Source organism: Comamonas sp. BIGb0152 (assembly GCF_024809975.1).
In the GTDB taxonomy this organism is placed as follows: Bacteria; Pseudomonadota; Gammaproteobacteria; order Burkholderiales; family Burkholderiaceae_C; genus Comamonas.
This window is the reverse complement of the sequence record NZ_JANUDY010000002.1, coordinates 1-112,860: the sequence shown is the minus strand read 5'-3', so window position 1 is coordinate 112,860 and position 112,860 is coordinate 1. Positions and strand designations below refer to the sequence as shown.

General features: G+C 61.9%; 108 protein-coding genes, 2 pseudogenes and 1 riboswitch (1 of these 111 only partly in view). Of the genes and pseudogenes, 55 read left to right on the top strand and 55 right to left on the bottom strand.

The genetic code is table 11. The features are described 5' to 3' along the window. Both M2375_RS03960 and M2375_RS03955 read left to right on the top strand, forming a co-directional pair. Nucleotides 1–164, top strand: the 3' end of a protein-coding gene (locus M2375_RS03960; protein ID WP_259164098.1) for a sensor histidine kinase. The gene continues 1,318 nt to the left of window position 1, outside the view; only the last 164 of its 1,482 coding nucleotides appear in the window; its start codon lies beyond the left edge, outside the window; it ends in the stop codon at nt 162–164. A 44-nt stretch (nt 165–208) separates the two neighbouring features. Beyond that, complete coding sequence (locus M2375_RS03955; RefSeq protein ID WP_259164095.1) at nt 209–835, top strand: LysE family translocator; 627 nt, start codon at nt 209–211, stop codon at nt 833–835. A gap of 41 nt (nt 836–876) precedes the next feature. Here M2375_RS03955 and M2375_RS03950 read toward each other — a convergent pair whose 3' ends face one another. After that, on the bottom strand, nt 877–1,785 hold the full coding sequence (locus M2375_RS03950) for a LysR family transcriptional regulator (RefSeq protein ID WP_259164767.1): 909 nt from the start codon (nt 1,783–1,785) through the stop codon (nt 877–879). Between the two features lie 128 nt (nt 1,786–1,913). Between M2375_RS03950 and M2375_RS03945 the strand changes: the two genes are divergently transcribed. Further along, nucleotides 1,914–3,095 carry a M20 aminoacylase family protein gene (locus tag M2375_RS03945; protein WP_259164093.1) on the top strand — a complete coding sequence of 394 codons (1,182 nt, stop codon included), beginning with the start codon at nt 1,914–1,916 and terminating at the stop codon, nt 3,093–3,095. Between the two features lie 20 nt (nt 3,096–3,115). Next, nucleotides 3,116–4,123: a tripartite tricarboxylate transporter substrate binding protein gene (locus tag M2375_RS03940; RefSeq protein ID WP_259164091.1), complete on the top strand. Its 1,008-nt coding sequence runs from the start codon at nt 3,116–3,118 to the stop codon at nt 4,121–4,123. A 758-nt stretch (nt 4,124–4,881) separates the two neighbouring features. On the opposite strand, the gene M2375_RS03935 is transcribed toward M2375_RS03940, so the two are convergent. Further along, the gene (locus tag M2375_RS03935; RefSeq protein WP_259164090.1) at nt 4,882–5,745 is read right to left on the bottom strand and encodes a transglutaminase family protein; all 864 of its coding nucleotides are present in this window, start codon (nt 5,743–5,745) and stop codon (nt 4,882–4,884) included. Between the two features lie 354 nt (nt 5,746–6,099). Between M2375_RS03935 and M2375_RS03930 the strand changes: the two genes are divergently transcribed. Next, a complete protein-coding gene (locus M2375_RS03930; protein WP_310473161.1) occupies nt 6,100–6,594 on the top strand; it encodes a hypothetical protein in 495 nt (164 codons plus the stop codon). 59 nt (nt 6,595–6,653) lie between these two features. On the opposite strand, the gene M2375_RS03925 is transcribed toward M2375_RS03930, so the two are convergent. The 6 genes from M2375_RS03925 to M2375_RS03900 form a co-directional block, all read right to left on the bottom strand. After that, complete coding sequence (locus tag M2375_RS03925; RefSeq protein WP_259164088.1) at nt 6,654–6,986, bottom strand: DUF3325 domain-containing protein; 333 nt, start codon at nt 6,984–6,986, stop codon at nt 6,654–6,656. Beyond that, on the bottom strand, nt 6,983–8,698 hold the full coding sequence (locus M2375_RS03920) for a PepSY-associated TM helix domain-containing protein (RefSeq protein ID WP_404979272.1): 1,716 nt from the start codon (nt 8,696–8,698) through the stop codon (nt 6,983–6,985). The genes M2375_RS03925 and M2375_RS03920 overlap by 4 nt, the downstream gene beginning before the upstream one ends. Beyond that, nucleotides 8,695–9,021, bottom strand: a complete 327-nt coding sequence (locus M2375_RS03915; RefSeq protein ID WP_259164086.1) for a DUF3649 domain-containing protein — start codon at nt 9,019–9,021, stop codon at nt 8,695–8,697. Before M2375_RS03915 ends, M2375_RS03920 begins: the two co-directional genes overlap by 4 nt. A 255-nt stretch (nt 9,022–9,276) precedes the next feature. Beyond that, nucleotides 9,277–10,497 carry an MFS transporter gene (locus M2375_RS03910; RefSeq protein ID WP_259164085.1) on the bottom strand — a complete coding sequence of 407 codons (1,221 nt, stop codon included), beginning with the start codon at nt 10,495–10,497 and terminating at the stop codon, nt 9,277–9,279. Next, nucleotides 10,481–11,023 (bottom strand): Chromate resistance protein ChrB, encoded by a 543-nt coding sequence (locus M2375_RS03905; RefSeq protein ID WP_259164084.1) that lies wholly within the window; start codon nt 11,021–11,023, stop codon nt 10,481–10,483. Before M2375_RS03905 ends, M2375_RS03910 begins: the two co-directional genes overlap by 17 nt. 162 nt (nt 11,024–11,185) lie before the next feature. Then, the gene (locus M2375_RS03900; protein ID WP_259164083.1) at nt 11,186–11,440 is read right to left on the bottom strand and encodes a hypothetical protein; all 255 of its coding nucleotides are present in this window, start codon (nt 11,438–11,440) and stop codon (nt 11,186–11,188) included. Between the two features lie 940 nt (nt 11,441–12,380). On the opposite strand from M2375_RS03900, the gene M2375_RS03895 reads away from it, so the two are divergent. From M2375_RS03895 to M2375_RS03875, 5 genes are all read left to right on the top strand, one after another. Further along, the gene (locus tag M2375_RS03895) at nt 12,381–12,641 is read left to right on the top strand and encodes a hypothetical protein (RefSeq protein ID WP_259164082.1); all 261 of its coding nucleotides are present in this window, start codon (nt 12,381–12,383) and stop codon (nt 12,639–12,641) included. 188 nt (nt 12,642–12,829) lie between these two features. Further along, entirely contained in the window at nt 12,830–13,684 is an 855-nt protein-coding gene (locus M2375_RS03890) for a M35 family metallo-endopeptidase (RefSeq protein ID WP_259164081.1), read from the top strand. Further along, on the top strand, nt 13,681–14,121 hold the full coding sequence (locus M2375_RS03885) for a hypothetical protein (RefSeq protein WP_259164080.1): 441 nt from the start codon (nt 13,681–13,683) through the stop codon (nt 14,119–14,121). Before M2375_RS03890 ends, M2375_RS03885 begins: the two co-directional genes overlap by 4 nt. 497 nt (nt 14,122–14,618) lie before the next feature. Beyond that, the gene (locus M2375_RS03880; RefSeq protein WP_259164078.1) at nt 14,619–14,993 is read left to right on the top strand and encodes an alcohol dehydrogenase catalytic domain-containing protein; all 375 of its coding nucleotides are present in this window, start codon (nt 14,619–14,621) and stop codon (nt 14,991–14,993) included. Between the two features lie 12 nt (nt 14,994–15,005). Then, complete coding sequence (locus tag M2375_RS03875) at nt 15,006–15,437, top strand: zinc-binding dehydrogenase (RefSeq protein WP_259164076.1); 432 nt, start codon at nt 15,006–15,008, stop codon at nt 15,435–15,437. Nucleotides 15,438–15,463: 26 nt separating this feature from the next. Here M2375_RS03875 and M2375_RS03870 read toward each other — a convergent pair whose 3' ends face one another. From M2375_RS03870 to M2375_RS03850, 5 genes are all read right to left on the bottom strand, one after another. Then, on the bottom strand, nt 15,464–16,228 hold the full coding sequence (locus tag M2375_RS03870) for a DeoR/GlpR family DNA-binding transcription regulator (RefSeq protein WP_259164075.1): 765 nt from the start codon (nt 16,226–16,228) through the stop codon (nt 15,464–15,466). Nucleotides 16,229–16,294: 66 nt separating this feature from the next. Further along, nucleotides 16,295–17,191, bottom strand: a complete 897-nt coding sequence (locus M2375_RS03865; RefSeq protein WP_259164074.1) for a dihydrodipicolinate synthase family protein — start codon at nt 17,189–17,191, stop codon at nt 16,295–16,297. Between the two features lie 9 nt (nt 17,192–17,200). Continuing rightward, the gene (locus tag M2375_RS03860; RefSeq protein ID WP_259164073.1) at nt 17,201–18,337 is read right to left on the bottom strand and encodes an iron-containing alcohol dehydrogenase; all 1,137 of its coding nucleotides are present in this window, start codon (nt 18,335–18,337) and stop codon (nt 17,201–17,203) included. A gap of 22 nt (nt 18,338–18,359) precedes the next feature. Next, nucleotides 18,360–19,358 carry a 4-hydroxythreonine-4-phosphate dehydrogenase PdxA gene (gene pdxA / locus M2375_RS03855; protein WP_259164071.1) on the bottom strand — a complete coding sequence of 333 codons (999 nt, stop codon included), beginning with the start codon at nt 19,356–19,358 and terminating at the stop codon, nt 18,360–18,362. After that, a complete protein-coding gene (locus tag M2375_RS03850; RefSeq protein ID WP_259164069.1) occupies nt 19,355–20,686 on the bottom strand; it encodes a four-carbon acid sugar kinase family protein in 1,332 nt (443 codons plus the stop codon). The genes pdxA and M2375_RS03850 overlap by 4 nt, the downstream gene beginning before the upstream one ends. Nucleotides 20,687–21,079: 393 nt before the next feature. Between M2375_RS03850 and M2375_RS03845 the strand changes: the two genes are divergently transcribed. Both M2375_RS03845 and M2375_RS03840 read left to right on the top strand, forming a co-directional pair. Next, nucleotides 21,080–22,084 carry a tripartite tricarboxylate transporter substrate binding protein gene (locus M2375_RS03845; RefSeq protein WP_259164065.1) on the top strand — a complete coding sequence of 335 codons (1,005 nt, stop codon included), beginning with the start codon at nt 21,080–21,082 and terminating at the stop codon, nt 22,082–22,084. 536 nt (nt 22,085–22,620) lie between these two features. Next, nucleotides 22,621–23,061, top strand: coding sequence for a hypothetical protein (locus tag M2375_RS03840; protein WP_259164064.1), 441 nt, complete (start codon nt 22,621–22,623; stop codon nt 23,059–23,061). A 582-nt stretch (nt 23,062–23,643) separates the two neighbouring features. On the opposite strand, the gene M2375_RS03835 is transcribed toward M2375_RS03840, so the two are convergent. Continuing rightward, on the bottom strand, nt 23,644–24,303 hold the full coding sequence (locus M2375_RS03835) for a nucleotidyltransferase domain-containing protein (RefSeq protein WP_259164063.1): 660 nt from the start codon (nt 24,301–24,303) through the stop codon (nt 23,644–23,646). A gap of 583 nt (nt 24,304–24,886) precedes the next feature. After that, the gene (locus M2375_RS03825) at nt 24,887–26,140 is read right to left on the bottom strand and encodes a hypothetical protein (protein WP_259164062.1); all 1,254 of its coding nucleotides are present in this window, start codon (nt 26,138–26,140) and stop codon (nt 24,887–24,889) included. Nucleotides 26,141–27,204: 1,064 nt separating this feature from the next. Between M2375_RS03825 and M2375_RS03820 the strand changes: the two are divergent. After that, nucleotides 27,205–27,306: pseudogene (locus tag M2375_RS03820) on the top strand (IS5/IS1182 family transposase); the annotation flags it as partial. Here the strand turns inward: M2375_RS03820 and M2375_RS03815 are convergent. From M2375_RS03815 to M2375_RS03795, 5 genes and pseudogenes are all read right to left on the bottom strand, one after another. Continuing rightward, complete coding sequence (locus M2375_RS03815; protein ID WP_259164061.1) at nt 27,276–28,598, bottom strand: DUF3526 domain-containing protein; 1,323 nt, start codon at nt 28,596–28,598, stop codon at nt 27,276–27,278. The pseudogene M2375_RS03820 and the gene M2375_RS03815 sit on opposite strands and share 31 nt — an antisense overlap. Next, nucleotides 28,595–29,998, bottom strand: coding sequence for a DUF3526 domain-containing protein (locus M2375_RS03810; protein WP_259164060.1), 1,404 nt, complete (start codon nt 29,996–29,998; stop codon nt 28,595–28,597). Before M2375_RS03810 ends, M2375_RS03815 begins: the two co-directional genes overlap by 4 nt. Beyond that, entirely contained in the window at nt 29,995–30,735 is a 741-nt protein-coding gene (locus tag M2375_RS03805) for an ABC transporter ATP-binding protein (protein WP_259164058.1), read from the bottom strand. Before M2375_RS03805 ends, M2375_RS03810 begins: the two co-directional genes overlap by 4 nt. Beyond that, nucleotides 30,735–32,894, bottom strand: coding sequence for a TonB-dependent receptor (locus tag M2375_RS03800; RefSeq protein WP_259164057.1), 2,160 nt, complete (start codon nt 32,892–32,894; stop codon nt 30,735–30,737). Before M2375_RS03800 ends, M2375_RS03805 begins: the two co-directional genes overlap by 1 nt. A gap of 789 nt (nt 32,895–33,683) precedes the next feature. After that, nucleotides 33,684–33,839: pseudogene (locus M2375_RS03795) on the bottom strand (GNAT family N-acetyltransferase); the annotation flags it as partial. Between the two features lie 81 nt (nt 33,840–33,920). On the opposite strand from M2375_RS03795, the gene M2375_RS03790 reads away from it, so the two are divergent. Then, complete coding sequence (locus M2375_RS03790; protein WP_259164056.1) at nt 33,921–34,412, top strand: hypothetical protein; 492 nt, start codon at nt 33,921–33,923, stop codon at nt 34,410–34,412. A 441-nt stretch (nt 34,413–34,853) separates the two neighbouring features. Here the strand turns inward: M2375_RS03790 and M2375_RS03785 are convergent, their stop codons facing one another. The 4 genes from M2375_RS03785 to M2375_RS03770 all read right to left on the bottom strand — a co-directional run bounded on the left by M2375_RS03785 (nt 34,854) and on the right by M2375_RS03770 (nt 37,589). Beyond that, nucleotides 34,854–35,342, bottom strand: coding sequence for a DinB family protein (locus tag M2375_RS03785; protein WP_259164766.1), 489 nt, complete (start codon nt 35,340–35,342; stop codon nt 34,854–34,856). Between the two features lie 108 nt (nt 35,343–35,450). Continuing rightward, a complete protein-coding gene (locus M2375_RS03780) occupies nt 35,451–36,296 on the bottom strand; it encodes a PhzF family phenazine biosynthesis protein (protein WP_259164055.1) in 846 nt (281 codons plus the stop codon). A gap of 58 nt (nt 36,297–36,354) precedes the next feature. Then, nucleotides 36,355–36,984: a LysE family translocator gene (locus tag M2375_RS03775; RefSeq protein WP_259164054.1), complete on the bottom strand. Its 630-nt coding sequence runs from the start codon at nt 36,982–36,984 to the stop codon at nt 36,355–36,357. Between the two features lie 200 nt (nt 36,985–37,184). Beyond that, nucleotides 37,185–37,589, bottom strand: a complete 405-nt coding sequence (locus M2375_RS03770; protein WP_259164053.1) for a VOC family protein — start codon at nt 37,587–37,589, stop codon at nt 37,185–37,187. Nucleotides 37,590–37,731: 142 nt separating this feature from the next. Between M2375_RS03770 and M2375_RS03765 the strand changes: the two genes are divergently transcribed. Beyond that, entirely contained in the window at nt 37,732–39,087 is a 1,356-nt protein-coding gene (locus tag M2375_RS03765; protein ID WP_259164052.1) for a PLP-dependent aminotransferase family protein, read from the top strand. An 89-nt stretch (nt 39,088–39,176) separates the two neighbouring features. Here M2375_RS03765 and M2375_RS03760 read toward each other — a convergent pair whose 3' ends face one another. Further along, a complete protein-coding gene (locus M2375_RS03760) occupies nt 39,177–40,097 on the bottom strand; it encodes a pyridoxal-phosphate dependent enzyme (RefSeq protein WP_259164765.1) in 921 nt (306 codons plus the stop codon). Between the two features lie 470 nt (nt 40,098–40,567). Here M2375_RS03760 and M2375_RS03755 point away from each other — a divergent pair, with 470 nt between their 5' ends. Together M2375_RS03755 and M2375_RS03750 are read left to right on the top strand one after the other, a co-directional pair. Further along, nucleotides 40,568–41,263: a response regulator transcription factor gene (locus M2375_RS03755; protein ID WP_259164051.1), complete on the top strand. Its 696-nt coding sequence runs from the start codon at nt 40,568–40,570 to the stop codon at nt 41,261–41,263. Then, nucleotides 41,214–42,521 (top strand): HAMP domain-containing sensor histidine kinase, encoded by a 1,308-nt coding sequence (locus tag M2375_RS03750; RefSeq protein ID WP_259164050.1) that lies wholly within the window; start codon nt 41,214–41,216, stop codon nt 42,519–42,521. Before M2375_RS03755 ends, M2375_RS03750 begins: the two co-directional genes overlap by 50 nt. A 105-nt stretch (nt 42,522–42,626) precedes the next feature. Here the strand turns inward: M2375_RS03750 and M2375_RS03745 are convergent, their stop codons facing one another. From M2375_RS03745 to M2375_RS03710, 8 genes are all read right to left on the bottom strand, one after another. Continuing rightward, on the bottom strand, nt 42,627–43,004 hold the full coding sequence (locus M2375_RS03745) for an ASCH domain-containing protein (RefSeq protein ID WP_259164048.1): 378 nt from the start codon (nt 43,002–43,004) through the stop codon (nt 42,627–42,629). A 382-nt stretch (nt 43,005–43,386) separates the two neighbouring features. Then, nucleotides 43,387–44,844 carry a deoxyribodipyrimidine photo-lyase gene (locus tag M2375_RS03740; protein WP_259164047.1) on the bottom strand — a complete coding sequence of 486 codons (1,458 nt, stop codon included), beginning with the start codon at nt 44,842–44,844 and terminating at the stop codon, nt 43,387–43,389. Nucleotides 44,845–45,003: 159 nt separating this feature from the next. Next, complete coding sequence (locus tag M2375_RS03735; protein ID WP_259164046.1) at nt 45,004–45,789, bottom strand: SDR family oxidoreductase; 786 nt, start codon at nt 45,787–45,789, stop codon at nt 45,004–45,006. Between the two features lies 1 nt (nt 45,790). After that, nucleotides 45,791–46,828, bottom strand: coding sequence for an ABC transporter substrate-binding protein (locus tag M2375_RS03730; protein WP_259164045.1), 1,038 nt, complete (start codon nt 46,826–46,828; stop codon nt 45,791–45,793). Nucleotides 46,829–46,869: 41 nt separating this feature from the next. After that, on the bottom strand, nt 46,870–47,655 hold the full coding sequence (locus tag M2375_RS03725) for an ABC transporter permease (protein WP_259164044.1): 786 nt from the start codon (nt 47,653–47,655) through the stop codon (nt 46,870–46,872). Further along, nucleotides 47,652–48,398: an ABC transporter ATP-binding protein gene (locus M2375_RS03720; RefSeq protein ID WP_259164042.1), complete on the bottom strand. Its 747-nt coding sequence runs from the start codon at nt 48,396–48,398 to the stop codon at nt 47,652–47,654. Before M2375_RS03720 ends, M2375_RS03725 begins: the two co-directional genes overlap by 4 nt. A gap of 10 nt (nt 48,399–48,408) precedes the next feature. Next, nucleotides 48,409–49,899, bottom strand: coding sequence for an acyl-CoA reductase (locus M2375_RS03715; protein ID WP_259164041.1), 1,491 nt, complete (start codon nt 49,897–49,899; stop codon nt 48,409–48,411). After that, nucleotides 49,896–50,978, bottom strand: coding sequence for a long-chain fatty acid--CoA ligase (locus M2375_RS03710; RefSeq protein WP_259164040.1), 1,083 nt, complete (start codon nt 50,976–50,978; stop codon nt 49,896–49,898). The genes M2375_RS03715 and M2375_RS03710 overlap by 4 nt, the downstream gene beginning before the upstream one ends. 64 nt (nt 50,979–51,042) lie before the next feature. Further along, nucleotides 51,043–51,134: riboswitch (TPP riboswitch) on the bottom strand. Between the two features lie 374 nt (nt 51,135–51,508). Here M2375_RS03710 and M2375_RS03705 point away from each other — a divergent pair. The 11 genes from M2375_RS03705 (at nt 51,509) to M2375_RS03655 (ending at nt 64,028) form a co-directional block, all read left to right on the top strand. After that, complete coding sequence (locus M2375_RS03705) at nt 51,509–52,321, top strand: class II aldolase/adducin family protein (RefSeq protein WP_259164039.1); 813 nt, start codon at nt 51,509–51,511, stop codon at nt 52,319–52,321. Nucleotides 52,322–52,419: 98 nt separating this feature from the next. Beyond that, nucleotides 52,420–53,982 (top strand): ABC transporter substrate-binding protein, encoded by a 1,563-nt coding sequence (locus M2375_RS03700; RefSeq protein WP_404979280.1) that lies wholly within the window; start codon nt 52,420–52,422, stop codon nt 53,980–53,982. 130 nt (nt 53,983–54,112) lie between these two features. After that, a complete protein-coding gene (locus tag M2375_RS03695) occupies nt 54,113–55,087 on the top strand; it encodes an ABC transporter permease (RefSeq protein ID WP_259164037.1) in 975 nt (324 codons plus the stop codon). A 14-nt stretch (nt 55,088–55,101) separates the two neighbouring features. Then, nucleotides 55,102–56,001: an ABC transporter permease gene (locus M2375_RS03690; RefSeq protein ID WP_259164036.1), complete on the top strand. Its 900-nt coding sequence runs from the start codon at nt 55,102–55,104 to the stop codon at nt 55,999–56,001. Between the two features lie 26 nt (nt 56,002–56,027). Further along, a complete protein-coding gene (locus tag M2375_RS03685) occupies nt 56,028–57,704 on the top strand; it encodes an ABC transporter ATP-binding protein (RefSeq protein ID WP_259164764.1) in 1,677 nt (558 codons plus the stop codon). A gap of 5 nt (nt 57,705–57,709) precedes the next feature. Then, nucleotides 57,710–58,717, top strand: coding sequence for a glyoxylate/hydroxypyruvate reductase A (locus tag M2375_RS03680; protein ID WP_259164034.1), 1,008 nt, complete (start codon nt 57,710–57,712; stop codon nt 58,715–58,717). 52 nt (nt 58,718–58,769) lie between these two features. Continuing rightward, nucleotides 58,770–60,152, top strand: coding sequence for an aspartate aminotransferase family protein (locus M2375_RS03675; protein ID WP_259164032.1), 1,383 nt, complete (start codon nt 58,770–58,772; stop codon nt 60,150–60,152). Between the two features lie 8 nt (nt 60,153–60,160). Next, nucleotides 60,161–61,213, top strand: coding sequence for a histone deacetylase family protein (locus tag M2375_RS03670; protein ID WP_259164761.1), 1,053 nt, complete (start codon nt 60,161–60,163; stop codon nt 61,211–61,213). Beyond that, on the top strand, nt 61,206–62,183 hold the full coding sequence (locus tag M2375_RS03665) for a DMT family transporter (protein WP_259164031.1): 978 nt from the start codon (nt 61,206–61,208) through the stop codon (nt 62,181–62,183). The genes M2375_RS03670 and M2375_RS03665 overlap by 8 nt, the downstream gene beginning before the upstream one ends. Then, a complete protein-coding gene (locus tag M2375_RS03660) occupies nt 62,173–63,000 on the top strand; it encodes a GntR family transcriptional regulator (RefSeq protein WP_259164030.1) in 828 nt (275 codons plus the stop codon). The genes M2375_RS03665 and M2375_RS03660 overlap by 11 nt, the downstream gene beginning before the upstream one ends. Continuing rightward, nucleotides 62,997–64,028 (top strand): histone deacetylase family protein, encoded by a 1,032-nt coding sequence (locus M2375_RS03655; RefSeq protein ID WP_259164029.1) that lies wholly within the window; start codon nt 62,997–62,999, stop codon nt 64,026–64,028. Before M2375_RS03660 ends, M2375_RS03655 begins: the two co-directional genes overlap by 4 nt. 336 nt (nt 64,029–64,364) lie before the next feature. Here M2375_RS03655 and M2375_RS03650 read toward each other — a convergent pair whose 3' ends face one another. Then, on the bottom strand, nt 64,365–65,042 hold the full coding sequence (locus tag M2375_RS03650; RefSeq protein WP_259164028.1) for a hypothetical protein: 678 nt from the start codon (nt 65,040–65,042) through the stop codon (nt 64,365–64,367). Beyond that, nucleotides 65,039–66,130, bottom strand: a complete 1,092-nt coding sequence (locus tag M2375_RS03645; RefSeq protein WP_259164026.1) for a ParA family protein — start codon at nt 66,128–66,130, stop codon at nt 65,039–65,041. The genes M2375_RS03650 and M2375_RS03645 overlap by 4 nt, the downstream gene beginning before the upstream one ends. A 259-nt stretch (nt 66,131–66,389) precedes the next feature. Between M2375_RS03645 and M2375_RS03640 the strand changes: the two genes are divergently transcribed. The 4 genes from M2375_RS03640 (at nt 66,390) to M2375_RS03625 (ending at nt 70,127) form a co-directional block, all read left to right on the top strand. Then, nucleotides 66,390–66,653: a hypothetical protein gene (locus M2375_RS03640; RefSeq protein WP_259164023.1), complete on the top strand. Its 264-nt coding sequence runs from the start codon at nt 66,390–66,392 to the stop codon at nt 66,651–66,653. 778 nt (nt 66,654–67,431) lie between these two features. Beyond that, a complete protein-coding gene (locus M2375_RS03635) occupies nt 67,432–68,403 on the top strand; it encodes a ferritin-like domain-containing protein (RefSeq protein ID WP_259164022.1) in 972 nt (323 codons plus the stop codon). 84 nt (nt 68,404–68,487) lie between these two features. Continuing rightward, the gene (locus M2375_RS03630; protein WP_259164021.1) at nt 68,488–68,715 is read left to right on the top strand and encodes a hypothetical protein; all 228 of its coding nucleotides are present in this window, start codon (nt 68,488–68,490) and stop codon (nt 68,713–68,715) included. A gap of 86 nt (nt 68,716–68,801) precedes the next feature. Then, nucleotides 68,802–70,127, top strand: coding sequence for an Nramp family divalent metal transporter (locus M2375_RS03625; RefSeq protein ID WP_259164020.1), 1,326 nt, complete (start codon nt 68,802–68,804; stop codon nt 70,125–70,127). A 449-nt stretch (nt 70,128–70,576) separates the two neighbouring features. Here M2375_RS03625 and M2375_RS03620 read toward each other — a convergent pair whose 3' ends face one another. Then, complete coding sequence (locus tag M2375_RS03620; RefSeq protein ID WP_259164019.1) at nt 70,577–71,557, bottom strand: LysR family transcriptional regulator; 981 nt, start codon at nt 71,555–71,557, stop codon at nt 70,577–70,579. Between the two features lie 321 nt (nt 71,558–71,878). Here M2375_RS03620 and M2375_RS03615 point away from each other — a divergent pair, with 321 nt between their 5' ends. Next, nucleotides 71,879–72,826, top strand: coding sequence for a DMT family transporter (locus tag M2375_RS03615; protein WP_259164018.1), 948 nt, complete (start codon nt 71,879–71,881; stop codon nt 72,824–72,826). A 329-nt stretch (nt 72,827–73,155) separates the two neighbouring features. Here M2375_RS03615 and M2375_RS03610 read toward each other — a convergent pair whose 3' ends face one another. The 3 genes from M2375_RS03610 to M2375_RS03600 form a co-directional block, all read right to left on the bottom strand. Next, entirely contained in the window at nt 73,156–73,353 is a 198-nt protein-coding gene (locus M2375_RS03610) for a hypothetical protein (RefSeq protein ID WP_259164016.1), read from the bottom strand. Between the two features lie 66 nt (nt 73,354–73,419). Next, nucleotides 73,420–73,593: a hypothetical protein gene (locus tag M2375_RS03605; RefSeq protein WP_259164015.1), complete on the bottom strand. Its 174-nt coding sequence runs from the start codon at nt 73,591–73,593 to the stop codon at nt 73,420–73,422. 120 nt (nt 73,594–73,713) lie between these two features. Further along, nucleotides 73,714–73,881, bottom strand: coding sequence for a hypothetical protein (locus M2375_RS03600; protein WP_259164013.1), 168 nt, complete (start codon nt 73,879–73,881; stop codon nt 73,714–73,716). A 214-nt stretch (nt 73,882–74,095) separates the two neighbouring features. Between M2375_RS03600 and M2375_RS03595 the strand changes: the two genes are divergently transcribed. Continuing rightward, nucleotides 74,096–74,605, top strand: a complete 510-nt coding sequence (locus M2375_RS03595) for a hypothetical protein (RefSeq protein WP_259164012.1) — start codon at nt 74,096–74,098, stop codon at nt 74,603–74,605. Between the two features lie 182 nt (nt 74,606–74,787). On the opposite strand, the gene M2375_RS03590 is transcribed toward M2375_RS03595, so the two are convergent. Beyond that, on the bottom strand, nt 74,788–75,747 hold the full coding sequence (locus M2375_RS03590; protein WP_259164011.1) for a DMT family transporter: 960 nt from the start codon (nt 75,745–75,747) through the stop codon (nt 74,788–74,790). A gap of 77 nt (nt 75,748–75,824) precedes the next feature. On the opposite strand from M2375_RS03590, the gene M2375_RS03585 reads away from it, so the two are divergent. Further along, the gene (locus M2375_RS03585; RefSeq protein ID WP_259164010.1) at nt 75,825–76,709 is read left to right on the top strand and encodes a LysR family transcriptional regulator; all 885 of its coding nucleotides are present in this window, start codon (nt 75,825–75,827) and stop codon (nt 76,707–76,709) included. Nucleotides 76,710–76,808: 99 nt separating this feature from the next. After that, the gene (locus M2375_RS03580; protein ID WP_259164009.1) at nt 76,809–78,152 is read left to right on the top strand and encodes a HipA domain-containing protein; all 1,344 of its coding nucleotides are present in this window, start codon (nt 76,809–76,811) and stop codon (nt 78,150–78,152) included. Nucleotides 78,153–78,213: 61 nt separating this feature from the next. Here M2375_RS03580 and M2375_RS03575 read toward each other — a convergent pair whose 3' ends face one another. Next, nucleotides 78,214–78,894, bottom strand: a complete 681-nt coding sequence (locus M2375_RS03575; RefSeq protein ID WP_259164008.1) for a GntR family transcriptional regulator — start codon at nt 78,892–78,894, stop codon at nt 78,214–78,216. A gap of 216 nt (nt 78,895–79,110) precedes the next feature. Here M2375_RS03575 and M2375_RS03570 point away from each other — a divergent pair, with 216 nt between their 5' ends. The 11 genes from M2375_RS03570 to M2375_RS03520 all read left to right on the top strand — a co-directional run bounded on the left by M2375_RS03570 (nt 79,111) and on the right by M2375_RS03520 (nt 88,843). Next, entirely contained in the window at nt 79,111–80,238 is a 1,128-nt protein-coding gene (locus M2375_RS03570) for a phosphotransferase (protein WP_259164007.1), read from the top strand. A gap of 22 nt (nt 80,239–80,260) precedes the next feature. Continuing rightward, nucleotides 80,261–81,511 carry an aspartate aminotransferase family protein gene (locus tag M2375_RS03565; protein WP_259164006.1) on the top strand — a complete coding sequence of 417 codons (1,251 nt, stop codon included), beginning with the start codon at nt 80,261–80,263 and terminating at the stop codon, nt 81,509–81,511. 11 nt (nt 81,512–81,522) lie between these two features. Further along, complete coding sequence (locus M2375_RS03560; protein WP_259164005.1) at nt 81,523–82,245, top strand: SDR family NAD(P)-dependent oxidoreductase; 723 nt, start codon at nt 81,523–81,525, stop codon at nt 82,243–82,245. Between the two features lie 178 nt (nt 82,246–82,423). Further along, nucleotides 82,424–82,840, top strand: coding sequence for a hypothetical protein (locus M2375_RS03555; RefSeq protein ID WP_259164003.1), 417 nt, complete (start codon nt 82,424–82,426; stop codon nt 82,838–82,840). Between the two features lie 77 nt (nt 82,841–82,917). Then, nucleotides 82,918–83,244, top strand: coding sequence for a hypothetical protein (locus M2375_RS03550; RefSeq protein ID WP_259164001.1), 327 nt, complete (start codon nt 82,918–82,920; stop codon nt 83,242–83,244). Further along, on the top strand, nt 83,241–84,695 hold the full coding sequence (locus M2375_RS03545; protein ID WP_259163999.1) for a TolC family protein: 1,455 nt from the start codon (nt 83,241–83,243) through the stop codon (nt 84,693–84,695). Before M2375_RS03550 ends, M2375_RS03545 begins: the two co-directional genes overlap by 4 nt. 1 nt (nt 84,696) lies before the next feature. Next, entirely contained in the window at nt 84,697–86,091 is a 1,395-nt protein-coding gene (locus tag M2375_RS03540) for a multicopper oxidase family protein (protein WP_259163998.1), read from the top strand. A gap of 15 nt (nt 86,092–86,106) precedes the next feature. Next, nucleotides 86,107–86,613 carry a cupredoxin family protein gene (locus tag M2375_RS03535; protein WP_259163997.1) on the top strand — a complete coding sequence of 169 codons (507 nt, stop codon included), beginning with the start codon at nt 86,107–86,109 and terminating at the stop codon, nt 86,611–86,613. A gap of 20 nt (nt 86,614–86,633) precedes the next feature. Continuing rightward, nucleotides 86,634–87,146, top strand: a complete 513-nt coding sequence (locus M2375_RS03530; protein WP_404979271.1) for a DUF411 domain-containing protein — start codon at nt 86,634–86,636, stop codon at nt 87,144–87,146. 42 nt (nt 87,147–87,188) lie between these two features. Next, complete coding sequence (locus M2375_RS03525) at nt 87,189–87,569, top strand: copper-binding protein (RefSeq protein ID WP_259163996.1); 381 nt, start codon at nt 87,189–87,191, stop codon at nt 87,567–87,569. Between the two features lie 56 nt (nt 87,570–87,625). Beyond that, a complete protein-coding gene (locus tag M2375_RS03520) occupies nt 87,626–88,843 on the top strand; it encodes a leucine-rich repeat-containing protein kinase family protein (protein WP_259163995.1) in 1,218 nt (405 codons plus the stop codon). A gap of 28 nt (nt 88,844–88,871) precedes the next feature. Here M2375_RS03520 and M2375_RS03515 read toward each other — a convergent pair whose 3' ends face one another. Both M2375_RS03515 and M2375_RS03510 read right to left on the bottom strand, forming a co-directional pair. Further along, nucleotides 88,872–89,708, bottom strand: coding sequence for a MetQ/NlpA family ABC transporter substrate-binding protein (locus tag M2375_RS03515; protein ID WP_259163994.1), 837 nt, complete (start codon nt 89,706–89,708; stop codon nt 88,872–88,874). Nucleotides 89,709–89,989: 281 nt separating this feature from the next. Beyond that, nucleotides 89,990–90,157: a hypothetical protein gene (locus M2375_RS03510; protein WP_259163993.1), complete on the bottom strand. Its 168-nt coding sequence runs from the start codon at nt 90,155–90,157 to the stop codon at nt 89,990–89,992. A gap of 679 nt (nt 90,158–90,836) precedes the next feature. Between M2375_RS03510 and M2375_RS03505 the strand changes: the two genes are divergently transcribed. From M2375_RS03505 to M2375_RS03480, 6 genes are read left to right on the top strand one after another with little or no spacing between them, the layout of a single operon-like run. Beyond that, nucleotides 90,837–91,607, top strand: a complete 771-nt coding sequence (locus tag M2375_RS03505) for an energy-coupling factor ABC transporter ATP-binding protein (protein WP_259163991.1) — start codon at nt 90,837–90,839, stop codon at nt 91,605–91,607. Next, complete coding sequence (locus M2375_RS03500; RefSeq protein ID WP_259163990.1) at nt 91,607–92,200, top strand: energy-coupling factor transporter transmembrane component T; 594 nt, start codon at nt 91,607–91,609, stop codon at nt 92,198–92,200. Before M2375_RS03505 ends, M2375_RS03500 begins: the two co-directional genes overlap by 1 nt. A gap of 45 nt (nt 92,201–92,245) precedes the next feature. Further along, entirely contained in the window at nt 92,246–92,839 is a 594-nt protein-coding gene (locus M2375_RS03495; RefSeq protein ID WP_259164759.1) for a biotin transporter BioY, read from the top strand. Continuing rightward, complete coding sequence (locus tag M2375_RS03490) at nt 92,836–94,326, top strand: AMP-binding protein (RefSeq protein WP_259163989.1); 1,491 nt, start codon at nt 92,836–92,838, stop codon at nt 94,324–94,326. Before M2375_RS03495 ends, M2375_RS03490 begins: the two co-directional genes overlap by 4 nt. Before the next feature lie 14 nt (nt 94,327–94,340). Next, entirely contained in the window at nt 94,341–95,537 is a 1,197-nt protein-coding gene (locus M2375_RS03485; protein WP_259163988.1) for a beta-ketoacyl synthase N-terminal-like domain-containing protein, read from the top strand. A gap of 4 nt (nt 95,538–95,541) precedes the next feature. Beyond that, nucleotides 95,542–96,735 (top strand): AAA family ATPase, encoded by a 1,194-nt coding sequence (locus tag M2375_RS03480; RefSeq protein WP_259163987.1) that lies wholly within the window; start codon nt 95,542–95,544, stop codon nt 96,733–96,735. Nucleotides 96,736–96,750: 15 nt separating this feature from the next. Here M2375_RS03480 and M2375_RS03475 read toward each other — a convergent pair whose 3' ends face one another. Beyond that, nucleotides 96,751–97,455, bottom strand: coding sequence for a nitroreductase (locus tag M2375_RS03475; protein WP_259163986.1), 705 nt, complete (start codon nt 97,453–97,455; stop codon nt 96,751–96,753). A gap of 137 nt (nt 97,456–97,592) precedes the next feature. Between M2375_RS03475 and M2375_RS03470 the strand changes: the two genes are divergently transcribed. After that, a complete protein-coding gene (locus M2375_RS03470) occupies nt 97,593–98,717 on the top strand; it encodes an SLC13 family permease (protein ID WP_259163985.1) in 1,125 nt (374 codons plus the stop codon). A 58-nt stretch (nt 98,718–98,775) separates the two neighbouring features. Continuing rightward, nucleotides 98,776–99,552, top strand: a complete 777-nt coding sequence (gene xth / locus M2375_RS03465) for an exodeoxyribonuclease III (protein WP_259163984.1) — start codon at nt 98,776–98,778, stop codon at nt 99,550–99,552. Nucleotides 99,553–99,643: 91 nt separating this feature from the next. Here xth and M2375_RS03460 read toward each other — a convergent pair whose 3' ends face one another. The 11 genes from M2375_RS03460 to M2375_RS03410 all read right to left on the bottom strand — a co-directional run bounded on the left by M2375_RS03460 (nt 99,644) and on the right by M2375_RS03410 (nt 112,698). Then, nucleotides 99,644–100,975: a dicarboxylate/amino acid:cation symporter gene (locus tag M2375_RS03460; protein ID WP_259163983.1), complete on the bottom strand. Its 1,332-nt coding sequence runs from the start codon at nt 100,973–100,975 to the stop codon at nt 99,644–99,646. A gap of 404 nt (nt 100,976–101,379) precedes the next feature. Continuing rightward, entirely contained in the window at nt 101,380–102,306 is a 927-nt protein-coding gene (locus M2375_RS03455; protein WP_259163982.1) for a hypothetical protein, read from the bottom strand. 297 nt (nt 102,307–102,603) lie between these two features. After that, complete coding sequence (gene ntrC / locus M2375_RS03450; RefSeq protein ID WP_310473160.1) at nt 102,604–104,160, bottom strand: nitrogen regulation protein NR(I); 1,557 nt, start codon at nt 104,158–104,160, stop codon at nt 102,604–102,606. A gap of 67 nt (nt 104,161–104,227) precedes the next feature. Further along, on the bottom strand, nt 104,228–105,301 hold the full coding sequence (gene glnL, locus M2375_RS03445; RefSeq protein ID WP_259163979.1) for a nitrogen regulation protein NR(II): 1,074 nt from the start codon (nt 105,299–105,301) through the stop codon (nt 104,228–104,230). 30 nt (nt 105,302–105,331) lie between these two features. Beyond that, the gene (locus M2375_RS03440; RefSeq protein ID WP_259163977.1) at nt 105,332–105,868 is read right to left on the bottom strand and encodes a hypothetical protein; all 537 of its coding nucleotides are present in this window, start codon (nt 105,866–105,868) and stop codon (nt 105,332–105,334) included. Nucleotides 105,869–106,131: 263 nt separating this feature from the next. Beyond that, entirely contained in the window at nt 106,132–107,547 is a 1,416-nt protein-coding gene (gene glnA, locus M2375_RS03435; protein ID WP_259163976.1) for a type I glutamate--ammonia ligase, read from the bottom strand. 369 nt (nt 107,548–107,916) lie between these two features. After that, nucleotides 107,917–108,792: an EI24 domain-containing protein gene (locus M2375_RS03430; protein WP_259164757.1), complete on the bottom strand. Its 876-nt coding sequence runs from the start codon at nt 108,790–108,792 to the stop codon at nt 107,917–107,919. 112 nt (nt 108,793–108,904) lie between these two features. Beyond that, entirely contained in the window at nt 108,905–109,924 is a 1,020-nt protein-coding gene (locus M2375_RS03425) for a sterol desaturase family protein (protein ID WP_259163975.1), read from the bottom strand. Between the two features lie 67 nt (nt 109,925–109,991). After that, the gene (locus M2375_RS03420) at nt 109,992–110,810 is read right to left on the bottom strand and encodes a polysaccharide deacetylase family protein (RefSeq protein WP_259163974.1); all 819 of its coding nucleotides are present in this window, start codon (nt 110,808–110,810) and stop codon (nt 109,992–109,994) included. Between the two features lie 47 nt (nt 110,811–110,857). Then, on the bottom strand, nt 110,858–111,805 hold the full coding sequence (locus M2375_RS03415; RefSeq protein ID WP_259164756.1) for a cytochrome D1 domain-containing protein: 948 nt from the start codon (nt 111,803–111,805) through the stop codon (nt 110,858–110,860). A 152-nt stretch (nt 111,806–111,957) separates the two neighbouring features. Then, nucleotides 111,958–112,698, bottom strand: a complete 741-nt coding sequence (locus M2375_RS03410) for a 16S rRNA pseudouridine(516) synthase (RefSeq protein WP_259163973.1) — start codon at nt 112,696–112,698, stop codon at nt 111,958–111,960. Nucleotides 112,699–112,860 lie beyond the last annotated feature (162 nt).

The following is a 112,860-nucleotide window of genomic DNA, read 5'->3' as shown; positions in this document are numbered from 1 at the left end:
TGGCCCATGACACACCCGGCACCGGCCTGGGCCTGGCGATTGTGCAAGAAGTGGCACGCGCCACAGGCGCCCGCTTGGCGCTGGCCGATGCCCATCACCGCCCCACCCCGCCCTTCGGCCCGGGCCTGCGCATCAGCGTGCGCTTTGCACGCGCTGCGCGCTAGCGCGGGAATGATCCGGCAATTTTCTTCAACCACCAGGAGCGTCCATGCCCATAGAACTTTGGCTTTCCTTTGTCGCAGCATCTGCGGTGCTGCTCATCATCCCTGGACCGACCATTCTCACCGTCATCAGCTATTCCCTGGCCCAGGGGCGCCGCGCCAATATACCGCTTGTCGCGGCAGTGGCGCTGGGCGATTCGACGGCGCTGGTGGTGTCGCTGTTGGGACTGGGGGCACTCTTGGCGGCATCGGCCTTGTGGTTCACCGTCGTCAAATGGGCAGGCGGCCTCTACCTGCTCTACCTGGGCATCAAGCTCTTGCGCGCTGGCGTCTCTGCGTCTGCCTTGGTGCCCACTGCCGTTCCGGTCTCCCGCTGGAAGCTGTTTGCCAATACCTACCTGGTCACGGCGCTCAACCCCAAAGGCATTGTGTTCTTCGTGGCGTTTCTGCCGCAGTTCATCAGCGCCGAGGCACCGCTTGGGCGCCAGCTCTGGATTCTGGCCCTGACCTTTGTGGTGATGGCCACCCTCAACGCCACGCTCTATGCTGCCTTTGCATCGTCTGCCAGAAAGCTGCTGTCCTCACCCAGGTCGCTGCGCTGGTTCAACATGGCAGGGGGTGGCCTGCTGTCGGCCGCCGGGGTCTGGGCGCTGCTGGCACGGCGGCCAGGTTAAATCGTGTATGACGGTTGGTAGCCGCTCCCTTCGGGGAGACATCAAGCCGCCGAAAACGCCGCCACCATCTGGCGCAACAACTGCGAAGCGACTGGCGACAGCGGCCTGCCCGCTCGCGTCACCACATGCAGCTGGCTGTGGTTAAGCACCGGACTGGCCAGCGGCAGGGACACCAAGGTATCCAGCGCCACACCCTGCAGCGGGATGGAGCGCGGCGTCATGATGTAACCCAGGCCCATGACCGCAAAGTCCCACAGCACCTTGAAGGAGTTGGTGGTCAGCATGGGTTGCAGGCGGATGTTCTCCTCCAGCTCAGCGGCCTGGATGTGTTTGCGCACGCCAAAGGATTCCTCCAGCGCCGCGCCGGGGTATGGCGCCAGGTCGGCCAGGCTCAAGGGGCCGCTGTGGCTGGCCAATGGGTGGCCCTTGTGCACATGCACACGCACGGGGGCCAGCCTGGCATGGTGGGAGCGCAGGCGCGCATCCATCGGGGGCTGGAAGACCAGGCCGATATGCGCCCGGTCTTCCAAAATGCACTGCACGGCCTCTTCGGTGCCGGCCACCCGGATGTGGTAGCGCACATCACCATGGGCTTTCACAAAATCCTGTAGCACCGGGCCCATCACCATGTCCAGGGTGCCCTCGCCCAGCACCAAGTCCAAGTGGCCAGATTGGCCGTTCTTGAGGCTGTTGACCTCGGCGACAAAGGTGTCGTGCAGGTCCTGCTGGCGGCGGGCAAACAGCGCCAGCATGCGGCCGGCATCGGTCACTACCACGCCCCTGCCGCGCCGCTCCAGCAGTACCAGGCCCGTGTCCTGCTCCAGCCGCGCCACCGTGCGGCTGACCATCGACGGGTCCACCGCCAGTACATCGGCTGCGCCGCGCACCGAGCCGGTTTCCATGATCTGCAGCAGGCACAGGGCCCGCTTGCGGTCCAGCACATCGTCCATTCCCAGGTTCAACATCGTTCGCCTCCGGCAATTGTTGCGATTCTTGCAACGTTTGATTGCGTCCGTTGTCATGGACGCGACGGATCGCGCTTTCGATAATGGTTTGACTTTTTTATGACGGCCCCACCATGAACGCAGCTATCCACCCCTCCTTGCTATCTGCCGTACAGGCCCTTGCGCCTGAGTTTGTCGGCATTCGCCACCAGATCCATGCCTTCCCGGAGCTGGCGTTTGAAGAGCTTCGCACCAGCGACCTGGTGGCCGAGCGCCTGCAAGCCTGGGGCTATGAAGTGCACCGGGGCCTGGGCAGTACCGGTGTGGTAGGTCGCCTCAAAAAAGGCCAGGGCAGCCGCAGCCTGGGCATTCGTGCGGACATGGATGCCCTGCCCATCCAGGAGAAAACCGGCCTGCCCTATGCCAGCACCTTGAGCGGCAAGATGCATGCCTGCGGCCACGATGGCCACACAGCCATCTTGCTGTGCGCGGCCCGTTACCTGGCCGAGTCCGTCGATTACAGCGGCACCTTGAACCTGATTTTTCAGCCGGCCGAAGAGAACGAAGGCGGTGCGCTGCGCATGGTCGATGACGGCCTATTCGAGCAGTTCCCCTGCGACGAAATCTACGCGCTGCACAACACGCCAGGCCTGCCCGTGGGCCAGATCGGCGTGATTGCCGGCCCTGCGATGGCCTCGTTCGACCGCGCCACCGTCACCTTGACCGGGCGCTCAGCACACGGCGCCATGCCCCACCACGGCATCGATGTGATGCAGGCAGCGGCCAGCATCGTGCTGGGCCTGCAGTCGCTGGTCAGCCGCGAGGTCGATGCCCTCAAATCGGCCGTCATCACCGTCGGCTCCATCCAGGCCGGCGCCACCTACAACATCGTGCCCGAAAGCGCCACGATCAAGATCGGCATCCGTGCGCTCAACCCCGAGGTGCGCCGCCAGATCGAAACCCGGCTGCGCGACTTTGTCAGTGCCCAGGCCCAGAGCTACCAGCTGCAGGCCGATGTGCTGTACGAGCGCAAGTACCCGGTCCTCGTCAACCATGCCGCCCAAACCGAGCGCGCCCGCGAAGTGGCCACGCAGCTGCTGGGTGCTGACAACGTGGTCACCCGGGGCCCGGTGATGGGCAGCGAAGACTTTGCCTACATGCTCGAACACCGCCCCGGCTCCTATGTGCGGCTAGGCAATGGCCTGGGGCAAGACGGCGGCTGCATGGTGCACAACCCGCTGTATGACTTCAATGACAAAGCCCTGCCCATCGGGGCGGCCTTCTGGGCCAGCCTGGCACAAAGCTATCTGCAATAAACCCACCTAGCGAGAGCACCATGACCGCAACCCATCGCCGCCAATTTCTTCAATACGCCAGCCTGCTGGCGGGCGCCCCCTGGCTGGCCACGCAGCAGGCCTGGGCAGCCGATGCCTACCCGACCAAGCCGCTGTCCCTGGTCGTGCCCTACCCGGCAGGCGGCGCCAGTGATACCGCTGCCCGCATCTTTGGCGAGTCCATCGGCAAGAGCGTCAAGCAGCAGGTCGTCGTCGAGAACTATGGCGGCGGCACCGGCCTGATCGGCGCCAACAAGGTCTTGAGCGCGCAGGCCGATGGCTACACCTTCTTCCATGGCTCCATCAACGAGGTCTTTCTGGCCCCCATGCTCAACCCCTCGGCCCGCTACACACCCAAGGATTTCAGCCTGGTCGCCCCGATCAGCGAGGCCCATATCGTGCTGCTGGCGCGCAACGGGCTGCAGGTGGACTCGCTGGACAAACTGATCGCACTGGCCAAGCAAAGCGGCGCCAAGCCGCTGACCTATGCCACCGTGGGCATTGACTCGATCTACCACCTGATGGGCGATGCGCTGGCGACCCGTGTTGGCGCCCCCCTGCTGCATGTGCCCTACAAAGGCGGCGCACCGGCGCTGCAAGGCGTAGCAGGCGGCGAGGTGGATCTGGCCATCCTGGCCTACCAGACCAGCTTTGATGCCATGCAGGCCCAGGGCCGGCTCAAGGTGCTGACCAGCTTCTCCAAAGAGCTGCCCACTCCCTTGGCCCATATTCCGCTGATCACGCAAAGCAAGCTGGTGCCCGACTTCGCCTACACCATCAGCGGCGGCTACTTTGTCAAACAAGGCTGCCCGGCTGATCGCGTCACTATCTTGCGCAATGCCATTGGCGCCGCCCTGCTCAACCCCGAGATACGTGCCCGCTTGGAGGCCGAAGGCCGCACCGTAGCCCAGCCCACCGACAGCCAGGCCGCCGCCAACCAGACCTTTGACCAGTACCTGCAGCGGGTGGGTGAGCTCATTCGCACCGTGGGCCGCAAACCGCTGGCCTGACCACAAGGCAAACCATGGCAGGCGGCTAAAAGCGGGCGGCCTGCCGCAACACAGCCGGCGCTGCTGCAGCACGCCGGCTGTTCGGTTTGTCGGCCCAGTTTTTGCCAACCCATGGCCCGTGCTCAGCCTTACGCAGGGCCCAAACCCCCGCATAATGTTGCATTGGCAACGTTTGATTGCCCCCTGTAAGCGAGGCATTTGGCAGCATCCCGTAACGGTTTAACAGCGCATTTACCGGCCTTGCCTGCAGAGTGCCTGCGCGGTCCTCTGCAAGTCCCCGGGGAAAGACGCCCCGCAATCTTGCGCAGACAAACAATCTATCGCTTGGAAGAAACAGCCTCTCATAGGGGCCAGGGTGCTTGCGCACTTTCAAGCTTGCAACATGCTGACATTTGTTGAATTTATGACCATTGCCTTTTCATAGCTTTGACATATCATACGGATTCCTCTGGAGGGAGGTAGAAGTAGAAGAAAAGGAACACGACCTTGGAGCCCGCAGCGATGCGGGCTCTTTTTTTGTCAATTGCTGACGATTGCGCTGTGAGGACTGACAACATCCCGCCCGAGCCCGGCCTAGAATTTAAGCAACAGTTTTGCCGAGTTTGTGCGTACCCTCCCTCCCTCTCTTAATTTGCATGAACGCCCTGAATTTCAGGATCGGCCTTCTTCTTGTATCCACTGCCGCCCCCTTGGGGGCGGTATTTTTTTGGGCGCCAGGCTGCACCCCACAGGGCGGCACCATGCGCAGCCGCCAGCGCTCAGACCAGCGCCGTCGACAAGCCTTGTGCGGTATGCACCGGCAGCTGCCACTGCAAACCGTTCTGCTCGGCCACCACCTCAATGCGCGGGGGCTCGCTGTACACCCCGCCAAAAATGGTGGCAAATGCTGCGTCTGCGGCGTCCCGTCCGGTCGCCAGTCGCATCATGCCCATGGGGATGGCCGTGCCGGAGGGGTCAAACAAGTACCAGCGACCGCCCAGATACACCTCCACATAGGCATGAAAATCCGGCGGCCCTAAGGCGGGGTCGGCGCCGTAGTCGGTGCCAGTCACAAACCGCGCCGGCAAGTTGATGGCGCGGCACATGGCAATCATCAGGTGGGCAAAATCGCGGCAGACGCCCACGCATTCCACCAAGGTATCGACGGCGGAAGTGGTGCCACTGCTGCTGTTGGAGCGGAACTTCACATGCTGCTGCACCCAGTCACACACTGCCTGCGCGCGCGCATAGCCCTGGGGCAGGTCCCCAAACAGCGCATAGGCGTAGGCGGCCAGCCGGTCCGACTGGCAGTAGCGGCTGGGGTAGATGTAGTGCAAGGCCTCCAGCGGCAACTGGTAGACAGGCACCTCCGGAATCTGCGAGGGATCATCGCGGTAGTGCGCGATCTCCACCGTCGCTTGGTAGTTGAGCTTGAGCGGACCGGCCTGCGCCTGCAGCCGCAAGCTGCGCTGGCCGCTGGCGTCCTGCTGCATCGTCCAGGTGGCAGCGGCCTGGCTCACATTCAGGTTCTCCAGCATCACGGTCTGGTGGGGTGTGTAGGCAGGATGGAAGTTAAAGAAAAAATCGGCGCTCGGCGTCAGCACCGTATAGGCAAGCTCCAAAGAGAACTGCAGTCGAATCATGGCGTGGGGCCTTTGGGACGTCGTCGAGGAATATTCCTGGCTGGCGGCCCCTTCCATACAGAGAGCCGCCAGCCCGCATCTAGGGGGCTAAGGCTGCGCTTACACCAGTGTGCACCCGCATGCCAACGCCGTCTGTCAGGCAAATGCCCTGCACGCTTGTGGTCCCCGGCAACCCAGCGCCCGCCTGGGTTGACAAGGCGGCGCAGGCCTGTCGGACTGGCGCTGCTGCGCTTGTCCTACGGCCGCCGCCGGGGCCGCGCAGCACCATGGAGTGGCGAGGACGGATCCCCAACAGACCGCACAAACGGGCCCCCTGGAGACCGCCATCCCCAAGCCACAACCAAGGAGTAGCACATGACCCATCCCCAAGACCCCCACGGCAAACTCAACCCCGATCCGATCACCGATGAACCCGGTGCCCACCCTATCGGCACGGGCATTGGCGCAGCCGGCGGTGCCCTCACCGGCGCAGCCGCAGGCTCGGTGGCCGGGCCTATTGGTACCGCCGTTGGCGGTGTCGTTGGCGCGGTGATCGGTGGTTTGGCTGGCAAGGGCGCTGCTGAGGCCGTCAACCCCACGGCCGAAGACGCCTACTGGGCGGATACCTACCAGCGTGAGCCCTACTTCGCCCAAGGCTATACCTATGACGACTATGCGCCGGCCTACCGCGCCGGCTACCAGTCGGTGCGCGATGGCCATCTGGACTGGGAAGCTGCGCGCAGCGACTGGGAAAGCCGCTGGCAGGCAGACCGTGCGCAAAGCCGCCTGGGCTGGCCGCAGGCCGAGCCCGCTGTGAAGGCCGCCTGGGAGCGTGCCAATCGCGCGTACAAGCAGAGCAATCAAGGCTGAAACGTTTAGCGTCTGAACGCGCGCCGCCCCAGGCTATTGCCTGGGGCGGCGTTTGGCATTCAGTACGTCAAGGCTCCCGCCAGCAGGCCCAGCCCTGCAGCCCCCAGCGCCAGCTTGCGCGCGCGTTGGGGTATATAGGTCAACACCAGGCCCCAGGCCAATGCCGCCAAGGTCAGCAGACCCAGCCATGCGGCTATCCCCACCGAGGTGTGCCAGCGCTGCAAGCAAAACACCAGCGACACCAGCAGCAAACCCGTGCCGGCCACCTGCCACAGATGGCGCTGCGTGGCGGCCAGGGTGGCGGTGCCCAGCTGGTCTTCATGGCGGTCCATCGCCGCAGCCAGTGCCGCAAAACCTGCAAACGCCCATAGCAGACTGGCGATGGCCATCATGGCTGCTGCTCCATCGCCGTGGCCACGGCAGGCTGGGGCGCCAGCAGGCCGGCATCCGCTGCAGCGGCCTTGGCGGGCGCTACCGCCTTGCGTGCGGCAGGGCTTGCCGTCTGCTTGCTGCGCGCCAACCACCACACCACCCAGCCATGCAGTGCTGCCAGGGCCAGCATCATCACATCAAAACCCGCAATGCTCCACTGCGACTGGGCCAGGCTTTGGGTCAGCCAAGCGCCTCCGCTCAGGCCGTTGAGCAGTGGCAGCAAGGCAAACAGCAGGGTCGCTGCCAGCATTTGCTCACGCCAGGCTTGGCGGTGCGGGCGCAGCAGCGGGTGCAGCAGGCACAGCGCCCATACGGTAAAGAAGCCGCGAATCTCCCAGTCACTGCGGCCGGCCAGCTCAGCGGGCAGCAAGCGGTTGAACCAGAAGAACGAAGCCGTTGCCACGGACAGGCCGGCAATGGCGCCCACATTGAGCACCTCCACCAGCCGGTGGCCATGGGGCGTGCGGCCCAGCTTGCGCCGCTCGGGCAAGCGCTTGACCACCCAGATCACCATGCCGGTGGCGGCCATGATGGTGCCCACCACCCCGCTCAAAAACAGCAACCAGCGCACCAGCGGCTCGGCAAAGCGGCCCAGGTGCACGCTGGCCAGCACATTGCTGGTGGCACGCGGCCAAGAGATGGCCGCTGCCTCAGGCGCTGGGCGCGGCTCGCCCGTGACGCCATCAAACAACAAGGTCGATCCCGCACCCCGGTTGACCAGGCTCGATCCCCCACCCTCGCGCAACTCCACCGTGGCGCGGGCCGTGCCCGGCGCGTTGACCGTGATGCTGCCCACGCCATGCGCAGGCCATTGCGCCATGGCTGCGGCCAGCATCGGGCCCACGGGCGCCAACGCCACTGGCGCATCGGTATCTGCCTCGGCCTGGCGGCTTGCGCGGCCGCCTTCGCGCGGGCCATTGGCATTTGCAGCGCCGGGCTGCGCCTGGCGGTTGCCGCGCAGCTCAGAGAAGTAGGCATTGCTGTCACCGCTGTAAGCGGTCTGCACACCCCAGGGCATCAGTATGTTCATCAGCAGCACCAGGCCGCTAAAGGTGATCACGAGATGAAAAGGCAGCGCCAGCACGGCGGTGGCATTGTGGGCATCCAGCCAGGAGCGCTGGCCCTTGCGCGGGCGGAAGGTGAAGAAATCGCTGAAGATTTTCTTATGGGTGATGACGCCGCTGATGATGGCCACCAGCATCAGCATGGTGGCAAAGCCCACAATCCAGCGGCCCCAGATACGCGGCATGGCGTAAAGCTCGAAATGGAAGCGGTAGAGAAAGCCGCCGCCCCGCGTCTCGCGCGGCTGGAGCTGCTCGCCAGTGCCTGCATCCAGGGTGCTGCGCTGCGTGCCCGCCCGCCCGGCGGCGGCCCCGGGCTCGCGCCAGGAGGCCTCGATGGCCGTCTGGCGCTCATTGGGCAGCGACAAAGTCCAGCTGCTGGCCTTGGGCGCAATCGCCTGCATGGCATCCAGCCCGCGCTGCGCGGTGCCCGCATCCGGCACCGACTGGTGCAGCTCGGGCCGCATCCAGTCCGTGATCTCGGCACGGAAAAAACTCAAAGTGCCGGTAAAGAACACCGCATACAGCAGCCAGCCCAGCAGCAGCCCGCTCCAGGTATGCAACCACGACATCGATTGCCGCAGGCCCTCGGGTTTGCCATCGACCCTCATGCCACGGCCCCCGGCGCCAGTACCCAGGCCAGCAGCGCCAGCGCGCCCGCCGGCAGCGCAATGCCCAGCCAGGCACGCAAGGCAGTCGCGCAGCCAAAGGCCCACATCGCCGCCACGGCGTAGACCACAAAGGCCAGCATCGTGGCCGCCATCGTCGCATCCACCCGAGCCATGCCCAGGTACTGAAAGCCCACGGCCCCCGCTGCGGCAGAGGCTGCTGCCAAGGCATAGCCGCCCCCAATGGCGGCGATGGCCCGCGAGGCGACCCGCGCGCGATAGCCCAACAGCCCCGCTGCTGGTGGGTGGTTTTCGGCTGTTTGCATCTAGACAATCCTGTGAACAGGGCCCACCACGGTGGTAGGACCCCGAGGCGCATGGCCCATGCCTGGCAAGGCATGGCTGCGCCGCGCGGTATTTTAAATGAGAATGAGTCTTGATAATCATTCTGGCCGGCAATTATTGCGGCATCCGCCAAGCAGCACCGATGGCCAGAAATCTGGGTGCAAGGCCCTAAAAATGCAAAAGAACGGCCAGCAAGGGCCGCTTCAGCCGCTGTGTCGTCATCGCCAACGGGGCAATCAGCCCCGCGCGCGCTGCAGCAGCCCCAGCGCCGCCAGCAGCGCAAAGCCGGCGCCGCAAACAAAGGTGGCCTGGTAGCCAATGGCATCCCACAGCAGCCCGGCGATCACGCTGGCCAGCAGCAAGGCCACGCCCGTGAGCAGATGGAAGATGCCAAACGCAGTGCCGCGCAGCGCGGCCGGGGCGCTGTCGGCAATCATGGCGTTGAACAGGCCTTGGCTAAAACCCATGTGCAGGCCCCACAGCGCTACCCCCAGCCCCAGGCCCAGCACACCAGGCACAAAGGCCAGCACCAGATCGGCAGCGACCAGCAAGCCCAGGCCGGCCAGCAGCACATCCTGCCGGGGCCGGCGGTCGGACAGCACCCCGGCCGGATAGGCCGACAGCGCATAGGCCAGGCCCATGACCACCAGTACCGCAGGCGCCCACATGGGCGGCAGGCCGGCCGACTGCGCGCGCAGGATCAAAAATGCCTCGCTAAAACGCGCCAGGGTGAACACCAGGCCCAGGCCGACCACCATCCAGTAAGCCCGGGGCAAGCGCTGCAGCTCGCTTTTGCGCAAGGGCAGTTGGCGCGGCCTTTGCGCCACGGGTGTTGCGGGCTCTTTCACAAAAAACACCAGAACCGCCACCGCCGCAAACGCCGGCAGCACCGCCAGCCAAAACACCAGCTGGTAGTTGTCTGCCGTCCACCACATCAAGCCGATGGCCAGCAAGGGGCCGGTAAAGGCGCCAATGGTGTCCAAGGTCTGGCGCAGGCCGTAGGCGGTGCCGCGCAAATGCGGTGGCGTCACATCGGCCACCAGCGCATCACGCGGCGCGCCGCGAATCCCTTTGCCGACCCGGTCCACAAAGCGCGCACCCACCAGCCATTCCAGCCCGCCCGCCAGCGGGAACACCGGCTTGGTCAGGGCCCCCAGGCCATAGCCCAGCACGGCCAGCAGCTTGCGCTTGCCAAAGCGGTCGCTGATCGCGCCGGAGAACACCTTGACGATGGAGGCCGTGGCCTCGGCCATGCCCTCGATCAGGCCCACCGCCAACACCGAGGTGCCCAGCACCGCCACCATATAGAGGGGCAGCAGCGCATGGACCATCTCGGATGAGATATCCATCAGCATCGAGACAAAGCCCAGCGCCCAGACACTGCGCGGCACCGCACCTGCGCCGCGCTGCAGGGCGCCCTCGGCAGCGGGATGGGGGGTGTCAGCGGTTTTCGTCATGCGCCTCATACACCCGTTGGGCGTAGGCCTCCAGCAAGGATTCGCAGTGCTGCAGGCGCTCGGCCGCAGTGACTGCCAGCGGTGCGTCGTAGAAGTCCAGCTTGCGGATCTTCTCGTACCAGGTCTGCAGTTTTTTCAGATCGGTCTCTTCCTCGTCCAGCTCGGCATAAGTGAACTTCTCGATCGCGATCTCCTTGGCAATCTCGGCCTCGAAATCCTGGCAGCGGCCCAGCAGCTCGCGGTACTGGTCGTCGCGGTCGGCCTTGAAGCGGGTGATGACCTTGTCCTCCTGCAGGCGGTCGAGCGCAATGGTCTCGAGCAGCACGCAGTCACCGTCCATGGCGGCGATGTCGTTTTCCAGCACCTTAAGACGGCGCACATGGTCATCGGTCTTGGGCAGCAGGCACACGCCGTTTTGCAGATACACGGCCCCCAGGGCCTTGAGGCGCCGCCACAGCGCCATGCGTTTGGCGGTGGGCTCGGCGGGGACCTTATAGGTCAGCAGCAACCATTTAATAGCATCCATCGATCATCAAAATTTGTGACGACCGTTTCATTTTATTCTGAATGCCTGATCCATTCCAGCGGTGGTGCAGGCGTTTTTAAAACGCGCCCCGGCACCGCCAACCCGTTGCACAGACGCAAAAAAGCCCCGCGTACGGGGCTGCGCTGCTGGCGTCCCTCTCCGTCAGGTGTCCGCCTCCGGTGCCAGAGGACAAGGGCTCACCGAGAGGCAATCGTCCTCAAACGCCGCCACGGCCTGCGCCAGTGCGGCGGTAACGCGCTGCGCCACTTCATCGCTGGCAGCGGTCTCGGCGTCCACCTTGAAGATGGCAGCCGCATCGGTGATGCCAGCCAAATAGGCCATCTTGAATAAATTGGTCTGGTCTGGAGTGACGACGGTGATTTGTAGTTCCGACAAAGACTTTGCACGGGATCTCATACGGACTCCTCTGTGGGCGTATCGCAATGAAAAATCAGGTCTGCGCGAACAGCCCTCCGACCGGCTGTACGTGTCACCCTGAAACTGGATGAAACATAACATAGCTACAGCCTCTTGTTTCATATGCACCCGCTGAGGATCTGCAATCGCGGCGATGGCTGACACTTTCCAACCAAGTCAGGAAGGGAGCATGTAAAAATTTCGCCTAACTCGCCGCGTTGGTCGATCACCTGCAGCACCGCGCTGCCCGCGCTAAAGGCAGACTCTTGGTTTATCCCTCCGGGGTGATGGTGGCGTGCGAGCGTGGTTCATAAACATGGATTCATCCGGGGCATGCCCACGGGCACCGCGATCAAGCACGATGGGTATCACTTTGACGTGGTGCTAGACCAGCGCAACACGGGCAAAGAGGTCAATGCCGAAAAGGCGTAGCCGAGCGCGCAGCGCCAGAAAATGATTGCGGCAGTAGGCTTTAAATTTGGTATTCAACGCAGGGCACACAAGGGCAAGCCGCTGAGTGAATGCCAGGAAAGACGCCAACAGCGAATTTCCAAGAGATAGGCCAAGATCGAGCAGGTGTGCGCAGGCATTTTCCACATGAAGGCAAGTTCGTACGCTTGATCGGACAGGCCCGAGCAACGGCGACCATGACGATGATGGCTGCTTGCTACATATCCAAGCGTCTAGCCCCCTTCTTGGATGAATGCGTGCGTCCCTTCTTCAAGACCCGACCCTCAAAGAACCAAGTGCGTCTGCAAGCAGGAGATTGAGCGTCAAACTGGTCAAAATGCTCTGTGTGGCTTCAACGTGCGCGGCTTAAGCAGCCGACTCACCTTCACTCATCTTGCACGAGAAATTCGAGATCGTGAGAGGTTCGCCAATCGTCAGACTAGGTCGTACAATGCAACCGAAATTGCTATTTGCTTTCGCTAGTACATTGATGAAAACAATGAAACACATGGGGCTCACCAACAAAGCCAGCTTCTACCGCTACCCAATTGCAGAGATTGACGAGCAGCAAGTTGTGATTTTTGAGCAAAGTGCACGCATACAGATCCCCACCACAAACGTGATTGAAGACCTGGCAAGCAAGGTGCTAGAGCGACCTGCGTGGGGCAGAACCCGCCACGATCCGATTTTTCGAATACCACCCGGCAAGTCTCCGCCCCCTCGTGGGCTGGCAAGAAGTCACATTCTGTGAGGCTGATCCAATCTACAAAAGCGCTGGTTGGAACGGGAAAATCCGCACGCTTCTCGGTGCGAAACAAACAGCAGTGATGTGGAGCGTGGACACCCCAGAATGGCGATCGGTACCCACAAAAATGAAAGCCCAGCTTCAAAGCATGCTGCATTGACAAAAAATCTGTAATTTCTGAAGGGGATGAGAAAATGGTGTTTTTTAAAATTCCAGGCCCAATTGGCACACGACCAGATGAGATAGCAAGGTTGACTGCAGGTAGTGGAGTATCAGGTGATAGCTTTTTCAAACACCAGGCTCCTGCTAACCCGTGGAACGGTGAGCTCCCGGATGAGCGTGAATTCCCTTCCCCCAGCCGTCAACCACTTGCTTATAAGAAGTCTCAGACTAGTGTTTCGCAGTCAGTAGAGGAGCCATGGTCTGACGACACATTGACTTGCTTCAATGTGAAGAGTGAAGAGTTCGGCAAGATGATGATGGGCTTGCGCGACGAGGCAGTGACCTATGCGCAGAATAGACGTGCTGAATTGCTGAGATGGGATGAAAAAGCTAAAGCAAGAACAATGAAATGGTTCAATAGTTCAGAACAAGAAATTCGCGATTATTTATTGCCAAGAATTGATTCTATCATTCGAGTTTTACGAGAACTAACGCCAGATAGCTTTGATTATGACACTGCTGAAAACAATGTAGATGCTGGATGTTTGCCTGGAAAGGGACTGGGGCAAGAAGGGGTTGTTGCTTCAGTATGTGCGGCAGATACAAAGCGGCACAGAATTCTAATAAACATGATATTCTTTGAGATTCCCAAAAGAGGGATGACCTACGGAACGAATACGTTCAACGGCAAAGACTCTCAACTACTATCACTAATTCACGAAGTCACTCACTTCAATGATGTAGCCGGCTCAAAAGATCCGTATTACGGAGCAGGTAATGCGTTAGCTCATGCCAAACAGCCCAAAGCTAGAATGAATGCAGATAGTTTGGCATCTTACATTCTTGGGATGGACATAACGGTGCCGTATCAAGTGGAGCATGTATGACAATAAAAATATTCAAAATACTTATTACTGGCTTATCCTGTTTAGCCTTTGCTGCTTCTGCATGCAGCCTTGGAGGGTTACAGCATACAGTCAAATTCAGTCCGAACAGCGCAGAATTAGGGGCTAAAGAGGCACGGGAACTGGTAGAGTGGTTCATTGATCGACGGAATCGCCTTGGAATAAGCTATACCTATGCTTACACCAACTCACTTAAAGATAATCAAAAAACACGTAATCTATCTGATGCTCGTTTAAAGAACATTCTTTTCTTGCTAGAACCATTGAGAAATGGCACCATTGAGATTAAATATGGCGACGCACCGCTTGAAAATTCAGCAAAAGAAGCGCAATCTTATTTTTTGAATGTTGTTAATGTTGGCATTCAACCAAAGTGCGCAGAAACCGACTCTTGCTGCGGTGGCGGCGATAGAATGTAATTATTATATATTCTATTCGTAATTTTAATTATCCTTGCACGACTGATAAGTGTTTTTTGTTTTTCCAGCAGCATCAGCTTTCGCATGCAGCTAGGCGAGTGTCATTAATATTTTTTATGAAATGGGAAAATATCTTATCGAGTACCAAACCAAAATACCTCAAGAATGGCTTACATCCTCTCTTGAGGTATTCCCTGTGGTCAGTAGCTATTGACAAGGAAGACAACGCAGCGGATCGCCCGAGACCGCGTTCAGACCACGGCAGGGAGTTTTGCAGAGGGTGCCTAGGTGTGACGTCTCAATAAGTTATTCAAGCGGACAGGTCTGGGAAACTGGAGTTACCACGCTTTCGCAACCATGCGCAGTGCGATCCACACCAGCTTTGGCGAACCCGCCGAGGTGCTGGGCTTGGGCGACCAGCCCATCCCCCAACCGGCAACAGGCGAGGTCCGTATCAAAACCTTGCTGACCCCAACCTCAACCATGACCTCTGGACCGTGCGCGGCCGCTATGGTTACAAGCCCACGCCGCCAGCGATTGGCGGCAGCGAGGCCATTGGCGTGGTGGAGGCCGTGGGGCCGGACGTTGACAGCGCCAGCAGCGGCCAGCGCGTCGCGGCCGCCGGCGTCCACGGCACCTGGGCCGAGTACTTCCTGGCGCCCGTGCCCGATGCGATTCCCGACGAGGTCGTCGCCCAGCTCATCGCCATGCCGCTCAGCGCCTTGATGCTGCTGGAGCTTCTCAACATCAAGCCGGGGCAATGGATTGCGCAGAACACCGCCAACGGCGCCGTGGGCAAAACGCTGGCCATGCTGGCCGGTGCGCGTGGCTTGCACGCGCTCAACCTGTTGCGCCGCGATGAGGCGGTGTAGGAGCTGGCGGACTTGGGTATTGCTAACGTCTTGTCCACCGCGCAAGCAGACTGGCAGCACCACACCAGCGCGCTGCTGGGCGCCAGCGGTGCCTATGCTGCGGTCGATTCGATTAGTGGCGCTGCCAGTGCCGCGCTGCTGGCCCTGCTGGGCCAAGGCGGCACCCTGGTGGCGTTTGGCACCATGGCGGGCGAGCCGATGCAAATTGATTCAGGCGCCATGATCTTCAAACAGGCCATCGTCAAAGGCTTTTGGGGCAGCAAGCTGAGTGAGGCGATGCCCGCCCAAGAAAAACGGCACCTGATCGGCGAGCTGATCCAGCGCGTTCTGGGTGCGGAGCTGAAGCTGCCGACCGAGGCCATCTACGACCTGGGCGATGCTGCCCAAGCCGCAACGGCCAGCCTGCAATCGGGCCGCAAGCGCAAGGTGTTGCTCAAGCCTTGAACGGCACTTCTTAGAAAGCTACGCGTTCAGGTGACCGGCACCACCGTCACAAACGGATGGTTGCCAAATGCCTGCACTGCGTGGCTACCGGGTGCTGCGTCGGTGATCAGGGTCCAGGGGCGGTGGATGGGCGACCAGTTCATCTGTGATTTGCGGCCCAGCTTCTCGGCGGTGGCGAGCATGTAGACCTCGCGCGTGCGGCGGAACAGCTTTTCCTTGAACCAGGCCTGCTCGATCGAGCCTTCGCACACCCCGAATTCCGCGTCGATGCCGTCGGCGCTGGAGAACACCTTGTCAAAGGTGAGGCGTTCGAGCGCCATGTCGGCCAGCGGGCCGTAAACGCTCATGCTGCCGGGGCGCAGGTCGCCACCGAGCAGGGTCACGCGCAGGTCGCGTGCGCTCAGCGTGTTGAGCGCCAGCAGGCTGTTGGTGATGATGCGCAGCGAATCGTCCTTGGGCAGGTGGCGGGCCAGCGCATCGGTGGTGGTGCCGCCGTCGATAAAGATGGTGTCGCCCGGCTCGATAAAGCGCAAGGCCTGGCGGGCAATGGCCGCCTTGCCTTCGCCGTCGTGCACCTTGCGCAGCTCCAGCGATTCCTCGGGCTCATGGCGGATGGGTGCAGCCACGGCGCCGCCGTACACGCGCAGCAGGCGGCCATCTTGCTGCAGCGCCTGCAGGTCACGGCGCACGGTGGCTTCGGAGATGTCAAACCGCGCGCACAGCGCAGCCACATCGGTCATGCCCGAATGCACGGCCTGGAGAATAGACGCTCTGCGGTTGGTGACCTTCATGGGATGCGTGGCTGGCTACAGCGCAATAGCGATAACGGGTAGGAGCTTAACCGAGTCAGCGATCCCTCAACCCGAAATACCGTGGGCTGCCAGGATGTCGCGCATCTGCGCCTCCTGCTCGGCGCTGATGCGCACGGGGTATTTGCTGTTGCCCACGTTGTAGCCCAGCAGCTGCACCGCGCGCTTGACGGCCGCCGGCGCAAAGCAGACCTTGTAGAGCGTCTCGCGCAGGCTGGTGACGGTCTCTTGCTGCTGGCGCGAACCCTCGATGTCGCCGGCTGCAAAGCGCGTCCAGATGGCATTGATCTCACGCGGCGCGGCATTGGCCAGGCCCGATACTGCGCCGACGCAGCCTTCGACAAAGCCTTGGTGGATCAAGCTGTCCGGCCCATTGAACACCACAAAATCCGGCACCTCCTTCGCCACTTTCAAAAAGCCGCTGAGGCTTTCATGGCTGCCCGCGCTGTCCTTGATGCCGGCGATATTGGGGTGCGCGGCCAGGCGCTTGGCGGTCTCGGGTGCGATGGTGTTGCCGGTGCGCGCGGGAATGTTGTAGAGGTAGACGGGCACCTCCAGCGCATCGGCAATGGCGCTGAAATGCCAGTGCAGCTCATCTTGCGACAGCGGCACAAACCAGGGCGTGATGGCGGCCACCGCATCCACACCCAGGCGGGCGATGTCGCGGCCTGCGCGAATGCATTCGGCGGTGGACACTTCGCCCACATGGCCCACCACGCTGGCGCGCCCAGCGACTTGCTCCATCGCTACCTCGGCCACGCGGCGCTTCTCGCCCTCGGTCAGCGCAAAGAATTCGCCATTCGTGCCGCCACAAAAGATGCCGTTGCCCGCGTTCACCTGGCGATCGATCTGCTCGCGGAACGGCGCCTCTGCAAACCGGTCCTGCGCGTCCATGGGGGTGATGATGGCCGTCAGGATGCCTTGGAGTTTTTGCTTGTTTGCCATGGGGTTGTCTCAGTTAAACAGCTTCAGGTAGACCTTTTCGATATCGGCGCCCGTGACGGGCCCCGGCACGTTCTTGATGAGGCGCTGCACATCAAGCGCGGCCTTCACCAGCTCAGGCAGGTGGTCGCGGCCAATGCCCAGTTCTTGCAGGCTGGCCGGCAGACGCAGGCGTTGGACCAGCTCCGCAAAGTAGGCGACCAGCGCATGGGATTTGGCTTCGTCGTCCAGCGCCAGATCGGCACCGGGCACCAGCTCATAAGCGCGCGCCAGCTTGGCGACGCACAGCGGGCGCAGCCATTCAAAGCATGGCGCGAGCAAGATGGCATTGGCGACGCCATGCGGAATGTGGTACTTGCCGCCCAGCGGGTAGGACATGGCATGCACCAGGTGCGTGCCCGCATGCGCTATGCAGGCGCCGCCGTAGTACGAGGCCCAAAGCATGTTGAGCTTGGCTTCGAGGTTGTCCGGCTCGGCCACCGACTGCTCAAGGCTCTCGAACAGCTTTTTCATGCCGATGACCGCGTAGTTGTCGGCGACCGGGTTGGCAATGCTGGCGGTAAAGCACTCGATCAGGTGGCAAAGCGCATCCACACCGGTGGAGGCCGCAATCTTCTGCGGCATGGTCACCGTCAGCTCAGGCACCAGCGCCACATAGTCGGGCAGCAGTACGGGCGAGATGATGCCTTGCTTGGTTTCCCGCGCGGGGATGGCCAAGATGGCATTGGGCGTGGCCTCCGAGCCGGTGCCTGCCGTTGTCGGCACCATCAGCGCCTTGACCCGGTGCGTGACCTTGCTGCCGCCCAGCAGCGCTGCAAGCGTGGGCGATTGCGGATGCGCCAGCGCCGAGAGCAGCTTGGCCACATCCAGCACGCTGCCGCCGCCCACCCCGACGACAAAGTCCACGCCACGAAGATCGCGCGCTTGCAGGATGCCCTCCACATCGGCATCCGATGGCTCCGGCGGCACATCGTCGATCACCAGCACCTCGGTGGCCGCGCGCCGCAGCTGGTGCAGCAGCGCCTGCACGCCGGCGATGCCGATGATGTTCTTGTCGCTGACAAACAGCAGCTTGTGCTTGCCGCTGACCAGATACGCGATGTCGTCCAGGACTCTATGGCCGCTCAGAACGGTGCTATGGATGTGCATGTTTTTTGTCTCCTTGGCTTTTTTAGCGGCGGGTAGCCAGCTCTGCGCCCTGGCGCAGCGCTTCCAGCAGGCTGCGCTCATCGGCGATGCCCTTGCCCGCAATGTCAAACGCGGTGCCGTGGTCGACCGAGGTACGGATCACATCCAGGCCCACGGTAATGTTCACGCCCGCCTCCAGGCCCAGCACCTTGACGGGGCCATGGCCCTGGTCGTGGTACATGGCAACCACCAGGTCAAAATCACCGCGCCCGGCACGGAAGAACAGCGTGTCCGCCGGCAGCGGGCCTTCAATGTCCATGCCCTTGTCGCGCAGTTTGAGGACAGCGGGGATGATCTTCTCCTCTTCCTCGCCATAGCCGAACAGGCCGTTCTCGCCGGCATGCGGGTTGATGCCGCATACCGCTATGCGCGGGTTGGCGATATTCGCCTTGCGCAAAGTGTCGTAGCCGCGCTGGATGGTGCGCTCGACCAGGCCGGGCTCGATCTTGCGGATGGCGTCGAGCAAGCCGATGTGCGTGGTCACATGGATCACCCGCAGGTTGGGCGCCACCAGCATCATCGACACCTCCTCCACCCCCGTGAGGTGTGCCAGCATCTCTGTGTGGCCCGGGAACTTGTGGCCGCCTGCATGCAGCGCTTCCTTGTTCAGCGGCGCGGTGCAGATGGCATCGATCTGCCTGGCCTTGGCCAGCTCCACCGCGCGCTCGATAAAGCGGAATGCGGCGTCTCCGGCAACCGGCGAGAGCTTGCCAAACGGCAAATCCTCCGGAATCAGCTGCAGATCAATGCAGTCAATCACACCGCGCTCAAACTTGGCTTCCGCGATATCGGCAATCGCCCGCACGCGCACACCGGTGCCCAGCAGCGCATTGGCTTGTTCCAGCCGCCTTGCATCTCCCACCACCATGGCTTGCGCCATCTGGTACAGGCTGTCGTTGGCAAAGCTCTTGACAATGATTTCCGGGCCCACGCCTGCTGCGTCTCCCATGGTGATTCCGATGACGGGCAGAGTGTTGCTCATCTTTGCTTGCTTTCTGTAGGGAGTAGGTCGGTGCTGAGGCCGCTGTCTGCGGCTGCCAGCAATGAATGGATTGCGGCGCTTGCGCGGTGCAGCGATGCGGCATGGCCAAAGGCGCCGGCCTTGGTGGCAATCCACTGCCGCTGGGCGGGGTGGCAGGCTTCATGAGCGTCGCTAATGCACAGCACCACGCCGGGCTCGCTTTCTGAATGCACACGCAGGCTGCGCAGTTGGAGCTCTTCGAGCACGGCCCGGGCCGTCTCACCACCGGTGATGACCAGCCCTGCGGCGGCTGCCAGGGGCTCGCGCAGAAAGCGCGCCAGCTGCCGCGCCAGCATGGGCCCCTCGGCCGGGTCTGGATGCGCGTCCACGCCCAGGCTGATAACGACATCCAGGCCCTGCGCCACCTCGCGGCACACCGTTTGCTGCAGGGCCTGGCGCTCAGGCGTCTGTTCATCGCTGCGCAACCAAGCGGGCGCAATCCCATGCAGCCGGGTCCGTGGCTGCTCTGCCAAATACGCGAGCTGCTGATGCGCGATGGCGGACATGCTGCCGACAACGGTGACTACGCTGGGCAAGCGCCCTGCAGCCTGGGGCAAGTCAAAAGCTGCAACTGGTGCTGGCGACTGCCGCACCCGCTGCGCCAGCGCATGGGACAGCCCCGCAGAGCAGACGCAAAATGCCTGGTCAATTTGCAAGCTGGCCTGGGCCAGCGTCTGCAGATGGCCGTCATGGAGCACATCAAAGACCAGCGCCTGCACGCCGCGATCTTGCGCTTGGGCAATGGTGAGTGCGACAGCCTCTGCGCCCGCATCGAGCACGCTGGCCGGCAGGTTTTCACAACGGAGTCCGACTGCCTGCAATTGCTGCTCCGCTCGGTCATCTTGGCCCGCATGCTCCAGCCGCCAGGTATCGGTATCGGCCAGGCGCACACCATGCACATGCACAACGCCACCCTGCATGGTGCGGCCCATCTGCGGAAACGCAGGCGCTACCAGCGCAATCGCATTCAGCGCAGCTTGTAGCACCGCGACTTCCTGCGCCCAGCCGCCCCGCAAGGTGGAATCGATTTTCTTGAGCACCCGGCGACCATGGGACGTCGGCGCTGCCAGCAGCGCCTGCAGCTTGGCAGCGGCCACCTCTGCCGTATCGCGCCGGCTGTTGGTGTCGACGGTGAGCACATCCACATCGCGCCGGGCACTGCCACTGGCCTGCGCGTCCAGCACCACGCTGGTGGAAAGACCGGCGCTCGCAAAGCCCGCAGCACAGTCGGCTGCGCCGGAGAGGTCGTCAGCGATGACAAGGTAAGGCGGGAGAGAACGGGGACGCATGCAGGGCTTTCGGGCGACTCAGTCACAGAGCTGCGCCTATAAATTGATTGATTCAATCATAATTCATTCCAATTTATAAAAAACAAGGGTTAACCCTGTTTATATGCTAGAAATAATGATCGAATTGATCGTTTATAACGATAAACCCTGTCCAAACTCGTGCAGCAAGCGCATGTCTTCATCGATTCCCCGGCCACAAATCTGCAGCAGGCTGCCTGCACCATCCTGGGGAAAGTCCTGATTGGAGACTTTTATAAAAAGAGTTCTGATCGAGTCGTTCAAAAAATTATCAATTTTGATTGTTTTGATCAAATAACGACCCACAGCGCTTGCGCCCTGCTGCGTCGAGCGCCTATGCATCCATACCAACAAACAGCCATTCAGGAGACATACATGTTCGCTTCCCGACCATCCCCTGCCCTCGCACGGCGCCGCCTACTCCTTGCCAGCAGCCTGCTGCTGGGCCTCGCCCCGCTGGCGGGCCAGGCGGCAGATGCTGCATTCCCCAGCAAACCCATCACCTTGATCGTGCCCTACCCGGCAGGCGGCGCCAACGATGCCGTGGGCCGCATCGTGGGGCAGAAGATGGGGGAGATCCTCAAGCAGTCCGTCATCGTTGACAACCGCGCCGGCGCAGGCACCACCATCGGCACCGCGCTCGCGGCCAAGGCCCCGGCCGACGGCTACACCTTGGTGCTGGGCTCGCTCTCCAGCCATGCGATCAGCCCGCACCTGTACCGCCAGCCCGGCTATGACGCGATCAAGGACTTTGCGCCCGTCGGCATGATCGGCGAGGCCCCCATCGTGCTCGAAGTGGCCACCGACTCCCCTTTCAAGGACGTCAAGCAGATCGTTGAGCAGGCCAAAAAGAAACCCGCAACGCTCACCTATGGCTCCGCAGGCAACGGCTCGCCACTGCACCTGAGTGCGGAGCTCTTCAAGCGCGCAGCCAACGTGGACATGACCCATGTCCCCTACAAGGGCGGCAATGCGCACACCATGGACCTGATGGGTGGCCGCATCGACATGATCTTCGACACCCTCACCAGTGCCACGCCACTGATCACATCGGGCAAGGTACGCCCCCTGGCCGTGGCCAGCACCGAACGCCTGCCCGAGCTGCCCAATGTGCCCACCTTTGCCGAAAGCGGCTACCCCAACTTTGTGGTGAACGCCTGGTACGCCCTGTACGCCCCCGCCAAAACCAGCCCTGAGGTGGTCGCCAAACTGAACCGGGTGCTGCAAGAAGCCCTGAACGAGGCCGATGCCAAAGAACGCCTGACCAAGCTCGGCGTGCGCAGCAAAGCCAGCACGCCCGACGACCTGGGCAAGTTCACCAAGGCCGAGCTGGACCGTTATGGCTCGGTCATCAGCGCTATTGGGCTGAAGATTGATTGATTCTTGGCGTGGAGGTGCGCGGAGCCAGTCTGCGTGACTGGCTCCGCGCCATCTGGGCGGCTATCCATCACCGTTGGGCCTGCTGTCCCATATGCTCAGCGTGAAGTGGGTGGTTTCGCTGCGGCTTGATCTACCCGAGCTGCGCATGCGCAGTCCATCCCCGGACAGCTGCGCAGCCAAGCCTTGGGGCCAGCTGCCAGGCAGCTGGCCGAAAGTGCGCGATCTGCACTCGACCTGAGGCTTACGGCCGGCAGCTGTTATCCGCTACGGACTTGTGAGCGATGGCTTCAGGTTAAGCGCTGACATAAGCGCTTCAACATCGAATGTCGGCGGCCATCAACCGCTGAACTTGACGGTCTGTGGCTGCCATCTCCAAGAATCGGCATTCAAGGATTTCCGCAGCCCTTGTCGGCGACCACCCCGACCCCGCCCTGTTGACGACGAGTCACCGTGCATTCAGGCAAAATCCAGAGGATTGGGGCAGCCTGGCGTCAGGTCTGCCGGGAAGCCCACCTTGAAGAATGGAACAACATCAAATGGCACTGACGAAAAAGGGCGAGTTCATGTACGGGACGACGTCTGGCGACACCCAAGCCGAGCTGCGCAGCTACAGCGTTGCGAATGGCCATGAGGCCGTCCGGTTTGCCTCGTCCAAATGCGATTGCGAGTGCCGGACTTTTGCGCTGCAGTCCGATGAAGAAGCCGGCGTGGCAATCCGCACCTGCACCGACTGCGGGCAGGAACACCTGATGGGCGACAGCGCGGACTACATTGAACAGGCCAACCCCGACGGGCACGTGTGCGTGTGCGAGAACGAGGTGTTCGAGCTGGTGTCCGGCGTCTCCGTGTACAAGGGCACACATGATGTGCGCTGGTACTACATCGCTTGCCACTGCGTGGAATGCAATCTGGTTGGGGTCTTCGCAGACTGGAAGTGTGAAGCCGGTGATGCGGCGGCCTTCCTCGCCAAGGTTTGAGCGCGCGCCCCGCAGAGATCCTAGTCGCAGGCTCGAGCGGACTAGGAGTGTCATGAGGTGGTCGGAGGACTTGGCTGTATGAATGACGGCAATCGCTGCGCAGCTGACTTCCAAGAAAACGATGTCCGTTCAAGGCTGATTGCAGTCGGTCAACCTAACAGACTCAATGACTCAAGCCACCAAAAGCTGTCTTCGCAGTGAATCTGCTTTGCACGTCTGCTCTACAACCGAAAGCAGGCTTCTGAACTGGATCCTGACCGAAGGACCGCCTTCAAGAAATCTGAAATGGTGCTATCGACCCGCTGCTGTGATTCACACCTTTGATAGCAATGTCTGCTGCACAGCGGTTGCTGCCACCCATGGTCTCATCGCGCGAGTTCGATCACAACCGCATAGCCGTCATCCGCGCACCGATGTTCGAGTCGACCCTGTAACGGCTTTCAGGGCAGCAGTTGATGCTGACCATCAGGCAGTCCAAGTGACTCTGCTAGATGTCCGCTATCGCCGTGCGTGAATAGGCGCTACCGACGCCAAGCGCAAGTCCAGCTGTGCGGAAAGCCGACGGTTGGCGATGACGCCTCGTCAAAGCTCTTGCCGCATCCATTCCGAGAAGGCCCGCAGGCGCTCAACGAAGTCAGCGGCAACTACCTGCGGCCGTCCGCTCTGTGATGACGCAGCGAACAAACGGAAAAACGCTGTCTCCTGTTCCATCTGCGGATATGCGTCTATAAACAAGGCAGGGTGGTCTTCCAGTGATTGCGGCCAAGAGCTGGATACGTCGGGCCGAAGCACGTTGGTCGCACGAATCCGCTTTCTGGAGGCCTCTCTTGCTAGGCGGGCGATAACGGCCGAGTCGGACTCCGTACTGATGCGCCGCGCGTACCCGCCCAGCACTTCGTAGAAGTCTCCGTTTACGGCGTCGAAGTCGACCTTCAAGACCTCAGAATGGCGGGTCTCCAGCGCCTTCCGTGCGGCATCAATGTCTATGTCGTCTTGCAAGACGGGTTTGCCAGAAAGCACTAGTACTACGTCCAGATCCGAGCGCCCCAGTACCGCTTCGCTGCGCGCCACACTCCCATAAAGATAGGCGCTGTCGACTCGCTGCCCAAGGGGGCAACAGAGCATGCTGCGAAGGTCATCAACCACCGCAAGAAAGGTCGACTGATTGGGACCTGTCGGAATCATGCAGATATAGCCGTTTAACTCGACGCCGATTTTTGCGACCAACGTTTGCTCACGCATGCGTGTTTCTCCTGAATTCGAGCGATTGCGTCGATCGGTTGAATTCACAGTCTGAACGCGGTCTCGGGCGATCCGCCGCGTTGTCTTCCTTGTCAATAGCTCGCTATTGACTGCAAAAGACGCCTTGCGCCTCATCCCGATCTGCGTCCATCCCGCTTGGCGAGGGTTTTGCAGAGCGTCCCTAGCAAGTCATCGAGCAGGGGCAGCAGGGCACTGCGAAGATTTACCACCGCAATCTCTTGCGCAGGCGTGAGCTGCGTTTGTAACTGATGAGCGGTACGAGAGCGGTCTTTTACGCTTCTGCACTTCTTCCATTTGAAAATCAACATAAAAATAGCATGTTGATATCCATCTGAATAAAAGGCGCTGTAAGTTATGAATGGCTTGCGAATGAGTGTCAGCAGCTTGCATATACATGGTGACAATATATGCGATGTTTTCGGACAATACGGGAACCAAATAATGCCTAAAACGTCCAAGCGTGTTGTATTTAATACTAGAATGGACTGTAATTTATCTATATGATTTTTTGTTTTTCTATTAAATTAAATTAAATTGAATTCAAGATGAAATTACGTATATTTCAATTACCCTTGCGTTTATGCATCCATCCACATCCGAAAATTCCCAGTATGATGGTTATCATGATGACCCCCCACTGGCTTAGACTAGGTACGGGTGTTGGGGCGACAGTGGCAGCGAAAGGGGCCGGCTTTACGGTTACGTTGGCTGTTGATGATGCGCATGCAATTGGAGAACTTCTATCACAGATTTTATAGCCTAATTCATATTCTCCCGCCTTAGTGGACGCCGATACCAGTACCGCACCGGTAATTTCATCTAGTGAGAAGCCTTTGGGCCATAAACCTTCCATTGACACTTCCGCATTGCCACCTATGCCAATTTTGGCTTTCGCCCCATTAATGCTATTGTTAGCAGCAATGTTTGAAATCGCTGAAGATGCGACTCCAGAGACTGCTTCTCCTGAGTTGTTGTTTATATCAATGGTGGACCAATTAGCTGGGGATAAATTAAGAAATGATATCTCTGGCGAGAAATCGCTAATACAGCGATCGTCTACTCCAGGGCTATCTGCTTTGCAGACTCCGTTAGCCATGATGTATTCTCCTGAATCATTCACGGGATTTTCCGGAGTTGAAAGTATCAATAGCGCATCCATGCGCTCGCCTACTTTGAAGGGTCGGGTTTGAGAGATAGGCCAAAATATGCTCGAGGCAATATTTCCGAGGCCATCGGTTATAACCGTTGAACCAGTGATATTTGGCCCAGCAAGCTCCAGCCGAGCAGTAAGAGTACTGTTGCTGGAGGTGTAGTTTATTAGCCCATCAGAAAAACTCCAGTCTTTAATCAAATTTAATCCGTCAGGGCCGATATCTGTAAATGACAGCAAATTTGATGGAAGCGGACTGCTGGTGGTGAATCGTCCTATCACGCGCATGGATGAAGTATATGGAGCGGGCACCTTTGTAATGCGCATAGAGTCGTAAGAACTATTAATAACCTCCTCTCGATTAGCTTCGCGAACGGATGTAAATGGTTGACCAACATACACATATGTAGTTTCAGCCGGTGCGTTCGAGCTGATAAAAAGAGTTGCAATTACGGCAAGTGTACCTTTTATATTGACACGAAGACCATTAAATAAATTTACTGGAATTAATTTCATAATCTCTCTATTTGAGAATGACATTTTGAATTTTACAAAAGCCTTTAGCTTTATTGAATTACTAGATCTGTATAAATACACTATATTTGATTTGATTGCTTGAGATTTGATGTCGTGAATTAGCGCATACTGCTTCTCCTTTCTGCTCATTGAATTCTATTGCTTTTTCACATGCTGAGATTTTCTGAATCCCATAGATATTGGCAATATCATGCAGATGATAATTTATTAATATTCCAAATTTGATATTGGGAGGGATTTGAATGCTAATATAATTGACTTAGTTTTGTCTAGCTTCTATTCTGCACTACGTAGGTGCAGCGCCTACTCAATAGGCTGTACATGCTTTTTTATCATCGCATCAACACACCAGTCATACCTATTAATTTCACCCTCTGAGCGCTGCATCATTGAATAATATCGATTGATTTTCTAAGCTCCTGTATTTAATAACCGTTAACCATCCAACACGCAAAATCCTAACAAACCGTATCTTGCAGGCCGCTCCAGTGCAAGCGAAGCTTTTCGTGAATGCTACTTACCGATATTGCTGCCACACCATTTATACCTTCTAGGCCGAGTTTTTTCTAGATATCTTTATGTTTTGCACCACGTGAGTGTTGCACTCTTGAAAGCCAAGATTTTGTAATTGCGATTTCAGTTTTGGAGTGGTTGTTATCCAGCAGCAGGAGCATGATTAAACTAATCTAATTCCTTGTGCATTTACGTAAGGGTCTAATTTGTTGACTGCTGTAGCAGAGGGTTCTCCATTGGGCATAGCTGCCGCATGAGTGAAAACAACTGCCAACATTGCGATGGCAAAAAAGATCAGAAGGAAGGCAAAGACGAACATGCTAAAACTATACGCAACCAAGTGCAGCGATGTTACTTTATAACATAACAAATGCGTTTGTCATTTTGACGTAATTTGAAAAATGACATTGTTTTACAATGCGTTATGAGGGCATCGTTACCTCTAAGTTATCCGCCTTCATGTGACGAAACCGTCTATAACGTGGACTGAATCGCACCGGCTTTGCTAGACACTATTGAGCCGTTGGTGGACTGAGGCGCAAACAGCAAGCTCTGCTTAGCCACCGGCCTTTGGTCGTCACTGGCTTGGTGAGTGACTGGGTCTTGAGCGACTTCATTGAACAGCAACTCCGTCATTCATCTGCTTGGACCACATGGTGGAGCGCTGCCTTGCTTGATTTGAAAAGAGTCGAAAACTGTGGAACAACTGCGAGCAGTGGTTGAACACCACCTTGCAGTTCGTTCATTGGGCCTATCTCGATTCACCTCTCCGAAGATCGTAAACACGCTCACAAAAGCAAGGTGCGCCCGACCAGGCATCGGGCGCCAAGCCTTTTCGATCCATAACCCGGGGAACCAGGAATTCTCTCCACCGTTCCCTGAAGGAATCTACTTGGTGCATGTAGGCAAGGTGGCTTTGCACATCCACTCCAGCGAGTCGCTCGCCGGCCAGAACCAAGTTCAAACCCGGAGAAAGCCAAGACCAATGCTCCACAAACGCTGACTGGGCTTGGCGCGCATCTTCGAAGCTCTTCAGCTCAGCACGCAATTCCTGCTCTTGCTGTAATGCCCTAACGACAAAGCTCGCTGGCCAGACTGCGGGCAGGTGGACAGGAATGTCCGGATGCTTTGCATACCAAGTTTGGGCGAGCTCTTGCTCATGCGCTTCGCTCTCCTGCTGCACATCTCGAATTTTCACAATCGAGGACAGCCTTGAAGGCATTGGAGAATGCATTTGGGCGCCCTGCACAATGGCCGCGGGAACGACGAAGGTCAGCGCGAGCCAAATGCCCAGAGCGGAGAGCATACTGGCTGCGCCGGAAATGGGTGCATAAGACAGCAAGCCTCCAATAACAACCCATATGAAGGTGAAAACAGCCAGGGACCATAGCCAACCCAGTGCGGCACTCGGGCTTGAACCGGGGTCCAAAGCGAATGCAGGCAGGGTGGATACAAAGGCCACCATCCAAAGCGCAATAAATCGCCAAGCAAGCGCTGCGCGCATTAAACCGCCTATACCTTGGCTAGATTGCACGCGAAGAAGACTGAGCCGGCCCTGTTCGCGCTCTTCTTGCATCAGTCCCGCACAAAGAATCAGTGCAACGAGGGGCAGCAGCAAGGCTGTCATCGCAGGAATACCCGGCAAGCTTGCCACACTGAGCAGAGGATTCTTGATAGGGCCCGGCTCCCGTGCGTCGACCTGGCTATTTTCAAGAGAAACCTTTAACTCTGAGGGCAACCTGCGGAGGCTCTGAACGCCAAGAACTAGCCCATCTTTCACCGGCATTCGGGTTGAGCCCAATTCTCCGCGCCCAGCTTGATAGGTGGCGGTCGCCAACGCAGGCCCCGAAGCACCGGCTTTGTGCGCCGACTCAATCACAGCATCCAACCTCTGCGCGCGAAGCGACTCATCGTTTGCAGCGGCAGCTCGCCATGCTCTTGCGTCCAGGCCCGCGGAAATGGACGTAAACATTGATACGAGCAGCAGCGCAGCCAGGCACACCCACATTGAGGGCTGCCGCGCAAATTTACTTGCTTCTGCACGCCAGTAGTGCACTTCAAACAGGGAATTCATGGATTGAGCCTCCGCGCGCTGAGCCAAAGGCAACCAGCAACTGCTGTGAACCACGCCAGCAGTTGCGCCCAAGCCAGAGCGCTCGCTTCGATGGCAAATCCAGTCCCCGGCGCCTGGTAGCGCCATTCGGGAATAGCCTGCCACTGCGCATTGCCAGCATATTTATCTTCGAACGATGTCACTCCCTTGGTTGAGGCAAGGTCCCACTCGTCCATCCTGGTGGTGAACTTTTCGCGATAGGCCTCTGCAGCCATCTCAAAATGCTGTCGGTGCGCCAAATCCGTGCCCGCCATCGCGGTGCTGATAGTTCCCATCGGTCCGTAGGGACTGATGAAGCTCATCCAGTTAAGCAGCTTCTGTTGGTGGAATTGCGCGGACCATAGCCGCTTGAAATGCAGTTGATGGACTTTGGTCGAATAGCTGTCTCGGTAGAGTCGGCGCTTGGCGTTCGCACCGAAGGGCAAGTCCTCAAGCCTTGACACGCCGTTGTCCACCATAAGTTTTGCGTCAAAGGCTTTCATGCGGTCAGCGGCTGAGCCATCACCCGGCAGGCCATTTTGGATGTCATGGCCAATGCCTTGCCAGAAGGCCGTACCGGTTGGCAACGGGGCCCAACGATCGACCACTGATGCGGAGATCCGTGGAACGAGAAAGACCCAGGCGACCCACAGAGCAGTTAGAACAAGCAGCGCCATCCGTGAACTATTGCAGTGCACGGAGACAAGTACCGTTGCGCCTACCCAAATGATGTAGTAGGCAAGGAGCGCTAGACCCAAAGCAGCAAGAGCACCACCGTAGTGCTCATTCGAAAGCATCCAGGTGCTCACCAGGCTGATTGGCAAGAGGACGATAAAAAGAGCCAGCGTTATGCCAATCCATTTGCCAACCAGCAACGAGCGGCCGTCCATCCCGCAAGCGTGCAGCATTCTCAAGGTGCCAGATTCACGCTCTTGGGTGATGGTGCTGTGCCCCAGCACCGCAATGAGCAGCGGGACCAACACCAGCAACACAAATGCGGGAGTGAATGGCCCCAAGCCGATGGAAGGCGTGGCATCCGCTGCGGGCGAGAAAAGAGCCATGTTGCGCTTGTGCGGCTCTAACCACATCGCTTGTCCAACATAGCTATCGACACCAGGGTCTACGCTGGACAGCAAGGACTGGGGCTTGAAAGCGTACATGCCGAAGTGGGCAGCGCGGTGCGGGTTCTTGTCTCCTTGGTTATCCCATTGCTGGCGGGCAACTCTCTCGACTTGAGAGCGTTCTCGTTCGGCGGCGTTACGTTGAATGGAAGCCGTGGTCAGCATCGCCACAAACAGCAGAACCAGGACGAGACCCAGTGTCCAGAGCCGCCCATCCCGTAGCAACGAGCGAGCCTCCTTCAGAGCAATGGAAGCCATCATGAGACAGCCACCTCCATACGCCTTGCGCCTGCGTGTTCAAGGTAGATGCGCTCCAGCATGTAATGGTCGACACGTTTCGCGTCGAACTCAGATACAAGCTGTCCTTCGCGCAAAATGCCAATACGGTCCGCCACCTGGAGGACGTTGTGCAGATCATGCGTTGCCATGAGGATGGCCATGCCTGCGTGTTTGGCCACTAACACGCTTTGAGCGAACTCATTGGCGGCAGCCGGGTCAAGTCCAGAGGTGGGCTCGTCCAGCAGCATGGCGTGGGCATGCCGTGCTGTGGCGATGGCAAGGCCTACCTTCTGGCGCATGCCCTTCGAATATCCAGCAACTTTGCGGTCATGGGCATCTGCGGCCAAACCAGAACTCATCAATAGTTCATGTGCTCCGTCTTTGGTCAATGGCAACTTGGAAATCATGCAGAAATAGCGCAAGTTCTCTACCCCTGACAGGTAGGGATAGAGTGCAACATTTTCTGGAAGGTACGCCAGCCTGGAGCGAGCGTCTTGTGAATGCACCGAAGCGTTGATGCCATCCACCAAAGCCTGACCAGAGAATGCTTTGACGAAGCCCAAAAAGGCGTTCAAGGTGGTTGTCTTGCCAGCTCCATTGCCTCCCAGCAATGCGTAGACCGTGCCTGACGCTATGCCTAGATTCAAGTTCTTGAGAGTGGTTCTGCTGTCGCGTTGGATAGTGAGGTCGCGAGCCTCAAGAATGAGGTTGTTGGACATCAGAAAAAGTAGCGGACAGTCGCGCCAAACGTAGTGCGAGGGACAGACGAGACCATCAGACCAGCAGCGCTGCCATAGGCAATCTCGGTTCCATAGCGGTGAGGCTGGAATGATGCATACAGCGAAAATTGTGTTTGGCCCAGGGCGTAGGTGCCGCGCAAGTCGTACCGGGTATACATCGGCATGGTCCGCTCCTGCGTCGTGGGCGTTCCAACGTAATACGGGATATCCGATATCAGATAGGCATCGGCATTCAGCGTAAGCTGCCCTGAGCCCCAACGGAGTTTGTGCTGCGCTCCAGCCTTAAGTTGCGTGGCCGGGATAGAAAGCTTGGCACCTGCATTGGCAGCAGGGTTGTTCACCTTGGCCATCAGAATCTTGCCGATGCTGGCATACATGCTTGTTGACGGACTTACCCGCCAACGTGCGTCAAGCTCATAGCCCTTTCGCGTGGTATCCCCGACAGATTTGAAGGAGCCGTCTGCCTGGCTGACAATTTCATCGGTGTTCAAGATGTAGTAAGCGGCGCCAGACAAGGTCCAACCATCAGCGGGGGCCGCCGTGAATCCCAAATCGTAAGAACGTACCTTGCTGGGTGCCACATGGCTGATGACACCCCCCGCCGCGCCAAGCGGCCCGGTTGATCCACTGCTGCTGATTTGTTCCGCCGCTGGTGAGCGCATACCTTCGGCGACGTTGGCAAACAGCTCCAGCTTGGGCAGCACTGACCACGATGCTCCAAGCTTGGGTGTGAAGCTCCCCTTGTTGTACGAGGTACTGGCCGCAGGCAGCTTGAGATTGTCGATGTCGTAATCAAATCGGTCATAGCGCGCGCCGGCGCTCAGCTTCAGCGTCTCCGTAGCTTTCCATTGACCTTGCGCGAAAACTCCGTAGGTGAGCAAGTCCAAAGACTGTGCGTTCACATAGTTCGCCGTCGGAATCCGATTGACGTACATCTGGCGGTAAGCGTCACCCCGGTCTTTGCGCAGCTCGGCACCCAATGCCAATGCGGCATGGTCAAACGTGGCGTTGTTCAACAGGCGCACGCCATAGATATCACGGTTGTCAACACCTACTGTGTGGGTCGTGGCGTTGGAGGTAATTCCTCGTGTCCGTTCGAAGTCCTCGGCATAGGCTGTTGCATACCATCCGTCCTCACCATACGCGGGCGCGCGATTGAAGACGATGCTGGTGCGGCGTGCATTGCCAAAGCCCGGATTGTTAGCCTGGGTCGAGCGCGGGTCCAGCCCTGCCTCGATTTGAGGAAGGAGGAGATAGCCCGAGGCAGTGAAGTCAGCCACATAACGGGTTAAACGAAGACTGTAGAGGGCCCCATCATGTTTGGTGGAAAGCTTCCACGAGAAGCTGTCTCGGTCCGTCGACGAGTCGTAGCGATAGCCGTCGTTGCGGTACACATCGGCCAGGAACAAAGAGTCGATGTCCGAGAAGCTGTTGGACAGGAGCAGCGTCGAACGACGCATACCGTATCGCTCCGCACTCACGCTGATGCTCGAAGGGGTGGCGCTGCCGCCGTTCTTGGTTCGAATCCCGACTGCCCCTGCACGATTTTGGTCACCATAGAGCGCCGAGATAGGTCCTTTGATGACATCGATGCCATCAATCAGGTCGGGGTGCAGCCACTCCAAGAAAACTGGCCCGTGGCCCGCGCCGCCTTGGCTGGATGGAATGTTTTGTGGGACGCCATCGACATAGACTGCAGTGTCGGCACCATGGGTTCCTTGTGTGGCAAATCCGCGCATCCGAAATCCGTTGCCAGTCTCGCCCTGGTCAATATTGTTGGCAAGCACCCCCGGCACCCGGCGGAACACGTTGGAGATGTCGCGCCCTACGTTTGTGCTGGCGATATCGTCTGGTGTCAGCTCTTGCACCGTGGTTGGCAAGGCGGTTGCCTTCAGCGAGACTGCTGCACGGTCTCCCAGCGCGCGCCTGGCTGAGCCGGCGCTTTCAAGCACTTCCACGGACGGAAGTGTGACTTCGGCTGTAGCGCCTTGGGACACGGAAGAATCGGAAGCGCTTTGTTCAGAAGTCTGCGCATGGACGCCAGGAAGGAGCGAAACCGCCAGTGCAACAGCGCTGAGCTTCGCAGTGGGCCAGCGCCGCTTCGTGTTCAAAAGGCCGAGGGGATAGAAGGAAGACATAAAACTTGGAGAAGGTTCTTGTGAAAACGCATACGACCACGTGACAGGCGCACTAAGGCCTGCCCACATGAGCACATAGTGAAAGACCGGGTTTAGAACACACCGTCCCGACACGGCTGGACCGCCCATCGCCAAATCTTTTCATGGAATGAGAAGGCGGTACCTTGCTCATTGCGAGCTGGAGATTCAAACGGCAGCTAGAGAGGCAGCGCGGGAATGCCGTCTGACTGATTCAGGCCGTAGGTGGGCCACGCGGATGAGCCGCAAGTGGGCTGTGCGCAGAGGGCAACCCTGCCCACAGCAGCACTGGTGGAGGACTGGCTTCAGCATGCGCGCAGAACTGAAAAAAGACGGGCAAAGCCTCCAAGTGGCTCGCATGGAACATGCACCATAGGCATGAATCCTTCGTGCTTTCTTCGTGGCTTGATGCAGCTCCGTCCAAGTTGGAGACGGCTGACTCAATCCCCTGGGCTATCGTAGTCGCCTTGCCTATGGGCTCACTGGCATGCTGTACTTGGTGCAACGGCCACGCGAGCAAGACACAAGCCATGATGGTGGCAAGTATCCAGCGTGAAGCAGATTGGCTAAGCGCAAGCATGTTTGACCAATTGATAATGAATTATCATTATTACACCTTTAGAGCGCATCTGGTTCATCAAGGCCTATCGTCGCTCCCGCCTTCCATGATGCGGCTATGGCTAAGCTGAGCTAACACCGGCTAGCTCGTGCAACACAAAGAGCAGATATCACGCAACTATCCCTACCGTGACCAGCACAGCCCGCGTTCAGCTAGCTCTGGTAACGCAGGTGAATAAGGGGATAAGGGCGCCCCTGTGAATCCACCGGCGAGCGTCCAGTTTCAACGAACCCCATCCGTTGATAGAAGCCAACCGCTTGGGAGTTCTGCATGTTGACGTCTGTGCGCAATACCCCGTGCAGCGCCACTTCAGAAAAGACCCATCTACGCGAACCTGTATGAATAAACAGTAAAATTTCGACCTTGATTGTTTTCACAAAGGTCTAGAAATGTCCGGAGAGCTCGAACAAGAAGCTGCCTCAGTCTTCGAAGACCGCTATTGGCATCACAACGGCTGGGAGGCCCGCGTCATCAAGAATGAAGATGACGATGGCTGGGCCGTCGCAATGACCCAGGACGGCCAAGTTGAGCCAAGCCTGGTCGGCCCATGGACCATGGGCCGCGACAAGAAAAGCCCCAAGCCACTTGACGTTTCTGCCTTCAACACACTGGTAAAGACTGCCCACGAAGTCATGCGTCGGCATGAGCAGCACCTGGCAGCGCAGTTGCACAAGGACATCCAGATCGAGGTGAACGGATCGCGCGTGACCATCTCTCTCGATATTGAGCCCGATGAGGACAATCCCTCCGCGACCCTCACCGCCACTGCAGGGAACGGCAGCGAGTTGGCCAAGGTTCGGGTCAGGCCGGACCACAGCCTCACCCGAGCGTCTGCGCAACGTTGGGCAGATGCAGGCTATCCGCGTCCTGCCGAGGACTGAGCTTCAGGCCACGCCGGCTCGCGCGGCAGCGCGCGGCTGCAATGGGTCGGCCGCGCCAATTCATGGGCCGCATTAGCAGACTTCTAGGAGTTCCCTGGATCACCGCCGGCGACTCACCTGAAACCCGTCGCTGGGCCGGCTTGAGCCGTGGTGCTCGGATGTCCGCTATGCGATTGTGACCGATGGCTCACGATGCGGGCATGCGTGGGAACAACCGCTGCAATTCCCACTTATTGACGAGCGGTCGCATCAAGCCAATACAAGTCAGCCGCGCACAAGTCAGTCGCGCCCTTGCGCCAAAGGGGGCTTCTTGGTTTTTGCCAAAAATCAGCTGCGGTTTTCATCTTTCGCTTCGCAAGGTGTCTTTGATACTGGCCACTGCCCAAGCCGTAGCAAGGATGGCGAAACCGTCGCCGATATCCTCGCTCGTCCTGGGAATTTTCAGTGTCCGCCGCCGTATTGATCCCGGATGAAGACGGGCAGATCGTTGGCCGTTGGCATAAAGGGCACCTGGTACATCAGGTCGCCGACAAAGCCGCGGTGGTAGCTGCCGTGATTGACGATGTGCAGCACGATTTGCTCACGGGTCATGGCGCCTTGCCCACCGCCAATGAATTCAAAATGGACGACTTTCGTGAGGTCGTCATCCAACCATGTGTCGACCAGATCGATATACCAGCGATCCATTTCCTGCACGGCTTCCCATAAAGCGCCCGCGGTGGGCGTGTGCTCGGTATTGCGCGCAGTGTAGCCATGCTTCTTGCCTTGCAGATGGTGTCTGAAGATATCGTCCACCACATACACATGGTTCAAGGTGTGCATCATGCTGCCAAATCGCGTTGGCCTTTGGCGCAGGGCCTCACCCTCGGGTAGCTCCAGGACATCCTTGAACGTCAGGCCATTCGCCCAACGCTTGTAGCGCACCAGCATTTTCAAGGTGTTGATCGCCGAGGCGGATGGTGTGGCGCTATCGCAGGCGCGGTTGGGGGTGGTTGCACCCTGTGTGGTTGTCGGCATGTTTGAACTCATCCTATGTTGTTAAAGGCCACGCAATACCCCCTCTATATGGGTGCGTGTTTCGCCGCCTACCCAGACCTGATTGGCAGCGTCGCGGGTCAGGTAAATGCGACCTTGTCGGCCCAGGCAGGTGCCTTGAGCGGCGATGTAGTCGCCATGGGCGACCCCGGTTGCGAACAGCCATTGCGCAAACGAGGCATTGAGGCTTCCGGTAACCGGGTCTTCGACGATGGCTCCCAGATGGTCTGTGAAGAAGGCCCGAACTTCGAAACCAGCATCACCGCCATGGGTGTGCGGGCCAATCACGCCGATATCGACGCGGGTGTGCCATCGCCTGGCGGGGTCGAGTGACAGCACTTTCTCCGCTGACATCAACCTGATTCCCAGCCACCCTGGGCCATTATCGATCCAGGCGGCGTCCAGAATGTCGCTGGCGTCAATGCCAAGCAATTGCCGCGCTTCGTCCAACTCGGATGGGGTTGGCGGGCCAGAGCGGATCAGCGCTGGCGCAGCGAATGCAAGCCGCCCTCGATCGCGCCGGATCTGGACCAGACCTGCACCGCACTCCTGGACGATCGTCGCTTTGTGTTCAAGGCGGCTATCGGTGGACAACCAGACGTGACAGCTTCCGAGGGTCGGGTGCCCTGCAAAAGGCATCTCCCTGTCCAAGCTGAAAATTCTGACCCGGTAGTCCGCCCCCGGATGCGTGGGGGCGAACACAAATGCCGTTTCAGAAAGATTGAGCCATTGCGTCAGCCGCTGCATGTCGTGTGTGCTCAGCGTATCGGCACCGGTGACGACAGCCAGCGGATTGCCAGAAAGCGCGCCTGTGCCGAAAACGTCAACCATATGGATAGCGATGGTCATGGTGGGGGTCCTGTACGTGGTAACAAAGGGGGGAAGGAGCGGTGCAGGGGCCAGGGCTTCAACTGCGCACAGCCAGCAGCTTTAACCCCGCGACTGCAAACACCGCCGAGAGCAGGCCTTCGATCCATCGCCGCAACCGCGCATACAGGGCAATCATCGAGGCGGTGGAGAAGACGACGGCATAGCCGCCGAACACCCCCATCCCGAGGAGCACACAGCCCCCCACAACCACCGCTACCTCTTGGGCAGGGGTGTTGTGGCGGACGCCCAGCGAAATGATGGCGACCCAGGACAGGATGGCCTTGGGATTGCCGATGTGCATGAGAACGCCCTGCCGGTAGCGCGAGCGATAGCGTAGCGCCCTGCCTGGCACGCTCAGCCCAGCGGTGTTGTGGCTCTGCTGCATGGCCGATTTGCCTGCGCGGAAGGCCAGCCAGAGCAGATAGAGACCGCCAGCGATTTTGAGGGCGACAAGCGCCTGTGCATAGGCGGTCAATACGGCAGAAACGCCGGTGGCTGCCAGGATCGCCCAGAAAAGCGAGCCGGTGACGACACCCGCCGCCAATGCGAGCGCGGGGCGGCGTCCGTCACGCATCGCCGTGCCCATGATGGCCATATTGCTCGGCCCAGGGCTGGCCGTGGCGATGAGATAGGTGCCGTAGACAAGTGCGAACTGGCTGGCGGTCATGAAGGCGTGCTCCAGAAATTATGTTGCGCGAGCTGCGCTAGGGAGGCTCTGCATCACCCTCGCCAAATGGGATGGATGCGGATCGGGATGAGGCGCAAGGCGTCTTTTGCAGTCAATAGCGAGCTATTGACAAGGAAGACAACGCAGCGGATCGCCCAAGCCCACGTTCAGCCCACGGCAGGGCGTTTTGCAGAGCCTCCCTAAGGCTGCAGGTCTGCGCGATGGACGATATGAACCTTGTTGCCATCGGGGTCCCGCAGGTAAGCGCCGTAATAGCCGTCGCCGTAGCGCGGGCGGGGCCCTGGCGCGCCGTCATCGCGGCCGCCATGCGCCAGTCCATCGGCATAGGCAGTGTTCACGGCCGCTATCGATGGAGCAAGAAAGGCCACCATGCTGCCGTTGCCAGCGGTTGCCGGTTCGCCGTTGAAGGGGCGGTAGACATAAAAGCGCGGCAAGCTGGCAGGTGTGGCAACCCAGCACAGCGCTTCAGGCCCGCCATCGGGCGAGACGATTCTGCGCTTCAATCCAAGCGGTGTGAGCAGCGCATCGTAAAAGCGACCCGCTCGCCCAAGCTCGCTGGCGCCGACAGTAATGTGGCTCAACATACCCGTCTCCATCCCTTCCCCGCATCGCGGTCAGGCGCTTTTCACAAGGGGAAACTGCGTTCCAGAAGCACCGGCATGAACGTTACACTATTGAAGTATTTAAATAGTGTAACGAGACACTTATATTTCTGAGGCCGCGAGCGTGCTCCTTCCATCACCCTGGATTCCCCATCTGGCCAGCACAGGCGCGAACGTGGCCGAACGGCTGTCGCTGGCTTTGGCCGGCGACATCATCGAAGGCCGGCTGGCGGGAGGCGATCGTCTGCCCGCGCACCGGGATCTGGCCAAGACATTGCAGATCGGCCTGGGCACGGTGACCAAGGCTTATGCCATCCTGGAGCGCCGAGGCCTGACGCGCAGCGTCAAAGGGCGGGGAACCTTTGTGGCCATCCTCCAGGCCCATGGCAGTCGGCAGATCGATCTTTCAGCCAATGCGCCGCCGGCAGTGCTGGGCGCGCGGCTTTTGGCGCGAACCTTGACAGGGATCGCGCGCAAGATCGATGCAGATCACTTCAATCTGTATGCGCCCCCCGGTGGGCATCTTGAACACCGTCGCGTGCTCGCGCGCTGGCTGGGTACGCTCGGCCTGGGGGTGGAGCCGTCGCAGCTGGTGCTGACCAGCGGTGCCCGCCAGGCATTGGCCTTGGCTTTTGATCTGGTGTGCGGGCGGCACGGGGTGATTCTGACGGAGCGGATCACCTATCCCGGTGCTATCGCGCTGGCCCGGCGCAAAGGGTACCGGATTCAAGGGGTCGAGATCGATTCCGAGGGGATGGTGCCGCAGGCGCTCGCCGGTGCACTCGCAGGCATCAAGGCCATCAAGGGCATAGAAGGGACAGCGGTTTACCTCACCCCAACGCTGCACAATCCGACGACCGCCACCATGGGGGTTGCACGAAGGCAGGCCATTGCGCAGATCTGTCGCCAAGCGGGTGCCTGGATCATTGAAGATGGGGTGTATGCTGCCTCACCTCCAGGGTTGCCCCAGCTGGCGACACTCGCGCCCGAGATCGCCCTGCACGTGAACGGACTGTCCAAGTCGCTGGGCCCGGGTCTGCAGATGGGTATGCTGGCGCTGCCCCCCAGTCTGTGCGATGCCGCGCAGGACTTGCTGCGTGAGCTGCCCATGGCCCCGTCCGCCCTGTCGTGCGCCGTGGTCGATGACTGGCTGGCCACTGGTGTGATTGCTTCGATCCAACAAGACCTCCGCCATGAGGCCCGGCGACGGTCCCAACTGGCCGCCTCATTCCTGGGGACACGCGGTCTCGTCTGGCACCCTGATGCCTATCACGCCTGGCTGCCGATGAACCGCGATGCCGCCGATGGCGTCGCGTCCGCCGCCATGGACCTGGGGGTGAAGCTGACCCCGCCGCAAAGCACCATGGTCAGGCCTGCTGATAGTGCGAGCGGCCTGCGAATCTGCCTGGGCGGCGCCAGCTGGGAAGCGCTGAATGAAGCTTTGGCCATGTTGGCAAGCTTGCTCAAGGAGCGGGCCTGACGCTAGGCGAGCACAAGGCCCGTGGCCGCTTCACCATCGGGACCGGAGATCGGACGCAGTTCCTCAACATGGCCAACGCCAATACGCGGTCAAACCAGGCTATTTCTCCAGGTCGCAAGCTGTGCAGGTGTCGCCGTCGCGCCGCCGCAAACGATCACGAGTGGCGCTCTAAAGCTGCCAAGCAGGTCCGCTCTGGCATCGTAGATCGCGGCCAACGACGCACCGCAGGCGGGCTCTACCAAAATGCGGTGATCAAGCAGAAAGCGTTCACATGCTTCGATGGCTTTCAAGTCGCTCACTTGGCCGCAGCGAATATCGTGCGTCGCAGTGGCCTGGAAAGCGTTGTTGCAGACTTGTTTAGCACCCAGCGAAGTCGCAATGCTGGTAATGGCGGGAAGCGCCACCAGCTTGCCTGCGGTGACTGCTTGATTCAAAGAGTCAGCGCCGTAGGTCTCCATCGCAATCACGGGCGTCGATAGCCCGTGGCGCTTGAGGCCCTCAACGACACCAGACAGAAGGCCGCCACCGCCCACCGACAACACGATGGCATCGAAACCCACCCCAGACTTGACTATCTCGTCCACCATCGTCGAGTGCCCACGCCAGAGCCCTTCTTCATCGAATGGGTGGATGAACGCCGTTTCATCATCGAGGCGAGACAGTGCCAGCTCATTCGCCTCTTGCCAGGACGATCCATACACCACCACCGCAGCACCTTCTTGCTCGATGAGTTCCTTGGCGCGGCTCGTGGTGGTCTCCGGCACAAACACGGTCACGGGAATGCCCAACTGCCGGCCGCTATAAGCCACCGCAATTCCAGCGTTGCCACCCGAGGAAGAGATGAAGCGCTTCTTGCCCTGGCGCGCATGTTCGTCACAGACCATTCCCACCCCTCGGAGCTTGAATGAACCGCATGGCTGGAGCGCATCGAGCTTGAGCCATATTTCCTTCTCGCTCAGCAAACTCAGCGGTTGGGAACGGACGAGAGGCGTTTCAATATGGAGAGGCATTTTTTGGCACCAATGAGAGAGGGTTTTTTGCGTTGGGATCTTGGAGGCGAGCGAGTTCGCCGTGTTCATCTGCTAGCCGGTATATGGAGACGGATGTTCACCAAAGCCTGCAGTGTGGGTTGGAGATGATAGGGCTTTGTTGCCCGAATCCAGAAGAGACCGTGACAGCCCCCACGCCATGGCAGGCGCCGCCGCCCTACTCACTTATGCAGCCTATGCCACCTTCTGCGATGGCTTGCCCTTCGCTGCCGAAAGTCGAACGCCAAGCCTGCAGCACCCTCTGCAAAACTCCCTGCCATGGCCTGAAAGCGGGCTCGGGCGATCGGCGTCCATCCCATGGGGTGATCTTCCGCACTCTGCCGCACAAGATGCCGCCATTAAGTCGGCCGCCCTGCCCCGTGCTTTTTTCAGCCAAAGCTTATTTATAGTTCGGGAGGCTGCTACACAAGACTTTAAGATCCGAACCATCTATGACACGCCTGCTCATCATCGAAGACAACCCCGAGTTGGTGGCCAACCTCTACGATTTTTTCGAGCCACTAGGCTATGTACTGGAAGATGCGCGCGATGGCGCCACGGGCCTGCGTATGGCAACGCAAAACGATTACGACGTCATCTTGTTGGATCTGATGCTGCCGCGCCTGGATGGCATGGCGCTGTGCCACAAACTCCGCCAGGAGTTTCAGAATCCCGTTCCGGTGCTGATGCTGACCGCGCGCGATCCGGTCGATGACCGCGTGCAAGGCTTTGCGCTGGGGGCGGACGATTATCTGGTCAAACCCTTTTCACTGAAAGAGCTCGACGCACGCATCAAGGCCTTGGTGCGCCGGGCCCAAGGCCGACAAGTGCAAGGCGCGCTGGTCTGGGAAGATCTGCGGGTGGAAGCCCTGGCGCCACAGGCATCGCGACAGGGCCAGGCTATCCGGCTGACACCAACCACCCATAAATTGCTGCTATGTCTGATGCGCGCCGCACCTGCAGTCGTCAAAAAGCAGGCCATGGAATACCTGCTCTGGGGCGATGATCCGCCCGAAAGCGGTGCCTTGCGCACGCACATCCATGACTTGCGCCAGCAGATTGACAAAAATTTCACATGCGCGCTCATAGAAACGGTGCATGGCATCGGTTGGCGCCTGCGTGAACCCGGGGTGGTTGTGCCGGAATAATCTCGCAAAGAACAGAACAAGCCTCATGAAATCCATCTACCAGCGGATGACTCTCAGGACGCGCATTACGGTCTCGTTCGTGCTGCTGATGGTGGCCGTCATGGGGATCGTGGTCGTGGCGGAGCAACTTGACTACGACGAGCTGAGAGCGCATGTGGCCTCCCAAAGTCTGCACAACGAGCTGCCTCGGCTACAGGCCGATATTGCCCAAGGCATCCCCCCCACCGCGCCTGAAGGCCAGCAGCTCTATGACGCCAAGACCGTGCCCGATGCGCTGCGCCAATACGCGCCAGGCTTCCACAGCTTGAAAGAACCCCGAAACTGGCACCTGCTGGTGTTTGAGATCAACGACCAGCGCTACTACCTCCTCCAAAATGGTGGGAACCACGCGTATCTGGAATACATGATTGACGGTTTCGGGCCGCTGGTCATCTTGCTGTGTGTGCTGGGCGCGTTTTGGATCGGGAGACTGACGTCGGCACGCGTTACCGCCCCCATTACCCGCTTGGCGCGAGCCGTTGAGCGCAAGCAAAAGCCCTTCCCCTTCCAGGATGCGCATGATGAAATCGGCGTGCTGGCGCGCGCCTTTGCGCAGCACAGCGATGAGCTCGAACAGTTCCTGCAGCGCGAACAGTGCTTTGTCGGAGATGCCAGCCATGAATTGCGCACGCCGCTGGCCATCATTGCCGGTGCGGCGGAAACCATCGTGCACCAATTGCCTGCAGAAAGCCACCTGGTTCCAAGTGCAGAGCGCATCGTGCGCACCACGCAGGAAATGCAACGCCAGCTGACGTGTCTGTTGCTGCTCTCACGCGATCCACACACCTTGGCCCGGGCCGATGTGCCTTTGCGTCCCTTGATCGAGGAATGCATTACACGATGCCAACCCTGGCTGGCCAAAAAAACGGTGGCCGTGGTTCTGGATGCGCCGCAAAACACCCACGCGCATACCAACGCCGAACTGGCGCGCAGCGTGATCTGGAATCTGCTGCGCAACGCCTGCCAATACACGGAAGCAGGCGAAGTGCGCATCGCCCTCTACGACACCATGCTGGTCATCTCTGACTCCGGACCGGGCCTGCCGTCCAGCATCGATCCGCAGCAATTTCAGCGCTTTTCAGCCAGCGCACGCCTCAGTGGTGAAGGGCTTGGCTTGTCCATCGTGCAACGCATCGTGGAGCACCTGAACTGGCACATGGCGGTCGAAAGCTCGGAAAAAGGTTGCCGCTTTATGCTGAACATGCGCCCCGCAGCCTAGGGACCCGCTGTAAAACTCCCGTCCCTTCCCTGGTCTGAACGCGGAGGTCTCAGAACGCAAGCCAGGCGCAAGGTGGCGCCGTTGGCGCACCGCTTGCGCGAGGGCTTAGGCTGTCCTGGTACCTGCCTCTCGCGGATAGACCACCCGGAATCGCTCGCATGCGAGCAGCATGTCTTGGCTGAACCTGCGGCCTGAGCTTTCGCATTCGCGTGTGAAGAAGTCGACATGGACTTTGCGCCAGTAGTCAAGGGAGCCATCCCCTTCTCCTTCCGTAGCCGCAAACTCCTCGGACACGGCACTGAACGGCATGACATCGACTTGCACGGTTTCGATGATGCACAGAGGGATGTCATTGGCATCAGTTACCACGCTCAAGTCGCCGGGCTTGGGTACGCCTTTGCCGCTCGACTCGTAGGACCAGACGGATCCGGCAGTGGCGCACTTAATGCCCGCCAGCACGAGTTGGCCGAGTTCATCGGCCATAGACGGCGAGTCCCCGAAGCCAAACGCTTCGTAGAATCTTTCGTCTTGGATTCCGCCTTCCTCCAAAGAGAATGCAGACCACATAGTCAGAACGTGTGAGGGGATGGTCATGGTGCTAGCCGCAATAGCTGCGGATATTCTGGACACTGATTTTAAAAACGGACGCCTGTCTGAACATCCAAGTATAGATATGCCCGCGACACCCGGCGATCCTCAACTCGGCAGCCAATCGCTGACCAGCAGGCAAGGACAGGGCTATCCCGCGGCAAGTCTCAGACTGCCATCAAGCTGTTTTTGAACCGATGACCGCTTTGGGGAACCAGGGGCTCCCCGTCGTTCTCTTGGTGACTGCCTAAGGCTGCCTATGCCTGCGTCTGCCCGGTCAATCCGGGTTTTTCATAAAGTGAAACCGCATCAAGGTCCGCTCGCGCGCCCTGGCGTGGTCCACCACCGGCTGCGGGTAATCGCGCCCCAGCTGCAAACCGCAGGCCTGCTGCTCCAGCGGCTTCATCGCGGCCGGAAAGTGGATATACCGGTCGGGCACCTTGGCCAGCTCGGGCAGGTAGCGGCGAATGAACTTGCCGTCCGTGTCAAAGCGCTCGGACTGGGTGATGGGGTTGAAGATGCGAAACCAAGGCTGGGCGTCGCAGCCTGTAGATGCCGCCCACTGCCAGCCGCCGTTGTTGGATGACAGGTCATAGTCGTTGAGGTGCTGGGCAAAAAACCGCTCACCCGCCCGCCAGTCAATGCCCAGGTCCTTGGTCAAGAAGCTGGCCACCACCATGCGCAGGCGGTTGTGCATATAGCCGGTCTGCAGCAACTGGCGCATGGCAGCATCCACCAGCGGGTAGCCGGTGCGGGCCTCGCACCAGGCCTGCCACAGCTCGGGGGCGTCGTCCCACTGCACCCGGTCGTAGATAGGGCGGAACGACTGGGTCACCACCTGCGGGTGCTGCCAAAGAATCATCGCGTAGAAGTCACGCCAGGCCAGCTCGGACAGCCAGGTCTGCGCGCCCTCGCAACCAGTGCGCGCCTGTGCCACCGCCAGGCCCGCCAGCTGGCGGATGGACACCGTACCAAAACGCAAATGCACCGACAGGTAAGAGACACCTTTGACCGCCGGAAAATCCCGCGCGTCTTGGTAGCCCGCCATGCGCGGCAAAAAATCTTTGAGCAATTGCTGAGCGCCCTGGCTGCCGGTCGGGATCTTGAGCGATGCCAGATTGCTGGGCCTAAAGCCCAGAGCGGCCAGCGACGGTATTGCCTCGCCCGCTGGCAGCGCCGCCAAATGCCGGGCATAACGCGCTACCGGGTAGGCCTTGCACTGGAAGGCATCGAGCTTTTGCAGCCAGGCGCGCTTGTAGGGGGTGAACACGCTGTAGGGCTGGCCTTGCTGGGTCAGCACCTCGTCGCGGTCCAGCAGCACCTGGTCCTTGTAATCGCTAAAGGCAATGCCAGCCGCTTGCAGATCGCCGGCCACCCGCGCATCCCGGGCGATGGCCTCGGGCTCGTAGTCGCGGTTGGTCAACACCTCTTGCACACCCAGCGCCCGCGCCAGTTGCACCACCTCTTGCGCAGCCGAGCCATGGCGCACCAGCAGCCCCGAGCCTGGCGCACCACGGTCCGCCGCCAGCTGGCGCAAGTCTTCGTCCAGTGCCAGCACGCTGGCATGGATAAAGTCCAGCCGCCTGTCCTCTCGGGTAGGCAGCAGATCCAGGATGTCGGTGTCAAAAACGAAGACGCAGTACACCTGCTCAAAGCGGTGCAAGGCATGGTAGAGAGCGGCATGGTCGTCGCAGCGCAAATCGCGGCGTATCCATACCAGGGCGCGGCTGGCCATGGTGGAGGGGTTCCTGTTCTAACTTTTTCTGGATGCCCGAGGCATGGGTGGAAATGGCCAAGCCATCGCAGACCGCCTCCGGTGCGCCATTGTGCCTCGCCGTGGCAGCGCAGAGTGCCAGAGAAGGTCCCGTCATCTCGCCTCCGCTGCCGTTCGCGTTCACCGCATCACCAAGCCCCCATCCACCAGCAACACCTGCCCCGTCATAAACCGGCTCAGGTCCGATGCCAAAAACAGCACCGGGCCGGCCACATCCTCGGGGCTGGCCAGGCGGCGCAGCGGGGTGGCGGCCATCAGTGATTCGCGGAAGGATTCGCGGGTTTGCGCGCTGCCCTGCGTGGGGTAGACCAGGCCCGGGGCGACGCAGTTGACCCGTATGCCAAAGGGCCCCAGCTCGCTGGCCAGGTTGCGGCTAAAGCCCACCAGCGAGGCCTTGGCCGTGCTGTAGTCGTGGTACGCAACGACAGGGTGATCCACCAGATTGCTGCTGATATTGACGATGCTGCCCCGGGCGCGCTGGCGCATTTGGGGCAGCACCGCGCGGCAGACATGGAAGGCGCCGCCCACGGCCGCATCGAACTGCGCCTGGTAGTCGCTCCAGGCCAGCGCATCCAGTGGCTGTCGGCGCTCGGGGTCAAAGGCATAGGGGCACAAGGCGTTGTTCACGACGATGTCGATGGGCCCGGCCTCTTGCGCAATGGCCTGGGCCATGGCGTCCACCGCTGCCGGGTTGCCCACGTCGGCCTGCACCGCCCAGGCATTGCCGCCAGCGGCCTGGCAGGCGGCGACGGTCTGGGCGGCTGCTGCCTCGTTGGCCAGGTAGTTCACCGCCACCGTGGCGCCTTCGCGGGCAAAGGCCTGGGCAATGGCGGCACCTATGCCCCGGCTGGCGCCCGTTACCAGCACCACCTTGCCGCGCAGATTCAAAGCACTGCTCTCCACCATCTCAGGCCCCTGGCAGCCAACGGCTGTCCACCACATCGGCCACCTGGATGGGCTGCTGCACCATGCCCAGCGCATGGTAGGCATCAGCGCCCTTTTGCAGCGCAGCCAGGTCAAAACTGCCCAGCGGCGCAACCTTGCCCTGCACCCGCAAGGTCGGCTGGGCGGAGGCATTGCGCAGGCCGATCACATCGAGGTTGATATCGCGCTGGGTGCCATCGATGGCGCGCTTGGTGGCCAAGGTCGCAGCCTCCTCGGGCTGGGCCATCATCCAGGCCGCGCTGTCGCGGTAGCCGCGCAAAAAGGCCTGGAGCAGTGCCGGTTGCTGCTCCAGCATCTGCCGGCGCACCACAAACATATCGCTGGACATATTCAGGTAGTCGCGCACGGGCATCACCTGCACCTCGCCCATGCCCTTGCGCAGACCTACGGCCAGGCCGGTGTCGGTGGCGGCGGTTGCATCGACCTGGCCCTGCATCAGCGGTGCAAAGTTCAACAGGCCGGTCACCACAATGCGCACATCCGATTCCTTGAGGCCTGCCTGGTGCAGCATCACCAGCAGGTTCTGGCGCGTTCCGCTGGCCAGGCTATAGACGCCAATGGTCTTGCCCTTCAGATCCGCCGGTGTACGGATGCCGCTGGAGCGCAGCGAGACGACATTGAACACGTTTTGCGGGTAGATATCATAGATGGCGACCAGCTTCTCGCCCTTGTCCAGCGCCATAAAGAACGAGCCCGGATCGGTAAAGGCCACATCGCCCTGGCCGCTCAGGATATTGCGGATCGCGTCACCGCCCCCTGCGCCAGGCAGGTAAGTCAGGTCCACCCCTTGGGCCTTGAAAAAGCCCTTGTCCGGCTCGGCCAGGATATTGGTGATTTCGCTGATCGGCTTGCTCCAGCCGGCCAAGCGGATTTTGCCGCTGACGGGACTTGCAGCGCCCGCAGCCATGCCGCTGCCCGCCAGCCCCAGCCCCAGCAGGCTGGCAGACGCGCCCAGCCAGCGGCGGCGCGATACGGGATAGGTCAGAAAAGGTGCAGACATCAGCGGTCCCTCCAAAAGCAATCAAGCAAATACCAAAAAAGTCAATGACGTGGGCCTGCCGGGGCAGCAGCCACCGCATGGCCACGCAGCAATCTGCGCTCCAGCAGCATGCAGGCCTGGTATAGCAGCAGGCCCAGCGCCGCAATCAGCAGCAGCGCGGCAAACATCAAGCTGGTGTCCATCATTCCCTGGGAGGCGATCACCACCGCGCCCAGCCCCTGGCTGGCACCCATGAACTCTGCGACGACGGCGCCCACCAGCGCCAGCACCACGGCCACGCGCAGGCCCGCCAAAATGGCGGGCAACCCCGTGGGCAGCTTGAGCCGCAGCAAGGTCTGCAAGCGGCTGGCCCCCAGCATGCGAAACAGCTGCAGCCGCTGGGCATCGACCTGGCGCAGGCCCGTCAAGGTGTTTTCCATCAGCGGGAAAAAGCAAACCAAGGCCGTGATCAGCACCGTGGGCAGCATGCCAAAGCCAAACCACAGCACAAACAACGGCGCCAGCGCCAGCTTGGGCACCACCTGGCTGACAACCACATAGGGCTTGAGCACCCGCTCCAGCAGCACCGATTCGGCCAAGACCATGCCTACCAGCAGCCCAAAGGAGGCACCCGCTGCCAGCCCCAACAGCACCGCTTGCACGGTAGCCAGCAAGTGCGGCCAAAAGTAGCCGGACGCGAGCCCCGACCACAAGGCCTGCAGCACCGCCGACGGCACCGGCAGCACCAGGGCCGAAACCCCGCCCAAGCGCCCTGCGCTCTCCCAGCCCGCCAGCAGCAGCACCAGCAGCGCGGCGGCCCCCAGCCGGGCTTTCAGGATCGGGTTCATGCGCTGGCCCCATCCATAGCGGCACGCACCTGGGCCGCGTAGGCGTTAAAGGCCGCTCCATGGCGCACGGCCTGCGTGCGGGGCCTGGGCAGGTCAATGGCCATGTCCGCCACCAGGCGCCCGCCATGCATCAGGGCCACCCGGTCTCCCAGGTACACGGCTTCGTTGATGTCGTGGGTGACAAAGAGCACGGTCGTGCCCCGCGCACGGCAGCTGCGCAGCAGCTCGTCTTGCAGCTCGGCGCGGGTGATGGCATCGAGCGCGGCAAAGGGCTCGTCGAGCAGCAGCAAGGCCGGCTCGCGAATCAAGGCCCGCGCCAGCGCCACCCGGCTTTGCTGCCCGCCAGACAGTTGACCGGGTTGCTGTTGGGCCAGCGCCGCCAGCCCCAGCTGGGCCAGCAGTTGCTCGGCCGCCTGGCGGTCCTGCGCCGTCGGCTTGCGCTGCAGCGACAGCGGCAGCAGCACGTTGTCCAGCACCGTCAGCCAGTCCAGCAAGGTGGGCGACTGGAACATCACGCCCAGCTGTGGGCCGGGTGCTGCCAGCGCACCGCCTGCGCGCACAATGCGGCCCGCCTGCGGCTGCAGCAAGCCAGCCACCAGCTGCAGCAAGCTGGTCTTGCCACAACCGCTGCGGCCCAGCAGGCAGTGGAACGCGCCCTGTTCCATCTGCCAACGCACGCCATCCACAACCGGGGCTTGGCCCGGGTAGGCAAAGCTAAGGTCTTCTATATCAATCCATGCCATCGCGCCGCCTTCAGTCTGCGTAGCGCGCCAGCGGCTGCGCAGCGGCCTCGGCTGCGGCATCGATCTCGGTCATCCGCACCAGGTCGAGCAGGCTAAAGCGCCCATCGTGGTGCCAACCGGCTTCGGGCACGCCCATGGCACCCAGCGCGCTGATGCGGGTGACGCCAGCGGCGCCCAGCAGGCCCGCCAAACGGTACAAATCCTCGGGGCCTACCGCCAGGCCTGCGGTCTGCAGGTAGTCGCGCTGGACTGCCACCAAGGGCACAACCTGGTCCAGGCGGTCCACGGCCACCACCACGATGCTGCGGTACAGCGCCGTCGGCGCCAGCGGCTCCAGGCTGTCGCTATAGGCCACGCTCCAGGGCGCATCGGCCGGGCCAATCAGCTGTGGGAGCGCGCCATCATCGGCAGGCGCGCGCCACTCCAGCGACTGCTGCCAGCGCGCCAGGCCGGCGCCCTCTTCCAGATCCAGCGGCCGGCGCGCAAAGCGCTGCTGCAGGTTGGCCAGCTCGGCGGCCAGGTAATCGGCAAAGGCGCGGGGTGAGACGGTAGCGCCCCGCTCTATATAAAACACATGGGGTGAGTAGCAGCCTTGCTGGTCATAGCGCATGACATCCCAGGCCGCCAGCCGGGCGGTGGCTGGGGCTTTGACGGCATCCAGCGCCGCAGCGCCCACCATGCCAAAGCCCAGCTTGTGGCCATGGGGCAAAAAGCGGGTGGTTACCGGCAGCTGCTGGCGCAGCGCGGCCAGGGTCTGGTTGCTGCCGTAAGCCATCACCGTATCGGCCTCGGCGTAGAGCACCTGCGCGCCTTCGGCGCTGTCGCCCGTTTGCGCGCCGCCGGGCCACCAGACCACCGCCAGGCAGTCGGCCAGCGGTGGATGTACTTCTGCCAGCAAGCGCGCAAACCAGCCGGCAAACAGCGGCTCGGCACTGGCCAGCTTGCCCACGCTGGGCGCTTTGACGAGCAGGCCGCAAACCAGACTCCACAGCGACAGCGCAGGCACATTGCCCGCCCAGCTGTGCAGCAGCAGGCCCGGGCCATAGGCGCGCACCGCACCGCCCTTGGCGGCGGGCACAAAGCCGTCCAGCACACCAGGGTTGGCAAAATCCTCGCCGACAAAGCGCCACAGCTGGGGCGCCCGAAAGGTCTTGAACAGGCCGTTGAGCCCCAGGCGCACCATCGCCGCGTCATAGCCGCAGACAAGGGGCAGGCAGGCATCGATCTGGCGGCGATACGGGTCGGCCGGGTCCAGCAGGCGGGCAATGGCGCGGTCAATAGCGGCGACGATCTCAGTCAGCGGCATCGGCTGCAGCTGGCGCTGCGCGGCCGCACGCACGCGCTCGGTGAGGGCCTGCATCTGCGCGCCGCTCAGCACGGGCACCTCGACCTCCAGCCGCTGGCCCGCACGCTCAAACACCAGCACCTGCCAGCGCAGCTGGTTTGCATCGAGGCCCGGCAAGTAGCCGGCCCGTATGCGTTCAGCGGTTTGCGGCATCATGCGCGCGCCGCTTGCACAAACTCGTCAACGGCCAGCGAGCAGCCTTTGGCAGCGGCCCCTTCGGCCCGGCCCAGCAGCAAAAAGCCGCCATCGGCCCACAGGCCCACGTCCTCCGTCAGGATGGTGCTGACGGCGTTGTAGTTGGCCAGGTCGCAGTGCACCAGAATGCCGCGCTCACCCGGCGCCACACTGCGGCCGCTGACGGGCTCCACCAGGCGCGAGCGAATCCAGTGCGGCCCCGATTTGACGGATGGCAGGGTGGCATTGCCGTTGTCGTAGAACTGGGTGCTCAGCTCCGTCATGCCATACATGTTGATGCACAGCTCGGGCGGCACGCCCAGCAGCTCGGTCAGGCCGGCATAAAAGTCGGCCAGCGGCAGCTCGCGCGACTGGCCCTTGTAGCCGCCGGTATCCAAGATGCGGCTGCCCGCTGGCAGCGCAAAGCGGCGGCCCTGGGCGCGCAGCGCATCCATCACGTGCACAAGGCTAAAGCTGGCGCCCAGCAGCGCATAGGGCTCGCCCTTGCGCTCGGCCGCTTCCAGCACGGCGCAGAGCCCGTCCATATCCAGGCCCTCCGGCCCCAGAAAATAACGGCTCTCCGGTGTACCAAAGCTCGACTTGGCCAGCGCCAGGTAATGCGCCAGCGACGAGTTGGGCATAGCCGCTTCATCGGGGAACAAGATGCCCATCGGCATGCGCGCGGTGCCCTGCATAAAACGGGTGGCGAAATGCTGCTGCATCGACAGGTCATAGACCTGCAAGGCCGGATGAAAATGCCGGCCCCGTGCCGCGCGGCCGGTGGTGCCGCTGGTCATAAACACACGCTCGGTGGGCGACGGTGGCTCGCTGCGCAGCTCCAGCGCCTTGAAGGCATCGATGGGCACGGCGGGAATATCGCTCCAGGTCTTGACCGTGCGCGGGCTGGCGCCGCGCCGCTGGCAAAAGCTGCGGAACGGTGTGTTGGCGGCGTATTGGTAGGCAAAAAGACGCAGCGCGAGCTGGTCAAACTGGTCATCGGTGCAGCCATCCATTGCGATGAATGCAAGCAGGTCTGCGACCAGCGTATCGGCCTTGTCCATGGAATTCCTTCGAGAGCGGTGAGGTCATGCTCCGAAGGCTCCCCCCATGCGCGCAAGGCGCCCCTGGCAGGGAGTTGGCTCTTCTTCCGCCGGAATGACCCGGTTCAAGTTCTCGGGTGTAGATCTCAGCACTGGCGTGCACCCCGGAGCAGGCGCCATCTTAACCGAGCAGGGCCAGAGCAAGGGTGTGCAAGCCGCCAAGCCTAGGTCTTCACCACGGTCAATCCAGCCACCGCAGCCCAGCCCAAACCAGGGAAAACACCAGGGCCACCGCGATGGTGCAAAGCGCGCTTCACGCAGTCGCGCATGCACCAAGCCAAGGCATTTATTGGCGATTTCTGCACCATATCCAGGCAGCGCGATATGCACGTAACCCATTGTGGTGCTTTGCAAATTTTCTGCGCCATGTCAAAGCACGCATGCTGGAAATCACCTAGCCCCAAACCCTTCCCATTGGCGATTCAGTCTGTTAACTTATGTCCTGTCGACAGACGACTGTCGCTAGACGACACAAATTAACGAGGACAAAAATGCTTGCAATGGCTGATGCCGAAGTCCACTCCGGCTCCAAGAATGCGCACACCGAGAGCGAACAGCAGGTTCGCGAAGACCTGGCCGCCGCCTACCGCCTGATGGCCCATTTCGGGATGGATGACAGCATCTACACGCACATCTCGGCGCGGGTGCCCGGCCGCAATGACCAGTTCCTCATCAACCCCTTTGGTACCTTGTTCAAGGACATCACCGCCAGCTCGCTGGTCAAGATCGACGCCGAGGGCCGCATCGTGGAGGACACGCCCTACCAGGTGAACCCTGCGGGCTTCGTCATCCACAGTGCCGTGCATGCCGCCCGGCACGATGCCGCCTGCGTGGTGCACTCGCATACCGAAGCCGGCGTCGCCGTCTCGTCCCTGCAATGCGGCCTGCAGCCCAGCAACCAATGGGCGCTGCAGTTCTACAACCGCGTGGCCTACCACACGTTTGAAGGCATCGCTTTGGATCTGCATGAGCGCGAACGCCTGGTCGCCGACCTGGGCAGCAGCGCCAAGGCCATGGTGCTGCGCAACCACGGCCTGCTCACCTTGGGCAGCAGCGTGGCCGAGGCTTTCATTCTTATGCTCAACCTGGACCGCGCCTGCCGCGTGCAGCTGGCCATCCAATCCAGCGGCCAGGCCATCAACCCCGTGCCGCCCGAGGTCTGCGAGCTGACTGCCCGCCAGTACGAGAGCGGCGACACCGATGTGATGCCCGGCCAGCCCAAGCGTGCCGACCCGCATGAGCGCGAATGGCAAGGCCTGCTGGGCTTTTTGCAGCCCCCGGGCCGCAGCCACTACCGCGACTGAAGACCTCTCGACCCTTGCATGCCGCCGCCTTGCGGCCCCACCGCCGCAGGCCCGCCCGGGCCAGGCACCCCTCGATACCACGACAGGAAGCAACCATGATCAATCGGCGTGAACTCATCTCCTACAGCCTGGCGGGAGCCGGCCTCAGCATTGCGGGCGTGCCCATGGCGGCCTTGGCGCAGCAAACCAAGGGAACGATCAATGTGATGGTGCAGCCCGAGCCCTCGGGCCTGATGCTGGGCATTGTGCAAAACGGCCCCACCCAGCTGGTCTCCGGCTATATCTACGAAGGCCTGCTGCGCTACGACGAAAAGCTGGTGCCCCATGGCCTGCTCGCCACCGCCTGGAGCCGCTCCGACGATGGCCTGACCTACACCTTCAAGCTCAAGTCCGGCGTGAAATGGCACGACGGCAAGCCCTTCTCCGCCGATGACGTGGTGTTCTCGGTCGACAAGTTTCTGCGCAAGACCCATGCCCGCCTGCGCGCATCCTTGGAGCCGCTGGAGAGCGTGCGCGCCATCGATGCACAGACGGTGGAGTTCAAGCTCAAGTACCCGTTTGGCCCCTTCATCAGCCTGTTTGACACCGGCTCGATGCCGATGATCCCCAAGCACATCTACGAAAACACCGACTTCGCCACCAACCCGGCCAATGCCAAGCCCATCGGCACGGGCCCCTTCAAGTACAAGGAATGGGTGCGGGGTTCCTACATCCAATTGGTGGCCAATGAGCTGTACCACACCAAGGGCGAGCCCATGGTGGAGAACCTGTACTTCCACATCATCCCGGATGCGGCCTCGCGCGCAGCGGCGTTTGAATCGGGCAAGGTCGATGTGGTGCCGGGCGGCGCGGTCGAGTTCTTCGATGTGGCGCGCCTGGCCAAGCTGCCCGGTGCAGCGGTCACCACCAAGGGCTGGGAGTTCTATTCGCCCCATTCCTGGCTGGTGCTCAACAACCGCAAGGCGCCCTTTGACAACCCCAAGTTCCGCCAAGCCGTCATGTATGCGATGGACCGCGAAGCCATGGTCAAGGTCGCCTGGCAGGGCTTTGCCAAAACAGCATCAGGCCCCTTCAACCAGCATGTGAAGTTCGCCTCCGACGATGTCACCAAGTACCCGCGTGATCTGAACAAGGCCAAGGCCTTGCTCAAGGAAGCCGGCTACAAGGGCGAGACCGTCAAGCTGCTGCCCCTGCCCTATGGCGAATCCTGGCAGCGCCTGGCCGAGATGATCCGCCAGAACCTGATCCAGGCCGGCATCAAGGTGGAGACCACCGGCACCGATGTGGCCGGCTGGAACCAGCGCACCGCCGAATGGGATTTCGACATGGCCATCATCTATGTCTACCAGTACCCCGATCCTGCGCTGGGCGTGGCCCGTACCTACACCAGCCACACGATTGCCAAGGGCTCGCCGTTCAACAACATCGAAGGCTATGTCAACCCCAAGGTGGATGCGCTGTTTGACGCCGGTGCCAAGGCCCTGACCGATGCCGACCGCGCCAAGGCCTATGCCGAAGTGCAGAAGATCCTGACCGAGGAGGTGCCGGTGGCCTGGTTGCATGAGATCAACTTCCCCACGCTCTACCGCACCAAGATCAAGAACCCAATCAGCTCCGGCGTGGGTTTGAACGACAGCTTGAGCCGTGCCTCGATAGGCTAAAGCGGTCGCTACCCGCTGCGGCCAGGCGCCGCAGCATGGTTTTCTTCTTTGCTGATGTCTGCACGCTGCCAGCCCCCGCTGGCGCGTGCGGCATGGCAACGCTTTTGTCTCGCTCCAAGGTCTCCCCGCTATGAACCGCCTCCGCTACATGTCCGTCCGGGTGCTCCAGGGTCTGCTGGTACTCATGTGCATAGCCACCGTCAATTTCATGCTGATCCGCGCAGCGCCCGGCGACCCGGTCGCAGTGATCGCCGGTGAAGCCGGCGCCTCCGACCCGCAGTTTGTCGCCCAGCTGCGCGAGCAGTTTGGCCTGGACAAGCCCGTTACCACCCAGCTGGCCAACTACCTGGGCCACATCACCCAGCTGGACCTGGGCTTTTCTTACCGCCAGCAGCGCCCGGTGCTGGACCTGATTACCGAGCGCCTGCCCGCCACCTTGCTGCTCACCGGCAGCGCCTTTGTCATGTCACTGATCTTTGGCGTGGCCTTGGGGGCGACGGCCAGCCGCCATGTTGGCAAATGGGTGGACAGCGCCATCACCTTTGTGGCGCTGGTGTTCTATGCCACGCCGCTGTACTGGCTGGCGATGATGGCGGTGCTGGTGTTCTCGGTGCAGCTGAGCTGGCTGCCCGGTTTTGGCTACTTCACCGTGGGGAGTGACGCCACCGGCTTTGCCCGCGCCTGGGACATTGCCCAGCATCTGGTGCTGCCCTCGCTCACCCTGGCGCTCTTTTATATGGCGGTCTATGCCCGCATGACCCGGGCCTCCATGCTTGAAGTCGCGCAGATGGACTTTGTCAAAACCGCCCGCGCCAAGGGTGTACGCATGGGGCGCATCCAGCGCCAGCACATTTTGCGCAATGCCTTGCTGCCCATCGTCACCCTGGCGGGCATCCAGGCCGGTGGCCTGATCGGCGGCGCGGTGCTGACCGAGACCGTGTTTGCCTGGCCCGGCATTGGCCGCCTGATGTTTGATGCCCTGCTGCAGCGCGACTACAACCTGCTGCTGGGCTGCTTCCTGGTCGCAGCCGCCGTGGCGGTGCTGTTCAACCTGATCACTGATTTTGTCTACACCCTGGTCGATCCCCGGATCGAGCTGGGCTGAACCGGAGCCCGACGATGACTGCACTCTCTGAGCCGGCCCTGGCGGCCGCAACGCCCCAAGCCAAGAACAAGCACCGCTCGACCTTCTGGAGCCGCTTTTGCCGCAACCGTGGTGCCCTCTTGGGCCTGGCTATCTTGCTGCTGGTGGCATTGCTGGTCTGCTTTGGCCCGCTGCTGGCCGCCCACAACCCCTGGGACATGGTGGAGCAACCATTTTTGGCACCGATGGAGCGCGCCGGTTTTGCGATGGGCACCGACACCATGGGCCGCGACATTCTCTCGGGCCTGGTGCTGGGCGCCCGCATCTCGCTGCTGATTGCGGTGATCTCGACCCTGGTATCGCTGCTGATTGGCGTGGGCATTGGCGCGGTATCGGGCTACTTTGGCGGCTGGGTCGATGCCACCCTGATGCGCTTTACCGAAATGTTCCAGTCCGTGCCCAGCTTTGCACTGGCCCTGGTGCTGGTGGCGATTTTTGAGCCCTCGGTCAACTCCATCATCGTGGCCATTGCGCTGGTGTCCTGGCCACCCGTGGCGCGCCTGGTGCGCGGCGAATTTTTGACCCTGCGCCAGCGTGACTTTGTCGCTGCCGCCCAGCTGGCGGGCCAAAGCACGCCGCGCATCATCCTGGCGCAGATCCTGCCCAATGCCGCCTCGTCCATCGTCGTGATGGCCTCGCTGATGGTGGCCACTGCCATCTTGCTTGAATCGAGCCTGAGCTTTATGGGGCTGGGCGACCCCAACCTGATGAGCTGGGGCTACATGATCGGCTCGGCCCGCACCGTGCTGCGCCAGGCCTGGTGGATGGCGGTGTTCCCCGGCGTGGCCATTCTGCTCACCGTGCTGGCCTTCAACCTGGTGGGCGAAGGGCTGAACGACGGACTCAATGCGCGCCAGGACGGGAAGACACGATGAACGCCTATTCACACGAAGCCCTGCATATGCTTGCCCAAACCCCCATCGCACCCGCCGCCCCAGCGCCGGTGCTGACCGTGCGCGGTCTGGACATCCGCCTGCCGCTGGGCGCCGACCGGGCCCTGGCCGTCACCCAGGCCAACCTGCAGATCCTGCCCGGCCAAACCCTCTGTGTGGTCGGCGAATCGGGCTCGGGCAAGTCGATGATTGCCAACGCCATCATGGGCCTGCTGCCCCGCCCCAAGGTGGAGCCCGTGGCCGGCGAGATTTTGTTTGACGGCAAAGACCTGCTGACCCTGAGCGAAGACCAGCTGCGCGAGCTGCGCGGCAGCCGCATGGCCATGGTGTTCCAGGAGCCAATGACGGCGCTGAACCCGGTGATGCGCATTGGCGAGCAGATGGCCGAGGCGCTGGACGCCCACCTGCAGCTGCCCGCTGCGGACAAGCGCCGCCGCATCATCGCTGCCCTCACCGATGTGGGCCTGCCCGAGCCCGAGCGCCTGATCGACGCCTACCCGTTTCGCCTCTCGGGCGGCCAGCGCCAGCGCGTGATGATTGCCATCGCGATGCTGCTGGAGCCCAGCTTGCTGATTGCCGACGAGCCCACCACCGCGCTGGATGTGACCACCCAGGCGCAGATCCTGCAGCTGATGCGGGCGCTGCAAAAAAAGCGCGGCATGGCCATGCTCTTTATCACCCACGACTTTGGCGTGGTGGCCGAGATTGCCGACCATGTGGTGGTGATGCAAACCGGAGTGGTGGTGGAAGCCGGCCCGGCCGGCCAGGTGCTGCGCAACCCCCAGCACGCCTACACCAAGAAGCTGCTGGCTGCCATTCCGCACGGCAATGTGCGCGAGACCCAGGCCAGCACCGCGCAACCGGTGCTGCAGGTCAAGGACCTGTGCAAGGTCTACCGCACTGGCGGCGGCTTTTTGCGGCCCGCGCGCGAGGTGGTGGCCGCCGAGCGCATCAGCTTTGACCTGGGCCGTGCCCAGACCCTGGGCGTGGTCGGAGAGTCGGGCTCGGGCAAGTCGTCGCTGGGCCGCTGCATTGTGGGCCTGGCCCCGTTTGACAGCGGCGAGATCCTCTTCAACGGCCAGCGCCTGAGCTCCGGCGCCGCGCTGCGCCGCCAGGCCAAGGGCAAGATCCAGATGGTCTTCCAAGACCCGTATGCATCGCTCAACCCGCGCCACAAAATTGGCTCGGCCATTGCCAGCGGCCCCATTGCCCAAGGTGTCCCTAAAGCCGAGGCCATGCGCCGCACCATGGAGCTGCTGGAGCTGGTGGGCCTGGGCCCGGAGGCGGCCGAGCGCTACCCGCATGAGTTTTCTGGCGGCCAGCGCCAGCGCATCGGCATTGCCCGTGCGCTGGCCCTAGAGCCCTCCTTGTTGGTGGCCGACGAGCCGGTCTCTGCCCTCGATGTTTCCGTGCAGGCCCAGGTGCTCAAGCTGTTTGCCGAGGTGCGCGAGCGCTTTCAGCTCAGCATGGTGTTTATCACCCATGACCTGCGCGTGGCTGGCCAGATGTGCGACCACCTGGCCGTCATGCAACGGGGCCGGATTGTGGAATATGGCCCAACGGCCCAGGTGCTGGGCAACCCGCAGCACGCTTATACCCAGACCTTGATCGACGCCATCCCCTCGCTGGAGCACCACCGCGATGAGGCGGTTGGCGATGCGGCAGAAGGCCAGAGCCGCGTATGACTGCCATGCCCACGACCCTTTCAGAGGCCGCAGCCTCCGCGCCCCGCAGCATTGCCTTTTTGAGCAAAAGCATTGCGATGGACTTTTTGCTGCCCGCCTACCAGGCCCAGTTCCCCGGCAGCCGGCTGCTGCTGGGCGCCGAGCTGCAGGCGTTGCTGGATGCCGGCCAGCACAGCGATATCGAGGTGGCAGTATGCTGGCACCCGCCCGCAGCCCAACTCGCCCAGCTGACCCAAAGCGCTGGCCTGCAGCTGGTGCAATCCATTGCTGCCGGCATTGACCATATCGACACCCAGGCCCTGCCCGCCAGCACCCCCGTGTGCCGCATTGTGGACAGCACCATGGGTTACGGCATGACGGCCTTTGTCAGCTGGGCAGTGATCCACCGCCAGCGCCATATGGACCGCTATGTGGCCCATGCCGCGCAGCGCCAGTGGCGCGAGGAGCCTATCGTTGCGCCCAACCGCCACCGGGTGGGCATCGCAGGGCTGGGCACCTTGGGCCAGGGCTGCGCCCGCGCCCTGCTGGCCATGGGCTACCAGGTGCGCGGCTGGAGCCGCTCGGCCAAGCAGGATCTGCCCGCCGGCCTGGAGGGCTTGCAAACCTTCCACGGCCAGGCGCAAAAGGCGGAGTTTTTGAGCGGCTGCGACACCCTTGTGTGCCTGCTGCCGCTGACCGACGAGACCCAGGGCTTTCTCGATCTGGCCTTGATGCGCCAGCTGCCGCGCGGCGCCCACCTGATCAATGTGGGCCGAGGGGCGCACTTGGTTGAGGCCGATTTGCTGACCGCGCTGGCCGAGGGCCAGATTGGCGCCGCCACGCTAGATACCTTCAGCGCCGAACCCTTGCCGGCCGAGCACCCTTTCTGGCAGGACCAGCGCATTCTGGTCACCCCGCATATCGCCACCCGCACCGATCCGCGCGTGATCGCCCAGCAGACCGCCCACAACTTCAGCCGCATCCGTGCAGGCCAGGCCGCCGAGGTGGCCGTGGACCTGGGGCGCGGCTACTGACGCCCCCGCAAGCTAGAACGCAAGCACCACCCGCCCCCAAGGAGATTTGGACATGAACGCAGCAGACAACACCCAAAAACGCAGCGCGCTGGACGCCCAGGACATTGGCGCCCACCTGCACCCCTACACCAACCTGGCCGCGCACGAGGCTGTGGGCCCGCTGATGATCACGCGGGGCGATGGCATCCATGTGATCGACGAGCAAGGGCGTAAATACATCGAAGGCATGTCGGCGCTGTGGTGCAGCTCGCTGGGCTTTAGCCACCCGCGCCTGGTGCAGGCCGGCATCGATGCGCTCAAGACCTTGCCCTACTACCACACCTTCAACCACCGCTCCAACCCGGCCGTGGCCCAGCTGGCGGACCGGCTGATCCAGCTGGCCCCGGCGCCAATGGCCAAGGTCTTCTTTGCCAACTCGGGCTCGGAAGCCAATGACACGGCCATCAAGATCATCTGGTACTACCACAACGCCATTGGCAAACCCGCCAAGAAAAAGATCCTCTCGCGCCAGCGCGGCTACCACGGCGTAACGGTAGCGGCCGCCAGCCTGACCGGCCTGCCCGCCAACCACCAGGATTTTGACCTGCCGATTGCGCGCATCGGCCATGTGGAATGCCCCCACCACTACCGCTATGCCAACCCGGGCGAGAGCGAGGCCGACTTTGCCACCCGCCTGGCCGATGCGCTGGAGCAGCGCATTCTGCAAGAAGGCCCCGACACCGTGGCCGCCTTCATTGCCGAGCCGGTGATGGGCGCGGGCGGCGTCATCGTGCCGCCCGAAACCTATTTTGAAAAAATACAGGCCGTGCTGCGCAAGTACGAGGTGCTGATGGTGGCTGACGAGGTGATCTGCGGCTTTGGCCGCACCGGCCAGATGTTTGGCTCGCATACCTTTGGCATCCAGCCGGACATTCTCACCTGCGCCAAGGCCCTGTCCTCGGGCTATGTGCCGATCTCGGCCGTGATGGTATCGCCCACCGTCTACGAAGCCATGGCCGCCAACAGCGGCAAGATCGGCACCTTTGGCCACGGCTATACCTACTCGGGCCACCCGGTGGCGGCGGCGGTGGCGCTGGAGACGCTCAAGGTCTATGAGGACGAGCAGATCCTGGCCCATGTCAACCAGCTGAGCCCCATCTTCCAAAGCCGCCTGCGCGGCTACCTGGACCGCGCCTACGTGGGCGAGGCCCGGGGTGTGGGCATGATTGGCGCCATTGAGCTGGTGGCCGACAAGGCCACGCGCCAACCCTTTGACCCCGCCCTGAAGCTGGGCTACCGCCTGGCCCAGTACGCACAGGAAGAAGGCCTGATCGTGCGCGCCATGGGCGACGCTGTGGCGCTGTGCCCGCCGCTGATCATCACCGAGGCCGAGATGGCCGAGATGTTTGCCCGCCTGGACCGCGCGCTGGACAAGCTGCAGGCCACCCTGCCATGAGCGCCACCATGCAAGCCTTCTACAGCCCCGAACAGGCCCTGCACCACCCCAGCCAGTTCATGCGCCTGGGCAAGCTGGTGCCCGCGCCCGATCTGCCCAGCCGTGCCGAAACCTTGGCCGATGCCTTGCAACAGGCGGGCATGGCCGTCAGCACCCCACCCGACCTGGGCCGCGCGCCGCTGGAGGCCGTGCACGCCCCCCACTACCTGGACTACCTGCAAACCGCCTGGCCGCGCTGGCAAGCCATGCTGGCCAGCGGCGCCAATGCCGGCCCCGAGGTGATGGCCAACCTCTCGCCCTACGCGGGCGTGCCCGCCGGCCAGCGCCGCCCGCCCTGCCCATCGCCCGCGCTGGTGCCGCAAACCGGCTACTACCTGGGTGATCTGTCTTGCCCGCTCGGGCCGGATAGCTGGCAGTCCATCCTGCGTTCGGCCCACAGCGCCGTGGCTGCTGCCGATGCGGTGATTGCCGGCGAGCGCATGGCCTATGCGCTGTGCCGCCCCTCGGGCCACCACGCGCACTGGGACCGGGCCAGCGGCTTTTGCTATGTCAACAACAACGCCTGCGCCACTGCGCGCCTGGCCGCGCATTTTGGCCGGGTGGCTGTGCTCGATGTCGATGCCCACCATGGCGATGGCACGCAGAGCATCTTCTACGCCCGGGACGATGTGCTGACGGTCTCTACCCATGCAGAGACCAGCAGCTACTTTCCGTTCTACACCGGCTACGCGCAGGAGCGCGGTGCGGGCGCCGGCGAAGGCTTCAACCTGAACCTGCCGCTGGCCCATGGCAGCGGCAATGCGGAGTTTTTGGCGGCTGTCGATACCGGGTTGGACGCAGTCCGCGCCTTTTCCCCGCAAGCGGTCGTGCTGGCCCTGGGTTTTGACACCTTCAAGGACGACCCGATCAGTGTGCTGAAGGTGGACTTTGACGCCTACCGCGCCGTCGGCCAAAAACTGCGTGCGCTTGGTCTGCCCTTGGTGGTGGTTCAAGAAGGCGGCTACCTGGTCGAAGCCATTGGCCCAGGGCTGCAGGCCTTCCTGGAAGGCCTCCATGGCTGAGCAGGCCGTGCAGCAAAGCAGCCAGATCGGCAGCCCAGAGCCCGAGCCAGCACAGCGCGAGGCCGATGCCGCGCGCCGGCAGCGCCAGGGGCTGGGCCTGTTTCTGGCGGCCCTGCTGTGCTTTGCCTGCTACGACGCCTTTGCCAAGCACATGCTGGCCCAGTTTCCGGCCACGGTGATGAACCTCTCGCGTTACACGGCCGTCGGCGTGCTGGCGCTGTGGGTCATGCACCGGCATGGCGACTGGTCCGCGCTGCGCTGGGGGCGCCTGCGCAGCGGCAAATTACTGCTGCTGCGCAGCCTGATGCTGGCCATTGTGGCCACCTGCTTTATGACGGCGCTGGCGACCATGCCGCTGGCGGAAGCCACAGCGATCTACTTCACTGCGCCGCTGATCATGGTGGCGCTCTCGCCCTGGCTGCTGGGCGAGCGGGTGGGCCGCGTGCAATGGGTGGCGGTGCTGCTGGGCTTTGCCGGCATGCTGCTCATCGTGCGCCCGGGCAATGCGCTGCCGCTGGCCGGCACCGTGCTGATGGCGATCTCGGCCGTCTGCTATGCGCTGTTCCAGGTGCTCACGCGCAAGCTCTCGGGCCTGGTGCCCACGGCGGTGCAGTTTGCCTATATGGCGCTGTTTTGCCTGGTCATCACCAACCTGCCAACTCTCTTCCACCCCATTACCGAATGGCCCGATGCGCCGCACATGGCCTTGCTGCTGGCGGGCGGCTTTGTCAGCGGTGGCGCGCAGTTGCTGCTGCTGCAGGCCTTCCAGCGCGCCTCGGCATCGACCCTGGCGCCGATGAATTATGTACAACTGTTGCTGGCCGTGCTGATCAGCACGTTCTGGTTCCAACGACCGCCAGACAGCCTGGCCCTTTATGGCATGCTGATGATCAGCGCTGCCGGCGTCTACCTTGCATGGCCCCGGCGGCAAAAGCACACCGCTCACCAGGCACCCCGACATGACATCTGAGACCCCAACAAAAACCATCGCCCTGCAGGGCGAGGAGACAGACAACCCCGGCTTTTCGTCGATCCGGGTGCCCGATCTGGTGGAGCTGGTCGAGCGCCAGCTGCTGCAGGCCATTTTTGAAGGCCGGCTGCCACCGGGCTCGCGCATCGTCGAGGCCGAGCTGTCGCGCCAGATGGGCGTGAGCCGCGCCCCGCTGCGCGAAGCGGCCCGCCGCCTGGAGAGCCAGGGCGTCATCGTCTCCACCCCGCGCAAGGGCTTTACCGTGCGCACCTTCAGCCCCAAGGAGATCCAGGACCTGTTCCAGGTGCGCCTGGGGCTGGAAGTGATGGCCGCACGCCTGGCCTGCGAGGTGGCCACCGATGCGCAGCTTGCATCCCTCAAAGCCTATGCCGATGACATGCTGGAGCGCGCACCGACCCTGAGCAATATCGAGCGGGTGACGATGGACTTGGGCATGCACACCGCCATCTCGCGCCTGTCGGGCAATGAATACCTGCAGCGCATCTTTGCCAATATGCAGGCCGAGATCCGCATCTGCCAGGGCTTTATCGAGCGCCAGTACCGCGACCCGGTATTTATCGCGCAGTCGCACTTCCCGGTCGTCGATGCCATCTTGCGCCGCGATGCCGACGCCGCAGAAAAGGCGCTGCGCGTGCATCTGGTCGATGCCCAGGACAAGGCCCATGCCCAGGTGCTGCATGGCGACCAGGCCCCGGACGCGGGTGCTGCCGCCGCGCCCGCGACCGCAGCCAAAGCCAAGCCCGGCGCCACCGCCTCCCCCGTTTCTTCCTCCCGACGAAAACCGCCAAGACCATGAAATTCATCTACAGCCACGAGCACCGCAGCCACGACCCGCAGCAATTCATGGTGCGCGGCCAACTCAAACGCAGCAACGAGCAACCCGAACGCGCCGAGATCCTGCTGCGCTCCGCCCAAAAAGCCGGCCACCAGCCCCTGCTGGTCGAAGACTTTGGCCCCGGCCCGCGCGCCGCCGTCCACACCCCCGAGTACCTGCACTTTCTGCAAACCGCCTGGCAACGCTGGCAGGCGCTGCCCGATGCCTCGCTCGAAGTGCTGCCCAATGTCTTCCCCTTCCCCGGCCAGCCCTTTACCTACCCCGACCACCTGGTCGGCCAAGCCGGCTACCACATGGGTGACTGCGCCTGCAGCATTGGCGAGCACACCTGGCATGCCGCCATCAACTCCGCCCACTGCGCCACCCATGCCGCCGAGCTGGTGCTGCAAGGCGAACAAGCCGCCTACGCGCTGTGCCGCCCACCGGGCCACCACGCCTATGTGGACCGCGCCAACGGCTTTTGCTACCTGAACAACGCCGCCATCGCCGCCCAGCACCTGCGCAGCAAACATGCCCGCATCGCAGTGCTCGACATCGACGTACACCACGGCAACGGCACCCAGGGCATCTTCTGGCGCCGCAACGATGTGCTGACCGTATCGATTCATGCCGATCCGCACTTCTGCACCCCCTTCTTCACCGGCCATGCGCATGAGCGCGGCGAAGGCGAAGGCCTGGGCTACAACCTGAACCTGCCCCAGCCCAAGGGCACCACCACCGACCAGTACCTGCGCGCACTGGAAACCGCCCTCACGTCCATTCGCCACTACGCCCCCGGCGCCCTGGTGCTGGCCCTGGGCCTGGACGCCCACGAACACGACCCCTACAAAGCCCTGGCCATCGACACCCCCGGCTTCGCCCGGATCACCGAGAAAATCGCGCAGCTGGGGCTGCCGACGGTGATCGTGCAGGAAGGTGGGTATTTGAGTGAGGATTTGGGCTTGAACCTGGAGAGTGCGCTGCGGGGGTTTGAGGTGGGGGGGCAGTAGATTTGGGGCGGTGACGAGGCTTCGGCTGCTGTTGTCGATGTGTTGAAGATGAAAGCCGCCTTGGGCGGCTTTCATTATATTTGTGTCGTTGGCGATCGAAATAATCGAAAGTGCCTAGGCAAATTCCTGCATGAGGTTAGCAGCCACGCACAGAAAGTATTGTGGTTTTAGCCAACTCATATGGCTACAGAATGAAAAAACATATAGCATCCTTAATTATTTCAACAATAATAGTATATTAACTACATCATCAGCAACCTAAAGTATTTTACATTCATTCCCAGAGTAATACTATACGCCACCATTCACAATTGAATCGGATTTTTTATTTTAGCACTACAAAACTGATCCTCCTTGAAATTTAGGAGGAGTATGATTTGTTTTCAGAATTGCATCAGAATAATTAGCAAGCCAAATAACTTTTTCTCGAACAGATGGATTTTTACTGTTTTTCAATGAATTAACTGTATTTTTAATAGCATTTCTTAAAATACGGGGATTTCTATTTTTTGTTATACCTATATAATCAATAAAAAACAAACCATCATCCTCCTTTACTACTTCAACAGGAAGTTTTCCATCCGGATATATCAGATCAATAACATCAGGCTTTATAACCACTCTCGGATAACGCGCAGTTTTACTCTCAACATCATACGCATCAATTAACCCAGCACTAAATGTAAAGGTTCCGTTTGTAAAATGCTGATTCACCGCCACGCCTCCGCGGCAGAGCAATTGCTCATCAAGAAGATATCTCTGATATTCCGCAATACTTGTCACGAACTGTACAAATTTCGATGCTTCATATGGTCTAGAAATAACAATTGAATCAGAAAATTGAATTATTCTTAGAGTCGAATCTGGCTCAAAAATATCTGAACACTTTTGATGACAACGCAGAAGTTTATCAAGATATTTCCCCGATCCTACGCGGACTTCTTCGTCCACCATGGCTTTGAATCCTAGGATATCGAGAAAAGCCACAAAATGTATTTTTGTAGAGGTATTCAAGGTTTTTGAACATCAAACTTGTTAATGATTTCCGAAATAGATTTAAAAAGAGTCTTATAGCTTGTCATTCTTTTTTGTGCGCCACTCCAATTATTACCCTTCCAAGGCTTATGACTTTTAGTAATTAGCGCAGTATCTGCTTGATCAATATTAAACACTGCCTTGCCAAGCTCTTGCATGAGTGGAGCAAGCTGATTGAAATCCGGAATTTCAACCGAAATAGAATTTTTGGCTACTTTGTTTTTTTGCGTTGGCAAATACAAAGATTCACTAGATAGATCTTCAGAGTAAATCGGTTTGAGTTTTTTATCAATTTCTATAGGCAACCGCTCCATCCAAAGTTTAAAACCTGGTTTCGCTTCACCAGCATATTTTTTAAAAGCTTGGACAACTGCACCTAAAAATGCAGGCTTTCCTGCACGAATGGGAATATCTAGAGATTGATATTGAGAAATTACTTGTTGATGCTCTTTCATCCAACGCTGCAAAATATGCGAGAGCGTTCCAATAGCTTGCACATTAAAGCGATCTGGTGCAACTGGTATAAAAAAACCATCACACACAAGAAAAAAGGCCCTAGTCAATGCACCCGAACTTGGCCCAACATCTATAAATATATAGTCGAATTTTTCTTTTTCTGCAAGCCGTACAAGAAAATCGCCAATGGCTACATATGTCCTCATAAGATTTGTTCTCATGCTCATCCTTTGAACATGAGCTTCCGCCAAGTCATCTTCGATCGAACTTAAGTCAACCGACCCTCTAATTAAGTGCAAATTGAGATGCACCTCTACTGTTTTTATTTTTGCGATATCAATGAATGCGGCATCGCCCTTAATTCTTTGATTCAAAGCATCTAGAATGCTAGTTCCCGGTAACTCACCGACTTTATGACTGGCTGATTTCTCTGCAGCTGCATCTAGATTTCTTATAGTTCGAGCCAACGCAATTTCAGTAAGATTACACTGTGGATCCGCATCAACCATAAGCACTTTCTTGCCGGAATTTGCCAGGTATGTTGCAATATTAAAAGTCGTCGTAGTTTTAGATACGCCACCTTTATGATTATACAAAGTAATAATTTTCAAAAGGTTACTCCTTACTTTATTTAAGACAGATTAACTCACAAATAAACCAACATCATCAAAAATACCCAATAATATCTTAGCACAAATACTCAATCCAATGCAAGCCCGGCATAAAACGATAATTGTGGAATTGACCACTGATAAGGCAATTTCACATATATTGTTTATGCGTGCAATACGGTTCTAACCGAAAGACTGGCAGGGACTGAACCATTCAAAGCCGCAACCAATTTCGGCAACATCATGTTGCCAGCATCGCATGAAGTCATCTATGATAATTTATAAGAATTTAGCGCTTGCTGCCATTATTTCTTTCTCACAAGCTACAGCCTTCGCATGCAGTTACGTAAGTACAGTGGATATTTTTCATGAAAAAAGCAAAGCCACGTCATCTGAAACCAAAAATAAGAAATTGCAGGATCGGTTTCAATTCACTTTAAATAAATTTCCCGCAATTGGTAGTCTGTCCATTGAAGAGAACGCCTATGCGCCGGATCTTGAGGATGCCAATGCATTAGCCTAAAAGCGGGGCGAAACATTGATGCATTCACTTTCTCCAAAACTTCCCTCCGACACCCCCACATGAATCTCATCCTACTGACATCCCAAGCCCAAGCTGGATGTTCTTCCAACCACAGATGTGGTATTCATTGATATAACGCCGGACGTCGAGAAACTGAAACTTCCGCCTTGTTCGCCCGTGCCGATTGTACGTTGATCGAACCGCGTCAGAACCGTCCAGGAACGGTATCTGGCGTGTGAGGGGGACAGCTTGACGATCTATATAGAACACCGAAATGGCCAATCCCCCCTAAGCGCAGGGGACTGGCCGGTTTGCTTTGGCGCATATGTGGGTAGAGCTGAGCGCATGAATTATCGCGGCAACTAGGCGGCTGCAATCGAAATGGCATCGACTCCTGTTCTGTGCTGCCGCAGCAGCTCTTGTCCTTAAGTTGGCATGGATCAGTCCGAGCACCTGCAAGCCTAGATGGTCGTTTTCATAGAACTGATTGAGAGCATGGTCGACGCCCGAGGCATCTATCGCAATCCAAAACCCATCAAACAAGCGATCAGCTATTCTTCCCAACAATTTAGAAAACACGGCCAATTGTAAAGACCCCAAAAATAGTGAATCCACCTTTCGCTCTGCTGCGTACACCGCAAGTAGCAAGAGTCGACGTCATCAGTCTCCACTGACCAGGCTTTTGTGCTGAGCTGCTTCTTGCTGCACCGTGTGTCGTCTAGCGACGGCGCATTCCTGTGTAGGTAGGCGCGTTACGCGCAACTCGAAAGGAAATCACATGTCTGACGAATCAGTGTTGATAGGTGTATTGCAACAGCGGGCCAAGAAATTGGAAGACCGGCGTCAATTCTTCAGAAAGACGGGAGGCGTAGCGGCAGGTATGGCGGGCGGTGCGATTTTGACGGCTTGCGGAGGTGGTGGCAGTGATGCCAACGCCCAGGCCAACGGCCCGACGGATGTGGAGATTCTGAACTTTGCGCTGAACCTGGAGTATCTGGAATCGCAGTTCTACCACTATGCGGTGTTCGGCACGGGGCTGCCCGCCAATATGCAGTCAGGTGCAGGCACGCAGGGCGGCATCACGGGTGGGCGGGCGGTGGCGTTCAAGGATCCTGTCGTCGCGCAGTACGCCAAGGAGATCGCCCAGGACGAAATCGCCCACGTGGCCTTTTTGCGCAAGGCGCTGGGGTCGGCAGCGGTGGCGCAGCCGCAGATCGATATAGGGGGCACGGACCCAAACGGCGCCTTCTCGGTGGCGGCGCGCGCAGCCGGGTTGGTGGGTGCGGGCGTGGCCTTCGATCCCTATGCCAGTGACGAGAACTTTCTGCTGGGTGCCTTTATCTTTGAGGACGTGGGCGTTACCGCCTACAAGGGCGCATCGCCGCTGATCACCAACAAAACCTACCTGGAGGCCGCTGCCGGCATTCTGGCTGCCGAGGCCTACCACGCTGGTCTGGTGCGCACGGTGCTGTACGCCAAGGGCCTCGCCACGCCTGCGCTGCGCTCGGCTGCCGGCGCCATCTCGGATGCGCGCGACAGCCTTGATGGCTCTTCTGATGTGGACCAGGGCATCACCGGGGATGACAGCAGCTCGAACATCGTGCCCTTGGATGCTGACGGCATCGCCTACAGCCGCTCGCCAGGCGATGTGCTGAACATCGTCTACCTGACCAAGGACTCTGCCACCAAGGGCGGCTTCTTCCCGGCCGGCGTGAATGGCGCGCTGGTGATGAGCACGGCCTACGCTTAAGGCGTATCTCCATCCTGCCCCGCACCGGGGCAGGATTTCCACATGGCGGGCCCGAGACAGCTGTACCTCTGCCAAGGAGTTGCGATGAAGTCCTTTTTGCCTCAATCCCCTGAAGCAGGCGCCCCCAGCAAGACGCGGCGCTTGAAACCTGCCACCTTGGTGCGCCGTTGTGTGGGGAGCTTGATCGTGCTGGCGGGCCTTGCGATCGTCACCGGTGATCTGCTGGCGATGTTAAACGGCGGCGACATCGCTACGCTGCCAGCTGCAACCACCCCCTCGCCCGCGCTGTACCAGGCACCCACCGCCAGATAAGAGCGTCTATGCCGCCACCCGCCTTCACCACACAAAGCGCCCTGATCCACCCAGCGTGCGGATCACAGCCGGAGTGCACCGACGCCATGGAACCAGACAACGGAAAGCTAGGCGCGCCCAGCCTGCCACAGGTGCACCGCAGCATTGCCGTGCCGCAGGGCACCGGCCGTTCAGCCAACGCAAGGCGCATGCTGGCATTTGCTGGGCCCGGCTATTTGGTGGCAGTCGGGTATATGGATCCCGGCAACTGGGCCACCTCGATTGCGGGCGGTTCGCAGTTTGGCTACTCGTTGTTGGCGGTGATCTTTGCATCCAACCTGATGGCCATGCTGTTCCAGGCGGCAGCGGTGCGGCTGGGCTTGGCCAGCGGGCGCGACCTGGCCCAGGCCTGCCGCGACCAGTTTCCGCCGCGCATCAACCTGATGCTCTGGTTCTTTTGCGAGGTCGCCATCGTGGCCTGCAACCTGGCCGAGGTGCTCGGCATGGCCATCGGCCTGAACCTCTTGTTTGGCCTGCCACTGATCGTTGGCGTCTGCATCACCGTGGTGGATGTGATGCTCATCCTTGCACTGCAAAGCCGGGGGTTTCGCGCGTTGGAGTCGGTCGTCATCGGGCTGGTGGCCTTGATCGGCATCTGTTTCGGCGCCCAGCTGGTGTGGCTGCACCCTCCGCTGGCCACAGTGCTATCGGGGTTCATTCCGCGCTCCGAGATCGTGACGAATCCGGAGATGCTCTACCTGGCTGTGGGCATCGTCGGCGCGACGGTCATGCCGCACAACCTGTATCTGCATTCCGCCATCGTGCAGACGCGTGAACACCGCAAGACGCTGGAAGGCACGCGCCAAGCCATCCGATTCGCCACCATCGACTCCACCGTTGCACTGGGTTTGGCGCTGTTTGTCAATGCCGCCATCCTGGTCGTGGCGGCAGGTGCTTTTAACCGTCCGGGCACACCCCCAGTCACCGAGCTGTCAGAGGCCTACCATTTGCTGTCGCCCGTCTTGGGCGTCGGGATCGCCAGCGCAGTGTTTGGCACCGCGCTGCTTGCGTCGGGCCTCAGCTCGTCGGTGACGGGCACTTTGGCGGGCCAGATCGTGATGGAAGGCTTCTTGCAGATTCGGCTGTCGCCCACGATGCGGGCGCTGCTGACGCGGCTTATCGCCATCGTGCCCGCCGTCATCGCCACTGCCTGGTATGGCAGCGAAGGCGCCACTGCGCTGCTGGTGTTTAGCCAAGTGGTGCTCAGCATGCAGCTGCCCTTTGCCATCGTGCCGCTGCTGATGTTCACCACCCGCCGCCATGCCCTGGGGGCGCTGACCTTTGGCCGACCCATGTCCATCGTCTTGTGGAGCTGCGCCGCCGTCGTTGTGTCGCTGAACCTGTGGATGCTGCACAGGCTTTTATTTGCCTGAAAGAAACCAGCTACGCTTAAACAGCTGCATGGCATCGCTCCCTGGTCATCCCCCCGAACTCCGGCGTTCCAAGAATGGGGACCAGGCGGCCAGGGCCAGTTGCCCCAGAACTTGGGCAGAGGGTGCGCTGTGGTGCTGCTGATCACGGCCTTGTCGGCTTTGTTGCGGTTATGGTTAGGTGGCGCCCGCCACCTGGCCACACGCCACACGCCACACGCGAGCAACCTAGGCCAAGCCTGCCCTATCACGGTCCAGCAGACCGTCGATCAAAGCGCTGAGCGCCGGCTGCAGATGGCGCCGGTTCGCGTAGTAAACGAACAGCCCCGGCTCCCCAGGATTCGTGCCGAAACTGAAGCACGGCGAACATGGCTTGCACGACGGCACGCGCCGCGTTCTTTGGGTTCGCTATCGCAGAAATGCGCAGCGCCTTCCTTGCAGGCTTCTTGGTTTCAGTGCTGTGGCCCGGGCTGTTGGTGCTCAGGGGTGCCGGGCATGGCTGGGTCTGCAGTTTGGCTTTGCAAGTAGTCCAGCATCGCACGCAATTTAGGCGGTATATGCGGCCCAGGGGCGTGGATGGCGTAGGCCATGCGGGGGGCGTAACTGCCCGCCAATTGCCAGCCTGGCAGCACTTGCAACAGGCTGCGGTTGGCGAGATGGCTGCTGGCCACAAAATCGGCCATCAGCGCGATCCCGGCGACGGCGTTGTGCTGCAACGCATGGAGCAAACCCTGGCTGCTGGCGATGGTGATGGGCGTGTTGAGCCGCAGCTTGGTGGGAGCTGCAGTGGGCATGTGCGCCGGAACAAGTTCCACCAGGTTTTGAAAGGGGCCATAGCCCAGGCTCATGCAGGGGTGGGCGAGCAAATCCTGTGGTTGGGTGATCGGCAGGCGGGATTGCAGATAAGCGGGGTGCGCCACCAAGACATAGCCGACGCGCCGCAGCGGCCGAGCCACCATGGCTGGCGGTAGCGCATCCACGGCCGTGATACGGATGGCCAGGTCCAGCCCTTCGGCGGTCAGATCGGCCATGGTGTCGCTCATGCTCAGCTGTACCTGCACTTCGGGGAAGCGCGCGCAAAAGCCGGGCAGCAGCGGCGCCAGCCACCAATCGCCAAACACCAAAGGCGCGTTGATGCGCAGTATTCCTTGGGGTTGCTGGCGGTGGGCCGTCGCGCGCGATACCGCCTGCTCGGCGCTTTGCAGCATTAGCACGCAATCGGCATGCACGGCAGCCCCTACTTCGGTCAGCGACAAGGACCGCGTCGTGCGGTGCAGCAGCTTGACGCCCAGCGCCGACTCCAGCCTGCCAACGCTGCGGCTGACGGCGCCGGTGGTCAGGCGCAACTGACGCGCCGCGCCTGCAAAGCTGTGCTGGGCGACGACCTGGACAAAGACCTGCATATCGGCAAGCGGGAGGGTATCGGTGGTCATGGTAGCGAGCGCCGTTAACACAACTACGGCCTGCGGCTAGGCACCCAGTCGGGGACGCCTAGTCGGGGACGCCAAGTCGGGGACGCCAAGTCGGGGACGCCAAGTCGGGGACGCCAAGTCGGGGACGCCCAGTCGGGGACGCCAAGTCGGGGACGCCCAGTCGGGGACGCCTAGTCGGGAACGCCAACCTTCGGCTCGCTGGGCTGTGTTATCGGCGCTTATTGTTGTTCAGCAGACAATAATAAATTGAATCAAAGACGTATTGTTTAATGATTGCGCAGGTGTGACCATCACAGCTATTGAATTACGTGAGATACCGCCATGCAATCCTCAAGCGCAGCAGCCAGGCACCAGGCCACAGCGACCCCCATCACCACACGTGGCGGGGGCGGCACTTGGCGCATGGTCGCAGCCATGGTCCTGTCAGGAACGATTGGCCTGGTCGTCATCGAGAGTGGTTTACCGGTAGAGGGCGTGGTGCTGCTGCGCTGCTTGCTCGGTGCGCTGGGCCTGGGGCTGTGGGTATGGTGGCAACGGGCCTGGGTGCGCCCATCCGGGCAGGCCTGGGCGGCGATGCTGATCGGCGGCCTGGCTTTGGTGGCCAACTGGGTGATGCTGTTCCATGCTTATGCCTATGTGGGCATTGCCGTGGCAACGGTGGTCTACCATGTGCAGCCTTTTATGCTGGTGCTGGCTGCCGCCCTGGGGGGCGAGGCCATCGGATGGCGCAAACTTGGGTGGATGTTGCTGGCGCTGCTGGGTGTGGTGCTGAGCAGCGGGCTGGGCACAGCGGCCGCTGCCACCGCGGCGCCCCACATGGGCGCGCCGGTCTGGGGCATCTTGCTGGCGCTCATCGCTGCCGGCCTGTATACCGTGACGGTGGTCAGCACCCGGCGCATCCAAGGCATCGCGCCAGCGCAAATCGCGATGGTGCAGATGCTGGTGGGAGGCGCGGCACTGGCCTTGTGGTCGGCACCGCTGGTGATGCAAGTGCTGGGGACGGCCGCCCCGATGCCATCCATGAAGACGGTGATTTGCGTGCTCATTTTGGGCCTGCTGCACACCTCGCTGATGTACGGACTGATGTATGGCGCCTTTCAGCGCCTGGGGGCTGCCGCAGTGGCGATGCTGAGCTTTGTCTATCCGGCAGTGGCCTTGGCCGTGGATTTGCTCTGGTTTGGCGCCCATCCGACAGCGCTTCAGTGGTGGGGCATGGGCTTGATCGTCGCGGCGGTGCTGGGCTACCGTTGGCAGGATCTGCGCAGCTAGCTGACGCAGACTTTGTTCAAAGCATGTTCCGCAGAGGTCATTGCCTGCGCAACGCCGCAATGGAGAGCTTCTCCACGGTCGTGAGGCGCGAGTGGCTCTACCTGCGCAAGTTCAGCAGCACAAGGGAACTGCGCATCGAATGCATGCACTGCATCCGCTACAACAACCGTCATTGAATGTCGATGAAACCAAACGGCCTGAGTCCAGTGCAGTTCCGAACGCAGGCCATCTGCCCATCAACGAGCGGTCCTGCTTTTGGGGATCCATTCTGGTATGCAGGCTGCCGCGCGTTTTAGTCCCTCAGCAAGGCATGGCGGCAAACCCAACCATCAGGGTTTTTTAAGGGTGAACACCGTCTTTTTCACCTGGCCCCGGTAAGACAGCTCCCCGCCTTGGTACTCAGCGCGCTCCTTCCAGGTCTGGCGCGCTGGTGGGGCTTCGTCCGAGTAAGAGATGCGTTCAGTTTCCAGCCGTGATTTTTGAATATCCGATAGCTTGGGGGGCTTGGCTTTGAAGTTAAGTTTCATGACCCATTCGTCCTGTTCATTGCGTGCAGCGTGCGCGTTGTGTCGCGCATCGCCCGCACGGCGTCTTCATGCCGAAACGAAATAGATTTCGTGCAGGCGCTCTGTCACGCGTCGCTCTGCCTGCAAGCGATAGCCTTTGGCTTTCCAGAGATCGAGCTGTGCAGCGCTCTGGTTTTTTGCCACCAGTCGCGTGTTTCTTGCGCCAAGTCGGCCCATGAAGATGTCGTAGAACTTCTCCATCCCTACTCCTAAAAAAGGCAAAAGCACCAGCTGGGGATGCTTTTGGTGCGCCGCTGATGGTGCACAGCGGCAGGTGGTGCAGCAGCCTGGGAAGGCGCGCAATAGGCTCTGGCCGCCGGCTTACAAGACCAGGAAAACTTGCTGGCCCTGCTCTTGGTCCTGCTTGTCTTTTTCTTGGGGGGTCTTGCTGCCTTGTTCCTGTGGTGAAGGAATACCCGACATCTTGAGCATCATCTCTTCGGATTTGTCCCAAAAAGAGGCTGGCGGGTAGGCTGAGAATTTGAACATGTAGACCTCCGGTCTAGTGCGGCGCATCAGGATGGATGGCCTTGCCCCACGGTACTCCTTTTAATGACCTTAAACCAAGCGACTCGAAAACTGTCAAAGCGGCCCACAATCGGCGGGCGGGAGCAACTCCTACCTGAAGGCTAACTTGCGCCCCACGCGCCATCGCTGCCGCCATGGGGTAGCCTGGGATGCAATCACCACCAAAGGAAACGAGATGGGCTATGGGCAAATTCTGCTGCTGTTCTTCATGGGCTGGCTGGCCTACCTGGCCTATTGGCTTTTATCGCGAGGGCCGCCAGCTCGGCGAAGCTGGTGGCCGACCAGGCCGGCGTTGACGAATAAATGGAAAAACCTCCGCGCCGAGAAGCACTGGGCAAGAGGAGAAAATGTGCAGGTCACGGACGACGGCACACAAACCGCCAATATTTATCAGGTCGCAGGCAATTTCTTTGGGGACCGTGCAGACCTCAACTGCATTGCATTTTTGGTGCATGAGACGGGCAACGTGGGAACCAAGCAGTCGGTGTCCGTGATTGTCAACGGCCTGGTCCTGGGCCATCTGTCCCCCAGGGATGCCCTGCCCCTCCAGGCCAGGCTGCAAGAAGCAGGAATGGCGGTGGCAGTCACCTCTTGTGAAGCCCACGTTGGCGGCGGTGGCACGGGCCTTGACGGCAAAAAGCGTCGCTATTTGATTTCATTGGATGTGAACTGGTTCGAGGCCTGAGCCATCTGCCACAGGCCCAGGTACTGCGTCCGCCCGCTGCCCGGGGCTGCGGTTGGTGCTGGTTTGACACGAGGACAGTAGCCAAGGCCCTCCAGCGCACGGCGCTTTCGGTGTACCGCTTAGCGACCAGGGCTTTCCACCGCTTTCACACCACGCGCAGCAGGCCGTGCAGGCCGCAGCAGTCAGGCGCTGTGCAATTTCTCAGCGCTTGGCCGGCGCTCCGCATAGCAGATGGCCACCCCCATCACCGCGATCCCGGCGATCTGCAAAGGCCCCAGACGGTGCCCAAAATACAGCCAGTCCACCAAGATCGCCATGGCGGGGTAGGCAAACTGCAAGACCGCGATACGCCCCGTGGGCAGCCTGGCCATGCCGGTGTAGATCAGGGCATACGCCATGGCGGTATGCACCAGGCCCAGACCAGCCAGCCAGAACCAGGAAGCGCCCCAGGCCGGCCAGCCCTCGTGGGCAGGCGCGATCCAGAGAACGGCACTGCCTGCTGCACATTGCCACCAAGCCAAGACACCGGCAGGCAGATCACGCAGGCGCCGCGCAATCACCGTCACCGCTGCGGTCAAGAATGCCCCCAGCAGGCAAAAACCCACACCCCACCAATAGGCGGATCGCGCGTCTTGCGGTGACGCGACCTGCTCCAGCACCCCCGTCGCCAGCACCAGCCCCAGCATGGATGCTGCCACAGCCACCACCTTTGGCCGGCCAGGCCGCTCGCCCAGGCACAGCGCACCCAACACCAGCACCCACATGGGCTGCAGATGGAACAGCACCACGGCAACCCCGGCAGACATGCGCTCCATTGCCGCGAAAAACAGCACCCAACCCAGCACCATCAAGACGCTGGCCAGCAGCACCCAGACGGCGGTACTCCGGCTCAGTCGCAGACGGCCCAGTTGTCCGCGCCACAGCAACCAAGCCGTCAGGCCCAACAGCCCAAAGGCGCAGCGAAACCAGGTGGCCGTCAGCGCGTCGGCATCGGCCAGGTGCACAAAAACACCGATGCTGCCCAGCAGCGCACTGCCCAGTAAAAATGGCAAAACGCCAGCGACTGCGTGGTGTGCCACGTGGGGCCTTGGGTGCGCATGGTGCGCGGCGGCACTGCGCGTGGGGTTGGGGTAGCGATGCATGGCCTGCAGTGTGAAACACCAGCCATATTACGAAAAGCGCATAATTCTTCCACCAGCCATTCGAATATCGAATCTACATGCCCACCACCTCCCAAGACCTGCAGATGGACTGGCTCAAGTGCTTTGTCGCCGTGGTCGATACCGGCTCGCTGTCTGGCGCAGCGGGCGAGGTGCACCGCTCCCAGTCGGCCGTGAGCATGCAGCTCAAGAAGCTGGAATCCGCCGTCGGCCATCGTTTGCTGGAGCGCGACAGCCGCAGCCAGCAGCTCACCGCAGAAGGCCAAAAGCTGCTCGGCTACGCCCGCCGCATCCTGGATCTGCACAGCGAGGCACAGTCGGCACTGCAAGGCCAGGCGCTGCGGGGGAATGTACGCCTGGGGGTGCCCGATGACTACGCCGCCAAGTACCTGACACCGGTATTAAAACGCTTTGCACCCCGGCATAGCGGCGTGGAGATCGTGCTCAGCTGCGAGCAGTCCACCGCGCTGATTCCGCGCGTGGCAGCCGGCGCGCTCGATCTGGCACTGGTTTCGCGCGACCACGCACGCCGGGGCACCTTGCTGTTCCATGAGCCCATGGTCTGGGTCGGCTCCGAGCACTTTGCGCTGTGGCGGCGCGATCCCCTGCCCATTGCCGTGTATGAGGAAGCCAGCTTGGCCCGGCGCGGTGCGCTGCAATCGCTGGCCATGCAAGGGCGCCAGCACCGCGTGGTCTACAACAGCTCCAGCCTGGCCGGGCAGATTGCTGCCGTGGAGAGCGGCTTGGCCATTGCCGCCCTCACCCAGTGCAGCGCGCCACCCCATCTGCAGGTCCTGGGCAGCAAACACGGCCTGGGCCCCTTGGCGCCGATGGAGGTCGCCGTCTACCGCAGCAAGGAATCGCGCCACTCCCCAGCGGTGGACAGCTTGTACCAGCTGCTGGTGCAGACGCTGAGGCTGGTGCAGGGCCCCGTGGCGGGCTAAAGCCCGTCCTGGCAACACGGAAAGCGATGAATTAATTATTCATATAAAATTCTTGAACTATTCAGGAAAGCCCAAGTGCCCCCCTTCCCCCGACCAGCATTGAACGATCTGCACCAGGCCATCGAGCGCGCGCTGGCCGGTGGGCCGCGCTCTGGCCAGCAGCTGGTGGAATCGCTGGGCATCAGCCAGCCAACGCTCTCCCGAACTATTCGCGAACTATCCACCACGGTCACCATGTTTCGCGAGCCGGGCCAGCGTACGCCGCATTACGCGCAGTTGCGCAAGCTGCCGCTGGGGCTCAACCCGCGCCAGCGGGTTTACCGCTTTCTCTCCAGCGGCCACATCGTTCCGTATGCCGACCTCGAATTCCTCGTGGGGGGCGGCACGCTGGAGCGCGGTGATGCTGGCGCCATTCGCCTTTACGAAGGCCTGCCGCCCTATATGTTGTTTGCGGCGCCATCGGGGTTTTTGGGTCGCCAACTTGCCCAGACTGCAGCGCGCAACCAGCCCTTCCCTGTCAGCCTGAGCGACTGGAGCGACGACCACCGTATTGCGTTCCTGTTCACGCAAGGGCTCAATCTGCCGGGCAACCTGATCTTTGGCGATCTACCGTTGCAGCGCGAAATGGATTTGCTGCGCCAGCCCATGCCGCAGGCACAAGACAAGCTGGACGTGTATGTGGGCCTCGCGCAGCAGCTCAAAAACGAATCCTATGGCTCGAGCGCCGGTGGCGAGCAGCCCAAATTCCTCTGGGTGGCGCCAGACACGGGGTCGGTGATCGTCAAGTTTGCACGTGCTGGCAGCCGCATGGCTGAGCTGCTGCCACTGGAACACTTGGCGCTGGCATCGCTGGCCGAGGTGGGCGTGCCCACCGCCAAGACACAGATCCTTGCCCGCGGCGAGTTTGTGTTTCTGGAAGTCCAGCGCTTTGACCGCATCGGCAAGCAAGGACGGCTAGGCATGCTCTCAGCTGGCGCCGTGGATGACGAGTTTTTCGGTGTGCGCGATACCTGGCCCGAGTTCGCCGCACGCTGCGTGAACGCAGACTATGTCAGCCCCCAGCATGCCGAGCATGTCGCTGTGATGGCCGCGTTCAGCGAATTGATCGGCAATACCGACCGGCATTTCGAGAATATTTCGCTGCTGATTGGCGACGATGGCGAGTACCTGGGCATTGCCCCCGCCTACGACATTCTGCCGATGCGCTACGCCTCCATCGGCGGCGGGCTGGACCCGGAGCTGGTGCCCATCGAGCCCAAGGTGAGCACCATTGGCGCCGTCCCCCGGGTGTGGAGCCTGGCTGCGCGTGCGGCCGACGCCTTCTGGGAAGCCGCCAGCGATGCCCAACTGGCCGCACCCACCTCCGCGGCCATGCAAGCGCTGGCGGTACGCAACCGAGAGGTAGCGCGGGCGTTTGCAGCCCCGCTGTTGCCCACGCAATAAGCGAGCTCAGCGGCGCTGGGCCCCGCCAGCACGCAAGCAGCTGCCAACCCCCACTGGGCTCTCACTGGGCGTCCACCCCCGCCTCCACCCGCCCAAACCGCTCATAGATCGACTGCCCGCCGGACAGCAAATCGGTCTGGATCGCCACCCGCGCCGCATGCGGGTCGTTGCGGCGCAAGGCCTCGATGACGGGGTAATGGTGGTCAATCATGCTGCGCCCGCCTTCGCTGTAACTCTGGGCGATCAGCGGGCCCATCTTGAGCCACAGGCCGTACAAAATATCGGACAGCAGCGGCATGCGGGCCAGCTGGCACAGCGCAAAGTGAAAATCCTGGTTCAGCGCAATCGCCTGGGCGATGTCGCCGCGCCGCACGGCCTCTTCGTTCTGCTGCACCTGCTCGGCCAGGCGCTGCACCTCATCGGCAGTGGCGCGCACGGCGGCCTGGCTGGCGGCCATGCCTTCCAGCTCCACGCGGATGTTGCGAATCTCCAGGTACTCGTCCAAGCTCAGGCGGCGCACCCGTATATCGCGGGGGCTGAGCATCACCAATACGCCGTGCTGCACCAGGCGCAGGATGGCATCGCGCACGGGCGTCACGCTGGTGCCCATTTGGGCCGCCAACTCGCGGATCTTGAGGCGCTCACCGGGCAACAGCTGCCCTTTGACCAGCGCCTGCGCCAGCTGGGCATAGATCTGCTCGCCCTTGCTCTCGGTGTTGACACTCTCAAATCGGTCTGCCATCTGCCATTGCTCCTGGGGTGTTTTTGTGGTGGCGCCACGCTGCGGGATTGGTAGGGATCCCCAGCCTCGCAGTGCAGCAAGATGCATCATACGCAAAAGCCCAGCCATTCAGGTTTGTCCCAATGCCTTGGCTTCAACTTGCTGTTTAAATCAGCCTCATGGATTTATGATGCATCAAACATCAAATTAACCAAATACGCACTGTCTTCCCCTGCCATGACCAGCTCCAGCACCGCCCTTCTCAAATCTGACGAACCCGATGCACTGGCGCAAGCCAGCCAGGGCTTTTTAACAGCGGTACCCCAGGTCAGGGCCGCTGACGCTGCGGCACTGGCGCGCGAGGTCTATGGCATCAGCGGCGATGTGCAGCCGCTGTCCGGTGAGCGCGACCGCAACTTTCTGATCCGCGCGAAGGACGGCAGCGCCGTCACCCTCAAGTTCATCAGCGCGGCCGAGTCGCTGGCGGAAACGGAGATGCAGATCGCCGTGCTCAAGCACCTGGCAGGCCGCTGCGCCGTGCCCGTGCCCTTGCACCACCCGATGCAACAGCCCGCAGCAGCAGAAGCCAGTGCCAAAACCAGCCCCGATTGGCTGGATTGGTGCAGCCCGGCGGGCGAGCGGTTGCGGGTGCGCTGCTACAGCTTTCTGGATGGCAAGCCCGGCAGCGATCTGCAGCGCAATGCCACCGCCTGGCAGGCCTGGGGCCTGGCCATTGCCCAGTTGCACGGGGCCTTGGCAGACTTTGCGCACCCGGCCACCGAGCGCCCTTTTTTATGGGATGCACGCCGCGCACCACTGCTGCGCCCCTGGCTGGAGGTGGTGGACGACGCCCCGCTGCGTGCGCAGATTGCCGCGTTCTGGACCTTGTTTGAGCCGCGGCTGGCACGGCTGGGCCCGCAGCTGCCCACGCAGACCATCCACAACGATCTGTCGCCCAGCAACCTGCTGGCCAGCGACGATGGCTTGGGCATTGCCGGGGTGCTTGATTTTGGCGACATGCTGCGGGCACCGCGCGTGGCCGATCTGGCCATTGCCGCCTCTTACCAGATGCCACTGACCGACGCGCCCGATGCCGCGCTGGCAGCGATGCTGGCAGGCTACGAAAGCCTGCTGCCGCTGTCCGCTGTCGAGCAAGATTTGCTGCCCGATCTGATCCTGGCGCGGCTGACGCAGCGCATGGTGATTACCGCCTGGCGCGCCCGCCTCTATCCCGACAACCGCGTCTACATCCTGCGCAGCCAGGCCACCGCCACGGCCTTGTTCAGCCGCATGATTGGCGGCTGGCTGCAAGCCCATGCCGCGCAAGCCGACCGCCGTGCCGACACCCAGCCAACCGCCGCCTGACCCCCACCTGGAGCACCACCCGATGCCAACCCTCTCCGCAGACGACCAGCGCCTGCTTGCACGCCGCCAAAGCGCGCTGGGCCCCTCTTACCGCCTGTTTTACGACGCGCCCCTGCACCCGGTGCGCGGCGATGGCGTCTGGCTGTGGGATGCCGATGGCCGCAGCTACCTGGATGCCTACAACAATGTGCCCGTGGTCGGCCATGCCAATGCCTCGGTGAACGCAGCGCTCATCGCGCAAAGCCAGTTGCTCAACACGCATACCCGCTACCTGCATGACAACGTGGTGCAGCTGGCCGAGCGGCTGCGCGCGCTTTTTCCGGCCGAGCTGGACACCAGCGTGTTCACCTGCACCGGCAGCGAGGCCAATGACCTGGCACTGCGCGTGGCGCAAGAATTTACTGGTCGCCAGGGCCTGATCATCACCCGCAACGCCTACCACGGCGTGACCATGGCACTGGCGCAATGCTCGCCGTCCCTGTGCCCACCGGCAGCGCATGTGGAGCTGATCGACCCGCCCGCGTTCCAGGGCATGGATGCCCAGGCGGCAGCAGCCGCCTTTGCCCAGCGGGTGGATGATGCCGCCACCGCGCTGGAAGCGCGTGGCACGCCGGTGAGCGCCTTGCTGCTCGATACCGTGTTTGCCAGCGATGGCGTGCACATCGACGCCGCGCCCATCCTGCAAGCCGCCGCCCAGGCCGTGCGCAAGCGCGGCGGCCTGTTCATTGCCGATGAGGTGCAAGGCGGCTTTTGCCGCACCGGCCGCTGGTGGGCCTTTGGCCGCGAATCGGTGGTGCCCGATATGGTGACCATGGGCAAACCCATGGGCAATGGCCACCCGATTGCGGCCTTGGTGCTGAAGACGCCGCTGATGGAGGTGTTTGGCAAGCGCTGCCGCTACTTCAACACCTTTGGTGGCAACACGGTATCTGCCGCGGTGGCCCTGGCCGTGCTCGATGCGCTGGAGCGCATGGACGCCCCCGCCCATGTACGCCGCGTCGGCGGCCATCTGCAGCAGGCGCTGCAGTCGCTGGCAGCGCAGCACAGCGCCATCACCCAGATCCGAGGCGAAGGCCTGTACTGGGGCCTGCAGCTGGAGAGCGGCAGCCTGGCCACGGCCGTCGTCAACCACATGCGCCAAGCGGGGGTACTGATCAGCACCAGCGGGCCGCTGGGCGATACCCTCAAGATCCGCCCGCCGCTGCCCTTTGGGACCGCGCACGCCGATCTGCTGGCGACGGCGTTGGATGAGGCCTTGCAGGCCCGGGCCTGACGGTGCTGCCCATGCCCCACCACAGCACGCCGCCCTCGTCGCAACCTGTCGCCCTGGTCAGCGGCGCCGGGCGCGGCCTGGGGCTGGCCATTGCGCAAGAGCTGCTGGCCCATGGCTGGCGGGTGAGCGTGGGCACGCGCCAGCCCGTGCCGCAGCTGGCAGGCCATGCCCCTGCACAACTGCTTCGCAGCCACTTTGATGCGCTGGACGCGGCCAGCGAAACCCGCTGGATCGCCGAGGCGGCCGGGCATTTTGGGCGCATTGACGCCATCGTCCACAACGCCGGCGTGCTCAGCACCGACAGCGTGCTGACGGCCAGCGATGCGGAGTTTGACCGGCTGATGGCCATCAATGTGAAATCGCCCATGCGGCTGACGCGCCAGGTATGGCCGTATTTGCAGCAGTCGCCCAATGGCAAGGTGGTGGTCATGGCATCGCTGGCCGGCAAACGGGTGCGGGCACCCGAGGGCTCGCTCTATGCCATCAGCAAACATGCGGCGCTGGCCTTGGCCCATGGCATACGCCACTGCGGCGGGGCCGACCGCATCCGCTGCACCGCCATCTGCCCAGGCTTTGTCGACACCGATATGGCCGATGGCGTGCAGCCCGAGATGCGCGCCCAGATCAGCCAACCGGCCGACATTGCCACCCTGGTGCGCACGGTGCTGGGGCTGCCCGCCAGCGCCAGCGTGGCCGAGATAGCAGTGAGCTGGCAGGTGGAGTCGCAGTACTAGGGACCCTCTGCAAAACGCCCTGCCGTGGTCTGAACGCGGTCTCGGGCGATCCGCGTCCATCCCTTTGGGCGAGGGTTTTGCAGAGGATCCCTAGCCGCCCACCAGCAGCAAGGCCATTGGCCTGCGCTACACTCAGCCGCTGCGGAACTTTCTGCATCCTGCCCTGTCTGAACCCACCATGCGTGCTTGTCTGTCCCTGTTGCTGATGCTGATGCTGGCCCTGCGCGGCCTCATGGGCGACGCCATGGCGATGGGCATGGTGGCACCGGTGATGCCGGCCGCGATGGCCGAACACCACGCCAGCAGCCTGGTTGACCACGCGGACATCGGCACTAGCCACATCAGCCACACCAGCGCAGACAGCCGCCACTGCAGCACCGGCGACGACCTGGCTTGCCACGGCGATCATGGCAAGCATGACCCCGCCCAGCATGGCGCCAGTTGCTCGGCCTGCGGCATCTGCCATTCGGCCATTGATCTGTTCAACGACGCGGGCTTTGCGGCCCTTGCCTCCCCCTCGCTGGCCCGCGCCAGCGGCAGCGCGCTCTTTGCCAGCGCCCTGCTCACCCAAGCCTCCAAACCACCCATTTCCTGATTGCTGACACCCGAGGTGCGTCCGCATGGCAACTGCCATGCAGGCGCCTGCTTTGACCAAGCTTTCAGGAGAATCCTATGCGCACTGCGCATGTCTTGCGCTGCCTTGCCAGCGCGGGCTGGCTGGTTGGCACCAGCTGGCTGTATGCCCAAACGCCGGCCTCTGCCCCGGCCGCCACCGATCCCGACGCACCCACATCGGCGCTCCGCCACCCGCCCCTGGCCAGCAGCGGCAGCATGGTTGATGCGCCCGGCGATTGGCAGCAGGCCAATGCCGCAGTGGCTGCTTTTACCAGAGGCCATGCCGATGTCATGGCCTGGGAAAAAGCCCAGATGGCCGCGCCCGCTGCTCCAGGCACCCCTGCCGAGCCAGCGGCAGCGCACCGCCACGGAGGCCAGCCATGAAGCGCCTGGCCCTTCGCCTCACCACCCTGTCTGCCGCGCTGCTGCTGGCTGGCTGCGCCAGCGTATCGCCCGATGGCCTGCGCAGCGATGTCACCCAGCAGCTGCAAGGCCGCCTGCCGGCCCAGGCCCAACTGCCGCCAGCCGATGCGCAGGCCCTGCAAGCGGCGCAGGCACAAATAGCGCAGTGGCTGCAGCAGCCCGTGGATGCGGACACCGCCGTGCGCATTGCGCTGTTGAACAACCCCGGCCTGCAGGTGCAGCTGGCGCAACTGGGCATTGCCGATGCCCAGCGCGTGCAAGCCTTGACCTTGCCCAACCCCAGCCTCAGTCTGGGCTTTTTCCGCAACAGCCATGAGCGCGAGATTGAGCGCAAGCTCAGCTTTGGCCTGGTCGATCTGCTGACCCTGCCCTGGCGCAGCCGCTGGCAAGGCTGGCAGATGGAGCAGGCCACCTTGGGCGCGGCGCAGCAAACCCTGCTGCTGGCCGCAGACACCCGCCGGGCCTGGCTGAACGCCGTGGCGGCAGAGCAGGCACGGGCCGCCAACATCCGCATGCATGAGGCCGCTGCCCTGGGCGGCGAGCTGGCCCGCCGCATGGCCGCAGTCGGCAACTTCAGCAAGCTGGACCAGGCACGCGAGATGGCCCAGCAGCAGCAAGCGGCCGCGCAGCTGGCACGCGCCGAGCTGGCTGCGCAACTGGCCCGCGAGCAGCTGGCCCAGCGCATGGGCCTGTGGGGCGAGCAGCTGGATTTTGCGCTGCCCACCGCCTTGCCCCCGCTGCCCAAAGCCGCCAGCGACTTGCGCAGCAGTGCCAATGCAGAGGCCACCGCACTGCGTGAGCGCCTGGACCTGGGCGCCCTGCGCCGCAATCTGGAAGTCAGCACCGACCGCCAAGGCTGGGCCACCCTGGGCGCGGTATTTGGCGACATTGGTGCCAGCTACAGCCGCAACACCAGCACCGAGCGCGATACCGGCCACAAAGACAGCACCCGGGGCTGGGAGCTGGATGTGCCCCTGCCGCTGTTCGACTGGGGCTCGGCCGCCAGCGGCCTGGCACGCCACCAGGTGCAAGCCAATGCAGCCCAGCTGCGCGAGAGCGCCATCCGTGCGCGCAGCGAGGCACGCAGCAGCTGGCGCAGCTACCGCACCGCCTGGGACCTGGCCCACCAGCAGCAAACCGAAGTGCTGCCGCTGGCCCAGCTGGTGCAGGAAGAGACCATCTACCGCTACAACGGCATGTTTGTCAGCGTCTGGCAGCTGCTGGCTCAGGCCCGCAGCACCACCCAGGCGGTGCTGACGGCGACTGACGCGCAGCGCGACTTCTGGCTGGCCGAGACCGATCTGCAACTGGCGCTGAGCGGCACATCGCCGCAACCCACAGCCGCCAGCGCACGCGCTGCACGCACTGCCGCTGCGCCTGCCACACCCCCCACCGAACCCCAAGGCCACTGATATGCAACGCCGTCAATTTTTCTCCGGCGCCGCCTCGGCCGTGGCGGCTGCCGCCATCAGCCCGGTAGCCATGGCCGCCCTGCCCGAGGCCATCACGCAAACCAGCGCTGATACCGCCGCGCCGCTGCTGCCGCCCAATGGCAGGCCCTACCAACCGGTGGTCACCCTTAACGGCTGGACCCTGCCCTGGCGCATGAACGCCGGCGTCAAGGAGTTCCACCTGGTGGCAGAGCCGGTGGTGCGCGAGGTGGCACCGGGCTTTTTTGTCAACATGTGGGGCTACAACGGCCAGTCGCCCGGCCCCACCATCGAGGTGGTGGAAGGCGACCGAGTCCGCATCTTTGTCACCAACCGCCTGCCCGAAGCCACCACGGTGCATTGGCATGGCCAGCGCCTGCCCAATGGCATGGATGGCGTGGGCGGCCTGAACCAACCCCACATCCCGCCAGGCAAGACCTTTGTCTACGAGTTCCAGGCGCGCCGGCCCGGCACCTTTATGTACCACCCGCATTCCGACGAGATGGTGCAGATGGCCATGGGCATGATGGGCCTGTGGATCACCCACCCCAAGGGCCGCCACCCGCAGATTGCCGATGTGGCGCGCGACTACGCCTTCCTGCTCAGCGCCTATGCGGTAGAGCCCGGCGCGATGACGCCCAAGGTGGCCGAGATGACCGATTTCAACATCTGGACCTTCAACAGCCGGGCCTTTCCGGCCATCACGCCGCTGGTGGCGGGCCTGGGCGAGCGGGTACGCATCCGTGTGGGCAACCTGACCATGACCAACCACCCCATCCATATCCACGGCCATGAGTTTGAAGTGACCGGCACCGACGGCGGCCCCGTGCCCCGCAGCGCACGCTGGCCCGAGGTGACCACCGATGTGGCCGTAGGCCAGATGCGCCAGATCGAGCTGATCGCCGACGAGCCCGGCGACTGGGCCTTCCACTGCCACAAGAGCCACCACACCATGGGCGCCATGGGCCACGATGTGCCCACGATGATTGGCCTGGACCACAAAGGCCTGGTGGGCAAGATCCAGAAGATCGTGCCCGACTACATGCTGATGGGCGAGCGCGGCATGGGCGACATGGGCGACATGGGCGCCATGCAAATGCCACTGCCGGACAACACCTTCCCGATGATGACCGGCAAGGGGCCCTTCGGCAACATCGAGATGGGCGGCATGTTTACCACCTTCAAGGTGCGCAAAGGCCTGGCCGCGCAGGACTACCGGGACCCCGGCTGGTATGCCCAGCCCCCGGGCACCGTGGCCTACGAATGGCAGGGCGCGCCGCTGGACGCGCAAGCGCCACGCCAGACCCTGCCCGGCACGGCCCCCGGCGCGCCCAGCGTCCACAAACCCGCCGCTGGCAGCGGCCATGCCAACCACTGAACCCGGAGTGATCCCATGAAAACTATTTCCCACCTGGTGGCATGCACCCTGCTGGCCAGCGCCAGCACCGCTTTTGCACACGGCAGCGAAAGCCATGCAGCCACCTCAGCGAGCGCCCCAGCCAGCACGGCTGTCACCAAGGAACAAAAGGACTGGGGCATCGCCGGCGATGCCAAGCAGGCTAGCCGCAGCATCGACCTGAACATGGGCGACGACATGCGCTTCTCACCCGCGCACTTCAGCGTCAAAAAGGGCGAAACCCTGCGCCTGCGCGTGCTCAACAAGGGCCAGGTCATGCACGAGGTGGTGCTGGGCACCAAGGCAACCCTCGCGCAACACGCGCAAATGATGCTCAAGCACCCCGGCATGGAGCATGCCGAGCCCTATATGGCCCATGTCGCCCCGCAGAAAAGCGAAGACCTGGTCTGGCACTTCAACCGCGCAGGCAGTTTTGACTTTGCCTGCCTGATCCCCGGCCACTACCAGGCGGGGATGACGGGCACGTTCACCGTCACCGATTGACGCAAACCAAGGACACCCCCATGCAACACACCCACACCCACTACTACACCCGCCGCCGCAGCTTGCAAATGCTGGCCGCTGGCCTGAGCACCGGTATGGCCGCCGTATGGCCCGCGCTCGCGGCCAGCCCGGCCCCGACACCCATCGAAGTCTGGAAAGACCCCAACTGCGGCTGCTGCAAGGACTGGATCACCTTGATGGAAAAAGCCGGCTTTAGCGCCACCGTGCACGACACCGGCAACAGCGCCATGCGCGCCAAGCTGGGCCTGCCCGTGCGCCTGGGCTCCTGCCATACCGCTCGGGTGGGCGGTTACCTGGTCGAAGGCCATGTACCGCCTGCCGATGTGCACAAGCTGCTGCAGCAAAAACCAAAGGCCCTGGGCATTGCCGTGCCCGGCATGCCCGTGGGCAGCCCCGGCATGGATGGCCCGGAATATGGCGGCCGCAAGGATCCGTTCGATGTGCTGCTGGTCACCAAAAATGGGATGAACAGCGAGGTATCGACCACCGTTTTCACCGCCTACCGCAACTGAGCATTCGCAGGCCTTTGGCATTGACAAGATTTGGAGAACTTTATGAAGAACACCCTCACCACCACCCTCGCCGCCCTGACCCTGGCTGGCACCATGCTCAGCCCAGCCCTGGCCCAGAACCATGCCGACCATGGCGACGCCGTGCCCGCAGTGCCCGCTGCAACCGCTGCTGCACCAGCGCCAGCCGCCAGTGCCGACGCGGTGATGACCGCAGGCGAGATCACCCGCGTTGACAAGCGCGGCGGCAAGCTGACCATTCGCCACGAAGAGATCAAGAACCTGGACATGCCCCCGATGACCATGGTTTTCGGATTGAAGGAGGCCGCGTTGGCGGAGCAGTTCATGCCCGGTGACAAGGTGCGCTTCCATGTGCAGGATGAGGGCGGCAGCTTGCGCATCACCCGCATCGAGCTGGCCAAGTAGGCCCCGCGGCGGGATATGGACAAAGCATGCGCTGCCAGCACCTACACTGTGCAGCCATGCAAAGTCTTCAAGCATTCCAAGAGCAACTGCAAAGCGGCGCCCTGCGCGGCGCCCGCCAGGTCAAGCTGTCTGCAGGCCTGCAGACCTTTCCGCAGGAACTCTTTGCGCTCGCGGGCAGCCTGGAGGTGCTCGACCTCTCGGGCAACCAGCTCTCCACCCTGCCCGATGACCTGACGCGTTTTGGCAAGCTGCGCGTGCTGTTTGCCTCCAACAACCCGTTTACCGAACTGCCACGCGTGCTGGGCCGTATGCCCCAGTTGGAGATGGTGGGCTTTAAGGCCTGCCAGATTCGCAGGGTGGCGGCTGATAGCCTGCCGCCGCAGCTGCGCTGGCTGATCCTCACCGACAACCAGATCAGGGAGCTGCCCGACACCCTGGGCGAGCGCCCCCGCCTGCAAAAGCTGATGCTGGCCTGTAACCAGCTGCAGAGCCTCCCGCGTGGCCTCGCCCACAGCCCCCGGCTGGAGCTGCTGCGCCTGGCTGGCAACCGCTTTGCCGCACTGCCGCCCGAGGTGCTGGCCATGCCGGCGCTGGCCTGGTTGGCGATGGCCGGCAACCCGATGACATTGCGCAGTGAGCAGCAGGTGCTGCAGGCCAACGCGGCAGCGGCTTGGCGCAGCGAGGATTTGCAGCGGCAGGAACTGCTGGGACAGGGCGCCAGCGGCCATATCTACCGCGCCAGCGTTGTCGGTGGTGGTGCCGATGTGGCGCTGAAAGTGTTCAAGGCGGGGCAGACCAGCGATGGCACGCCCCAATCAGAAATGGCAGCGGGCCTGGCAGCGGGCCAGCACCCGCATTTGCTGACACCGCTGGCGGGGCTGCAAGCGGACGCGCATGCCAGCTCCCCGGAGCTGGCAATGGTATTGCCGCTGCTACCACCCGGCCTGCAACCGCTGGCGGGCCCACCCAGCCTGGCCAGCTGCACACGCGATGTCTATGCCGACGGTGCCCGGTTTTCTGCGGCTGCCGCGCAGCGCCTGCTGGCACAGGTGCGCAGTGCCGTGGCGCATCTGCATGGCCAAGGCATGTTGCATGGGGATCTGTATGCCCACAATATCTTGTGGAACCCAACCACCGGCGATGCGGTGCTGAGTGATTTGGGGGCAGCATCGATGCTGGGCGAGTTGCCGGCGCCGCAGCGCCTGCAGCTGCAGCAGATGGAGCTGCGCGCGCTGCAGCACCTGGAAGCCGAGGTGCAGGCGCGGATGCACTGACTGCGCCCGGCAAGCCGGGCGCAAGGCTTTACTTCAGGAACGCAGGCTTGGCGTAGCCAGGGAACTGGCTGTCCACCACGGCCTTGAACTCGGGCGAGCGGTAGGCGGCAGCCAGGTCCTGGGCCCAAGCGCTCTTTTCGTTACCGGTCTTGACGGCGACCACGTTCAGGTACTGGTCGGGGGTGTTCTCCAGCACCACGGCCTCGCTCAGCTTCAGGCCCGAGGAGACGGCAAAGTTGCCGTTAACCACGACGTAATCGGCGTCTTCGAGCACGCGGGGCAGCTGGGCGGCCTCCAGCGCCACAAACTTGAGCTTGTGGGGATTGGCGGCCAGGTCCAGCTCGGAGATGCGGGCGGGGTTCACGCCCTCCTTGATCTTGACGAGGCCGGCTTGCTGCAGCACCAGCAACGCACGCGCCAGGTTGCTGGGGTCGTTGGGCAAGGCCACTTTGGCGCCGCTTTGGATATCGGCCAGGGTTTTGTGCTTCTTGCTGTAAACGCCCATGGGCGCCACGGGGCCTTGCACGATGGCCGTCAGCGCCAACTTGCGGTCGCTGGTGAACTGGTCGAAATAGGCGCGGTGCTGGAAGAAGTTGGCATCGAGCGAGCCATCGGACAGCGCCAGGTTGGGCTGCACATAGTCGTTGAACTCGATCAGCTTGATCTGGTAGCCCTTTTTCTCCAGCTGCGGCACGATGCCTTTTTGCAGCAAGTCGTAGTTGGAGCCAGCGGTGGCGCCGATCTTGAGGCTCTTTTTGGCCGCATCCTGCGCCATCGCAGGCACGGCAAAAGCAGCGATCAAAGCCATGGCGGCACTGGCCATCACGGCGCGGCGCCCTGCGGCGAAGGAAAAACGAGCGGACATCAAAATAACTCCAGGCAATCCCAATACAGGCAGCAGCCAGACGCCAAACCTTACCAAGGCCTGCATCGGTGGCGCTGCAGCAAACCAGCAAGTATGAACCGCCCAGCAGACCCTCGCTCAGAAATTCTGGAAATCAGCTCATTCCAATCGCATCTATAGAAATACGGCAAGCGCCCAGCAAAAAGCCGCCCATCTCGGGAAGGGGCGGCTGCTTGTTTTACAGGCCCGGGCCATCAAGCGGCTATCGGCTATCGGCAATGGGCATTCAGGAAAGCCAGCGCTCAGGGGCGGCACCAGACCTGGATCACGCCTTGCAGCATATGCGCCAGCGAATCTGCCGCCGCTGCGCTGGAGACGGGCCAGATGGTCAAGCTGAATGCCAGCAACACGGCCAACACCAGGGCGATAAAAGAGGCTGCGTCGAACCAATGACTGTGGTGCTCAAACATGGTGAACCTCCTTTCCACGGAGACTGGTACTGCTGAACAGCTGCCTCAGCCAGCCCAACACGGGATGGCAACAGTGGAATGCATCCATTGCACCATGGGGATTCCCCGCTGTCTGTCAGAAAAAATCTGTGCTTACAAGGCACTTTGTTGAACAAAGCCCCTGGTGCGCAGCCGCAAAACCCCAGCAGCAGATTGGCACTTTTTGGGAATCAATCTGCGCAGCACAGGGTAAACAACTCCATGGCCTTTATCCACGCCATATAACGCTATAGTTTTTAATAAGTCACCCCCTCTACCCCGGCACACCGGGTGGCTGCAGCAGCGCGCATGTTGGCTAAGCGTTAAAGTAAATTGTCGACATCTTCCGGCGAACTTCTGGCAACTCCGGCTAAAACAGCCTTCACCCAGCAGCAAAGATTGGCCAGTGGCAGCCCGTGTCTGCCCCTGCCGCAGCGAGAGACTTGGTGCGACAATGCTGCCCAGCCCTGCAAGCTGGCCGGGTGCCTGCAAACACGGGTTTTGCAAGCGTCAACAGGCCGATACGCCGGCCGCCCAGAGACCATGGACGGATGCCGGGTGTGGGGTACCAAACCTGCCACCCACCCATCGGGGCGCAGGGCTTAGCGTATTTTTTAAAACCAGGTGGCGCCGGTATGGCCGGTGCCCCGCAGTGCTCAACATGACTCTCTCCTTGGCCCCGACCGCTTCTACTCCAGGCATCCGCTTGAGCGATGTGCACCTCCGCCGGGGTGCGCAGACGGTGTTTCAGGGTCTGAGCCTGCATTTGACGCAAGGGCGCATTGGGCTGATCGGTGACAACGGCGCAGGCAAGACCAGCCTGTTTCGGCTGCTGTGTGGCCTGGAGCATGCGCACCAGGGCAGCGTGCAGGTGGCAGGCTGCGATGTGCAGCGCCAGCGCGAGCAACTGCCCGGCGTGGTGGGTCTGATGTTCCAGAACCCGGATGACCAGATCATCTTCCCCACCGTGGAGGAAGAGCTGGGCCTGAGCCTGCAGTACCGGGGCATCGCCCGCAAGGCCGCCATCGTGCAGGCCCAGCAGTTTTTGGCCGCACGGGGACTGGCCGACTGGGCGCCGCGCGCCGTCAGTGGCCTGAGCCAAGGCCAGCGCCAGCAAGTGTGTTTTTTGGCAATGCTGATGGCCGCGCCCCAGGTGATGCTGCTTGACGAGCCCTTCGCCAGCCTCGACCTGCCGGGCCAGGCGCGCCTGGCGCGTGAGCTGGACGCCGCCCCGGCCCAGGTCGTCATCTCCACCCATGTGCTGGACCATGTGCGCCACTTCGAGCGCGTGCTGTGGCTGGACCAGGGCCAGGTCCGTGGCGATGGCCCGGGCGCTAGCGTTTGCGCGGCCTACGAGGCCGATGTGCAGGCGCGCATTGCCCGGCAACTGGATGCCGTGTCGCCGTCCACCACGGCCGCAGGGGCGCAGTAATGGGCACGCTCTACAGCGACATCCCCAGCTGGATGCACCGGCTGCCTGCCGGGCTCAAGCTGCTGCTGCTGGCCTTGAGCAGCATACTGCTCTTGGCGCTCAGTGATCTGCGGATCCAAGCGCTGGCCTTTGCAGCGATTGCGCTTTTGTACGCCAGCCTGGGGGCGGCTTCGCGCCCCACGCGCCGGCTGGTGGTGGTGGCGCTGGTCGCCTCAATACTAGTGGGCGGCCTGCATGCGGCCACCGGCCAGCCCTGGCTGGGCCTGGCCAGCGGCCTGCGCCTGGTCAGCACCACCTTGCTGGGCGCGATGCTGACGGCCACCACCCGTTTTGGCGATCTACTGGGCGTGGCCGAATGGCTGCTCTCCCCTCTTGGCCGCCTGGGCCTGCCGGTCGAGCGCCTGGCGCTGCAGCTGGGCTTGATGCTGCGCTTTGCCGAACAGTTTTTTGTGCAATGGCAGCGCCTGGCCGATGCCTACCAGGTGCGTACCGGCCGCTCGGGCGGCTGGCGCTTGCTGGCCCCACTCACCATTCATATGCTCATCACCGCCCGCAAGGTGGCTGATGCGCTGGCCATACGCCTCAAGCTCTAGCAGCCGGGCGCCCTTATCCATCCCTTGAAAGATACGGACATGCACATGACCACCGAGCACCACACCGAAACCCGCGCGCAGCGCATCGCCATGGTGGCGCTGTTTGCCGCGCTGCTGGCCGCCTTTGGCTTGATTCCCAAGATTGATCTGCCCTTGGGCGTGCCCATTACCGCCCAGACCACGGGCGTGATGCTGGCCGGCTGCATGCTGGGTGCGCGCATGGGCTTTCAGGCCATGGTGCTGTTTTTGGCGGCCGTGGCGCTGGGCCTGCCGCTGCTGTCCGGGGGCCGGGGCGGTATGGGCGTGTTCTTTTTGCCGTCTGCCGGCTACCTTATCTCGTACCCCGTAGCCGCTGCGGTGGCGGGCTTGGTGATGCGCGCGCTGGCGGGCAAGGAATCGTCGCCCGCACGGCTGGCCGCTTGCGCCTTTGCCGCATCGGTGGTGGGCGGCATCGTCGTCGTCCACGCCTTTGGTGTGGTGGGCCTGATGCTGCTGGCCAAGCTGAGTTTTGTTCAGGCAGCCATTGGCACCTTGGTGTTTGTGCCGGGTGACCTGGTCAAGTGCGTCTTGGTGGCCTTGATTGTGCACACCGTCGCCCGGGGTCTGCCCGACTGGCGTTTTGGTGGACGCCGCCTGTGAGCGGTTTGGCAACGCCCCTGCCGCACTGGCAGCGCTTGGTGCATGGCCCGCTGGCCCACTGGGCGCAGCAGCGGCCCGATGCGATCGCCATTGATGACGGCCAGCAACGCATCTGCTTTGCCGATCTGCATGCCGCCGTGCAGCAGCAGGCCCAGGCGCTGCAGGCGCAAAATGCGCCGCACACACGCCTGTTGGATGCCGGGCAATCCCCGGCAGCGCTGGTGACCGATTTCTTAGCCACCAATGCCAGCGGCCGCTGCGCCGCACTGGGCGACAAAGCCTGGTCGCCCGCACAGCAGGCCCAGGCCCAACAGTGGATTGATGCGCTGGCCGCCACACCCCCGGCAGACGGCCGCGCCGACGAGGCATTGCAATCTTTCTACATTGGCTTTACCTCCGGCAGCACCGGCCAGCCCAAGGGCTTTCGGCGCCACCACCAGTCCTGGAGCGAAAGCTTTCGCGTCTGCGTCGATAGCTTTGGCAGCGCCGCCAGGGGCTGTGTGATGGCACCGGGCAGCCTGTCGCACTCGCTGTTTCTGTTTGGCGCGCTGCAGGGCATCTGGACGGGCGGCGGCATGCAGCTGCAGCCCCGCTTTTCTGCCAGCCAATGCCTGGCTAGCTTGCGCGAGCGGGCTACGCCCTGCCTGGTCGCGGTGCCCAGCCAGCTGCTGGTGATGCTGCAGCTGGCCGAGCGCCGCGCCATCGCGCCGGTAGAGTCGCTCAAGCTATTGATGATCAGCGGCGCGCGCTGGATGCGCCAGCACACGCCTGCATTGCAAGCGCTGTTTCCAAAGGCCCGGATTGTGGAGTTCTACGGTGCCTCCGAATCGAGCTTTATCGCCTGGATGGATGCCAGCGCTGCCACGCCGCCACAGGTGGTGGGCCGGGCCTTCAGCAATGTGCAGCTGCAGATCCGCGATGCCGCCATGCAACCCCTGCCGACAGGCGAGGTGGGCACCATCTGGCTGCGCAGCCCCATGCTGTTTGAGGGCTATGTGGGCGACCAGGCCGATGCCACCGCAGCGCTGCGCGATGGCGACTGGCTGAGTGTGCGTGACATGGGCAGCATCGATGCGCAAGGCCTGCTGACCTTGGTCGGGCGCGAGAAGCGCATGATCGTCACCCAAGGCAAAAACCTGTTTCCCGAAGAGGTGGAAGCGGTGCTCTGCGAGCACCCACGCGTGGCCGCTGCGTCGGTGCATGGCGTCGATGATGCCCTGCGGGGCAAGCAGGTTTGGGTGGCCCTGCAGCTGCGCGATGACGCCGCCCCCGCCTCTGGCCAGCACGCAGGCTTGCAGCCGCTGGCCGATACCGCGCTGGCCCGTACGCTGGCCGACTGGTGCCGCAGCCAGCTCGAAGCCCACAAATGCCCGCGTCGCTGGTTCAGTGCCGCGCCCTGGCCGCAAACGGCCAGCGGCAAAACGGACCACCCAACGCTGGCCCTGTGGCTGACGGCTCAGCAGCAAGCGGCTGAACACCTGGCTTAAACGCCCAAACCACCATGCCCGCAGCAACCGTTTTTATCCCCAGCCATGCCCGCAGTGCCGTGGTGCCGGTGGGCGGCGCCTTCAAGCATCTGCAAACGCATGAGATCGCAGCGCCCGTGCTGCAGGCCTTGCTGCAACGCGCAGGGCTGCCGGCAGCGGCAGTCGATGCGGTGGTGCTGGGCAACGCCTTGGGCGCCGGGGGCAACCCCGCGCGCATGCTGGCCCTGGCCGGCCAGCTGCCGCTGCACTGCGCGGCCTACACGGTGGATACCCAATGCTGCGCCGGCCTGGATGCGGTAGCGCTGGGCGCCAGCCTGGTCGCCAGTGGCCAGGCCGAGGTGGTGGTGGCCGGCGGTGCCGAGGCCTGGAGCCGTGCCCCCATTCGCGCCACCCGCCCCTTGCAGGCGGGCGACAGCGCAGCGCCCTACGAGCGCCCGCCCTTTGCGCCGCCGCCCCATGACGACCCGGACCTGCTGGTGGCCGCCGCCCGCTATGCCGCCAGCGCTGGCTACAGCCGCGCCGCGCAAGACCGCTATGCGGCCGCCAGCCATGCACGCGCACTGGCAAGCGCCGATGTGCTGGCCCGCGAGATCATCCCCGTGGCAGGTGTGCTGCAAGACGCCTTTCCGCGCGCCTTGAGCCAGCGCCAGCTGGACCGCATGCCCGTGGTCGCGCAGACTGATGCAGACATCGCAGATGAAGGGCGCCGCGAGCATGCGGTGAGCACCGTCGCCATCTCCCCCAAGGCCGATGCTGCGGCGCTAGTTTTACTGGTCAGCGAAGGCGCCTGCCGGCGCTGGGGCCTGCAACCGGCCGCCCAATGGCTGGGCCACCAATCACTGGGTGGCTCACCCGCCATGCCCTTGGTGCTGGCGGCCGATGCTGCCCAGCGCTTGCTGCAACGCCAGGGTATGGCCTGGCCACAGCTGGCTGCCATGGAACTGCACGACGCCTTTGCCGTGCAAGGCCTGCAGTGGCAGGCACTGCTGCAGCGCCAGGGCGCAGATGGCCGCTTGCTCAACCGCCACGGCGGCGGCATTGCACGTGGCCACCCGATTGGTGCATCGGCCGCCATTGCGCTGGTACGGGTGCTGGCCGATCTACAGCAGACAGCGCCAGGCGCACTGGGAGCACTGGGCTTGGCAGCCGTGGCAGGCGCGGGCGGCCTGGGCAGTGCCACCTTGGTACGCCAGGCAGCGCTGCTATATTGAGTGCATGCTCTCTACGCTTGCCATTGCCAATTACCGATCCTTGCGCCAACTGCTGGTGCCGCTGGGCCAGCTCACCGTCATCACCGGGCCCAATGGCAGCGGCAAAAGTAGCGTCTACAAAGCCCTGCGGCTCTTGGCCGATATTGCCAACGGGGGCGTGGTGCGCTCCTTGGTGCGCGAGGGCGGGCTGGCCTCCACGCTGTGGGCCGGGCCCGAAGAGATTTCTGCCCGCATGCGCCGTGGCGACGTGCCGGTGCAAGGCTCTGTGCGGCGCAAACCGGTGCAGCTGCAGCTGGGCTTTGCCTCCGATGATGAGGGCTTTGGCTACGCCATCGACATTGGCATGCCCACGCCATCGGCGGTGCTGCAAGCCTTTGCGCATGACCCAGAGATCAAACACGAAGCGCTATGGGCGGGTCCCGTCTGGCGCCCCAGCGCCAGCCTGGTAGAGCGCCAGGCCGCACTGCTGCGCCTGCGCGGCAGTGGGCGGGCGGCGCAAGGCTGGCAGCCGGTCGAGCGCCCAATCCCGCGCTGGGCGAGCATGCTGACCGAGTTCGTCGATCCCGTCGCAGCACCCGAGATGCTGACCGTGCGCGAGCAGCTGCGCTCCTGGCGCTTTTACGACCATTTCCGCAGCGACATGGATGCCCCCGCGCGCCAGCCGCAGCTGGGCAGCTACACACCGGTGCTCAGCAACGATGGTGCCGACCTGGCCGCAGCCTGGGAAACCATCAGCGCCATTGGGGACCACGAGGCGCTGATGGCGGCAGTAGACGATGCCTTTGCCGGCGCCAAGATCTCCGTTCACCAAGACGGCAGCCGCTTGGAATTGCTGATGCACCAGCCCGGCCTGCTGCGCCCGCTGCATACCAATGAGCTCTCGGACGGCACCCTGCGCTATTTGCTATGGATTGCCGCGCTGCTGACGCCGCGCCCACCGCAGATGCTGGTGCTCAACGAGCCCGAAACCAGCCTGCACCCCGACTTGTTGCCCGCACTGGGCCGCCTGGTGGCCGTGGCCGCACGCCAGACCCAGGTGATCGTCGTCACCCACGCCAACCGCTTGCTGGCTGCGCTGGAGGGCGCTGCCGCCGAGCTGGACTACCAGGCCATCCATTTGGAAAAGAACCTGGGCGAGACCCATATCGCCAACATCCCCGCCGGCGAGTTACCACGCTGGCAGTGGCATGAGCGTTAGACCGAGGTACGAGCCTCAGTCCAGCCGTTTGAAGTACGCGTCGATTTCTGCGCGGGCCGTCAGCGTCTGGTTCACCGCCGCACCGGTATCTTCATAGCCCAGCGCCATGCCGCAAACCACCGTCTGCGTAGCAGGCAGCACCAGCACATCGCGGATCAAGCCCGGGTACGAGGCCATGGCCCCAATGGCACAAGTCGCCAAGCCCCGTGACTGGGCCGCCAGCATCAAGCCATAGATGGCCATGCCCAGATCCATATAGCCGCCCGGCCCAAAGCCGCTGTCAATGGAAATGATGAGGGCAACGGGCGCATCAAAAAAGCGAAAGTTGCGCCCAAACTGCGCGCCCCGCCCTGCTGCATCGCCCCGTTCCACGCCGAGCGCGCCATACAAAGCCTGCGCCGCAGCCACCTGGCGCTTGCGCAGCGATAGCGGCAGCGGGTTGGGGAAATAGCCATAGTCTTCGGCCTCTTGAGCGCCCGCCGCATAGGCCTGCTGCAAGCGGCTAGAGAGCTGCTCGCGCCGCGCTCCCGCCACTTGCCAAAAATAGCCAGGCTGCAGATTGGCACCACTGGGCGCACGCCGCGCCTCTTGCAGGCAGTCCAGCAGCAGCGCATCTGCCACTGGCTGCGAGGTAAAACCACGCACCGAGCGGCGCAGCTGGGCGCTGCTTTCGGCATCGGCGGCCGAGGTGATGAAAGAAGGAGAGAGGGGCTTGTTCATGGCAGTGGCCGCCATTGTAGTGAATGGGCCCTTGGATTGCCCATCCAGTCGGCTTGGGCCGCACAGGCAACGCCGACTTGCAGCACAATCCATCCACTTCTCCGCCACACCTGTTCCCTTCTCCCTCGCCTTGCGCTATGTCGATCTCTCCCCCCTCTTCTGACACCCAGCCAGATGCCCCCAGCGGCAATATGCTGCTCTGGATCTTGTTGGTGCTGGCGATAGGCTTCGCCGTCTGGCAGCCACGCAGCCCGCAGGCGACCATGGCGCTGGTGGACTGGCAGACCATCGGCGCGCTGGCCGGCCTGTTGGCGATCACCCAAGCGGTCGAGCGCAGCGGCATGCTGCAGGCCACGGCACAGCGGCTGCTGACGCGGGTGTCCACCTTGCGCGGCCTGGCACTGCTGCTGACCGCAACGGCAGCCTTGCTGTCCGCCTTGGTGACCAACGATGTCAGCCTTTTTCTGCTGGTGCCGCTGACGGCCGTGCTGGCCGCGCAGGCCCATTTACCGCTGGCGCGGCTGGTGGTGTTGCAGGCCTTGGCGGTCAACGCCGGCTCTGCGCTCACCCCCATTGGCAACCCGCAAAACCTCTACCTCTGGCACCGCTCTGGCGAGAGCTTTCTGGGCTTTATGGCGATGATGGGGCCGACCGTGGCCATCATGCTGGCCTGGCTGTTGGTGGCAGTGTGGTGGCTGGTGCCGCGCACGGCCATTGCGCTCAAGCCGGCTACTGCACCTGTCGCCGTACAGCCGCGTTTGCTGACCATCGCGGTGCTGCTGTTTGTGGCTTTTGTCATCGCGCTGGAGCGCCACTGGACCTTGGCCGGCCTGGGCCTCGTCTTTGGCGTGTTTGCATTGGCAGCGCCCAAGGTGCTGCGCGGCGTGGACTGGGCCTTGCTGGCCATCATTGCGCTGATGTTTGTGGTGCTGCGCCAAGTGGCAGAGTTGCCTGCCATGCAAGCGCTGCTGCAGCAGTGGCCGATTGCCGAGGGCTGGCGCGCCTATCTGGCCGCCATTGTGGCCTCGCAGGTCATCAGCAATGTACCTGCCACCATCTTGCTGGACGGCAGCGTGCGCGACCTGCCCGCCTTGGCCGCCGGGGTGAGTGTGGGCGGCTTTGGCTGCGTGCTGGGCTCGCTCGCCAACCTGATCGCGCTGCGCCTGGCGCGCCTGCCCAACGGCATGTGGGAGTTCCATCGCATCAGCATTCCGTTCTTGCTGGTGTGTGCGGCCTCAGCGGCTTTGCTGCGCTTGGGGTGATGCGGCGCTCAGGCCGTGTATACAATACAAACCATTGATTTTATTTGGCAGCTCTGCGATGAAAATAGCGACCTGGAACGTCAACTCCCTCTCCGTCCGCCTGCCGCAGGTACTGGAATGGCTGGCCGCCAACCCGGTCGATGTGCTGGGCCTGCAGGAGCTCAAACTGACCGACGACAAGTTTCCGCATGCGGCTTTAGCGGAGGCGGGTTACCAGGCGGTGGCGTTTGGCCAGAAGACCTACAACGGCGTGGCCCTGCTCAGCCGCAGCGAGCTCAAGGATGTCGTGCGCGCCAATCCGCAGTTTGCCGATGAGCAGTCGCGCATCATCGCCGGCACGGTGGCCAGCCCGGCTGGCGATATCCGGGTGATCAACTGCTACTTTGTCAACGGCCAGGAGCCGGGCTCAGACAAGTTTGCCTACAAGCTGCGCTGGCTCAGCGGGCTGGAGGCCTATGTCAAGGCCGAGATGGCCTTGCACCCGCGCCTGGTGTTGGTGGGCGACTTCAATGTGGCGCCGGAAGACCGCGACAGCTACGACCCCGATGGCTTGCGCGACACCATCCACCACACCAAGGAAGAGCGCGATGCCTTCCAAGGCCTGCTGGCGCTCGGCCTGACGGATGCCTACCGACTGTTTGAGCAGCCCGAGAAGAGCTACAGCTGGTGGGACTACCGTATGCTGGGCTTCCAGAAAAACCGGGGCCTGCGCATTGACCATATTCTGGTGAGTGACGCACTCAAGGGCTCGGTGAGTGCCTGCACGATTGACCGTGCGCCCCGCAAGAACAAGCAGCCCAGCGACCACACGCCGGTGGTGGTGAGCTTGGGCTGAGCGGCCCGAGAGCCTGGCTTGCGCCAATAAAAAACGGGCATCCGCCCGTTTTTTTATGGTCCGCGCTGTGCGCTTTGCACAGCATCAAGGCTCAAGCCTTGTTGTCGGTCTCCGGCAGCGCGTGCATGGACAGCGCAGCCTCCGCATCCAGCTTGCGGCTGAGGGCCTCGGCCTCGTCTTCAGACAGCAGCTGGCCTTCCCACTTGGCCACCACAGCAGATGCCAGGGAGTTGCCAACGGCATTGGTCGCAGAGCGGCCCATGTCCAAGAAGGTGTCGATGCCCAGGATCAGCAGCAGGCCCGCTTCCGGAATATTGAAGTGGCCCAGGGTGGCGGCGATCACCACCAGCGAGGCGCGCGGCACGCCGGCAATGCCCTTGGAGGTGAGCATCAGCACCAGCAGCATGGTGATCTGGGTGGACAGCGGCAGATCGATGCCATAGGCCTGTGCGATGAACAAGGTCGCAAAGGTGCAGTACATCATCGAGCCATCCAGATTGAAGGAGTAGCCCATGGGCATGACAAAGCTGGAGATCTTGCGTTTGACACCAAAGCGGTCGAGCGCATCGAGGATCTTGGGATAAGCGGCCTCGGAGCTGGCCGTGGCAAAGGAGACCATGAAGGCCTCCTTGATCAAGGTCAGCAGCTTGAAGACGCGCTTGCCCAAAAAGGCCATGCCTGCCAGCACCAGCAGCGACCACAGGATGAACAGGCCCAGGTAGAACTCGCCCATGAACACCGCGAACTTGAGCAAGATGCCCAGGCCATTGATCGCCACCGTCGAGCCCATCGCCGACAGCACGGCCAGGGGCGCGAGCTTCATCACATAGCCGGTGATTTTGAGCATCACATGCGAGAGCTCGTCGATCATCGCCAGCAAGGTCTTGGCCTTGTCGCCCAAGGCTGCCATGGCCACACCAAAGAACATCGAGAACACGACGATCTGCAGGATCTCGTTGTTGGCCATGGCCTCGGCAAACGACTTGGGCACGGTGTGGTTGATGAACTCGCGCAAGGTGAACTTGCCCGTGGCCAGGTTGGTGGCTGCGCCCACATCCGGCAGCGGCAGGCCCAGGTTGGCACCTGGCTGCAGCACATTGGCCAGCACCATGCCCAGCAGCAGCGATACGAGCGATGCGGTCAGGAACCACATCATGGCCTTGAAAAACACCCGGCCCACCGAGGCGGCATCGCCCATGTGCGCAATGCCCACCACCAGGGTCGAGAACACCAGCGGCCCGATCAGCATCTTGATCAGGCGCAAAAACACGTCCGAGACGATGGCGATATAGCCGGCCATATCCTTGGCGGCCGCCGCATCACTGGCGCCCACATTGACTGCGTAGCCCAGCACAATGCCGGCCAGCATCGCCGCCAAAATCCACAGCGCCGACGAAAAGCCCTTTTTGCCCGTGAGAGCCATAACCAATACCTTTGATGTCTGTGATTTATGGTGCCGTCCTGGGCGCTGTGGGCCTCGTGTGCGGCACATCCGCAGGCTTGTCGTGCTGGACTGTGTGCGCCTTTTCTGGCCCGGGCAGGCTTTGCTGCCGGGTGCAGGCGGTAGATCCGCCGCAAAAGAAAAGAGCGTTGAGGCTGCCTTGGACGGCAGGATTGCAGGTTCTGCGGGCCCGATTGTAGCCGCAAGTTTTTGCGGCCCACGGCGCCACAACTGAGAAAGTGGGCGCCTACATGGTAATTTTTTCCCAATTAACGGGAATTTTTACAAACCTGCCAACCAACTTACGGCCAAGTGCAGACTGTCAAACAGCGGTCCGCCTGCTTTTGCATAGGCGCTTTGTAACAGCTTATTAAGCTATACGCTTTTTAGCGCGCACGCGCATCCTGCATGTGCTGCAGCTCATCGGTATGGCGGCGTAGCTGCTGCGCATGGGTTTGCAGCAGGGGCCGCAGATCGAGTGGCAACGCGGATTCCAGCACCCGCTGGTAGCGCTCGGCCACCAGGCCCAGGCACAGGCTGCATTCGGCAATCAGGTCGCGGTCGCTGATGAGGTTGGCGCGCTGCTTGAACTCCGTCCAGCGGCGGTGCAGGCGGCCTGCGGCGCTGAGCCCCGGGCGCTCAACCATGGGGCTGGGCTGGCTCAGCTGCAGTTGCACATCCTGCAGCTGCCAGTCCATGGCGCGGAACTGCTCGGCCAGCGCGTACAAATGGCTGCGCAACGCAATGGCCCGGGCTTGCTCGCTGCCCGCCACCAGGCATTCCTCACAATCGGCCAGGCCTTGCTGCAGCACCCGCACAGCCTGCTGCAGCTGTGGCGCAGACAGCTGCTCGCCTTGCAGGCCGCTGATGGCATGGTCGTACGCGGCGCGCGCAATGGTGCTGGCCAGGGGCCAGTCCATGGGGTTGCTGCCACGCACATGCTGCCACTGCACTTCCAGCTGGGCAGCCAAGGCATCAAAGCCGGAGGGGTTGCGCTGCGCCGCATACCAACCCAGGGCCAAGGCCGGGCGGTAGGCCTCAAAAGGCTGGCCGGCCACATAAAAATCCATGCTTTGGTAATGGCTGCGCCAGTAGCTGTCCTCACGTGCAGGATTGCCCCACAGGGCCTTGGCCTTGGGTGGCAGGCCACCGGCCAGGGCGCTGTGCAGCGCATCGCCCGCGACCTGGGTCATGCCGTTGGCGGTTGAAGCCGCCAGCCGCAAGGTATTGAGCAGCGCCGAGCGTTGGCGGCCAACGCGTTCAGGCGAGTTGCGGTAGGCCTGGGCCGAGAACACCGAAGTCATCTTTTGCATGGATTGCACCACTGGGCAGACAGGTAATCGTCCATTGTTGCACGGTTCAAACCGCATCGATGGCTGGGCGCTGTAAGCGAAACCGCCGCCTTGGAAGGCGGTGGTTTATCCAGGCATCAGCGCGCTAAGGAGGCTCTGCAAAACCTTCGCCAAGTGGGATGGACGCGGATCGGGATGAGGCGCAAGGCGTCTTTTGCAGTCAATAGCTGTAGCTATTGACAAGGAAGACAACGCAGCGGATCGCCCGAGACCGCGTTCAGCCCATGGCAGGGAGTTTTGCAGAGGTTCCCTAAGGCATCAATCGTCGCTGGCAGACAAGCCCAGCTCCTGGATTTTGCGGGTGATGGTATTGCGGCCAATGCCCAGGCGCTGGGCCGCTTCCATGCGCCGGCCATGGGTGGCTGCCAGCGCGCTCTTGATCAGCTGCGATTCAAAGCGGCGGCTGAGCACATCCCAGACCTCGGTGCTGCCGGACTGCAGCAGCGCATCGGCCTCGCGTGCCAGATCGCCCTCCCAGTCGCCGGCCGGTGCCGCGCCGCTGGCCGCGCCCTGGATGGGCGTTGGCACCGCCGGCTGGCCGGCATGCGCGTCGGGGGCGGCGGGCCGGTAGCTGTAGTCCGGTACCGGGGCCTGCACCTGCGGCACCGCGCTGGGCATGCTGGTGGGAGCCACCAACGCAGCAGGCGTGGCCTGCAGGACCTCGGGTGGCAGATCTTGCACAGACACCCATTGCGCCGGAGCCATGACCGTGATCCAGTGGCAGATATTCTCCAGCTGCCGCACATTGCCCGGAAAGGCAAACTGGGCCAGCTGGGCCAGAGCAGCCTCAGACAGCTGCTTGGGCTCCACCCCCAATTGCTTGGCGCTGGCGGCCAGAAAATGCCGGGCCAGCATGGGAATGTCTTCCTTGCGCTCGCGCAGCGGCGGCAGGCGCAGCCGGATGACGTTGAGGCGGTGGAACAAGTCCTCGCGAAACACGCCCTTGTGCACCCGGTCTTCCAGGTTTTGGTGGGTGGCGGCAATCACACGCACATGGGATTTGACTGGCACATGCCCACCGACACGGTAGAAATGCCCATCGGAGAGCACGCGCAGCAGGCGGGTTTGCAGGTCAAACGGCATGTCGCCGATTTCGTCGAGGAACAAGGTGCCGCCTTCGGCCTGCTCAAAGCGGCCGCGGCGCTGGGTTTGCGCGCCGGTAAAGGCGCCGCGCTCATGGCCAAACAGCTCGCTTTCCAGCAGATCCTTGGGGATGGCGGCGGTGTTGATGGCCACAAAGGGGCCACCGGCCACTGGCGAATGCTTGTGCAGCGCACGTGCCACCAACTCCTTGCCCGAGCCGGACTCGCCCGTCACCATCACCGTCACATTGCTTTGCGACAGACGGCCAATGGCGCGGAACACATCCTGCATCGCAGGCGCCTGGCCCAGCATTTCTCCGCCGCCGGCGGCCTGCGACAGCTCGGGCGCCTGGCTCTCGCTTTGTTGCACGGCGCGCTTGATCAGCTCCACGGCCTTGGGCAGGTCAAAAGGTTTGGGCAGGTACTCAAAGGCCCCGCGCTGGAAGGCCGAGACGGCGCTGTCCAGGTCCGAGTAGGCCGTCATGATGATCACCGGCAGCTGCGGATGGTCCTGGTGCACCTGTTCGAGCAGCTGCAGGCCGTTGCCGCCAGGCATGCGGATGTCGCTGACCAGCACCGACGGGGCTTGCGCCTGGTCGCTGACGGTGTCAAAGGCCTCGAGTACTTCCTTGGGATGCACAAAGCTGCGCGTGGGCAACTGCTCGCGTGCCAGCGCCTTCTCTAGTACAAATCGGATCGACGGGTCATCATCCACTATCCAGATTGGTTTCATTGTCGCTATCACCCTACCCTTACAGTTCTACATACCGAGGTCCTTCAGCAAGGGAGCGATCTGCACCCTAGTCTGTCAACGGCAGCATGATGCGGAAATCCGTGCGCCCAGGCTCGCTTTCACATTCGATCAAACCTTCATGACGCTGCACAAAGGTTTGCGCCAGCGGCAAACCCAGGCCCGTGCCACCATCACGCCCGGTCACCAAGGGGTAGAAGATCCGCTCCTTGATGTCCGGCTCAATGCCAGGACCGTTGTCGATGACATGCAATTCCAGTGCCAACTTGTGGCGCTTGCGGCCCAAGGTCAACTGCCGGGCAATGCGGGTGCGCAAGGTGATATGTGCATCGCCTTGGGCCATTTGCGGCACCAGCACCTGCGCGGCATTTTGCACAATGTTCAGCAAGGCCTGGATGAGCTGCTCGCGATCGCCCCGAATCTCGGGCAGCGAGGTGTCGTAGTCGCGCTCAATCCGCAGCCCTTGCGGGTACTCCAGCAGCACCAGCTGGCAGACCCGCTCGCAGACCTCATGGATGTTGACATCGCCCACCGTATGCGGATGGCGGTGCGGCGCCAGCAAGCGGTCCACCAGGGCCTGCAGACGGTCCGCCTCGTGGATGATGACGTCGGTGTATTCCTTGAGCTGGGCATCGGGCAGCTCCAGCTCCAGCAGCTGGGCTGCACCGCGGATGCCGCCCAGCGGGTTCTTGATCTCATGGGCCAGGTTGCGGATCAGCTCCTTGTTGGCCAGCGCCTGCTCGCGGACGCGCTCTTCGCGGTCCTGGCGCACCTGCTGCTCCAGCGGCCACAGCTCCACCAAGATGGTCTCGTCCTCCTCCCACCAAGAGAGGTTGGCATGCACGGGAAAGGCATCCTGCAGGCTGCGCCGCAGTTGCGCCTCAAAACGCAGTGACGAAAAGCGCTGCGCCCGCGCATCGACCAGGGCCTTGTGCATCAGCTCATCGTCCTGGAAGAAACCGCCGAAATAATGCCCCAGAATGCTTTTGCGCGAGACCCCCAGCGCGTTCTCCAGCGCCGCATTGACCCGCGCCGCTGCGCCATCCAGCCGTATCACGGCGACCAAGGTGGCGATGTGTTCCAGCGCCTGCCACTCGCGATCGATGGCACTGAGCTCAGACATGGGGTGGGCCCAAAAAGGTAGAAGCCCTGATTATGGGGCCGGCAGACGTTGGAGCTCGCGCTGGATACCGGCGATATCGCTGTCGTTGCGTCCGATCTCCTGCTTGAGGTCCGCAACACGCTTGGTGTAGAAGGCGGGGTTGCGCATCTCCAGCGCATTTTTCTCGGGCTCGCCATTGTTGTATTCGCGCGCCAGCTCGGTCTTTCGGCTCTGGGCCTTTTTCAGCTCGGTCTCCAAAATGAGCCGGGCATCCGAGTCGCGGGCACGGCCATCGGCCGTCGTGGAGCGCGGTGCAGGTGTGGCCGCAGCCGGTGCGCGGGCTGGGCGTGGTGCAGCGGCAGCATTGCCAGATGCAGCAGGTGCGGGCGCAGGGCTGGCTGCCGGCGTATGCGGGCGCGTGCCCTGCACGATGGTGACGTTGGCACCCTCCACCACGGCGCAGCCTTTTTGCCGCGCCTTGCCCGCATCGTTGGTGTATTCATTGCCACAGCGATAAATGCGATCCTGCGCCACAGCGCCTTGCGCACATGCCACTGCCACCATCAAAAACAACAACTTTGTATGCATAACCCCGTTTCGCCCGTTCGCTCCACTGTGCCAGTATGTCCGTGACAGCCTTTAGCGGCTTTGCACGATGGCCCCTCTGCAACCCGCAGTGTAGCTACAAAGGAGACGGATCACGCCGAACAGTTCCAGCTGTTACAGATTCGTCACAGTCAGGGTTCGCCCCTGCCCCTGAGCGCACACAAAAAAAGCGACCTGCCGCCTTGGAAGGCCGGCAGGTCGCTTTGCCCCATGGACCAAGCCACAAGGGCCTAGCCGGGGATGGCTTACAGCGAGTAGTACATGTCGTATTCGACAGGGTGCACCGCTTGGCGGAAGCGGGTGACTTCTGCCATCTTCAGCTCAATGTAGGCGTCCAGCATGCTGTCGCTGAACACGCCACCCTTGGTCAGGAAGGCACGGTCGGCATCCAGCGCTTCGAGCGCTTGGTCCAGGCTGTGGCACACGGTGGGAACCAGCTTGTCTTCTTCTGGAGGCAGGTGGTAGAGATCCTTGGTGGCGGCTTCGCCAGGATGGATCTTGTTTTCCACGCCATCCAGGCCGGCCATCAAGAGCGCTGCGAAGCCCAGGTAGGGGTTCATCAACGGATCAGGGAAGCGGGCTTCCACGCGGCGGCCCTTGGGGTTGCTCACGTAAGGAATACGGATGGATGCCGAGCGGTTCTTGGCCGAGTAAGCCAGCTTGACCGGTGCCTCAAAACCAGGAACCAGGCGCTTGTAGCTGTTGGTGCCAGGGTTGGTGATGGCGTTCAGGGCGCGGGCGTGCTTGATGATGCCGCCGATGTAGTACAGCGCAAAGTCCGACAGACCGGCGTAGCCGTCACCGGCGAACAGGTTCTTGCCGTCTTTCCACACGGACTGGTGCACGTGCATGCCCGAGCCGTTGTCGCCAGAGTATGGCTTGGGCATGAAGGTTGCGGTCTTGCCGTAGGTGTCTGCCACGTTCCAGATCACGTACTTTTGCACCTGGGTCCAGTCAGCGCGCTCCACCAGGGTGGAGAAGCGGGTGCCCAGCTCGTTCTGGCCAGCGCCGGCCACTTCGTGGTGGAACACTTCGACCGGAATGCCCAGCGCTTCGAGCAGCAGGGACATTTCAGCACGCATGTCCTGGGTGCTGTCGACAGGAGGCACGGGGAAGTAGCCGCCTTTGACGCGAGGACGGTGGCCACGGTTGCCGTTGTCAAACTTGGTGCCGCTGTTCCAGGGTGCTTCGTATTCTTCGATGTCGAAGAAGGGGTTGTTGGGCTCGGTGCTCCAACGCACGCCGTCGAAGATGAAGAATTCTGGCTCTGGACCGAAGTAAGCGGTATCGCCCAGGCCCGATGCCTTCAGGTAGGCTTCAGCGCGCTTGGCCACGGAACGTGGGTCGCGGTCATAGGCCTTGCCGTCGCCTGGCTCGATCACGTCGCACTGCAGGAACATCGTGGTTTCGTCAAAGAACGGATCGATGTTGGCGGTGTTGGGATCGGGCATCAGCAGCATGTCCGATGCTTCAATACCCTTCCAGCCAGCGATGGAGGAGCCATCAAACGCATGGCCCGAGGTGAACTTGTCTTCGTCAAAATGCGAAATAGGCACCGTGACGTGCTGTTCCTTGCCACGGGTATCGGTGAAACGCAGGTCAACGAACTTGACCTCGTTCTCGTCCAACATGCTCATCACATCTGCAACGCTCTTGGCCATCTAATGCTCCAAAGAAAATCGTGAATAAAAAAGGGGGCTGTCACCAGACTAAAGCAGTTTGCGTGCCAGTTTTATGACATGCGGGGCCCAGCCAGTAAAAACCGGCTTCGTGCCTCATCGCTGTGGTGGGTCCCAAGCCAAGCTCAGACTGTACCGCGCTTTGGCCATGCTGCGTTCGCGCAGCGCGCGGATTTTCCGCGTCCGGGCCCAGAGGGTGCATGCACCGCGCACGCGCACCAACAAGGTGCAAGGGCACAAAAATTCCGATTGCTTCAGCTGTATGCACCAAAATGGATGAAGACGCACCTTATTGGTGCATTTAACCGGGTGCCGCAGCCATGCCTGCAGCCCAACACCGCTGCGCTGTCCCTATTTGGGGCTTGCGCTATCGCCACCAAGCGGCTGCCCATCACCGGGAAGCGCCGCATTCTGCACTGGCAGGCTCAAGCCCGGCTCACCGCTCTCCAGGCGCTGGTGCTGCAAGGCTGACAAGCAAAAGTGGATGAACCACAGCGAAGAAAAGGCAAAAGTAATGGCGTAGATCCACACGGCGATGGGCACCAGCACCACAAAGCCAATGGTGAAGACCATGCCCGAGGCCCAGACCACGCTGGGCGCGATGCCGATGTAGCCGCAGATGACGCCCATCAGCAGCAAAGGCCAGCGGTAGCGTTGCAGCAAGCTGTCGCGCTCTGCTTTGCTGGCATGCTCGGCCAACGCATCCACACTCATCACCCGGTAGGTCAGCCAGCCCCAGATAACCGGCGGCACAATCAGCACCAAAGGCGGGATCAGCCACAGCGGCATGGTGACCACAAAGGCCAGTATGGCCACCAAGGAGGTGCTCAGCGCCCAGACGATGCTGCTTGCCAGGCCGGTGCCCTTTTTCTTCTCCAGACGCGCAAAGCGCTGCTCGGTCACCATGTTCACCAAGGCGGGCGTCATCAGCAGCGCAATCACCAAGAGTGCCACTACGGCGGCGATGGGCGTGATCAGCACCAGCACCACAAAAGGGGCAATGGAGGCCGCAAAGCCCTCGGTGCCACTCCCACCAAACCAGCTGAACACGGTGCGCAGCCAGCCAATGGTCTCCACCCAGTGCTGCATGGTGGCCACCGCACCCGACCAGTAAAAATAGCTCCAGCCGCCCAAGGCCACCAGCATCACAGCCAGGGGCAACAAAGACAGCAGCATCACGCGCGGCCTGAAACAATAGGCAGCCGCACGCCAGAAAGCATCAAACATCAGGCGAGAGCCTGCAGACCCTTGGGGCATGGGAAGAACTCCTTTTCTGTCACACCGTCGGTGGCCTGCTGCGTGCAGGCACTGGCTGATGGGCATCGCTGCCCGCGCTGGCTCAGGCCCGGCCCATCAAACGCAGCAAGCCGCGCCACTGCTGGCTCCAAAACCCACGCCCGTAATCGCGCAGCTGCCCTTGCCGGTTGGGTTGCACCTGGTCGCGCACGCCCGTCGGGTCATAGCGTAGCTCAAAGTTGGCGGTGCCAAAAAGCATATCCCACCAAGGCAGCAGCACGCCAAAATTGCAGCCACCTAAACGGGTACGCGGGGCAGCCTCACCCGCCTTCACCTCTGTGCTGGGTGCCGCTGTGGCTGCGGGCGATTCATGGCCAATCCCGATGGCATGGTGGCGGCGGTGAAAACGCGGGCTGATCCACAGCCGCTCACCCAAGCGGCCAAACCACAGACACAGGTTGGCATGCTGCAAACTCTCACTCAGCTGGGTGATGGCGACAATCGCCACAAACTGGCTGGGGGCCACACCAATCAGCACGGCGACGAAGACCATGATGCTGTCATGCACGACATCATCGAGCAAGTGGTTGCGGTTGTCGCTCCACATCGTCATTTGCTGCTGCGAATGGTGCAAGGCATGCAGCCGCCACCACCACACAAAACGGTGCTGGCCGCGATGGATCCAGTAGGCCACAAAGTCAAAGACGAGCAGATAGATCAGCAAGCTGACCCAGGCCAGGTCGGTGACCCCAGGCCACAGCGCATCCAGGTGCCAGGTCTCAAAGCCCTGTAGACGCAGCGCGCCGACCACCATGTCCCACAACGGATCGATGCTGAAAAACAGCGCCAGGCGGAACAAGCCCAGGCGGTGGATGCAGGTGTAGAGCATGTCCACGCGGATCGCAGGCCGGTCGGTAACCGCCTCTACCGGCCGCCAGCGCTGCAGCGGTGCAATCACCAGCACCATCACCACGATCTGCAGGCAGCCCACCAGGAACCAGCCCGCAGCCGTATAGCCATCCTCCAGATAGCTGGCCAGGCCCAGGTTGAACAGCAGCGGTTGCAGAAGCTGCTCAAACAGCCACTGCTGCGCGTTGTCAAAAAGTGTGCTGAGAAATTCCATGGCCAACCATTAGTTCGAATAGTGCCTCAAACCCTGCCGCTGCCTGTGTGGACCACGGCAGTGGTTTTCAGCTTCCATGCTGACGAATCCAATCCTTGTACTGCGGGTGCTCGCGCAAGGTGGCAAAGCAAAATCCCTTGGCCTGCAAGCCCTCGATCAGCGGCTGCAGCACCGCAGGCGCCCAGGGGTCCTTGCGGTCCCAGATACCCAGGTGGGCCAGCAAGATATCGCCGGGGCGAATGTCCTTGAGCGCCTTGTCCAGCAACTGCTGGTTGGGGTATTTGTCGCTGGGCAGTTCATCGCCAAGAAAGCCTGCCGGCGACCAGCCCACATGGGCGTAGCCACAGCGCCTGGCCGCCGCAATCAGGCTGGGCGAGGTCTTGCCACCCGGCGCCCTGAAAAGCGGCAGTGGCTTGGTGCCAGTGATCTTGGCCAGGCGGTCTTCGGCTTGCTGGATCTGCGCGCAGTACTGCGCCGCCGTCCCTTCAAAGCGCTGGCCGGCCTGTGGGCCCTGCGAAGGCTGCAGTTTGAATCGCGGCGCTGCGCCCGCTGGTACTTTGACATCGCCACGCCAGTAGGTATGGTCCCAGGTGTGGGAGGCAAAGGCATGGCCTTCGGCAGCCCGCGCACGCCACCATGGCGCCCAATAGTCACCCAGGCTGCCATCGCCCTCCTTGGTGCGTTCATTGGCCGCAAAGAAAGTGACCTTCACCTGCGTTTTGCGCAAAATTTCGGCAATCTGCGGGGCCACGCCCATGTGGCCGGTATCGAGTGTCAAATAAACGGGCTTGCTGCAGCTGCGGGCGGCAGGCGCAGCTGCAGAAGCGCCCTCTTGGGCAGATGCTGCTGCACTGCCCAGGCTAGCCACCAGAAGCCAGAAAAACATGCTGCGCATAGTTTGGCTGTCCAATCCGTTGCAGTGTGAAGACGGTACTAGCGCGGTGCGTGGTCCAGCACCCAGATTCCGTGCGGCGATTTGCCCACCTTCACCTGGTTGACCACCTTGCGCTCGCGCGTATCAATCACACTCATCTTGCCCGCCCAGCGCGAGCTGAGGTAGATATAGCGGCCATCGGGGCTGACATCCATGCAGTCGGGGCCGCTGGGGCCGGGGTAGCGGTCCACCACCGACTGGCTCACCATATCGAGCTTGCTGATGCTGTTGGCTACCCGGTTGCTGACGAAGAGATGGCGGCCGTCACCAGTGGCACGGAACGCATGCGCGCCCTTGTCAGTCTTGATCGTATTGACCAGCTGGGGCGCTGCTGCGCTGACATCGAAGACTTGAACCCCGTCACTGCCCGTGAGCGCCACAAAAACCAGCTTGTCATCCGGGCTGCCATACAGATCGGCGGGCATTTGCCCAGTCTTGGTGCGCCACTTCAAGGTTTGCGTCGCGATGTCGATGGCCACCAGCTCGTCGCTGTCCTGCATCGTCGAATAGATGGTCGTGCTCTTGCTATCAATCCACAGATGGCTGGGCGTCTTGCCCGTGGCAATGCGTTTGACCAGTTTGGGCTCCTGCCCATCCCAGCGGTAGATATCGATGTGGTTGAGGCGGTTGGCGGCCGTCACAAACCACTTCATGTCGGGGGAAAAGCGCAGATGGTAGGGGTCAGCAATCCCCTGGATCACGCGCTGCACCTCGGCCGTCTTGGGGTCCACAAAGGTCAGCGAATCTCCGGTCGCATTGGCTACGATCACCGATTTACTGTCCGGTGTCAGGTAGAGGTGGTGCGGCTCCTTGCCTGTGGGAATGCGCTTGACCTCTTTCCAGGTCGTGGGGTCAATCACACTGATGCTCGCATCGAGAGAATTGAGCACCAGGATAGGGTTGGCGGCATGGGCCGCTGCGGATGCAAGGGCCAGCACCGCGATCAAGGAACGGGCAAAAAAGAAAGGCTTCACGAGCAATCCCCACAAGTAAGGCTGCGAGTGTAGCTGCCCGCCACAAACATCCGCGCAGCCTCAGCCTTTTCGGCGATGTAAATAATCGTGCAACTTGTGCTAAAGCCACACTTGGTGAATAACCGTCAAGGCTTGAGCAAGGCCAGCTCTTGGGCGGTGAGCCAGCGCCATTCACCCGGCTTGAGCTCTTCAGCCAAAACCAAGCCCCCAATTTGCGCCCGGTGCAGTCCCTCGACCCGGTTACCCACCGCTGCCAACATGCGCTTGACCTGGTGGTACTTGCCTTCGGTCAGGGTCAAATCCAAGGTGTTGTCACCAGTCTTCACACAGGCTGCAGCCTTGACGGGCTTGGGGTCATCATCGAGCACCACACCGGCCAACAGCTTCTCGACTTGTTGCTCGGTTACGGCATGCTTGGCAGTCACCTGGTAGCGTTTGGGTACATGCTTTTTAGGCGAGCTCATACGGTGGATGAACTGGCCATCATCGCTGAGCAGCAGCATGCCCGTGGTGTCCTGGTCAAGCCGCCCTACCGCCTGCAGACCTTGGATGGCATTCTTGTTGGGGCGTGTACGCAGCGCCAATGGCAGCAAGCTGTAAATGCTTGGATGCGCCGATGGCTTTTGCGAGCACTCAGTGCCTGCGGGCTTGTGCAGCAAGATATAGCCCAGCGCATGGTATTCCCATTCCACACCCTGCACCTTGAAACGCAGCCCCTCGGGCTCCACTTCGGCGGTCGAGTCGGTCTCCAAAACCCATGCCTGCGCCTGTGCATCCCACAACTGCACCCAACCTTGCTGCACCAAACCAGAGCAGACACGGCGAATACCAAACCCCTGCGAATACAACATATCCTGCAACTGCATCACAACCCCTTCAACGACAGATATGAGCACTGTATTGATCAAAAAGAAAAACCCCTCTACTCGGTAGAGCAGAGGGGTTGATCAGTATAAAAGCCTGACGATGACCTACTTTCACACGGGAATCCGCACTATCATCGGCGCGAAGTCGTTTCACTGTCCTGT

Bases quoted from the DNA above. Each gene is read 5' to 3' on its own strand.
- M2375_RS03485 (WP_259163988.1), top strand. From the start codon at position 94,341: ATGCCCGCAGCAACCGTTTTTATCCCCAGCCATGCCCGCAGTGCCGTG.
- M2375_RS03825 (WP_259164062.1), bottom strand. From the start codon at position 26,140: ATGAGCAGAAAGGAGAAGCAGTATGCGCTAATTCACGACATCAAATCT.
- M2375_RS03555 (WP_259164003.1), top strand. From the start codon at position 82,424: ATGCGTGCTTGTCTGTCCCTGTTGCTGATGCTGATGCTGGCCCTGCGC.
- M2375_RS03745 (WP_259164048.1), bottom strand. From the start codon at position 43,004: ATGGCCGATGAACTCGGCCAACTCGTGCTGGCGGGCATTAAGTGCGCC.
- M2375_RS03420 (WP_259163974.1), bottom strand. From the start codon at position 110,810: ATGTTTTTCTGGCTTCTGGTGGCTAGCCTGGGCAGTGCAGCAGCATCT.
- M2375_RS03635 (WP_259164022.1), top strand. From the start codon at position 67,432: ATGTCTGACGAATCAGTGTTGATAGGTGTATTGCAACAGCGGGCCAAG.
- M2375_RS03440 (WP_259163977.1), bottom strand. From the start codon at position 105,868: ATGCATACAAAGTTGTTGTTTTTGATGGTGGCAGTGGCATGTGCGCAA.
- M2375_RS03665 (WP_259164031.1), top strand. From the start codon at position 61,206: ATGGCTGAGCAGGCCGTGCAGCAAAGCAGCCAGATCGGCAGCCCAGAG.
- M2375_RS03570 (WP_259164007.1), top strand. From the start codon at position 79,111: ATGACCAGCTCCAGCACCGCCCTTCTCAAATCTGACGAACCCGATGCA.
- M2375_RS03520 (WP_259163995.1), top strand. From the start codon at position 87,626: ATGCAAAGTCTTCAAGCATTCCAAGAGCAACTGCAAAGCGGCGCCCTG.
- M2375_RS03680 (WP_259164034.1), top strand. From the start codon at position 57,710: ATGCCCACGACCCTTTCAGAGGCCGCAGCCTCCGCGCCCCGCAGCATT.
- M2375_RS03495 (WP_259164759.1), top strand. From the start codon at position 92,246: ATGACCACCGAGCACCACACCGAAACCCGCGCGCAGCGCATCGCCATG.
- M2375_RS03410 (WP_259163973.1), bottom strand. From the start codon at position 112,698: ATGCAGTTGCAGGATATGTTGTATTCGCAGGGGTTTGGTATTCGCCGT.
- M2375_RS03760 (WP_259164765.1), bottom strand. From the start codon at position 40,097: ATGCCTCTCCATATTGAAACGCCTCTCGTCCGTTCCCAACCGCTGAGT.
- M2375_RS03535 (WP_259163997.1), top strand. From the start codon at position 86,107: ATGAAAACTATTTCCCACCTGGTGGCATGCACCCTGCTGGCCAGCGCC.
- M2375_RS03530 (WP_404979271.1), top strand. From the start codon at position 86,634: ATGCAACACACCCACACCCACTACTACACCCGCCGCCGCAGCTTGCAA.
- M2375_RS03945 (WP_259164093.1), top strand. From the start codon at position 1,914: ATGAACGCAGCTATCCACCCCTCCTTGCTATCTGCCGTACAGGCCCTT.
- M2375_RS03585 (WP_259164010.1), top strand. From the start codon at position 75,825: ATGCCCACCACCTCCCAAGACCTGCAGATGGACTGGCTCAAGTGCTTT.
- M2375_RS03810 (WP_259164060.1), bottom strand. From the start codon at position 29,998: ATGATGGCTTCCATTGCTCTGAAGGAGGCTCGCTCGTTGCTACGGGAT.
- M2375_RS03740 (WP_259164047.1), bottom strand. From the start codon at position 44,844: ATGGCCAGCCGCGCCCTGGTATGGATACGCCGCGATTTGCGCTGCGAC.
- M2375_RS03475 (WP_259163986.1), bottom strand. From the start codon at position 97,455: ATGAACAAGCCCCTCTCTCCTTCTTTCATCACCTCGGCCGCCGATGCC.
- M2375_RS03710 (WP_259164040.1), bottom strand. From the start codon at position 50,978: ATGGACAAGGCCGATACGCTGGTCGCAGACCTGCTTGCATTCATCGCA.
- M2375_RS03860 (WP_259164073.1), bottom strand. From the start codon at position 18,337: ATGCACATCCATAGCACCGTTCTGAGCGGCCATAGAGTCCTGGACGAC.
- M2375_RS03775 (WP_259164054.1), bottom strand. From the start codon at position 36,984: ATGACCGCCAGCCAGTTCGCACTTGTCTACGGCACCTATCTCATCGCC.
- M2375_RS03755 (WP_259164051.1), top strand. From the start codon at position 40,568: ATGACACGCCTGCTCATCATCGAAGACAACCCCGAGTTGGTGGCCAAC.
- M2375_RS03805 (WP_259164058.1), bottom strand. From the start codon at position 30,735: ATGTCCAACAACCTCATTCTTGAGGCTCGCGACCTCACTATCCAACGC.
- M2375_RS03675 (WP_259164032.1), top strand. From the start codon at position 58,770: ATGAACGCAGCAGACAACACCCAAAAACGCAGCGCGCTGGACGCCCAG.
- M2375_RS03930 (WP_310473161.1), top strand. From the start codon at position 6,100: ATGACCCATCCCCAAGACCCCCACGGCAAACTCAACCCCGATCCGATC.
- glnA (WP_259163976.1), bottom strand. From the start codon at position 107,547: ATGGCCAAGAGCGTTGCAGATGTGATGAGCATGTTGGACGAGAACGAG.
- M2375_RS03470 (WP_259163985.1), top strand. From the start codon at position 97,593: ATGTCGATCTCTCCCCCCTCTTCTGACACCCAGCCAGATGCCCCCAGC.
- M2375_RS03625 (WP_259164020.1), top strand. From the start codon at position 68,802: ATGGAACCAGACAACGGAAAGCTAGGCGCGCCCAGCCTGCCACAGGTG.
- M2375_RS03525 (WP_259163996.1), top strand. From the start codon at position 87,189: ATGAAGAACACCCTCACCACCACCCTCGCCGCCCTGACCCTGGCTGGC.
- M2375_RS03685 (WP_259164764.1), top strand. From the start codon at position 56,028: ATGCTTGCCCAAACCCCCATCGCACCCGCCGCCCCAGCGCCGGTGCTG.
- M2375_RS03550 (WP_259164001.1), top strand. From the start codon at position 82,918: ATGCGCACTGCGCATGTCTTGCGCTGCCTTGCCAGCGCGGGCTGGCTG.
- M2375_RS03690 (WP_259164036.1), top strand. From the start codon at position 55,102: ATGACTGCACTCTCTGAGCCGGCCCTGGCGGCCGCAACGCCCCAAGCC.
- M2375_RS03715 (WP_259164041.1), bottom strand. From the start codon at position 49,899: ATGATGCCGCAAACCGCTGAACGCATACGGGCCGGCTACTTGCCGGGC.
- M2375_RS03705 (WP_259164039.1), top strand. From the start codon at position 51,509: ATGCTTGCAATGGCTGATGCCGAAGTCCACTCCGGCTCCAAGAATGCG.
- M2375_RS03950 (WP_259164767.1), bottom strand. From the start codon at position 1,785: ATGGACGATGTGCTGGACCGCAAGCGGGCCCTGTGCCTGCTGCAGATC.
- M2375_RS03800 (WP_259164057.1), bottom strand. From the start codon at position 32,894: ATGTCTTCCTTCTATCCCCTCGGCCTTTTGAACACGAAGCGGCGCTGG.
- M2375_RS03540 (WP_259163998.1), top strand. From the start codon at position 84,697: ATGCAACGCCGTCAATTTTTCTCCGGCGCCGCCTCGGCCGTGGCGGCT.
- M2375_RS03785 (WP_259164766.1), bottom strand. From the start codon at position 35,342: ATGCTGGTGCGCTACAAGCGTTGGGCGAATGGCCTGACGTTCAAGGAT.
- M2375_RS03430 (WP_259164757.1), bottom strand. From the start codon at position 108,792: ATGTTTGATGCTTTCTGGCGTGCGGCTGCCTATTGTTTCAGGCCGCGC.
- M2375_RS03865 (WP_259164074.1), bottom strand. From the start codon at position 17,191: ATGGCAAACAAGCAAAAACTCCAAGGCATCCTGACGGCCATCATCACC.
- M2375_RS03620 (WP_259164019.1), bottom strand. From the start codon at position 71,557: ATGACCACCGATACCCTCCCGCTTGCCGATATGCAGGTCTTTGTCCAG.
- M2375_RS03735 (WP_259164046.1), bottom strand. From the start codon at position 45,789: ATGGTGGAGAGCAGTGCTTTGAATCTGCGCGGCAAGGTGGTGCTGGTA.
- M2375_RS03455 (WP_259163982.1), bottom strand. From the start codon at position 102,306: ATGCAAAAGATGACTTCGGTGTTCTCGGCCCAGGCCTACCGCAACTCG.
- M2375_RS03790 (WP_259164056.1), top strand. From the start codon at position 33,921: ATGTCCGGAGAGCTCGAACAAGAAGCTGCCTCAGTCTTCGAAGACCGC.
- M2375_RS03910 (WP_259164085.1), bottom strand. From the start codon at position 10,497: ATGACGAAAACCGCTGACACCCCCCATCCCGCTGCCGAGGGCGCCCTG.
- pdxA (WP_259164071.1), bottom strand. From the start codon at position 19,358: ATGAGCAACACTCTGCCCGTCATCGGAATCACCATGGGAGACGCAGCA.
- M2375_RS03840 (WP_259164064.1), top strand. From the start codon at position 22,621: ATGGCACTGACGAAAAAGGGCGAGTTCATGTACGGGACGACGTCTGGC.
- M2375_RS03605 (WP_259164015.1), bottom strand. From the start codon at position 73,593: ATGGAGAAGTTCTACGACATCTTCATGGGCCGACTTGGCGCAAGAAAC.
- M2375_RS03770 (WP_259164053.1), bottom strand. From the start codon at position 37,589: ATGTTGAGCCACATTACTGTCGGCGCCAGCGAGCTTGGGCGAGCGGGT.
- M2375_RS03955 (WP_259164095.1), top strand. From the start codon at position 209: ATGCCCATAGAACTTTGGCTTTCCTTTGTCGCAGCATCTGCGGTGCTG.
- M2375_RS03615 (WP_259164018.1), top strand. From the start codon at position 71,879: ATGCAATCCTCAAGCGCAGCAGCCAGGCACCAGGCCACAGCGACCCCC.
- M2375_RS03720 (WP_259164042.1), bottom strand. From the start codon at position 48,398: ATGGCATGGATTGATATAGAAGACCTTAGCTTTGCCTACCCGGGCCAA.
- M2375_RS03845 (WP_259164065.1), top strand. From the start codon at position 21,080: ATGTTCGCTTCCCGACCATCCCCTGCCCTCGCACGGCGCCGCCTACTC.
- M2375_RS03510 (WP_259163993.1), bottom strand. From the start codon at position 90,157: ATGTTTGAGCACCACAGTCATTGGTTCGACGCAGCCTCTTTTATCGCC.
- M2375_RS03870 (WP_259164075.1), bottom strand. From the start codon at position 16,228: ATGAAGGTCACCAACCGCAGAGCGTCTATTCTCCAGGCCGTGCATTCG.
- M2375_RS03590 (WP_259164011.1), bottom strand. From the start codon at position 75,747: ATGCATCGCTACCCCAACCCCACGCGCAGTGCCGCCGCGCACCATGCG.
- M2375_RS03565 (WP_259164006.1), top strand. From the start codon at position 80,261: ATGCCAACCCTCTCCGCAGACGACCAGCGCCTGCTTGCACGCCGCCAA.
- M2375_RS03890 (WP_259164081.1), top strand. From the start codon at position 12,830: ATGGTGTTTTTTAAAATTCCAGGCCCAATTGGCACACGACCAGATGAG.
- xth (WP_259163984.1), top strand. From the start codon at position 98,776: ATGAAAATAGCGACCTGGAACGTCAACTCCCTCTCCGTCCGCCTGCCG.
- M2375_RS03695 (WP_259164037.1), top strand. From the start codon at position 54,113: ATGAACCGCCTCCGCTACATGTCCGTCCGGGTGCTCCAGGGTCTGCTG.
- M2375_RS03575 (WP_259164008.1), bottom strand. From the start codon at position 78,894: ATGGCAGACCGATTTGAGAGTGTCAACACCGAGAGCAAGGGCGAGCAG.
- M2375_RS03640 (WP_259164023.1), top strand. From the start codon at position 66,390: ATGAAGTCATCTATGATAATTTATAAGAATTTAGCGCTTGCTGCCATT.
- glnL (WP_259163979.1), bottom strand. From the start codon at position 105,301: ATGTCTGAGCTCAGTGCCATCGATCGCGAGTGGCAGGCGCTGGAACAC.
- M2375_RS03595 (WP_259164012.1), top strand. From the start codon at position 74,096: ATGGGCTATGGGCAAATTCTGCTGCTGTTCTTCATGGGCTGGCTGGCC.
- M2375_RS03850 (WP_259164069.1), bottom strand. From the start codon at position 20,686: ATGCGTCCCCGTTCTCTCCCGCCTTACCTTGTCATCGCTGACGACCTC.
- M2375_RS03885 (WP_259164080.1), top strand. From the start codon at position 13,681: ATGACAATAAAAATATTCAAAATACTTATTACTGGCTTATCCTGTTTA.
- M2375_RS03920 (WP_404979272.1), bottom strand. From the start codon at position 8,698: ATGAGGGTCGATGGCAAACCCGAGGGCCTGCGGCAATCGATGTCGTGG.
- M2375_RS03935 (WP_259164090.1), bottom strand. From the start codon at position 5,745: ATGATTCGACTGCAGTTCTCTTTGGAGCTTGCCTATACGGTGCTGACG.
- M2375_RS03835 (WP_259164063.1), bottom strand. From the start codon at position 24,303: ATGCGTGAGCAAACGTTGGTCGCAAAAATCGGCGTCGAGTTAAACGGC.
- M2375_RS03925 (WP_259164088.1), bottom strand. From the start codon at position 6,986: ATGATGGCCATCGCCAGTCTGCTATGGGCGTTTGCAGGTTTTGCGGCA.
- M2375_RS03545 (WP_259163999.1), top strand. From the start codon at position 83,241: ATGAAGCGCCTGGCCCTTCGCCTCACCACCCTGTCTGCCGCGCTGCTG.
- M2375_RS03500 (WP_259163990.1), top strand. From the start codon at position 91,607: ATGGGCACGCTCTACAGCGACATCCCCAGCTGGATGCACCGGCTGCCT.
- M2375_RS03750 (WP_259164050.1), top strand. From the start codon at position 41,214: ATGGCATCGGTTGGCGCCTGCGTGAACCCGGGGTGGTTGTGCCGGAAT.
- M2375_RS03505 (WP_259163991.1), top strand. From the start codon at position 90,837: ATGACTCTCTCCTTGGCCCCGACCGCTTCTACTCCAGGCATCCGCTTG.
- M2375_RS03515 (WP_259163994.1), bottom strand. From the start codon at position 89,708: ATGTCCGCTCGTTTTTCCTTCGCCGCAGGGCGCCGCGCCGTGATGGCC.
- M2375_RS03940 (WP_259164091.1), top strand. From the start codon at position 3,116: ATGACCGCAACCCATCGCCGCCAATTTCTTCAATACGCCAGCCTGCTG.
- M2375_RS03660 (WP_259164030.1), top strand. From the start codon at position 62,173: ATGACATCTGAGACCCCAACAAAAACCATCGCCCTGCAGGGCGAGGAG.
- M2375_RS03600 (WP_259164013.1), bottom strand. From the start codon at position 73,881: ATGTTCAAATTCTCAGCCTACCCGCCAGCCTCTTTTTGGGACAAATCC.
- ntrC (WP_310473160.1), bottom strand. From the start codon at position 104,160: ATGAAACCAATCTGGATAGTGGATGATGACCCGTCGATCCGATTTGTA.
- M2375_RS03670 (WP_259164761.1), top strand. From the start codon at position 60,161: ATGCAAGCCTTCTACAGCCCCGAACAGGCCCTGCACCACCCCAGCCAG.
- M2375_RS03610 (WP_259164016.1), bottom strand. From the start codon at position 73,353: ATGAAACTTAACTTCAAAGCCAAGCCCCCCAAGCTATCGGATATTCAA.
- M2375_RS03815 (WP_259164061.1), bottom strand. From the start codon at position 28,598: ATGAATTCCCTGTTTGAAGTGCACTACTGGCGTGCAGAAGCAAGTAAA.
- M2375_RS03630 (WP_259164021.1), top strand. From the start codon at position 68,488: ATGAAGTCCTTTTTGCCTCAATCCCCTGAAGCAGGCGCCCCCAGCAAG.
- M2375_RS03725 (WP_259164044.1), bottom strand. From the start codon at position 47,655: ATGAACCCGATCCTGAAAGCCCGGCTGGGGGCCGCCGCGCTGCTGGTG.
- M2375_RS03780 (WP_259164055.1), bottom strand. From the start codon at position 36,296: ATGACCATCGCTATCCATATGGTTGACGTTTTCGGCACAGGCGCGCTT.
- M2375_RS03480 (WP_259163987.1), top strand. From the start codon at position 95,542: ATGCTCTCTACGCTTGCCATTGCCAATTACCGATCCTTGCGCCAACTG.
- M2375_RS03895 (WP_259164082.1), top strand. From the start codon at position 12,381: ATGAAAACAATGAAACACATGGGGCTCACCAACAAAGCCAGCTTCTAC.
- M2375_RS03425 (WP_259163975.1), bottom strand. From the start codon at position 109,924: ATGGAATTTCTCAGCACACTTTTTGACAACGCGCAGCAGTGGCTGTTT.
- M2375_RS03655 (WP_259164029.1), top strand. From the start codon at position 62,997: ATGAAATTCATCTACAGCCACGAGCACCGCAGCCACGACCCGCAGCAA.
- M2375_RS03560 (WP_259164005.1), top strand. From the start codon at position 81,523: ATGCCCCACCACAGCACGCCGCCCTCGTCGCAACCTGTCGCCCTGGTC.
- M2375_RS03915 (WP_259164086.1), bottom strand. From the start codon at position 9,021: ATGCAAACAGCCGAAAACCACCCACCAGCAGCGGGGCTGTTGGGCTAT.
- M2375_RS03905 (WP_259164084.1), bottom strand. From the start codon at position 11,023: ATGGATGCTATTAAATGGTTGCTGCTGACCTATAAGGTCCCCGCCGAG.
- M2375_RS03900 (WP_259164083.1), bottom strand. From the start codon at position 11,440: ATGAGATCCCGTGCAAAGTCTTTGTCGGAACTACAAATCACCGTCGTC.
- M2375_RS03460 (WP_259163983.1), bottom strand. From the start codon at position 100,975: ATGGCTCTCACGGGCAAAAAGGGCTTTTCGTCGGCGCTGTGGATTTTG.
- M2375_RS03730 (WP_259164045.1), bottom strand. From the start codon at position 46,828: ATGTCTGCACCTTTTCTGACCTATCCCGTATCGCGCCGCCGCTGGCTG.